The sequence below is a fragment of the Pigmentiphaga litoralis genome (assembly GCF_014651835.1).
Classification (GTDB): domain Bacteria; phylum Pseudomonadota; class Gammaproteobacteria; order Burkholderiales; family Burkholderiaceae_B; genus Pigmentiphaga; species Pigmentiphaga litoralis.
Map to the genome: position 1 here is coordinate 57,672 of NZ_BMXQ01000002.1, position 113,827 is coordinate 171,498.

105 protein-coding genes, 1 tRNA gene and 1 riboswitch (2 of these 107 only partly in view) are annotated in these 113,827 nt (G+C 64.9%); of the genes, 57 read left to right on the top strand and 49 right to left on the bottom strand.

The window, feature by feature from the left end; translation table 11 throughout:
• The 6 genes from IE116_RS18785 to IE116_RS18810 all read right to left on the bottom strand — a co-directional run.
• Positions 1 to 560: the 5' portion of a histone H1-like DNA-binding protein gene (locus IE116_RS18785; RefSeq protein WP_189614812.1), read on the bottom strand. The gene continues 85 nt to the left of window position 1, outside the view; the window shows 560 of its 645 coding nt (coding positions 1–560); its start codon is at positions 558 to 560; the stop codon falls past the left edge of the window.
• A gap of 434 nt (positions 561 to 994) precedes the next feature.
• Entirely contained in the window at positions 995 to 2,164 is a 1,170-nt protein-coding gene (locus IE116_RS18790) for a ribonucleotide-diphosphate reductase subunit beta (RefSeq protein ID WP_179588868.1), read from the bottom strand.
• A gap of 30 nt (positions 2,165 to 2,194) precedes the next feature.
• Positions 2,195 to 5,098, bottom strand: coding sequence for a ribonucleoside-diphosphate reductase subunit alpha (locus IE116_RS18795; RefSeq protein ID WP_189614813.1), 2,904 nt, complete (start codon positions 5,096 to 5,098; stop codon positions 2,195 to 2,197).
• Between the two features lie 477 nt (positions 5,099 to 5,575).
• The gene (gene ampD, locus IE116_RS18800) at positions 5,576 to 6,250 is read right to left on the bottom strand and encodes a 1,6-anhydro-N-acetylmuramyl-L-alanine amidase AmpD (protein ID WP_229828545.1); all 675 of its coding nucleotides are present in this window, start codon (positions 6,248 to 6,250) and stop codon (positions 5,576 to 5,578) included.
• Entirely contained in the window at positions 6,250 to 6,531 is a 282-nt protein-coding gene (locus tag IE116_RS18805) for a PP0621 family protein (protein ID WP_189614814.1), read from the bottom strand. The genes ampD and IE116_RS18805 overlap by 1 nt, the downstream gene beginning before the upstream one ends.
• A gap of 88 nt (positions 6,532 to 6,619) precedes the next feature.
• A complete protein-coding gene (locus IE116_RS18810) occupies positions 6,620 to 7,471 on the bottom strand; it encodes a cytochrome C assembly family protein (protein WP_189614815.1) in 852 nt (283 codons plus the stop codon).
• Positions 7,472 to 7,495: 24 nt separating this feature from the next.
• Here IE116_RS18810 and ffh point away from each other — a divergent pair, with 24 nt between their 5' ends.
• Positions 7,496 to 8,914, top strand: a complete 1,419-nt coding sequence (ffh, locus tag IE116_RS18815; protein WP_189614816.1) for a signal recognition particle protein — start codon at positions 7,496 to 7,498, stop codon at positions 8,912 to 8,914.
• Between the two features lie 108 nt (positions 8,915 to 9,022).
• Complete coding sequence (locus IE116_RS18820; RefSeq protein ID WP_308428260.1) at positions 9,023 to 10,195, top strand: aldo/keto reductase; 1,173 nt, start codon at positions 9,023 to 9,025, stop codon at positions 10,193 to 10,195.
• A gap of 157 nt (positions 10,196 to 10,352) precedes the next feature.
• Here the strand turns inward: IE116_RS18820 and IE116_RS18825 are convergent, their stop codons facing one another.
• On the bottom strand, positions 10,353 to 12,095 hold the full coding sequence (locus IE116_RS18825; RefSeq protein ID WP_189614817.1) for a proline--tRNA ligase: 1,743 nt from the start codon (positions 12,093 to 12,095) through the stop codon (positions 10,353 to 10,355).
• Between the two features lie 84 nt (positions 12,096 to 12,179).
• On the opposite strand from IE116_RS18825, the gene IE116_RS18830 reads away from it, so the two are divergent.
• Both IE116_RS18830 and IE116_RS18835 read left to right on the top strand, forming a co-directional pair.
• Positions 12,180 to 12,755, top strand: a complete 576-nt coding sequence (locus IE116_RS18830; RefSeq protein ID WP_179588875.1) for an RNA pyrophosphohydrolase — start codon at positions 12,180 to 12,182, stop codon at positions 12,753 to 12,755.
• Positions 12,752 to 13,399, top strand: a complete 648-nt coding sequence (locus IE116_RS18835) for a CNP1-like family protein (RefSeq protein WP_189614818.1) — start codon at positions 12,752 to 12,754, stop codon at positions 13,397 to 13,399. Before IE116_RS18830 ends, IE116_RS18835 begins: the two co-directional genes overlap by 4 nt.
• A gap of 64 nt (positions 13,400 to 13,463) precedes the next feature.
• Here IE116_RS18835 and proB read toward each other — a convergent pair whose 3' ends face one another.
• The 4 genes from proB to rplU form a co-directional block, all read right to left on the bottom strand.
• A complete protein-coding gene (proB, locus tag IE116_RS18840) occupies positions 13,464 to 14,588 on the bottom strand; it encodes a glutamate 5-kinase (RefSeq protein ID WP_189614819.1) in 1,125 nt (374 codons plus the stop codon).
• A gap of 18 nt (positions 14,589 to 14,606) precedes the next feature.
• Positions 14,607 to 15,875, bottom strand: a complete 1,269-nt coding sequence (gene obgE, locus IE116_RS18845; protein ID WP_189614820.1) for a GTPase ObgE — start codon at positions 15,873 to 15,875, stop codon at positions 14,607 to 14,609.
• 219 nt (positions 15,876 to 16,094) lie between these two features.
• Positions 16,095 to 16,352, bottom strand: a complete 258-nt coding sequence (rpmA, locus tag IE116_RS18850; RefSeq protein WP_189614821.1) for a 50S ribosomal protein L27 — start codon at positions 16,350 to 16,352, stop codon at positions 16,095 to 16,097.
• 68 nt (positions 16,353 to 16,420) lie between these two features.
• On the bottom strand, positions 16,421 to 16,732 hold the full coding sequence (rplU, locus tag IE116_RS18855; RefSeq protein WP_179589713.1) for a 50S ribosomal protein L21: 312 nt from the start codon (positions 16,730 to 16,732) through the stop codon (positions 16,421 to 16,423).
• A gap of 493 nt (positions 16,733 to 17,225) precedes the next feature.
• Between rplU and ispB the strand changes: the two genes are divergently transcribed.
• Together ispB and IE116_RS18865 are read left to right on the top strand one after the other, a co-directional pair.
• Positions 17,226 to 18,191 (top strand): octaprenyl diphosphate synthase, encoded by a 966-nt coding sequence (gene ispB, locus IE116_RS18860; protein WP_189614822.1) that lies wholly within the window; start codon positions 17,226 to 17,228, stop codon positions 18,189 to 18,191.
• 102 nt (positions 18,192 to 18,293) lie between these two features.
• Positions 18,294 to 18,370, top strand: a tRNA-Pro gene (locus tag IE116_RS18865).
• Positions 18,371 to 18,524: 154 nt separating this feature from the next.
• Here IE116_RS18865 and IE116_RS18870 read toward each other — a convergent pair.
• Positions 18,525 to 19,571, bottom strand: a complete 1,047-nt coding sequence (locus IE116_RS18870) for an AI-2E family transporter (RefSeq protein WP_189614823.1) — start codon at positions 19,569 to 19,571, stop codon at positions 18,525 to 18,527.
• 580 nt (positions 19,572 to 20,151) lie between these two features.
• Between IE116_RS18870 and IE116_RS18875 the strand changes: the two genes are divergently transcribed.
• Positions 20,152 to 22,227: a DUF1800 domain-containing protein gene (locus tag IE116_RS18875; RefSeq protein ID WP_229828547.1), complete on the top strand. Its 2,076-nt coding sequence runs from the start codon at positions 20,152 to 20,154 to the stop codon at positions 22,225 to 22,227.
• An 8-nt stretch (positions 22,228 to 22,235) separates the two neighbouring features.
• On the top strand, positions 22,236 to 23,621 hold the full coding sequence (locus IE116_RS18880; protein ID WP_189614824.1) for a DUF1501 domain-containing protein: 1,386 nt from the start codon (positions 22,236 to 22,238) through the stop codon (positions 23,619 to 23,621).
• Between the two features lie 40 nt (positions 23,622 to 23,661).
• Here IE116_RS18880 and IE116_RS18885 read toward each other — a convergent pair whose 3' ends face one another.
• Positions 23,662 to 24,384: a GntR family transcriptional regulator gene (locus IE116_RS18885; RefSeq protein WP_189614825.1), complete on the bottom strand. Its 723-nt coding sequence runs from the start codon at positions 24,382 to 24,384 to the stop codon at positions 23,662 to 23,664.
• 142 nt (positions 24,385 to 24,526) lie between these two features.
• Here IE116_RS18885 and IE116_RS18890 point away from each other — a divergent pair, with 142 nt between their 5' ends.
• The 4 genes from IE116_RS18890 (at position 24,527) to IE116_RS18905 (ending at position 28,810) form a co-directional block, all read left to right on the top strand.
• Positions 24,527 to 25,870: a class-II fumarase/aspartase family protein gene (locus tag IE116_RS18890; RefSeq protein WP_189614826.1), complete on the top strand. Its 1,344-nt coding sequence runs from the start codon at positions 24,527 to 24,529 to the stop codon at positions 25,868 to 25,870.
• A gap of 41 nt (positions 25,871 to 25,911) precedes the next feature.
• The gene (locus IE116_RS18895) at positions 25,912 to 26,886 is read left to right on the top strand and encodes a Bug family tripartite tricarboxylate transporter substrate binding protein (protein ID WP_189614827.1); all 975 of its coding nucleotides are present in this window, start codon (positions 25,912 to 25,914) and stop codon (positions 26,884 to 26,886) included.
• A 1-nt stretch (position 26,887) separates the two neighbouring features.
• On the top strand, positions 26,888 to 28,423 hold the full coding sequence (locus IE116_RS18900; RefSeq protein WP_189614828.1) for a fumarate hydratase: 1,536 nt from the start codon (positions 26,888 to 26,890) through the stop codon (positions 28,421 to 28,423).
• Positions 28,424 to 28,612: 189 nt separating this feature from the next.
• The gene (locus IE116_RS18905; protein WP_189614829.1) at positions 28,613 to 28,810 is read left to right on the top strand and encodes a hypothetical protein; all 198 of its coding nucleotides are present in this window, start codon (positions 28,613 to 28,615) and stop codon (positions 28,808 to 28,810) included.
• 27 nt (positions 28,811 to 28,837) lie between these two features.
• Here IE116_RS18905 and IE116_RS18910 read toward each other — a convergent pair whose 3' ends face one another.
• The gene (locus IE116_RS18910; protein WP_189614830.1) at positions 28,838 to 29,446 is read right to left on the bottom strand and encodes a TetR/AcrR family transcriptional regulator; all 609 of its coding nucleotides are present in this window, start codon (positions 29,444 to 29,446) and stop codon (positions 28,838 to 28,840) included.
• A gap of 129 nt (positions 29,447 to 29,575) precedes the next feature.
• On the opposite strand from IE116_RS18910, the gene IE116_RS18915 reads away from it, so the two are divergent.
• A complete protein-coding gene (locus tag IE116_RS18915) occupies positions 29,576 to 30,790 on the top strand; it encodes a multidrug effflux MFS transporter (RefSeq protein WP_189614831.1) in 1,215 nt (404 codons plus the stop codon).
• A 115-nt stretch (positions 30,791 to 30,905) separates the two neighbouring features.
• On the opposite strand, the gene IE116_RS18920 is transcribed toward IE116_RS18915, so the two are convergent.
• From IE116_RS18920 to IE116_RS18945, 6 genes are all read right to left on the bottom strand, one after another.
• Positions 30,906 to 31,892, bottom strand: a complete 987-nt coding sequence (locus IE116_RS18920) for an SRPBCC family protein (protein WP_189614832.1) — start codon at positions 31,890 to 31,892, stop codon at positions 30,906 to 30,908.
• Between the two features lie 9 nt (positions 31,893 to 31,901).
• On the bottom strand, positions 31,902 to 34,250 hold the full coding sequence (locus IE116_RS18925; RefSeq protein ID WP_189614833.1) for a xanthine dehydrogenase family protein molybdopterin-binding subunit: 2,349 nt from the start codon (positions 34,248 to 34,250) through the stop codon (positions 31,902 to 31,904).
• Positions 34,234 to 34,752 carry a (2Fe-2S)-binding protein gene (locus IE116_RS18930; RefSeq protein WP_189614834.1) on the bottom strand — a complete coding sequence of 173 codons (519 nt, stop codon included), beginning with the start codon at positions 34,750 to 34,752 and terminating at the stop codon, positions 34,234 to 34,236. The genes IE116_RS18925 and IE116_RS18930 overlap by 17 nt, the downstream gene beginning before the upstream one ends.
• 3 nt (positions 34,753 to 34,755) lie before the next feature.
• Positions 34,756 to 35,616, bottom strand: a complete 861-nt coding sequence (locus tag IE116_RS18935; RefSeq protein ID WP_189614835.1) for an FAD binding domain-containing protein — start codon at positions 35,614 to 35,616, stop codon at positions 34,756 to 34,758.
• 16 nt (positions 35,617 to 35,632) lie between these two features.
• A complete protein-coding gene (locus tag IE116_RS18940) occupies positions 35,633 to 36,625 on the bottom strand; it encodes an ABC transporter substrate-binding protein (protein WP_179588890.1) in 993 nt (330 codons plus the stop codon).
• Between the two features lie 62 nt (positions 36,626 to 36,687).
• A complete protein-coding gene (locus IE116_RS18945; protein WP_189614836.1) occupies positions 36,688 to 37,674 on the bottom strand; it encodes a tripartite tricarboxylate transporter substrate binding protein in 987 nt (328 codons plus the stop codon).
• 489 nt (positions 37,675 to 38,163) lie between these two features.
• Between IE116_RS18945 and IE116_RS18950 the strand changes: the two genes are divergently transcribed.
• Positions 38,164 to 38,691: a MarR family winged helix-turn-helix transcriptional regulator gene (locus IE116_RS18950; protein WP_189614837.1), complete on the top strand. Its 528-nt coding sequence runs from the start codon at positions 38,164 to 38,166 to the stop codon at positions 38,689 to 38,691.
• A gap of 61 nt (positions 38,692 to 38,752) precedes the next feature.
• Here the strand turns inward: IE116_RS18950 and IE116_RS18955 are convergent, their stop codons facing one another.
• The 7 genes from IE116_RS18955 to IE116_RS18985 form a co-directional block, all read right to left on the bottom strand.
• Positions 38,753 to 39,277, bottom strand: a complete 525-nt coding sequence (locus IE116_RS18955; RefSeq protein ID WP_189614838.1) for an aromatic-ring-hydroxylating dioxygenase subunit beta — start codon at positions 39,275 to 39,277, stop codon at positions 38,753 to 38,755.
• A 5-nt stretch (positions 39,278 to 39,282) separates the two neighbouring features.
• Entirely contained in the window at positions 39,283 to 40,572 is a 1,290-nt protein-coding gene (locus tag IE116_RS18960; protein ID WP_189614839.1) for an aromatic ring-hydroxylating dioxygenase subunit alpha, read from the bottom strand.
• An 11-nt stretch (positions 40,573 to 40,583) separates the two neighbouring features.
• On the bottom strand, positions 40,584 to 41,915 hold the full coding sequence (locus tag IE116_RS18965) for an NAD(P)/FAD-dependent oxidoreductase (protein WP_189614840.1): 1,332 nt from the start codon (positions 41,913 to 41,915) through the stop codon (positions 40,584 to 40,586).
• A gap of 9 nt (positions 41,916 to 41,924) precedes the next feature.
• Complete coding sequence (locus IE116_RS18970; RefSeq protein ID WP_189614841.1) at positions 41,925 to 42,230, bottom strand: non-heme iron oxygenase ferredoxin subunit; 306 nt, start codon at positions 42,228 to 42,230, stop codon at positions 41,925 to 41,927.
• A 137-nt stretch (positions 42,231 to 42,367) separates the two neighbouring features.
• A complete protein-coding gene (locus IE116_RS18975; RefSeq protein WP_189614842.1) occupies positions 42,368 to 43,132 on the bottom strand; it encodes an ABC transporter permease in 765 nt (254 codons plus the stop codon).
• Between the two features lies 1 nt (position 43,133).
• On the bottom strand, positions 43,134 to 43,913 hold the full coding sequence (locus IE116_RS18980) for an ABC transporter ATP-binding protein (RefSeq protein WP_189614843.1): 780 nt from the start codon (positions 43,911 to 43,913) through the stop codon (positions 43,134 to 43,136).
• On the bottom strand, positions 43,910 to 44,932 hold the full coding sequence (locus IE116_RS18985; protein ID WP_189614844.1) for an ABC transporter substrate-binding protein: 1,023 nt from the start codon (positions 44,930 to 44,932) through the stop codon (positions 43,910 to 43,912). Before IE116_RS18985 ends, IE116_RS18980 begins: the two co-directional genes overlap by 4 nt.
• Positions 44,933 to 45,351: 419 nt before the next feature.
• Here IE116_RS18985 and IE116_RS18990 point away from each other — a divergent pair, with 419 nt between their 5' ends.
• From IE116_RS18990 to IE116_RS19005, 4 genes are all read left to right on the top strand, one after another.
• Positions 45,352 to 46,314 carry an amidohydrolase family protein gene (locus tag IE116_RS18990; RefSeq protein ID WP_189614845.1) on the top strand — a complete coding sequence of 321 codons (963 nt, stop codon included), beginning with the start codon at positions 45,352 to 45,354 and terminating at the stop codon, positions 46,312 to 46,314.
• Between the two features lie 142 nt (positions 46,315 to 46,456).
• Complete coding sequence (locus IE116_RS18995) at positions 46,457 to 47,332, top strand: alpha/beta fold hydrolase (protein WP_189614846.1); 876 nt, start codon at positions 46,457 to 46,459, stop codon at positions 47,330 to 47,332.
• A 49-nt stretch (positions 47,333 to 47,381) separates the two neighbouring features.
• Positions 47,382 to 48,428: a 2,5-dihydroxypyridine 5,6-dioxygenase NicX family protein gene (locus IE116_RS19000; RefSeq protein WP_189614847.1), complete on the top strand. Its 1,047-nt coding sequence runs from the start codon at positions 47,382 to 47,384 to the stop codon at positions 48,426 to 48,428.
• Entirely contained in the window at positions 48,428 to 49,051 is a 624-nt protein-coding gene (locus tag IE116_RS19005; protein ID WP_189614848.1) for an N-carbamoylsarcosine amidohydrolase, read from the top strand. Before IE116_RS19000 ends, IE116_RS19005 begins: the two co-directional genes overlap by 1 nt.
• A 92-nt stretch (positions 49,052 to 49,143) precedes the next feature.
• Here IE116_RS19005 and IE116_RS19010 read toward each other — a convergent pair whose 3' ends face one another.
• Both IE116_RS19010 and IE116_RS19015 read right to left on the bottom strand, forming a co-directional pair.
• Positions 49,144 to 50,169 carry a porin gene (locus IE116_RS19010; protein ID WP_189614849.1) on the bottom strand — a complete coding sequence of 342 codons (1,026 nt, stop codon included), beginning with the start codon at positions 50,167 to 50,169 and terminating at the stop codon, positions 49,144 to 49,146.
• 357 nt (positions 50,170 to 50,526) lie between these two features.
• On the bottom strand, positions 50,527 to 51,609 hold the full coding sequence (locus IE116_RS19015; RefSeq protein WP_189614850.1) for a porin: 1,083 nt from the start codon (positions 51,607 to 51,609) through the stop codon (positions 50,527 to 50,529).
• A gap of 391 nt (positions 51,610 to 52,000) precedes the next feature.
• On the opposite strand from IE116_RS19015, the gene coq7 reads away from it, so the two are divergent.
• On the top strand, positions 52,001 to 52,714 hold the full coding sequence (coq7, locus tag IE116_RS19020; protein WP_189615769.1) for a 2-polyprenyl-3-methyl-6-methoxy-1,4-benzoquinone monooxygenase: 714 nt from the start codon (positions 52,001 to 52,003) through the stop codon (positions 52,712 to 52,714).
• Positions 52,715 to 52,763: 49 nt separating this feature from the next.
• Here coq7 and IE116_RS19025 read toward each other — a convergent pair whose 3' ends face one another.
• Positions 52,764 to 53,189, bottom strand: a complete 426-nt coding sequence (locus tag IE116_RS19025; protein ID WP_179588908.1) for an OsmC family protein — start codon at positions 53,187 to 53,189, stop codon at positions 52,764 to 52,766.
• Between the two features lie 1,087 nt (positions 53,190 to 54,276).
• Between IE116_RS19025 and rplM the strand changes: the two genes are divergently transcribed.
• From rplM to IE116_RS19055, 6 genes are all read left to right on the top strand, one after another.
• Positions 54,277 to 54,708 (top strand): 50S ribosomal protein L13, encoded by a 432-nt coding sequence (gene rplM, locus IE116_RS19030; protein WP_179588909.1) that lies wholly within the window; start codon positions 54,277 to 54,279, stop codon positions 54,706 to 54,708.
• Positions 54,709 to 54,718: 10 nt separating this feature from the next.
• Positions 54,719 to 55,111 carry a 30S ribosomal protein S9 gene (rpsI, locus tag IE116_RS19035; protein WP_179588910.1) on the top strand — a complete coding sequence of 131 codons (393 nt, stop codon included), beginning with the start codon at positions 54,719 to 54,721 and terminating at the stop codon, positions 55,109 to 55,111.
• A 167-nt stretch (positions 55,112 to 55,278) separates the two neighbouring features.
• Positions 55,279 to 56,364 (top strand): N-acetyl-gamma-glutamyl-phosphate reductase, encoded by a 1,086-nt coding sequence (argC, locus tag IE116_RS19040; RefSeq protein ID WP_189614851.1) that lies wholly within the window; start codon positions 55,279 to 55,281, stop codon positions 56,362 to 56,364.
• Positions 56,364 to 57,230, top strand: a complete 867-nt coding sequence (locus tag IE116_RS19045; RefSeq protein WP_189614852.1) for a DUF6776 family protein — start codon at positions 56,364 to 56,366, stop codon at positions 57,228 to 57,230. Before argC ends, IE116_RS19045 begins: the two co-directional genes overlap by 1 nt.
• A gap of 444 nt (positions 57,231 to 57,674) precedes the next feature.
• Positions 57,675 to 58,043 carry an iron-sulfur cluster insertion protein ErpA gene (gene erpA / locus IE116_RS19050; protein ID WP_189614853.1) on the top strand — a complete coding sequence of 123 codons (369 nt, stop codon included), beginning with the start codon at positions 57,675 to 57,677 and terminating at the stop codon, positions 58,041 to 58,043.
• Positions 58,044 to 58,162: 119 nt separating this feature from the next.
• Positions 58,163 to 60,181, top strand: a complete 2,019-nt coding sequence (locus IE116_RS19055; protein ID WP_189614854.1) for an ATP-binding cassette domain-containing protein — start codon at positions 58,163 to 58,165, stop codon at positions 60,179 to 60,181.
• Positions 60,182 to 60,317: 136 nt separating this feature from the next.
• Here the strand turns inward: IE116_RS19055 and IE116_RS19060 are convergent, their stop codons facing one another.
• Positions 60,318 to 60,968, bottom strand: coding sequence for a hydrolase (locus IE116_RS19060; RefSeq protein ID WP_189614855.1), 651 nt, complete (start codon positions 60,966 to 60,968; stop codon positions 60,318 to 60,320).
• 150 nt (positions 60,969 to 61,118) lie between these two features.
• Here IE116_RS19060 and IE116_RS19065 point away from each other — a divergent pair, with 150 nt between their 5' ends.
• Positions 61,119 to 62,042, top strand: a complete 924-nt coding sequence (locus IE116_RS19065) for a LysR family transcriptional regulator (protein ID WP_189614856.1) — start codon at positions 61,119 to 61,121, stop codon at positions 62,040 to 62,042.
• Here the strand turns inward: IE116_RS19065 and IE116_RS19070 are convergent.
• On the bottom strand, positions 62,030 to 63,124 hold the full coding sequence (locus IE116_RS19070; RefSeq protein ID WP_229828766.1) for an anhydro-N-acetylmuramic acid kinase: 1,095 nt from the start codon (positions 63,122 to 63,124) through the stop codon (positions 62,030 to 62,032). The two genes, IE116_RS19065 and IE116_RS19070, sit on opposite strands and share 13 nt — an antisense overlap.
• Before the next feature lie 35 nt (positions 63,125 to 63,159).
• The gene (locus tag IE116_RS19075; RefSeq protein ID WP_189614858.1) at positions 63,160 to 64,575 is read right to left on the bottom strand and encodes a M23 family metallopeptidase; all 1,416 of its coding nucleotides are present in this window, start codon (positions 64,573 to 64,575) and stop codon (positions 63,160 to 63,162) included.
• Positions 64,576 to 64,867: 292 nt separating this feature from the next.
• On the opposite strand from IE116_RS19075, the gene tyrS reads away from it, so the two are divergent.
• The 3 genes from tyrS to IE116_RS19090 all read left to right on the top strand — a co-directional run bounded on the left by tyrS (position 64,868) and on the right by IE116_RS19090 (position 67,743).
• Complete coding sequence (gene tyrS, locus IE116_RS19080) at positions 64,868 to 66,136, top strand: tyrosine--tRNA ligase (RefSeq protein WP_189614859.1); 1,269 nt, start codon at positions 64,868 to 64,870, stop codon at positions 66,134 to 66,136.
• 328 nt (positions 66,137 to 66,464) lie between these two features.
• Positions 66,465 to 67,112 (top strand): YbhB/YbcL family Raf kinase inhibitor-like protein, encoded by a 648-nt coding sequence (locus tag IE116_RS19085; protein WP_189614860.1) that lies wholly within the window; start codon positions 66,465 to 66,467, stop codon positions 67,110 to 67,112.
• A complete protein-coding gene (locus IE116_RS19090; RefSeq protein WP_189614861.1) occupies positions 67,105 to 67,743 on the top strand; it encodes a histidine phosphatase family protein in 639 nt (212 codons plus the stop codon). The genes IE116_RS19085 and IE116_RS19090 overlap by 8 nt, the downstream gene beginning before the upstream one ends.
• A gap of 83 nt (positions 67,744 to 67,826) precedes the next feature.
• Here IE116_RS19090 and IE116_RS19095 read toward each other — a convergent pair whose 3' ends face one another.
• Both IE116_RS19095 and IE116_RS19100 read right to left on the bottom strand, forming a co-directional pair.
• On the bottom strand, positions 67,827 to 68,822 hold the full coding sequence (locus tag IE116_RS19095; protein ID WP_189614862.1) for a tripartite tricarboxylate transporter substrate binding protein: 996 nt from the start codon (positions 68,820 to 68,822) through the stop codon (positions 67,827 to 67,829).
• A gap of 112 nt (positions 68,823 to 68,934) precedes the next feature.
• Positions 68,935 to 69,681 (bottom strand): GntR family transcriptional regulator, encoded by a 747-nt coding sequence (locus IE116_RS19100; RefSeq protein WP_189614863.1) that lies wholly within the window; start codon positions 69,679 to 69,681, stop codon positions 68,935 to 68,937.
• A 77-nt stretch (positions 69,682 to 69,758) separates the two neighbouring features.
• Between IE116_RS19100 and IE116_RS19105 the strand changes: the two genes are divergently transcribed.
• The 5 genes from IE116_RS19105 to IE116_RS19125 all read left to right on the top strand — a co-directional run bounded on the left by IE116_RS19105 (position 69,759) and on the right by IE116_RS19125 (position 74,783).
• Positions 69,759 to 70,589, top strand: coding sequence for an amidohydrolase family protein (locus tag IE116_RS19105; RefSeq protein ID WP_189614864.1), 831 nt, complete (start codon positions 69,759 to 69,761; stop codon positions 70,587 to 70,589).
• 149 nt (positions 70,590 to 70,738) lie between these two features.
• Positions 70,739 to 70,889, top strand: a riboswitch (ZMP/ZTP riboswitch).
• A gap of 154 nt (positions 70,890 to 71,043) precedes the next feature.
• Complete coding sequence (gene glyA / locus IE116_RS19110) at positions 71,044 to 72,288, top strand: serine hydroxymethyltransferase (RefSeq protein ID WP_189614865.1); 1,245 nt, start codon at positions 71,044 to 71,046, stop codon at positions 72,286 to 72,288.
• A 31-nt stretch (positions 72,289 to 72,319) separates the two neighbouring features.
• The gene (gene nrdR, locus IE116_RS19115; RefSeq protein WP_189614866.1) at positions 72,320 to 72,859 is read left to right on the top strand and encodes a transcriptional regulator NrdR; all 540 of its coding nucleotides are present in this window, start codon (positions 72,320 to 72,322) and stop codon (positions 72,857 to 72,859) included.
• Positions 72,856 to 74,010, top strand: a complete 1,155-nt coding sequence (gene ribD / locus IE116_RS19120) for a bifunctional diaminohydroxyphosphoribosylaminopyrimidine deaminase/5-amino-6-(5-phosphoribosylamino)uracil reductase RibD (RefSeq protein ID WP_229828548.1) — start codon at positions 72,856 to 72,858, stop codon at positions 74,008 to 74,010. The genes nrdR and ribD overlap by 4 nt, the downstream gene beginning before the upstream one ends.
• 131 nt (positions 74,011 to 74,141) lie before the next feature.
• Entirely contained in the window at positions 74,142 to 74,783 is a 642-nt protein-coding gene (locus IE116_RS19125; RefSeq protein WP_189614867.1) for a riboflavin synthase, read from the top strand.
• 24 nt (positions 74,784 to 74,807) lie between these two features.
• Here IE116_RS19125 and IE116_RS19130 read toward each other — a convergent pair whose 3' ends face one another.
• Entirely contained in the window at positions 74,808 to 75,719 is a 912-nt protein-coding gene (locus IE116_RS19130; protein ID WP_189614868.1) for a LysR family transcriptional regulator, read from the bottom strand.
• A gap of 125 nt (positions 75,720 to 75,844) precedes the next feature.
• Here IE116_RS19130 and IE116_RS19135 point away from each other — a divergent pair, with 125 nt between their 5' ends.
• From IE116_RS19135 to IE116_RS19160, 6 genes are all read left to right on the top strand, one after another.
• Positions 75,845 to 77,197, top strand: a complete 1,353-nt coding sequence (locus tag IE116_RS19135; RefSeq protein ID WP_189614869.1) for an FAD-dependent oxidoreductase — start codon at positions 75,845 to 75,847, stop codon at positions 77,195 to 77,197.
• Between the two features lie 55 nt (positions 77,198 to 77,252).
• Positions 77,253 to 78,221, top strand: coding sequence for a Bug family tripartite tricarboxylate transporter substrate binding protein (locus tag IE116_RS19140; RefSeq protein ID WP_229828550.1), 969 nt, complete (start codon positions 77,253 to 77,255; stop codon positions 78,219 to 78,221).
• A 544-nt stretch (positions 78,222 to 78,765) separates the two neighbouring features.
• Positions 78,766 to 80,253, top strand: a complete 1,488-nt coding sequence (locus IE116_RS19145; RefSeq protein ID WP_189614870.1) for a S8 family peptidase — start codon at positions 78,766 to 78,768, stop codon at positions 80,251 to 80,253.
• Between the two features lie 15 nt (positions 80,254 to 80,268).
• Complete coding sequence (locus tag IE116_RS19150) at positions 80,269 to 80,868, top strand: hypothetical protein (protein ID WP_189614871.1); 600 nt, start codon at positions 80,269 to 80,271, stop codon at positions 80,866 to 80,868.
• Between the two features lie 338 nt (positions 80,869 to 81,206).
• The gene (locus IE116_RS19155) at positions 81,207 to 83,036 is read left to right on the top strand and encodes a S8 family serine peptidase (protein WP_189614872.1); all 1,830 of its coding nucleotides are present in this window, start codon (positions 81,207 to 81,209) and stop codon (positions 83,034 to 83,036) included.
• 61 nt (positions 83,037 to 83,097) lie between these two features.
• Positions 83,098 to 83,775, top strand: coding sequence for a hypothetical protein (locus IE116_RS19160; protein WP_189614873.1), 678 nt, complete (start codon positions 83,098 to 83,100; stop codon positions 83,773 to 83,775).
• Between the two features lie 26 nt (positions 83,776 to 83,801).
• Here IE116_RS19160 and IE116_RS19165 read toward each other — a convergent pair whose 3' ends face one another.
• The 9 genes from IE116_RS19165 to IE116_RS19205 all read right to left on the bottom strand — a co-directional run bounded on the left by IE116_RS19165 (position 83,802) and on the right by IE116_RS19205 (position 93,365).
• Positions 83,802 to 84,593 (bottom strand): ABC transporter ATP-binding protein, encoded by a 792-nt coding sequence (locus IE116_RS19165; protein WP_189614874.1) that lies wholly within the window; start codon positions 84,591 to 84,593, stop codon positions 83,802 to 83,804.
• A gap of 17 nt (positions 84,594 to 84,610) precedes the next feature.
• Positions 84,611 to 85,438 carry an ABC transporter ATP-binding protein gene (locus IE116_RS19170; RefSeq protein ID WP_189614875.1) on the bottom strand — a complete coding sequence of 276 codons (828 nt, stop codon included), beginning with the start codon at positions 85,436 to 85,438 and terminating at the stop codon, positions 84,611 to 84,613.
• Entirely contained in the window at positions 85,435 to 86,355 is a 921-nt protein-coding gene (locus IE116_RS19175) for a branched-chain amino acid ABC transporter permease (RefSeq protein ID WP_229828770.1), read from the bottom strand. Before IE116_RS19175 ends, IE116_RS19170 begins: the two co-directional genes overlap by 4 nt.
• A 130-nt stretch (positions 86,356 to 86,485) precedes the next feature.
• The gene (locus tag IE116_RS19180) at positions 86,486 to 87,367 is read right to left on the bottom strand and encodes a branched-chain amino acid ABC transporter permease (RefSeq protein ID WP_189614877.1); all 882 of its coding nucleotides are present in this window, start codon (positions 87,365 to 87,367) and stop codon (positions 86,486 to 86,488) included.
• A gap of 131 nt (positions 87,368 to 87,498) precedes the next feature.
• The gene (locus IE116_RS19185; RefSeq protein WP_189614878.1) at positions 87,499 to 88,668 is read right to left on the bottom strand and encodes an ABC transporter substrate-binding protein; all 1,170 of its coding nucleotides are present in this window, start codon (positions 88,666 to 88,668) and stop codon (positions 87,499 to 87,501) included.
• Between the two features lie 19 nt (positions 88,669 to 88,687).
• Positions 88,688 to 89,500 carry an alpha/beta fold hydrolase gene (locus tag IE116_RS19190; protein ID WP_189614879.1) on the bottom strand — a complete coding sequence of 271 codons (813 nt, stop codon included), beginning with the start codon at positions 89,498 to 89,500 and terminating at the stop codon, positions 88,688 to 88,690.
• A complete protein-coding gene (locus IE116_RS19195; protein ID WP_189614880.1) occupies positions 89,497 to 91,125 on the bottom strand; it encodes a benzoate-CoA ligase family protein in 1,629 nt (542 codons plus the stop codon). Before IE116_RS19195 ends, IE116_RS19190 begins: the two co-directional genes overlap by 4 nt.
• Positions 91,126 to 91,198: 73 nt before the next feature.
• Positions 91,199 to 92,788 carry a 3,4-dehydroadipyl-CoA semialdehyde dehydrogenase gene (locus IE116_RS19200; protein ID WP_189614881.1) on the bottom strand — a complete coding sequence of 530 codons (1,590 nt, stop codon included), beginning with the start codon at positions 92,786 to 92,788 and terminating at the stop codon, positions 91,199 to 91,201.
• A 109-nt stretch (positions 92,789 to 92,897) separates the two neighbouring features.
• Positions 92,898 to 93,365: a DUF4863 family protein gene (locus IE116_RS19205; RefSeq protein ID WP_189614882.1), complete on the bottom strand. Its 468-nt coding sequence runs from the start codon at positions 93,363 to 93,365 to the stop codon at positions 92,898 to 92,900.
• A gap of 136 nt (positions 93,366 to 93,501) precedes the next feature.
• Here IE116_RS19205 and IE116_RS19210 point away from each other — a divergent pair, with 136 nt between their 5' ends.
• The 7 genes from IE116_RS19210 (at position 93,502) to IE116_RS19240 (ending at position 101,177) form a co-directional block, all read left to right on the top strand.
• The gene (locus IE116_RS19210) at positions 93,502 to 94,425 is read left to right on the top strand and encodes a helix-turn-helix transcriptional regulator (RefSeq protein ID WP_189614883.1); all 924 of its coding nucleotides are present in this window, start codon (positions 93,502 to 93,504) and stop codon (positions 94,423 to 94,425) included.
• 118 nt (positions 94,426 to 94,543) lie between these two features.
• Positions 94,544 to 96,208: a 2,3-epoxybenzoyl-CoA dihydrolase gene (gene boxC / locus IE116_RS19215; protein WP_189614884.1), complete on the top strand. Its 1,665-nt coding sequence runs from the start codon at positions 94,544 to 94,546 to the stop codon at positions 96,206 to 96,208.
• Positions 96,209 to 96,240: 32 nt separating this feature from the next.
• The gene (boxB, locus tag IE116_RS19220) at positions 96,241 to 97,668 is read left to right on the top strand and encodes a benzoyl-CoA 2,3-epoxidase subunit BoxB (RefSeq protein WP_189614885.1); all 1,428 of its coding nucleotides are present in this window, start codon (positions 96,241 to 96,243) and stop codon (positions 97,666 to 97,668) included.
• Positions 97,669 to 97,777: 109 nt separating this feature from the next.
• Positions 97,778 to 99,046, top strand: a complete 1,269-nt coding sequence (boxA, locus tag IE116_RS19225) for a benzoyl-CoA 2,3-epoxidase subunit BoxA (RefSeq protein WP_189614886.1) — start codon at positions 97,778 to 97,780, stop codon at positions 99,044 to 99,046.
• A gap of 51 nt (positions 99,047 to 99,097) precedes the next feature.
• Positions 99,098 to 99,895: an enoyl-CoA hydratase-related protein gene (locus IE116_RS19230; protein WP_189614887.1), complete on the top strand. Its 798-nt coding sequence runs from the start codon at positions 99,098 to 99,100 to the stop codon at positions 99,893 to 99,895.
• On the top strand, positions 99,892 to 100,746 hold the full coding sequence (locus tag IE116_RS19235; RefSeq protein WP_189614888.1) for an enoyl-CoA hydratase/isomerase family protein: 855 nt from the start codon (positions 99,892 to 99,894) through the stop codon (positions 100,744 to 100,746). Before IE116_RS19230 ends, IE116_RS19235 begins: the two co-directional genes overlap by 4 nt.
• The gene (locus IE116_RS19240; RefSeq protein ID WP_189614889.1) at positions 100,743 to 101,177 is read left to right on the top strand and encodes a MaoC family dehydratase; all 435 of its coding nucleotides are present in this window, start codon (positions 100,743 to 100,745) and stop codon (positions 101,175 to 101,177) included. Before IE116_RS19235 ends, IE116_RS19240 begins: the two co-directional genes overlap by 4 nt.
• Positions 101,178 to 101,270: 93 nt before the next feature.
• Here the strand turns inward: IE116_RS19240 and IE116_RS19245 are convergent, their stop codons facing one another.
• The gene (locus IE116_RS19245; protein WP_189614890.1) at positions 101,271 to 101,843 is read right to left on the bottom strand and encodes a BPSL1445 family SYLF domain-containing lipoprotein; all 573 of its coding nucleotides are present in this window, start codon (positions 101,841 to 101,843) and stop codon (positions 101,271 to 101,273) included.
• Between the two features lie 545 nt (positions 101,844 to 102,388).
• Here IE116_RS19245 and IE116_RS19250 point away from each other — a divergent pair.
• Positions 102,389 to 103,012 (top strand): DUF4286 family protein, encoded by a 624-nt coding sequence (locus IE116_RS19250; protein WP_189614891.1) that lies wholly within the window; start codon positions 102,389 to 102,391, stop codon positions 103,010 to 103,012.
• 2 nt (positions 103,013 to 103,014) lie between these two features.
• On the opposite strand, the gene IE116_RS19255 is transcribed toward IE116_RS19250, so the two are convergent.
• A complete protein-coding gene (locus IE116_RS19255; protein WP_189614892.1) occupies positions 103,015 to 103,995 on the bottom strand; it encodes a LysR family transcriptional regulator in 981 nt (326 codons plus the stop codon).
• A gap of 186 nt (positions 103,996 to 104,181) precedes the next feature.
• Between IE116_RS19255 and IE116_RS19260 the strand changes: the two genes are divergently transcribed.
• The 9 genes from IE116_RS19260 (at position 104,182) to IE116_RS19300 (ending at position 112,385) form a co-directional block, all read left to right on the top strand.
• Positions 104,182 to 105,045 (top strand): amidohydrolase family protein, encoded by an 864-nt coding sequence (locus IE116_RS19260; protein ID WP_189614893.1) that lies wholly within the window; start codon positions 104,182 to 104,184, stop codon positions 105,043 to 105,045.
• Between the two features lie 66 nt (positions 105,046 to 105,111).
• Positions 105,112 to 106,077 (top strand): Bug family tripartite tricarboxylate transporter substrate binding protein, encoded by a 966-nt coding sequence (locus tag IE116_RS19265; RefSeq protein ID WP_189614894.1) that lies wholly within the window; start codon positions 105,112 to 105,114, stop codon positions 106,075 to 106,077.
• The gene (locus IE116_RS19270; RefSeq protein WP_189614895.1) at positions 106,078 to 106,638 is read left to right on the top strand and encodes a carboxymuconolactone decarboxylase family protein; all 561 of its coding nucleotides are present in this window, start codon (positions 106,078 to 106,080) and stop codon (positions 106,636 to 106,638) included.
• A 13-nt stretch (positions 106,639 to 106,651) separates the two neighbouring features.
• Positions 106,652 to 107,245: a DUF4286 family protein gene (locus IE116_RS19275; protein WP_189614896.1), complete on the top strand. Its 594-nt coding sequence runs from the start codon at positions 106,652 to 106,654 to the stop codon at positions 107,243 to 107,245.
• Positions 107,246 to 107,659: 414 nt separating this feature from the next.
• Entirely contained in the window at positions 107,660 to 108,853 is a 1,194-nt protein-coding gene (locus tag IE116_RS19280; protein WP_189614897.1) for an FAD-dependent oxidoreductase, read from the top strand.
• Positions 108,854 to 108,877: 24 nt separating this feature from the next.
• Positions 108,878 to 109,525 carry an isochorismatase family protein gene (locus IE116_RS19285; RefSeq protein ID WP_373303060.1) on the top strand — a complete coding sequence of 216 codons (648 nt, stop codon included), beginning with the start codon at positions 108,878 to 108,880 and terminating at the stop codon, positions 109,523 to 109,525.
• 25 nt (positions 109,526 to 109,550) lie between these two features.
• On the top strand, positions 109,551 to 110,297 hold the full coding sequence (locus IE116_RS19290; protein WP_189614898.1) for a maleate cis-trans isomerase family protein: 747 nt from the start codon (positions 109,551 to 109,553) through the stop codon (positions 110,295 to 110,297).
• Positions 110,298 to 110,459: 162 nt separating this feature from the next.
• Positions 110,460 to 111,428: a Bug family tripartite tricarboxylate transporter substrate binding protein gene (locus IE116_RS19295; protein ID WP_189614899.1), complete on the top strand. Its 969-nt coding sequence runs from the start codon at positions 110,460 to 110,462 to the stop codon at positions 111,426 to 111,428.
• Positions 111,429 to 111,509: 81 nt separating this feature from the next.
• The gene (locus IE116_RS19300) at positions 111,510 to 112,385 is read left to right on the top strand and encodes a GntR family transcriptional regulator (protein ID WP_189614900.1); all 876 of its coding nucleotides are present in this window, start codon (positions 111,510 to 111,512) and stop codon (positions 112,383 to 112,385) included.
• 67 nt (positions 112,386 to 112,452) lie between these two features.
• On the opposite strand, the gene IE116_RS19305 is transcribed toward IE116_RS19300, so the two are convergent.
• Together IE116_RS19305 and IE116_RS19310 are read right to left on the bottom strand one after the other, a co-directional pair.
• The gene (locus IE116_RS19305) at positions 112,453 to 113,292 is read right to left on the bottom strand and encodes an SDR family NAD(P)-dependent oxidoreductase (protein ID WP_189614901.1); all 840 of its coding nucleotides are present in this window, start codon (positions 113,290 to 113,292) and stop codon (positions 112,453 to 112,455) included.
• On the bottom strand, positions 113,289 to 113,827 hold the 3' portion of the coding sequence (locus IE116_RS19310) for a maleate cis-trans isomerase family protein (protein WP_189614902.1). Its footprint extends 202 nt past the window's final position; only the last 539 of its 741 coding nucleotides appear in the window; its start codon lies beyond the right edge, outside the window; its stop codon occupies positions 113,289 to 113,291. The genes IE116_RS19305 and IE116_RS19310 overlap by 4 nt, the downstream gene beginning before the upstream one ends.

Here is a 113,827-nt window from a genome sequence, read left to right on the forward strand (position 1 = left end):
GCCGCTGCGACTTTCTTTGCGGCCGGTTTCTTGGCTGCAGGCTTCTTTGCAGGCGCCTTCGTGGCCGCCGGCTTCACAGGTGCCTTGGTGGCAGCTGCTTTCTTCGCCGGAGCCTTTTTAGCGGCTGGCGTCTTCTTTACTGCGGCTTGCTTCGCGGGGGCCTTGGCAGGCGCTTTCTTGGCCGCGACCTTCTTTACTGCTGCCTTCTTGGCCGGGGCTTTCTTTGCGGGTGCCTTGGTGGCTGCCGTTTTCTTTACGGCGGCTTTCTTGGCAGGCGCTTTTTTGGCCGGGGCCTTCTTTGCTGCGACTTTCTTTACAGCGGCTTTCTTGGCGGGCGCTTTTTTCGCCGGTGCCTTGGTCGCTGCTGTTTTCTTCACTGCGGCTTTCTTTGCCGGAGCTTTGGTCGCTGCACTCTTGGTAGCTGCAGTTTTCTTCACAGCGGCTTTTTTGGCCGGTGCCTTCGTCGCGGCGGCTTTCTTGACCGCTACTTTCTTCGCCGGCGCCTTGGTGGCTGCCGGTTTTTTTGCGGCCGTTTTCGCGGCCTTCTTGGCTGTCGCCATGGTCTGCTCCTTTACGAGACGTTCAGGGACCCAGAACACAAACCCGCTCGGACCATCCTGACGGGCTATTCATCGGCGCAAGCCCCGCTGCTGGACACGATCTCCAGTCAGCGCCACAGTTTGCGCTAATGAATCAGGCACACAGCCATTCGACATAACCCGCATCCGGTGCGGCCGATGTCGAATGGCCTGGCAGACGGTCTGTTTCCCGTATGCCGAATGGCGCCTTGTGTCCCGGCTGTTGCCGCAAGCCGATTGGCCTGCCGCGTCGAGGTTCGATGGTGCGCGGGGTGCGGGGGCAAGGTGCCTCTCCCGCTCGCGTCTGACGCATCGAGCTTCGCAGCTCGGGCGCACAAGGCGCCGTATCTCGCATGGCGCACGAAGCGCCGTCTTCCATCAACGGTGCACGTCGCACCGTTGCCGCAATCGTGCGATCAATCCCAGTTCAGCGCACCACCGGTCTGGTACTCGATCACTCGCGTTTCGAAGAAGTTGCGTTCCTTCTTCAGGTCGATCATTTCCGCCATCCACGGGAAGGGATTTTCTTCCTGCGCAAACAACGGTTCGATCCCGATCTGCTGGCACCGGCGATTTGCAATGAAGCGCAAATACGACTTGAACATCGGTGCATTCAGACCCAACACGCCACGCGGCATCGTGTCTTCGGCGTAAGCGTATTCCAGATCGACGGCTTTGCGGAAGAGTGCACGGATTTCTTCACGAAATTCTGGTGTCCAAAGGTGAGGATTTTCCAGTTTGATCGTGTTGATGAGGTCGATGCCGAAGTTGCAGTGCATGGATTCATCGCGAAGGATGTACATGTACTGCTCGGCCGCGCCGGTCATCTTGTTCTGACGGCCCAGTGCAAGGATCTGCGTGAAGCCGACATAGAAGAACAGGCCTTCCATCAGGCATGCGAAAACGATCAGCGACTTGAGCAGTGTCTGGTCGGCTTCGGGCGTGCCGGTCTTGAAGTGCGGATCGGCGATCGCGTCGATGAACGGGATCAGGAACTGATCCTTGGCGCGGATCGACGGCACTTCGTTATACGCGTTGAAGATCTCGGACTCATCGAGGTCCAGGCTTTCAACGATGTACTGATACGCGTGCGTGTGGATCGCTTCTTCAAAGGCCTGGCGCAGCAGGAACTGGCGGCATTCAGGCGCCGTGATGTGGCGATACGTGCCTAGCACAATGTTGTTCGCGGCGAGCGAGTCGGCCGTGACGAAGAAGCCCAGGTTGCGCTTGACGATGCGGCGCTCGTCTTCGGTCAGCCCGGTGGGGTTCTTCCACAGCGCGATGTCGCGCGACATGTTGATTTCTTGCGGCATCCAATGGTTCGCGCACGTGGCCAGGTATTTTTCCCATGCCCACTTGTACTTGAACGGTACCAACTGATTGACGTCGGTCTCGCCATTGATGATGCGTTTGTCGGCCACGTTCACACGGTGGGCGGCAGGGGCCTCGGCGGCCGGGTTCGCAACGGCAGGCACGGCAAGCGCGCCATCGTCAAACGAACTGTCGACAGGCCGGGGCGCCCCCGCAGCGGGGCGTGCGCCACGTGCGGGGGTAGGGGTTGCGACGTCTTCGTCCCAGGACAGCATGTCATTCACTCCAAATTCTTGTGTTGCGGTTTACTGGCAGGCTTCGCACTCTTCGAAGCCAGGGTCGCCTGGCCGCATCGTGCATGCCGCGCCGAGGATCTCGGCTTCGGGCAGGCCCGGCTGACCCGACGCTGCGGAGTTCGCCGCCGACGACGCATTGGCAACGGCATTGAGTTCGCCGCCCCGGCCCGTCGACTTCTCGGCGCTGGTCGCGCCCATCGTGCGCAGGTAATAGGTGGTCTTCAGACCCCGTTGCCATGCCAGCTTGTAGGTTTCGTCCAGCTTCTTGCCAGACGCGCCAGCCATATAGATGTTCAGCGATTGCGACTGGTCGATCCACTTCTGGCGGCGCGATGCGCATTCCACCAGCCAGCTCGGTTCGACTTCGAACGCGGTGGCGTACAGCTGGCGCATTTCGGCCGGCACGCGGTCGATCTTGGCCAGACTGCCGTCGAAATACTTCAGGTCGGCGACCATGACTTCGTCCCACAGTCCGAGCTTCTTCAGATCGCGGACCAGGTAATCGTTGACGATGGTGAATTCACCCGACAGGTTCGACTTCACGTACAGGTTCTGATAGGTCGGTTCGATGCACGCGGATACGCCAATGATATTGGAAATCGTGGCGGTGGGCGCAATGGCCACGCAGTTCGAATTGCGCATGCCATGGGCCTTGATGCGTGTTCGCAACGCGTCCCAGTCCAGCGTCTCGCTGTCGTCGACATCGACATAACCGCCGCGTGCGTCACGCAGCAGCTGCACCGAGTCTTTCGGCAGGATGCCCTGATCCCACAGCGAGCCCTTGAACGACTGGTAGGCGCCGCGCTCTTCGGCCAGACGGGTCGAGGCCAGGTAGGCGTAGTAGCAGACCGCTTCCATCGACGTGTCGGCAAAGCTGACGGCGTCTTGCGAGGCGTACGGCACGCGCATGATGTGCAGCGAATCCTGGAAGCCCATGATGCCCAGGCCGACCGGACGATGACGCGCGTTCGAATTGCGGGCCTTGTCGACAGCGTAGTAGTTGATGTCGATCACGTTGTCGAGCATGCGCATCGCGATGTCGATGGTGCGCTTGAGCTTGTCGTGGTCGAGCGTGACCTTGCCATCGGCGTCGGTCGTCAGGTGCGCGACCAGGTTCACGGAACCCAGGTTGCACACGGCGATTTCGGACTCGTTGGTGTTCAGCGTGATTTCGGTGCACAGGTTCGAGCTGTGGACGACGCCGACGTGCTGCTGCGGCGACCGGATGTTGCAAGGATCCTTGAACGTGATCCACGGGTGGCCGGTTTCGAACAGCATCGACAGCATCTTGCGCCACAGATTGAGCGCGGGCATCTTCTTGAACAGCTTCAGTTCGCCGGTCTGCGTCTTGTTTTCGTAGCCCAGGTACGCGGCTTCGAAGTCCTTGCCGACCAGGTCGTGCAGGTCAGGCGTGTCCGACGGCGAAAACAGCGTCCAGTCCGCGCCTTCCATCACACGCTTCATGAACAGGTCGGGAATCCAGTTCGCGGTGTTCATGTCGTGCGTGCGGCGGCGTTCGTCGCCCGTGTTCTTGCGCAGTTCCAGGAATTCTTCGATGTCCAGGTGCCACGTTTCCAGGTAGGTGCAGACCGCGCCCTTGCGCTTGCCGCCCTGGTTGACCGCGACGGCCGTATCGTTGACGACCTTCAGGAACGGGACCACGCCCTGGCTTTCGCCATTGGTGCCCTTGATGTGGCTGCGCAGCGCGCGGACCGGGGTCCAGTCATTGCCCAGGCCGCCGGCGTACTTGGCCAGCAGGGCGTTTTCCTTGATGGCGTCGTAGATGCCTTCCAGGTTGTCGGCGACCGTGGTCAGGTAGCACGACGACAGTTGCGAATGCAGCGTGCCCGAGTTGAACAGGGTCGGGGTCGAGCTCATGAAGTCGAACGACGACAGGATGTTGTAGAACTCGATCGCGCGGGTCTCGCGGTCCTTTTCAGCGATCGCCAGGCCCATCGCGACGCGCATGAAGAAGGCCTGCGGCAGTTCCAGGCGCTTGCCTTCGATATGCAGGAAGTAGCGGTCGTACAGGGTCTGCAGGCCCAGATAGGTGAACTGCAGGTCGCGCTTGTCGTCCAGCGCCTTGCCGATGCGGTCCAGGTCGAATGTGGCCAGTTCCGGATTCAGCAGGCCGCCTTCGATGCCGCGGGCGATGAAGGTCGGGAAGTATTCGGCATACCGTTCGGCCATGGCCGACTGCTCGACTTCTTCGCTCAGCACTTCCTTGCGGATCGTGTGCAGCAGCAGACGCGCCGTCACGGTGCTGTACGCCGGGTCCTTTTCGAGCTGCGAACGGGCGGCCAGGATTGCCGACTTGAAAATCTCGTCGACGGGCACGCCGTCATACAGGTTCTTGACCGTTTCCTTGAAGATGCCGTCGACCGACACGAATTCGGTCAGGCCGACGCACGCGGCTTCGATCACCGAATGCAGATGGGCCGGGTCCAGCGGCACGCGGCGGCCGTTGTCGGTCACATGCAGGGTGGGCTGGCTGGCGTCGGTGTGCATCAAGGCGCGCTGCTGGGCGCGCTTTTCACGGTACAGCACGTAGGCGCGGGCCACGTCGTGTTCACCCGAGCGCATCAGCGCGAGTTCGACCTGGTCCTGGATGTCTTCGATGTGGACGGTGCCGCCGCTGGGCTGGCGGCGCACGAGGGCATTCACCACCTGGCCGGTCAGCTGCTCGACCAGCTCGCGCACACGCGCGGAAGCGGCGCCCTGGCCGCCATTGACGGCGAGAAAGGCTTTGGTGAGCGCGACGGAGATCTTGCCGGGTTCGAAACTGACCACGCTGCCGTTGCGACGGATGATCTTGTGATCGTTATAGACCGCCTTGGATTCGGCAGCCGGCGCGGCTTGCTTGGTGGCGGGCGGCACGGCGACCGGTTGGGCCGATGGCGTGGATAGTTGCATGGTGGCTCCTCGAAGACTGTGAGCAGGGAAGGTCGATGCTCAAGATCGGGTTATGAGATAAGGCTGGACAGGTACTGACGCCGATGTCGAAGGCCTTGCAGTAAAGCGAAAGGCCTAAGCGCGGGGCGATAGGCCTTTCCGACAAACGGGTCGAATGGGGTACGGCTTGGGGTGCTGCTGGGGTGCTGCTATCACTTGCGAAAATTGGCTCGTAAACACTAGATGCAGTGGTGTCTCGAAGCGATTGCACTAAGTGTAGTGGTGCGAGGTGCCCTTGATCAAGCGCTGCAAACCTGTTATCGGAGGTCGAAAGCGGCTTGCGGCTACGCAAAATACCGGGGTCACCTCCTCCAAACGCATGAACTGCGCCGGTTTGTGGCGAGCGTCGATTATTGACAAGGGATTCCAGCCAAAAAGCGCTGGAGAGGCCCATTCCGCAACGATCCCGACCGGCCTGCAGGCATCCGAAAAAAATTTTCAGCCGGGCAATTGACGCAGCGCCCAATCGGCTTCTGTGGCAAAACGCCGCCAATCGAAGGCCGGACCGGGGTCCGTCTTGCGCCCTGGGGCGATATGTTCGTGCCCCCGTACCGCCCATAGCGGGTAGCGCGTGCGCAGCGCCGGCGTCAGCCAGGCCAGCGACCGGTACTGCGCGGCGGTGTAGGGCAGGGTGTCGGTGCCTTCCAGCTCGATCCCGATCGAAAAGTCATTGCACCGGTCCCGTCCGCGAAACGACGAGGCGCCCGCATGCCAGGCGCGCCGGTCAGTGCTCACATACTGCACGATGACGCCATCCCGGCCGATCACGAAGTGCGCCGAGACCCGCAGCGGCCGCAGGCGGTCGAACCAGGGGTGCGCCGTGTAATCCAGGGTGTTGGTGAACAGCCCGTGCACGTAGGGGCCGCCGAATTCGCCCGGGGGCAGGCTGATGTTGTGCAGCACCAGCAAGGACACCTGCGTGCCGGCCGGGCGGGCGTCGCTGTTGGGCGAGGGCGCATGGCGGACGGCCGGATGGATGATCCAGCCGTGGCGGTCCAGGATGGCCGGCGCGGCCACCACTGGCCCCAGCGGATCGGACTGCGACACCGCCACGCCGCCATCGGGCGGCGCCATCGTGCCGCCAGCATCCCGCTGCGCCACCGTGCCGCTCATCAGGACTTCGGGCCGCGCAGCGAGTGCGCAAGGCCACAATAGTTATAGCCTTTGCGCCGCACGGCCTCGTCGGTCGGCAGCTGGATGCCGCAGTGGGCGCAGCGCACCATGAGCTCGGTGCCGGTGCCCGGGGCGGCCTTGGCGCCTGGCCGGGTGCCCGGCGGATGCTCATGCCGCGACGACGGCGTCGGGCGGGCGCCCCGGGCGGCTTTTTGCGCCAGGAGCCGCGCAACCACCAGCGCCACCAGGATGATCACGATCCAGAAAAGAAGCTTGCTCATAGGGGTCGATAAAGGAAGGATGCGAGTGCAGGAAAGGGGGCGAGGGCAAGGACACGGCGCGCCGAGCGGCGTCCGGACCATCGTCAGCTTAGCGGTGAAGGATGACTTCCAGCACGAAACGGCTGCCGGTATAGGCAAGAAGCAACAACGCAAAGCCCGTCAGGGTCCAGCGCAGCGCGATCCGGCCGCGCCAGCCCCACACCTGGCGGCCCAGCAGCAGCAGGCCGAACGTGAGCCAGGACAGCAAAGTAAAGACGGTCTTGTGGTCGAAGGGCAGCGGTTTGCCCGACAACGCTTCCGAAATGATGATGCCGGTCATGACGGCCAGGGTCAGCAGCACGAACCCCACCCAGATCAGGCGGAACAGCAGGCGTTCGAGCATCAGCAGCGGCGGCATGGCGTCGAACAGGCGCGCCAGCACCTGGCCCGTGCGGGTGGCGGGCACGGCGGCGTCGGTCGACAGTTCATGCAGCCGCCGGTCGGCCGACGCCATCAACAGCGCGTGCAGCGCCGCGATCGTGATCATGGCGTACGCCGACAGCGATATCGCCAGGTGTACCCGCAGCCAGCCGCTGTCGGCATGCGCGATCACGCGGCCATCGGGGAAGAGCAGCACCAGCACGGTGGCGATCGCGCCGATCGGCATCAGCCACAGGCGCAGGCCGTCAATCGCGATCCACAGGCTTTCGCCCCAGAATACGACCAGGCCCATCCACAAGGCCGCCGATACGCCCAGCGCGAATCCCAGGCGCAAGTCGCCGTCGCCCAGCATGCCTTGTTGCACGGCGATGCCGTGGACGAGCAGCACCAGCGCCAGGCCGATACGCTCGGCCCCGCCCGCCCGGGCTTCGGGGTGCGAGGAAACGGCGCGCCAGGCGACTACCGACAAAACGGCGTAACCGACTGCGGCCAGTGCGTGCAATACAATTCCCATATCCATATGGAAGTGTAAGCGAACCCAGTCATGCTTGATAACCTCACCAACCGCCTGTCGCGCGTCGTCAAGACGCTGCGCGGCGAAGCCCGACTGACCGAGGCCAATACCCAGGACATGCTGCGCGAAGTGCGCCTGGCACTGCTCGAGGCGGACGTCTCGCTGCCGGTCGTGCGCGAATTCGTGTCACGCGTCAAAGAAAAGGCGCTGGGCGAGGAAGTCGCCAACAGCCTGACGCCGGGCCAGGCCCTGGTGGGCGTGGTCCACAAGGAATTGACGTCCCTGATGGGCGGCGACCTGGGCCCCCATGCCAGCGAGCTGTCGCTGGCGCAGCAGCCCCCCGCGGTCATCCTGATGGCCGGCCTGCAGGGCTCGGGCAAGACCACCACCACCGGCAAGCTGGCCCGCTGGCTGGCCGAAGGCGGCCACAGCCAGAACGGCCACAAGTCGGGCAAAAAGAAGGTGCTGGTGGTCAGTGCCGACGTGTACCGTCCGGCCGCCATCGAACAGCTCAAGACCGTCGCGGCCCAGGCTGGGGTCGATTTCATGCCGTCGTCGGCCGACCAGAAGCCGGAAGACATCGCCCGCAATGCGCTGGACTTTGCCAAGCGCCATCACCACGACGTGCTGATTGTCGATACGGCCGGCCGCCTGGGCATCGACGAAGCCATGATGCAGGAAATCCGTGCGCTGCACGCCCTGCTCAAGCCGATCGAAACCCTGTTCGTGGTCGACGCCATGCTGGGTCAGGATGCCGTCAACGTTGCCAAGGCCTTCAATGAAGCGCTGCCGCTGACCGGCGTGGTGCTGACCAAGCTGGACGGCGATGCCCGCGGCGGCGCGGCGCTGTCGGTGCGCCATGTCACGGGCAAGCCGCTCAAGTTCGTGGGCGTGTCCGAAAAGCTGGCCGGCCTGGAGCCGTTTCATCCGGAACGGATGGCCCAGCGCGTGCTGGGCATGGGCGACATCCTGTCGCTTGTCGAAGAAGCGCAAAAGGCCATCAACGTCGACGAGGCGCAGAAGCTCGCCGCGAAGATGAAGGCCGGCGACAAGTTCGATCTGAACGACTTCCGCGCGCAGATCGCGCAGATGAAGAACATGGGCGACATGAGTTCGCTGCTTGAAAAGCTGCCGGCGCAGTTTTCGCAGGCGGCGTCGCAGGTCGACAGCAAGCAGGCCTCGCGCCAGATCCGCCGCATGGAAGGCATTCTGAACTCCATGACCGAAATGGAACGGGCCAAGCCGGAACTGCTCAAGGCCTCGCGCAAGCGGCGCATTGCGGCCGGCTCGGGCGTGCCGGTGCAGGAAATCAACCGCATGCTGTCGCAGTTCGAGCAGATGCAGTCGATGATGAAGCAGATGAAGAAGGGCGGCATGGCCAAGATGATGCGGGCCATGGGCGGCATGAAAGCATTGAAGGGCATGAAAGGCCTGCCCGGCATGAAGTGATGAGGTGGAGGGCGGCGTGACCCGGCTGCGGCTCCGGCTGCAGCTGGATGCCGGGCCGCTCCTGGCGGCTGGCGTCAGGCGGCCACGCATCTTCGACAAGGAGGCACGATGAAGCGAACCACGCGGCAACGCGACCCCGATACGCGGATGACCCGCGCCGATTTCCTGCGCTTTGGCGTCGCCAGCGCGGGTGCGGCGGTGGCCGGATCGCTCGGCCTGGCTCCCGGGATGGCGCGCGCGTCGGCCGCTTCAGACGCCGCAGCTCGCGCCCTGAACGCCGCGACAGCGGTGCAGTCTGGCCGCGTCGATCCGCCGCCGCTGGCCAAGACGCCGTCGGTGGGCGCCAATCCGGCGACCGGCACCACGCCGTCGCCACCCCCGTCACCGGAACAGGCGGCCGGCGCATCGGCCGATGCCACCGGCGGCTCGGCCGCAAGGGGTCCCATGCATCAGCGTCGCATTCCTTCGAGCGGCGACCCCTTGCCGGTGATTGGCGTGGGCACCTGGCGCACGTTCGACGTGGGTGACCGGCCGCAAGATCGCGCGCCGCTGACCGAGGTGCTCGAGGTGCTCTTCGCGGCGGGCGGTTCGGTCATCGACAGCTCGCCCATGTATGGCGCGTCCGAAAAAGTGACCGGCGACGTGCTGGCCCTCATGGACGGCTTCACGAACGAGGCGCACGGCCGGGCCTTCCTGGCGACCAAGGTGTGGACGCAGGGCCGCGACGCAGGCATTGCGCAGATGCGCGAGTCGATGCGCCTGCTGCGCGACGACAAGCTCGAACTGATGCAGATCCACAATCTGGTGGACTGGAAAACGCACTTGCCCACGCTGCGCGCGTGGAAGGCCGAAGGACGCATCCGCTATCTGGGGGTGACGCATTACACGGCCAGCGCCCATGCGCAGCTTGAGGCCGTGATCAAGGCGGAACAGCTCGACTTCGTGCAGCTGAACTACGCGCTGGATGATCGCGCGGCTGCCCAGCGGCTGCTGCCCCTGGCGGCGGATCGTGGTGTTGCCGTCATCGTGAACCAGCCATTTGGCGGCGGTGGTCTGTTGCGGTCCTTGAGCAACCAGGCCTTGCCGTCGTGGGCGGGCGAGATCGGCTGCACGTCGTGGGCCCAGCTGCTGCTCAAGTTCGTGCTGGCGCATCCGGCCGTCACGTGCGCGATCCCCGGCACGGGCAAGGCGGACCACATGCGCGACAACGTGCAGGCGGGGGTGGGGCTGTACCCCGACAAGGATATGCAGGCGCGGATGATCGCGTTGCTGGGGAAGTAGGCGAAGCGGGGGCAGGGCCGCAAGCAGGGGGCGGCTGCAACGCGCCGCACACGGCAAGGCCTGGACAAAAGGCCCCGCAATACAAAAGGGAGACGCCGTAAAGCGTCTCCCTTTTTCATGCGCCGACCAGGACGAATCGTCCGTCCCGGCCTGCCACTTACACCGCGCCGGCCAGCTTCGCCAGGGTTTCTTCCAGCGCGCGCGCCACTTCGACCTTGGCCGAGGCGCTGTCGCGGCGGCCCTGCAGTTCGATCACGCCATCTTTCAGGCTGCGATCGCCCACGGTCACCCGCACCGGCACGCCGATCAGTTCCCAGTCGGCGAACATGACGCCGGGCCGCTCGTCACGGTCGTCCAGCAGCACGTCCACGCCCTGCGCCTGCAGTTGCTCGTACAGACGCGTCGCTTCGTTGCGCACGGCTTCGCTCTTGCCCCAGCCGACCGGGCAGATCACGACTTCGAACGGCGCCAGCGCACGCGGCCACATGATGCCTTTGGCATCGTGGTTCTGTTCGATGGCGGCGCCCAGCAGGCGGGTCACGCCGATGCCATAGCAGCCCATTTCGAGCAGGGCCGGCTTGCCGGTTTCGTCCAGGTAGGTCGCCTTCAGGGCCGCCGAGTACTTGGTGCCCAGGTAGAACACGTGACCCACTTCAATGCCGCGCTGGATGGCCAGCACGCCATTGCCGTCGGGCGACGGATCGCCCGCCACCACGTTGCGCAGGTCGGCCACCAGCGCCGGCTCGGGCAGGTCACGGCCCCAGTTGGCGCCGGTGTAGTGGAAGTCGGCCTCATTGGCGCCGCAGACGAAATCGGTCATGTTCGCGACGGTACGGTCGACGATCGTGCGAACCGGCTTGGCCGTGCCGATCGGCCCGATAAAGCCCGGGCGGCAGCCAAAGTGCGCGACGATTTCGTCGTCCGACGCAAACCGGAAGCCGCGCTTCAGGCCTTCGATCTTGCCGGCCTTGATCTCGTTCAGGTCGTGGTCGGCGCGCAGCAGCAGGGCCCAGATCTCGACCGGCTGGCCGGCGGTTTCCGGCTCGACGGCGACGGCCAGGGTCTTGACCTGTTGCAACAGCGGCAGCTTGAGCATCTCGGCGACGGCTTCGCACTTGCCTGCGCCAGGCGTCGACACCTTGGTCAGCGGCTGGGCCGGGGCGGCGCGTTCCGCGATCAGGCAAGGCGCTTCGGCCAGCTCGATGTTGGCTGCATACTGCGTGTCGGGGTTGTAAACCAGCAGGTCTTCGCCGGTGTCGGCAATCACCTGGAATTCATGGCTGCGCGACCCGCCGATGGAACCCGTATCCGCCGCCACCGCGCGGAAGGTCAGGCCCATGCGCTCGAAAATGCGCATGTACGCCGCATACATCACGTCGTAGCTCTTTTGTGCCGAGGCCTCGTCACGATCGAAGGAATACGCGTCCTTCATGGTGAATTCGCGGCCACGCATCACGCCAAAGCGCGGACGACGCTCGTCGCGGAACTTGGTCTGGATGTGGAAGAAGTTCTTGGGCAGCTGGCGCCAGCTGTGGATCTCGTTGCGCGCGATGTCGGTAATGACTTCTTCGGACGTCGGCTGCAGCACGAAATCACGGCCATGCCGGTCCTTGATGCGCAGCAGTTCCGGACCGTAGAGTTCCCAACGGCCGGTTTCCTGCCAGAGCTCGGCCGGCTGCACCAGGGGCATCAGCAATTCGAGCGCGCCGGCGCGCTGCATTTCGTCGCGGATGATGCCTTCGACCTTGCGGATCACACGCAGGCCCAGGGGCATGTAGTTGTAGATGCCGCCCGCCAACTTGCGGATCATGCCTGCGCGGGTCATCAATTGATGACTGGCGATTTCGGCTTCGGCCGGCGCTTCCTTGAGCGTGCTGATATGGAACTGCGATGCGCGCATTGCGTTGCTCACGAGAGTAAATGTGGGTTCGGCCCCCTCGGGCCTATAATCGACTCAATTGTATGAGAATCGCTGGGGTGGCTCATGCTTGACCGCGAAGGTTACCGTCCCAACGTCGGCATCATCCTCGTGAATCAACGTAACGAGGTCTTTTGGGGCAAGCGAATCAACGAACACTCCTGGCAGTTTCCGCAGGGGGGCATCAAGCACGGCGAAAGCCCTGCGCAAGCCATGTTCCGCGAGCTCTATGAAGAAGTGGGCTTGAAGCCCGAGCATGTCCGTATCTTGGGAAGAACGCGAGACTGGTTACGCTATAACGTGCCCGATCATTTCGTCAGACGCGAATGGAGAGGGCACTACAAAGGGCAAAAACAGATCTGGTTCCTGCTGCGAATGCTGGGCCGGGACTGTGATGTCTGCCTGCGCGCGTCCACGCATCCGGAATTCGATGCCTGGCGCTGGAGCGATTACTGGGTCCCGTTGGACGCCGTCATCGAATTCAAGCGCGACGTGTACACGCTGGCGTTGAACGAGCTGTCGCTCGTGCTGTTTCGCCGCAGCCACGAAACGCGCTATCTGCGCCAGCACGTGGGCACGCATCGCCGCACGCAAACCGAAGAACAACCGCTGCTGAAAAGCGGCGCGCCGGAAATCGAATGATGCTTTTGAAAGCTGGGACACCTGCGCCTGCCGCGGTGAGTACTCCTGACCCCATGCCGGGCCGAACCTGGCTGCGGCGCGCGGTCATGGCCGGGGTCGCCGTCGGCCTGGTGGCCGGATTGGCAGCCTGCGGCGCGCCGCGTCCGCCAGGTACGTATCTGCTGGACGACCTGGACGAAGACAAGATGTTGCCCGATGCGGGCTGGGAAGAACTCAAGACCCAGCTGCCGCCCGTGCCGACCCGGACCGATACCTTGCCGATCGAACCGATGTCGGTGCGGCAGAGCCGCACGTTCGAATTCGGTATCGACCCGCGTTCGGTGGGCGTGGCGCCGGGTGGCATCGTGCGCTACACGCTGCTCACGGTCAGCGATCGGGGCGCCGAAACGGCGAGTTACGAGTCGATCCGCTGTCGCAGCAAGGAGTGGCGCGCGGTGGCGACCCTGCGCAAGGGTACGGGCTGGGAACGGCCGTACCAGGAAGCCTGGCGCCTCATCGAGAACGACTCGGTCCAGCAGGTGCTGCGTAACGGGGTCTTTTGCACCGGCGGCGGCCCGGCCGCCCTGCGGCCGCAGGATCTGGTGTATCGCCTGCAGAACTGGACGCGCTACGCGGATGCGACGGCGCCCGAAGCATTCCGCTGATCTCATGCATGCATGCAGGGCAGGCCGTAGCCTGCCCTGCGGCGCGCCGGTTTACTGCCTTGAGTTAACGAACGACCAGATTGTCGCGGTGCATGAGCTCGGGGGCTTCCATGCTCCCAAGGATCGCGGCGATCTGGGTCGACGCCTTGCGCATGATGCGCCGGGTGTCGCTGGCTGAATAGTTGATCAGCCCGCGGGCCAGTTCCTGGCCCGATGCGTCGATGCACGCCACCACATCCCCCCGCTCGAATTCACCTTCCACCGCCGTGACGCCGATCGGCAGCAAGCTTTTGCCGTCGCGGGTCAGCGCCTTGGCGGCGCCTTCGTCCAGGGTGATGCGCCCGCGCAGTTGCAGGTGATCGGCCAGCCATTGCTTGCGTGCCGACAGCATGGGCATCGACGCGCGCAGTTCGGTACCGATGCACTCGCCACCTGCCAGGCGTTCCAGGATGTTCGGCTCGCGGCCTGAGGCAATCACCGTATGCGCGCCACTGCCAGCCGCGCGTTTGGCCGCCAGGATCTTGGTCAGCATGCCGCCACGGCCCAGGCTGCTGCCCGCGCCGCCGGCCATCAGTTCCAGCGACGGATCGCCGGCATTGGCCAGCGAAATGAAGCGGGCGTCGGGCTGCTTGCGGGGGTCGGCCGAGTACAGGCCGGCCTGGTCGGTCAGGATCACCAGGGCGTCGGCTTCGATAAGATTGGTGACCAGCGAGCCAAGCGTGTCGTTGTCGCCAAACTTGATCTCGTCGGTGACGACCGTGTCGTTCTCGTTGATGATGGGCACGACGCCCAGGCGCAGCAGCGTGAACAGGGTCGACCGCGCGTTCAGGTAGCGCCGGCGGTCCGACAGGTCGTCATGGGTCAGCAGGATCTGCGCGGTATGGATCCCATGCTGCGCAAAGCTGGTTTCATAGGCTTGCGCCAGGCCCATCTGGCCCACGGCGGCAGCCGCCTGCAATTCGGGAATCTGGGTCGGGCGCTTGTCCCAGCCCAGCCGCAACATGCCTTCGGCAATCGCGCCGCTCGACACCAGCACCACGTCCTTGCCCATCGCGCGCAGTCGCGCGATCTGCGCCGACCACCGGGCCAGGGCCTGGCGATCCAGGCCGCGACCCTCGTCGGTCACAAGGGACGAGCCCACTTTCACTACCAGGCGCTTGGCCTCGGCGATCACTGAAGTCGATGTCATCGGGATGGACCTGACGATTTAACGGAAGCGCGGGTCGTCGCTGCGTTTGACGAAGGCTTCGCCGTCCTGGTCGTCGTGGTCTTCGTTGCGAATGGCGTCGTTGCCGTGCGCGGCACGGCCGGCGTGGTCGTCTGAATCCGCATCGTCGTCAGACCCGGGATACTCGCCTGCATCCACGCCGGCTTGCGCCGCCGAGATGACGGCGTCGTGCTCCGCCCTGGCCGACGCCGCGGACCGGCTGTCGGCAAAGCGCGAGTCCTGATCGAAGGCCTGCTCCGCCAGGCGCTGCTCGTCCAGCCAGTTCTGCAGGGCCCACACCAGTTCCTGGGTGCCGGCGCCGCTCAGCGCCGAGATGCCGAACACCGGGCCATCCCAGCCCAGTTCATAGCAGAACGCTTCCTGCAGGCCCTTCGGGTCGTCGACCATGTCGAGCTTGTTCAGCACCAGCCAGCGGGGCTTGTTGTAGAGCTCTTCGTCGTAGCGGCGCAGTTCTTCGACGATCGCGCGCGCTTCGTGCACGGGATCGACCGACGCATCAAGCGGGGCCACGTCCACCAGGTGCAGCAGCACCCGGGTGCGCGACAGGTGGCGCAGGAACTGATGACCCAGGCCCGCGCCGTCGGACGCGCCTTCGATCAGGCCGGGAATGTCGGCAATCACGAAGCTGCGATCCGTGTCGGTGCGCACCACGCCCAGATTCGGGTGCAGAGTGGTAAAGGGGTAATCGGCGACCTTGGGCCGCGCGTTCGACACCTTGCGGATCAAGGTGGACTTGCCGGCGTTCGGCATGCCCAGCAGGCCGACGTCGGCCAGCACCTTCAGTTCGAGTTTGAGCTTGCGCTGGCCACCTTCGGCACCGAACGTGAACTGGCGCGGAGCGCGGTTCGTGCTCGACTTGAAGTGCAGATTGCCCAGGCCGCCGGCGCCTCCTGCGGCCAGCACGACACGCTGGCCATGGGTCGACAGGTCGAACAGGAATTCACCGGTGTCCGCGTCGTGCACGATGGTGCCGACGGGCATCCGCAGGGTGATGTCCTTGCCGCCCGCGCCGTACCGGTCGGACCCGCTGCCCTGTTCGCCGTTCTGGGCGCGGTGCAGCCGGGCGTACCGGTAGTCGATCAGGGTGTTGATGTTGCGGTCGGCGATCGCGTAGATGGTGCCGCCACGCCCGCCGTCGCCGCCATCGGGGCCGCCAAAGGGAATGAATTTTTCGCGGCGAAAGCTCGCCACGCCGTTGCCGCCCTTGCCGGCAATGACTTCGATGGTGGCTTCGTCGACGAATTTCATGATCTGTACCGCAAATAGGAACCGCCGCTGAAAATCAACGGCAAAACAGCGTCAGACATGGCTGACGCCGGAAACAGGGAGAGCAAAAACCGGGACTGCAAAAACAAAGCCTGCAAAAAACAAAGGCCCTGCCACGCGAGCGACAGGACCCATTGTGCACGACCTAGGCGCCGCAATGCGGAGCAGGCGCAATGGCCTGCCGCGCAGGGCTGACGTCTATCAGGCGGGGACGATCGAGACGAACTGCTTGCGCAGTGCGCCCTTGAACGAGAACGTCACACGGCCTTCGCTCAGTGCGAACAAGGTGTGGTCCTTGCCCATGCCGACGTTCACGCCAGCGTGGAAACGCGTACCGCGTTGACGCACGATGATCGAGCCAGCCGGGATGACTTGACCGCCGTAGGCTTTGACGCCCAGGCGCTTTGATTCTGAGTCGCGGCCGTTCCGTGTAGAACCGCCGCCCTTCTTCTGTGCCATTTTGAACTCCTACTACTCTTAAGATTCTTGCCCGCTACACCGGCAACCGATGGATCATCCAGCCTGAATCAGGCGGTGATGGTGCCGATCTGGATTTCGGTGTAGTTCTGACGGTGGCCCTGACGCTTTTGATAGTGCTTGCGCCGACGCATTTTGAAAATGCGGACCTTGTCATGCCGACCGTGCGCAAGAATCGTTGCCGTAACGACCGCGGTGGTCAGGAGGGGAGCGCCGATCACGATCTGATCGCCTTCACCCACTGCCAACACCTGGTCCAGCGTGATTTCTTGCCCAATGTCTGCCGGTATCTGTTCTATCTTCAATTTTTCACCAGTAGCAACGCGATATTGCTTGCCACCGGTTTTTATGACCGCGTACATGGGATAACCTCTAGCTTCTTTCTTGGGTTGTTTGCAAGGCCGCGGCGGACAACGTCCGGCAGCCATGCTGAGGGTAGTGCTGTGTTGCTGTGCTACTGCATTGCTGTGCTACTGCTTTGCTGACGCGAAGTTTGCCGGGATGCACGCCAAGGGGAGTGCGGGCTGAACTTCATGGTGCGTCGTCTTCGGTGCGCATTCGACAATCTGCGTTCAACAACCTGCGTTTAACGATCTTCATGCGCACGTATTCATCCTTTTGACAGGGTGAACATGCAACTATAGCAAGACTTGTTTCATGGCGTCAACCGGAGCCGTGGCAGGCACGCAGCACCGTATAATCCAGGAACGCGCGCCGGGGTTTCCCCGATGTGCCGAACGACTGCAGGGCAACCTGCAGGTCTGCCGCCGACCGGGGTTCTCGGTCATTGATCACTGTCCTGGCCGCCGGTTTCACACTTCACCTTCGGCAGCCAGTTTGCCGCCCGGATTCCCCTTGAGCCTGCCTACGCTGTTTGCCCCGATCGCCGACGACATGAAAGCTGTCGATGCCGTGATCCGCGCGCGTCTCGACTCCGACGTGCCGCTCATCCGCACCATCGCCGACTACATCATCGGCGCGGGCGGCAAGCGGATGCGGCCTGCCTTGCTGCTGCTGATCGCCCGGTCATTGAATTACCAGGGTACCAACCATCACCTGATGGCGGCCGTGGTCGAATTCATTCATACGGCCACCCTGTTGCACGACGACGTCGTCGACGAATCCAGCCTGCGCCGCGGCCGGCCCACCGCCAATGCGGTGTTCGGCAACGCCGCCAGCGTGCTCGTGGGCGACTTCCTGCATTCCCGCTCGTTCCAGATGATGGTCGAGACCGGGTCCGTGCGGGTCATGCAGATCCTGGCCGATGCCACCAACGTGATCGCCGAAGGCGAAGTGCTGCAACTGCTGAACGTGCACGACCCCCTGGTGACCGAAGAGCGTTACTTCCAGGTGGTTCGCTATAAGACAGCGCGTCTGTTCGAAGCATCGTCGCAGCTGGGCGCGGTCCTGGCCGGCGCCACCGCCGAGCAGGAAGCCGCGGCGACCGAGTTCGGACGGCGTATCGGCACGGCATTCCAGCTTATCGACGACGTGCTCGATTACAGCGGCGAGTCCGACGCGCTGGGCAAGAACCTGGGCGACGACCTGCGTGAAGGCAAGCCCACCCTGCCGCTGATCCGCGTCATGAACGTTGGCACGCCATCGCAACAGGCACTGATCCGCGAGGCGATCGAGACCGGCGAAGGCGATTTTGCCGCCGTGGCGGCGGCCATCCGCGAGTCGGATGCCCTGGCGTATACCCGCCAGCGCGCGGTCGAAGAAGCCAATGCGGCGCGGCACGCGCTCGAGGCCTATCCTATTTCCGATTTCAGAAATTCTTTGATAGAATTCTGCGCTTTCGCGGTCAATCGAGATCGCTGAAAAGAAATCCCGTGATCGGGCGCCAATGCAGTAGGTGGTAGTGAAAAGCGGCAGCAGCCAAGTGGCAGCTGCCAGGCGTGCGATCAAAAGTAGCGTTACCGTCGGGGCGTAGCTCAGCCCGGTAGAGTACTGCGTTCGGGACGCAGGAGTCGGAGGTTCGAATCCTCTCGCCCCGACCATTCAATTGAACAGCGGCCAGATCGCGCGCATTTTATGCGCGCTTTTTTGCGTCCAGAGTTTGCCGCTGGCTTCCCCGCACGGCCATTGCCATCTTCGACGGCTGACACTACACGTCAAAGACGATACGGCGAACAATTACGGTGGCCCGCAGCGTCAGGTTGACGCTGTGTCGTCGTCCTCGTGCCTGGTCCCTTCTCCTTGCTTTTCGAGTCCTGCCTTCACGTACAGCTCTTGGACAAGGATCATCACGACGACCATGAGGGGGGTGGCAAGTACGACGCCCGCAATACCGAACAGCATGCCGAAGATCACGACGGCAAGCAGGCCCAACACCGGTGGAAGCTGGACTGCCCACCGCTGAATCTGCGGCATCAGCAGGTTGCCTTCGACTTGCTGAATGCCTAAAAAGAGCAGAGCGACGTAGAGGCCCATGGTCGGACTTTCCGAAAATGCGAGGAGTACGGCAAGAACGCCCGCAATGATCGGACCAAAAAACGGGACGAATGCGAGCAAGCCTGCAATGAGCGCCAGCAGGAAGGCCAGCGGCATCCCAAGCGCCCACAGGCCGATGGCCGTCATGGCTCCTACCGCCGCCATCGAGCAGAACTGGCCTAGCAGCCACCTGTGCAGTCCCTGACCCGCCGCGTCGAGGCCACGGGCCGCATTCCCACGCACGTCCACGGGAAAGAGGCGGATCAGGCCTTTCCGATAGACCGCTGGGTCGGCAGCGAGGAACACACCGGCAATCACGATCAACCCCACGGTCGACAGACCCCCGAGCGCGCCCGACGCATACCCGGCAACCCGTTTCCACGGCACGTTGGCGTCGGCCACCGTATCGCGAACGCCGGAATACGCGTCCCCGAATGGCGATTCCTCGACGACAGCGGCCAACTTCGACACAGCGTCGGGCAACTCCTTTTGTAGTGCGCGAGCCTGGTCGGCCACCGCCGCACCTGCAAACCATGCAACGGCGCCCAGGATGGCGATGATGGTGATGACAACGAAGCTGAGCGATACCCTGCGGGACCAGCCCCACTTCTGCACAAGTGGACGCTGGAGTGCGTCCAACGTCGCGGCGGCAAGCACGATGCCGAATACGAGAATAAATACATCGCGTACTTGCCAGGCCAGAAAAAACAGTGCGGCGAGACAGAGAACGACGAACGTTTGGCGGGCCAGTGTCCCGGATTCACGCATGAGGCCTCCAGATGGCAAGTTGTACGCAGTGGCAGCCGTTGGGCGTGCATGCCGTCAGGATAACGGAATGCATCTGCGTCTTGCCGCGGCATCGGCTGAATGACGACAGGCGATGGATGCCCGCACTGTGGTGTTTGAAGCGACAACGACCGGACAAGTGTGCCGGTTTTTTTTCGTCCAACACCGGGACGGGAGTCAACCTTTTGTAAGGCTATATCTGTCAGCGGATGTGTCAACGAGCAGCATGCAAAGGTCGGGTTGTATTCCTTACTTGTCTGGGGGTGAACTTTTGCCAGTATTGGCGTGGTGGCTCAACGGTAAGCAGTATAGGTCCTGAAGGATGTAGGCTGGCTTCTTACCGTTCGTGGGGGTCACATAGGTAAAACCCCGCTGTATCAAGGTTTTCGGGAAGTGTGTTCATTTTTGAGACAGACGTGATTAGAACCGGGAAAGTAGTCCTTTTCAAACGATGTACGCGGCCGCCGTCGTTCACTATTTGTAAGGATTACCACGTAAATATAGATTCTACATAGTCTGGTCGCCTCCTTGCGACCGGCCCTTTGCACCGGCGGAACTCCCTTTGAGCAACCATCCCAGCCTTGACGACCCGATCGCGTCCGACGTGACGATCGATGACGCCGTGACCGGCGTCGCCATGCCTGAACCGGTAGACGCAGCCGCGTCGCCGGCGTCCAACGGACTGCTCAATACGGTGCGGTCGTCCCTGTTCGCCTGGCCGTCGGCCCTGGCGGCGACCGTGCTCGCTGCCTGTGGTGGCGGGGAAGGGGGCGCCGAAGTCGGATCCGCGGTGGCTACACCGACGCCAACGCCAACACCGACGCCGACGCCAACACCGACGCCGACGCCAACGCCAACGCCGACGCCGACACCGACGCCGACGCCAACACCGACGCCAACGCCGACGCCAACGCCGACGCCAACGCCAACGCCGACGCCAACGCCAACGCCAACGCCAACGCCAACGCCAACGCCGCAGCCAACGCCCACGCCCACGCCGACGCCGCAACCTACGCCGACGCCGCAGCCCACGCCACAGCCGACGCCGCAGCCCACGCCTCAGCCCACTCCTGAACCGACGCCCCAGCCGCAGCCCACCATCGCGCCGACGGCGGCTGAAGCCGCGCGCTTCCTGCACCAGGCGCAGTTTTCGGCGTCCGACGCCGAGATCTCCGCGGTGCAGACGGCGGGCTACAAGGCCTGGCTGGACCAGCAGTTCAACGCGCCATCGGCCATCAGCGGCTGGGACTGGCTCATCAGCCGTGGCCTGAACGGCAGCAACCAGAACGGCAACTTCTTCCCGATCAACTACATGGCCTGGCACCAGCTCATCATGAGCGGTGACGCCGTGCGCAAGCGTGTCGCGCTCGCGCTGTCCGAAATCTTCGTGGTGGCCGCCGAAAACGTGCAGGGCGCCGAACGGCCGCTGTTCCTGCTGGCCGCGTATTGGGACATGTTGTCCAGCAACGCCTTCGGCACGTACCGCCAGTTGCTCGAAGCGGTCACGCTGAACCCGGCCATGGGCTACTTCCTGAACACGCGGGGGAACCAGAAAGCCAATCCGTCGACCGGCCGCGCGCCTGACGAGAACTTCGGCCGCGAAGTCATGCAGCTGTTTTCGATCGGCCTGCATGAACTGAACCAGGACGGTTCGCTCAAGACTGACGGCAATGGTCAACCGATCGAGACCTACAACCAGTCCACGGTCACCGCCATGGCCAGCGTCTTCACGGGCTGGGACTACGACTACACGCAAGGCCATACGCAAGAAAACCCGGTGCAGGTGCGCCTGCCCATGAAGCTCAACGCCGCACTGCATTCGACGACGACTGCCAGCTTCCTGGGCACCACCGTGGCGGCCGGCACCGACGGCGCCACCGCGCTCAAGGTCGCGCTCGATACGCTGGCCAACCACCCGAACGTCGCGCCGTTCATCGGCCGCCAGCTCATCCAGCGTCTGGTCACCAGCAACCCCAGCCCGGCATATATCGGTCGCGTCTCGGCGGTCTGGAACAACAACGGTTCAGGCGTGCGGGGCGACATGAAGGCAGTGATCCGCGCGATCCTGCTGGATGACGAAGCCCGCAGCGGCAGCATGGCCGCCGGCCCGACCTGGGGCAAGCTGCGCGAACCCATGGTGCGTTTCATCCAGTGGGCGCGGACCTTCAATGCCAGCTCGCCGTCGGGCGAATGGACGCTGGGCGACCTGAACAGCAGCTCGTGGGCGCTTGGCCAGAGCCCGTTCTACTCGTCCTCGGTCTTCAACTTCTTCCGTCCGGGCTACGTGCCGCCCGACACCGCGCTCGCGGCAACCGGCCAGGTCGCACCCGAATTCCAGATCACCAATGAATCCACCGTGGCCAGCTACATCAACTTCATGGCCGACACGGTCAGGAAGGGCTTCGTGCAACTGGTGCCCAACTACAGCAAGGAATTGAGCATCGCGGCCGACGCCGCCGCCCTGGTGGACCGCGTCAACTTGTTGATGTCGGGCCGGCAGCTCAGCACGGCCACCCTCAACACCATCGTGACCGCTGTGTCGTCGATCTCGGCCGGTTCGGCCGACGGTCTGAAGAACCGGGTCTATGCCGCCATCCTGTTGGTGATGGCTTCCCCGCAATACATCGTCCAGAAATAGGCCCCGCCATGACTCCTCTTCATTCTTCGGGCCAGCTCGCCCGCCGCGCCTTCCTGCGCCGCGCGGGTCAACTTGGGTTGGCCGGCGTGGCCACCCCGTGGGCGCTCAACCTTGCCGCCATTGGCGAGGCGGCCGCCTTCACGGCGTCGGACTACAAGGCGCTGGTCTGCGTCTTCTTGTACGGCGGCAACGACCATGGCAACACCGTGATCCCCGTCGACGCGGCCAACTACGCCAAGTACGCAACGATTCGCGGCGGCATCGGCCTGCCGCAGGCCAGCCTGGCGGCCACCACGCTCGACCCGTCGGTGGCCTTGCCCAACGGCATGAAGATGGCCCTTGCGCCGCAAATGACCGGCCTCAAGCAACTGTTCGACAGCGGCCGCATGGCCGTGCAATTGAACGTCGGGCCGCTGCGTGTGCCGACCACCCTGGCGCAGTACCAGGCGCGCTCGGTGCCCTTGCCACCCAAGCTGTTCTCGCACAACGACCAGCAATCCATCTGGCAGTCGTCGCAGACCGAAGGCGCAACGCGCGGCTGGGGCGGACGCATGGGCGACCTGGCCATGGCCAACAACGGCAGCTCGGTCTTCACCTGCATTTCGGTCTCGGGCAACGCCGTGTACCTGTCGGGCGACTCGGCCCTGCAATACCAGGTCAGCCCGTCGGGTCCCGTGTCGATGTGGCCCACTAAAAGCGGCCTGTATGGTTCGAACGCCTGCAGCGCAGCGCTCAAGTCGCTCATCACCGGATCGAGCACGCACACCCTGGAAAACGAATACGCCCGCGTCACCAGCCGTTCCATCGCGGCCGAAGCGCAGGTCAGCGCCGCATTGGCCGGCATCCCGACGTCCACCACGGCCTATCCCGCCGACAACCCCCTGGCCGCGCAATTGCAGATGGTCGCCAAGCTGATCTCGGCTCGCAGTTCGCTGGGCACCAAGCGCCAGGTGTTCATGGTGTCGATGGGGGGCTTTGACCTGCATGACGGCCTGCCTTATCAGCACCCGGCCTTGCTGGCCAAGGTGTCCGAAGCCATGACCGCCTTCTATGCCAATACGGTTGAACTTGGCATTGCGAACAGCGTGACCGCTTTTACCGCATCCGACTTCGGCCGCACGCTCGTGTCGAACGGCGATGGCTCGGACCACGGCTGGGGTTCGCACCACTTTGTGGTGGGCGGCGCGGTCAAGGGCAAGCAGTTCTACGGCACGGCGCCATCCGTCTCGGTCAACGGGCCGGACGATGTCGGTCAGGGTCGCCTGCTGCCCACCACGTCGGTCGACCAGTTTGCGGCCACGATGGCGCGCTGGTTCGGCGTGTCCGACAGTGAACTGAGCCTGGTGGTGCCCGGGATCGGCAACTTTAGCTCGCGCACGATGGGCTTCCTGTAAGGCTTGGCGAGGGCTGCACAGACCCTGCACGAGCCCCGCTTCAGTGCTCGCGGATCAAGGTCATCGAGAACTGATAGCGTCCGGCCGGGTGGTACGAGATCGATGCGACGATCACCGTGCCACCCTGGTCGCAGTAATGCCGGGTGATCAGCAATCCCGGTGAATCGGGCGCCACATTGAGCGCCTTGGCAATCCGCGCCGGAATTGCGCAGGCTGCAATCGTCTGCTCCACCTTTGCAATCCGCCGCCCATAGTGGGCCTCGATCAACTGCGACACCAGCTGATCGGGCTGCGCCAGCACCAGTTTCCTGATGTCGCGGTAATGCGCATCCACGTACAGGTCCGTCCACACCATCGGATCCTGGTCGGCTTCGCCGCGGGTCGAACTGATCTGCAGCCATCGGGTGCCCGGGCCGCATCGCAGCACCGACGCCAGCTCGGTATCCATGACCATGTCCTGCACCTTGCGAACATGGCGCGGTGTACGTTCCGCCAACTGCACCAGATCTTCCAGCGACGACAGCGACTGGCTGTAGCCCGCCGCCCGGTCCGCCGCCAGCACCACGGTTCCGCTTCCACGGCGGCGTGCAATCAATCCGACATCCTGCAATTGCCGTAGCGCTGCGCGCACGGTGTGCCGGCTTGCCCCGAACTCTTCAGCCAGATCGTTTTCGCTGGGCAACGCCGCGCCGACCGCATAAGTCTGGTCGGCAATGCGCTGCGCGATGCGCTCTGAAATCTGGCTGTACAGGGTGATCGACATCGGAAAAACCTCGGAAACGCACTGGCGCCATTCTATCCGTTGGCTGTCAGCGCACTGGTATTTCCCCTGAGGCGCATCGATTGACGCCGAGGTATGGACTGCATAAGATGTACGTACAACTTCAATAGAGCGTACAAAAGCCATGCCCGTATCCGTCCTCGAATCCGCCATGTTCAAAGATATGTTCGGCACGCCCGCCATGCGCGCCGTGTTCGACGACGCCGCCACCATCCGGCGGTATGTCGAGACCGAAGTGGCGCTGGCGCGGGTCCAGGGACGCCTTGGCATCATCCCCGCGGCCGCTGCACAGGCGATTGAAGCGCGCGCCGATGCCGGCGGCATCGACCCCGTGCGTCTGGCGCACGACACCGAAATCGTCGGCTATCCCATCCTGCCGCTGGTGCACCAGCTGTCGGCGCAGTGCGGACCGGAAGGCGAATACCTCCATTGGGGCGCGACCACGCAAGACATCATGGACACGGCCACCGTCCTGCAGGTCCGCGAGGCGCTCGCCCTGATCGAGACGGATCTGGCGGAACTCGACGGCATCCTGGACGCCATGGCGCTGCGCTATCGCGACGCGGCCATGGCGGGTCGCACGCACCTGCAACACGCGTTGCCGATCACCTTCGGCTACAAGGCAGCCGTCTGGTTGCTGATGATCCGGCGGCATCGCCAGCGCCTTGAGCAGCTGCGCCCGCGTGTGCTGATCGGACAGTTCGGTGGCGCGGCGGGCACGCTGGCGTCCCTCGGCCATGACGGCCTGGGCGTGCAGGCCGCACTCATGGAAGACCTGGGGCTGGAAAGTGCGCCCATCACATGGCATGTGGCGCGTGACGGCCTTGCCGAAGCCGTGCAGTTCCTTGCGCTGGTCGCCGCGTCGCTCGGCAAGATCGCGCTCGACGTCATGCTGATGATGACGAACGAACTGGGTGAAGCCTTCGAGCCCTTCGTGAAAGGCCGTGGCGCCTCGAGCACCATGCCGCAAAAGCGCAATCCCATCTCGTGCGAACTGATGTGGAGCGCGTCCAAGACGGTGCGCCAGCACGCCGGCCTGGCCCTGGACGCGGTGCTGCAGGACTTCGAACGCGCCACCGGCCCCTGGCATATCGAATGGTCCGCCATTCCCGAAGCGTTCGTGCTGACCGCAGGTTCCTTGAACCAAGCCCGCTTCATGCTTGCCGGGCTCGAAGTCGACACCGGCCGCATGCGCCGCAACCTCGACCTGTCGGGCGGCTTGATCGTTGCCGAAGCCGTCATGATGGGACTCGCGCCCCACATCGGCCGGCAAACCGCGCACGACGTCGTGTACGACGCGTGCCGGATCGCGGCCTCGTCGGGACGCAAGCTCGCCGACGTGCTGACCGAGGACGCCATCGTCTCGGCCCGGCTGGATCGGGCCGCCATCGAATCCCTGTGTGAACCGGCCAACTACCTCGGCAGCGCGCCCGAGATGGTCGATCGCATGCGCGCCACACGGTACTGAGCCGCCAGACGCTCACCCCAACCATCCCTGAGGAGACAACAATGAAGCATTGGTTCGCCGCACTCGCCCTTTGTGGCGCCTTCATCCCGCCTGTCCAGGCCGCGGATGCGTATCCGTCGCGCCCCATGACGTGGATCGTCCCGTTCGCCCCCGGCGGCCCCACGGATGCCATGGCCCGCAACATTGCGAGCCAGGTCGGTCAGCAACTCAAACAGACGATCGTGATCGAGAATGCCCCGGGGGCCGGGGGCACCATCGGCGCGGCCAAGGCCGCCCGCGCGGCGCCCGACGGCTACACCCTGCTGGTCGGACATGTCGGCTACATGGCCGCCGCGCCCGCCATGTACGCAAAGCTGCCGTACGATCCGGCAAAGGACTTCCAGGCGGTCTTCCGCTTCCCGGATACGCCGTTGGTGCTGATGTCGTCGAGCGCGTCACCGCACAAGACGCTGCCCGAGCTGATCGCGTACGCAAAGAAGCACCCGGGCAAGATCAACTTCAGCAATGCAGGTGTCGGGTCGACGTCCCATCTGGTCGCCGCCCTGTTTGCCAGCAAAGCCGGCATCGACATTACGTCGGTGTCGTACAAGGGCGCCGGGCCGGCGCTGAATGACCTGATGGGTGGGCAGGTGGACGCCATGTTCGACCAGACCAATACCGCGTTGCCGCAGACCCGTGGCGACAAGGTGCGTGCCCTGGGGTTGACGTCGGCCAAACGCATGGACCAGTTCCCTGGCGTGCCGACCATGGGGGAGTCCGCATTGCCGGGGTTTGACGTGTCCACCTGGTATGGGCTTTACGCGCCGAAAGGCACGCCTGCGGCCGTTGTGCAGACGCTGTACGCGGCGTACGAAAAAGCGATGCAGGACACCCGGTTCACCGACAAGATGGTCGAGCAAGGCATCGTCATCCTGCCAGCCGACCAGACCACGCCCGCCGCGTTCCAGCGCTACACCGCCGACGAGATCGTCAAATGGTCGGGCGTGATCAAGCAGGCAGGCATCCGGCTCGATTGACATGAGTGATACCCCATCGCACGCCTACCCATTGCGCAGCATTCCCGCCGCCGACGTCGTCGACAGCCTGGCGGCTGCCCTGCAGCGCATCAGTTATGCCCACCCGGCCGACTTCGTGAGCGCGCTCAAGGATGCGTATGCCGCGGAAACAGAAACGGCGCCACGGGCGGCGCTGCTTCAGTTGCTGGTCAATGCCAAGCTGAGCGCCCGCGCGCTGCGGCCGGTGTGCCAGGACACCGGGGTGGTCCATGTCTTTTTCAGGGTGGGCATGGACGTGCGGATTCAGGGTGACGACGGCACGCCCACCCCCACGCTTCAGACGCTTGCCAACGAGGCGGTCGCCCGCGCCTACACCTGTACGAGCAATCCGCTGCGGGCGTCCATGATTCGCGACCCGTTGGGGGATCGCACCAATACCCGTGACAACACGCCGGCCATCGTGCAGATCGAGATGGTGGAAGGGAACAGCCTGCACATCACCGTCGCGGCCAAGGGGGGCGGCGGGGACGTCAAGGCGCGGTTCACCATGCTCAATCCCAACGAGTCCGTCGCGGATTGGGTCGTTGATCAATTGCCCGGCATGGGTGCCGGCTGGTGTCCGCCCGGGGTCCTTGGCATCGGCGTCGGCGGCAGTCCGGAGCAGGCCATGCTGCTTGCCAAACAGGCCTTGTTTACGCCGATCGACATGCACTGCCTGCGTCAGCGCGGAGCACACAATGCGACCGAGCGGCTGCGGCTGGAACTGTTCGAACGCATCAACGCGCTGGGGATCGGCGTGCAAGGGTTGGGTGGCGGGCACACGGTGCTTGACGTCAAGATCCGGCATGCGCCGTCGCATGCCGCGCTGCTGCCCGTGGCCCTGGTGCCCAACTGCGCCGCCACCCGCTTCATGTCGTTCGAACTCGATGGCGCCGGGCCCGCGGCATTCCCGCCCCCGGATCCTGCCCTGTTCGATGGCATTCCCGATGCCTATCCCGTCACGGGGGCGCTTCCGATCGATCTGGACATCGTCAGCAGATCCGATGTCGCGCAGTGGCGGGTAGGCCAGCAACTGCTGTTGTCGGGCACGCTCTACACCGCCCGCGATGCGGCCCACAAGCGGCTGGCAGGCATGCTTGAACGAGGCGAAGCCTTGCCCGTGGACCTGCAAGGCCGTGCCATCTATTACGTTGGACCCGTGGATCCGGTGGCGGGGGAAGCCGTCGGCCCGGCAGGGCCAACCACGGCCACCCGCATGGATGCGTTCATGCCGATGTTGCTCGAGCGGACAGGCCTGTTGCTGACCATCGGGAAAGCCGAGCGCGGGCCGGTGGCCGTCGAGGCGATTCGCCAAGCGGGCTCGGCCTATCTGATGGCGGTTGGCGGCGCGGCCTATCTGGTGTCCAAGGCGATCCGGTCGGCGCGGGTCGTCGCCTTCGCCGACCTGGGAATGGAAGCGATCTATGAATTCAAGGTGGAGAACATGCCCGTGACCGTGGCGGTCGATGCACGTGGCCGGTCCATCCACGACTTCACGCTCCGGGTGATATCGGGTTAAGGAAAGGGGCCCTCATGGTTATCCCTTGGCCAGCGCCATTTCTAACCAAACCGTAACCCCTGAGCAGGCTCAAGATTGAGCAACAGCGGGGCTGACACGCCCATTCCGCCTTTCCATACGGTAAGGTGCATTCCGGCTTTTGCGGACCGCGCGCTCCTAGACTGGAAGCTCACTAGTCAAGGAGTTGCCATGGTTACGCTACTCATCGTTGTGGGTCTCATCGGCGGCACGTGCGCCCTCATTTACGGCATGGTCATGATCGCCATGATGCTCGGCAAAAAGTCCAAACGCGCCGACGCGCAACAGGTCCTGACGCCGTCATCGGTCAAGCCGGCGTCCGACCTGTCGCCATCGTCCATCAAGCGTGCGCAGTCGACCCCGACCTGATCGCCATGCGGTCGTCCCGCCTGCTTCTCAGTCGGCTGCCCCCGGTGGACGGCTGAGAAGCGGCCAGACCATGGCCACGCAGAGCGCGATGTTGCGCCGCCGGGTGCGCCGGTCGGGCAGTTTGCCGGGTTCGACAAGCGCGCGCAGTTGCAGTCCCCCCAACGCGGCGCCCACGATGATGGGCAGCAGCGGCTGGATCGTCCTGGCATTCCATGCCGGAAAGACGCGGGTGAGTGCGTCGCGCAGATAGCCTTCGCCGCGGTCGAGTGCGGCGGTGAAGAACTGCTGGCTCAGTTCCGGGGCGTGCAGCGTCTCGCAGATCGCCAGGCGGGTCATCGCGACCTGCCGCGGCATCAAAATGAAATCGACCAGTCCGCTCAGCACATCCGTCAATGCGGCGCGTGTGTCCGCCACCGCCTGCCCGCCTTCGTAGGCCAGGATGGGAAAGGCCTCGTTGTCGGCGATCAGGGACGAGAACAGCGTGGCCTTGTCGGCGAACACGGCATACAGCGTTTTCTTCGACATGCCGCAGGCCTTGGCGATGTCGTCCATGCTCGTGTCGCCATACCCCTTGGCGGTGAACAGGGCTTCGGCAGCGTCGAGGATGCGGCGCCGTCTGTCGGATGCAGACAACACAGGGGGCCGTCCGGGCCCCTTTTTTTCGGCCATGTCGGGGTCATGCAGCATGGGATGGGTCGGCAGCCTTGATTAAGGAAACTCAATGGTTCCATAATACGGGCTTCCCCCTCTTTTGACTACACACCCATGGACAAACGCGCATTGCGCATCGCCATCATCCTGGGCGCGCTCAGCGCGCTCGGGCCGCTGGCCATCGATATGTATCTGCCGGCGCTGCCGATGATGGTCAGCGATCTGGCCACCAACGACGGCGCGGTGCAGCGCAGCCTGATGTCGTTCTTTATCGGATTGACGCTTGGTCAACTGGTCTATGGGCCCGTGTCGGACAAGGTCGGCCGCAAGCCGGTGATCTATGTCGGGCTGGCGCTGTTCACGCTCGGGTCGATCGGCTGCGCGATGGCAACGTCCATCGAACAGCTGACCCTGCTGCGACTGGTGCAGGGACTGGGCGGATCGATCGGCATGGTGATCGGCATGGCCGTGGTGCGCGACCTGTACACCGGTGCGCTGGCGGGCCGGCTCATGGCGCTGATGATCATGGTGCTGGGCATCGCGCCGATTCTTGCGCCGCTGTTCGGCAGCGTGGTGCTGTCGGTGACGACGTGGCACGTCATCTTCATCGTGCTGGCGATCTACGGCGTGGTGGCGATCGCCGTCGTGGCCCGTTACCTGCCCGAAAGCCGCATGCCGGAACTGCGCGCGGTCAGCCACCCGTCGGCTGCGTTCAAGCATTACGCCGGCTTGCTGGTCAGCAGCAAGTTCATTCCCTATGTGCTGGCCCTGGCCCTGGCGCAGGCCGGCTTCTTCGCCTACCTGTCGGCGTCATCGTTCGTGTTCATTTCCTTGCACAGTCTGTCGCCGATGACGTACAGCATCATCTTCGGCGTCAATGCCGTGGGCCTGATTGCGGGCGCGCAATTGAATGCACGCTATGTGCGCAAGCATGGCGCGGCGAACGTGGTGCGCTGCGCGACGGTTGCCTATGCGATCGCCGCGGTCGTGCTGGCCCTGGCTGACCAGGCGGGCTACGCCAGCCTGCCGCTGCTGTGCGTGCTGCTGTTCGTGGTCATTACCAGCATGGGCTTTCTGCTGCCGCCCAGCACCATGCTGGCGATGGAAGCCCATGGCGCGATTGCCGGCACGGCGGCGGCGTTGATGGGCGCCTTCCAGTTCGGTCTGGGCGCGGTCGGCAGCGCGGTCGTCGCGGCATTGGCCGACGGCACGGCCGCGCCGATGCTGGGTGTGATTGCAGGCTGCGGCGTGGCCGCGGCGCTGGTGGCGAACCTGGCGTTTCCTAAGCGGACCGCGCCGGCCGGTGCGGGGGCCGCGGCGCACCATTGAACGGCGCGGTCTGAACGGGTCGCGATTCAAAAAGAAAGCGCGCGGAAAAGATGTCTTCCGCGCGCTTTTTTTGCGCTGCTGATGCCGGGGCGCACGGCGGCGCCCCGCAGTCCGGTCAGCGTTTACCGATCCCGAACATCCCCAAAAACGAACGCCACATGGCTTTCAGGCCGATCGCCAGCATGTTGATTTCCTGGACCGGCTCGTCGTCGGTCACCGCAGTCTGACGATAGACCGGTGCCGGGGCGGGCGTCGCCGCAGCCGGCGCAGGCGCGGCGGGTGCACCTGCTGTGCTGTGGGTACTGGCTGGCGCGACAGGCGACGCCGCGCCATCCGCGGCGGCCGCCATGGCGGCCATCGATGCCGGGGCGTGCACGCCGGCTGATGCCGGTGCCGCCGCCGTTGCGGCCGCCACGCCCGCAGCGGGCGCGGCGTGCGGCGAAGCCGTTGCCGTGTCGGGCGAGATTGTCGAGGTGCCGGTGGGGACGCTTGCTGCACCTGGCAGCACGCTCGAGGGAGCACCCGCAGCAGCGGCATGCGTACTTGCAGCACCAACGGCACCGGCCGCAACCCCCGCACCAGCCACTGGCGAGCCGGCAGATGCTGCGCCAGGCGCCGCCGCAGCCGCCGTTCCCGCCGCCGCGCCTTCCGGCTGCGCAAACGACTTCGCCAGGTTCTTCTCGAACTGCTTCAGGATCTGCGCCGCGACTTCCGAGATCATGCCGCTGCCGCGGCCGTACTGCGCCACCGATCCGGACAACGCCAGATTGGTCGTGACCAGCACATCGGTGCCGGCACCCGCCTCGGTCAGCGCGAAGCTGAATTCCGACTGCGCGCCGCCGCGGCCTTTCGGGTCGACGCCCGACCCTTTCAACCACGCAATGTGCGCGGTGTCGTCCTGCTTCACCAGCTCGACCAGGCCGTTGAAGGTCAGCGAGACCGGGCCCAGCTTGACGCTGACCGAGCCTTTGTACTTGCCCGGCCCGACGACTTCCGTCAGCTTGGCGCCCGGCAGGCAGGGCATGATGCGCGGCACGTCCAGCAGCAGCGACCAGGCTTGGTCGATCGGCAGCGGCACGTGAAATTTATTGGTGAATTCCATGCGGTTTTCCTAGCGGAGATGAGCGTCGTGGCCGGTCGCGTTGATCAGTTCGAGCAGGCGCACGGGACCCAGCGGGGATTCGGCGATCCGCACGCCAATGTCCTTCAAGGCGTGTTCCACCGCACCGATGATGGCCGATGCGACCGGAATCGTGGCGGTCTCGCCAATGCCCTTGACGCCCAGCGGGTTCAGCGGCGACGGGAAGTTGCAGAACACGACGTCGATGTGTGGCAATTCGGGCGCGGTCGGCAACAGGTATTCGGCAAACGTGGTCGACACGGGCTGCGCGCTTTCGTCGTAGGCCATGAATTCGAACAGCGCATTGCCGATGCCGTGCACCACGCCGCCGTGCACCTGGCCTTCGGCCATTTGCGGGTTGATCAGGTTGCCGCTGTCTTGCACGGCCACATACCGCGTCAGGGTGATCGCACCGGTCATCGGGTCGACCTCGACTTCGCAGCCATGCGATGCGCCAGCGTAGGTCTGGTCATCGCAATGGAAGTGCGACGTGGCCTCCAGGCCCGGGTCCGATGCGTAGGGCAACGAGTAACCGGGCGCGCCTTTCATGGCGAGGGCGATCTGCGCCAGCGACAGGCTTTTCCCTTCGGCGCCAGTCACGTAGCCGTCCTGCACCGACATCGCGGACTCGGGCTGTTTCAGCATGGCGGCCGCCACCGCACGCGCCTTGGCCACGACGTCGATCGACGCCTGATGCACGGCTGAGCCGGCCATGATGGTCTGCCGGCTGGCAAAGCCGCCCATGCCATAGCCCACGAAGGACGTGTCACCGGCAATCACGTCGATCGCGTCGATCGACACGCCGAAGTGGCCCGCGCAGATCTGGGCAAGCGTCGTCTTCAGGCCCTGGCCCATGGCCAGCGCGCCCGTATGGACGGTGATCTTGCCCGAGGGCAGCACGCGTACCTTGGCGGTCTCGAACGGACCGCGGCCGGTGGGCTTGACGCTGTTCGCAATGCCGATGCCCAGGTAGACGCCGCGCGCCCGGGCGGCGTCCTGGCGCGCCGTGAAGCCGGCGTAGTCAATGCGTTCCAGCAGCGCCGTCTGCAGGGCAGGAAAGTTGCCACTGTCAACGACCAGGGGCAGGCCGGCGCGCGACTTGAGCGGCTTGGTGTACGGAATCTTTTCGGGAGGAATCAGGTTGCGCTGACGCAGGTCGGCACGGTCCACGCCCAGCACCAGGGCCGCCTGATCCAGCAGCCGTTCCATCACGAAGTTGGCTTGCGGATAGCCCGCGCCACGAATGGTTGCGACCGGCACCTTGTTGGTATGCGCAACCTGGACGTCGAGCATGAAGTTCGGCACCACGTACGGGCCCGTCAGGGAGGACGCCGCGTTGTACGCAACGTTGGTGCCCTGCGGCGTGTACGCGCCGTGGTCGTGGATCATGCTGCCGCGCAGGCCGACGATCTTGCCGGCGGCATCGATCGCCATTTCGGCGTGCCAGTACTGGTCGCGTTCCTGGATGGCGCTGGTGAAGTGTTCGCGGCGGTCTTCCACCCATTTGACCGGGCGGCGCAGCTTGCGCGCCACGGCCGGGATCGCGACTTCTTCGGGGTAGATCATGAACTTGGCGCCAAAGCCGCCGCCCACGTCGGGCGTGATCACCCGCAGCTTGTCTTCGGGCTGGCCCAGCATCTGCGCAATCGCTGCATGCAGTTCATGCGCGAGCTGTGTCGACGACCACACCATCAGTGTGTCGGACGACAGGTCGGGCACGGCCAGCACGCCGCGGCCTTCCATCGAATGCGCGCAGCCGCGATGGACCCAGAAGTCGTCCGCAACAATGGTGTGCCCGGCGGTGAATACCGAATGGCAATCGCCATACGCCAGCTGGTATTGCTGCAGCACGTTCGATTCGATCTCGGTGCGTACGGTCGGCGATCCGGGTTCGACCGCGGCGCGGCAATCCGACACCGCCGGCAGGATGTCGTACTCGACCATCACCATCTGCGCGGCATCTTCGGCCAGGTAGCGCGACTCGGCCACCACCACGGCCAGTGCCTCGCCCACGAAGGCGACTTCGTCGGGCGCCAGCACGAAGGGCGTGGTGTTCTTGGGCATCGTGGGCGACGGAAATCCCAGCGGCATGCGCAGGGTGGTCACATCGCCGCGCAGATCGGCCGCCGAATAGATGCCGACCACGCCGGGCAGCTCCGCCGCCATCGACGTATCGATCGACAGGATGCGCGCGTGCGCATGCGGACTGCGCACGAAGCAGGCGTGCAGGGGCGCCATCACGGGTACGTCGTCGACGAAGCGCGCCGTGCCGCGCAGCAGCGCCTGGTCTTCCATGCGCCCGACGCTGACGCCGGCGCCGTGTTTAACCCGCGTGTCCATGATCGGGCCTCGCTTTGAGCATATGGGCCGCGCGCAAGGTCGCGGCAACGATGTTCTGATAGCCGGTGCAGCGGCACAGGTGGCCCGATAGCACGTCGCGCACCGTGGCTTCCGACGGATCGGGATCCTCGGCCAGCAGTTCGGCCACCGACATCAGGATGCCCGGGGTGCAGTAGCCGCACTGCAGGCCGTGCAGGTCGTGGAAGGCCTGCTGGATCGGGTGGAGCGGATCGGCCGGGTTGGCCAGGCCTTCCACAGTGGATATTTCATGGCCGTTGCCCTGCACCGCAAGCATCAGGCAGCTGCGTGCCGAGCGGCCGTCGACCAGCACCGTACAGGCGCCGCAGACGCCGTGCTCGCAGCCGACATGGGTGCCCGTCAGGCCAAGCTCGCCGCGCAGGCAGTCGGCCAGGTGCATGCGCACGTCGACCTCGCACTGGTGGTCGGCGCCGTTGACCTTGAGCATGATGGTGCGCTTTTGCGCGGGATCGAATTCTTCCATGGCTTACCTTGCGATGCGTGAAAGCGCAGTATCCAGGGCGCGGCGCGTCAGGACGCGCGCAAGCCGCTGGCGATACCACGCCGGTACATAGGAATCGCTGCTGGCGTCGATCAGGGCACAGGCGGCGGCCGCGGCATCGAAGGCCGCGTTGCCGTGCGAGCCGGTCAGCAGCGCTTCGGCATCCGTCATGCGGACCGGGCCCGAGCCCACGCCGCCCAGCGTGATCGATGCGCGCGCAATGCTGCCGTCGGCGCCCGGCGCCAGCAGGACAGCCACCGACACGATCGCGAAGTCACCATGGCGACGCGCGTATTCCAGGAACGACCAGCCATGGCCCGCGGGCCAGGGCGTGAACGCGATGTCGGTCAGCAATTCATCGGGTTCCATGGACGGCGTCATGTAGCCGGCCGGGAAATCCGTCATGGCAATCTGGCGTGTGCCACCCTGGTTGGCGACCGTAATCACCGCATCCATCGCCATGGCGATGGATGGGATCTCGGCCGCCGGATCGAGCTGGCACAGGCTGCCGCCGACCGTGCCACGGTTGCGGGTCTGGCGATGCCCGACCTGCAGAATGGCTTCGGCCAGCAGCGGCAGGCGGTCCTTGACCACCTGCGAAAATTCCACGTCCCGCTGGCGCGTGAGCGCGCCGATGCGGACCGCGGACCCGTCGTCACGGATATAGCCCAGTTCCTGCAGCCCGTTGATGTCGACCAGATGGTCGGGAAACGCAAAACGCATGTTCAGCATCGCCATCAGGGACTGGCCGCCGGCGAGCACGCGAACGTTCTCGTGGGCGGCCAGCAGCCGCAATGCTTCATCGACGCTGGAGGGGGAGTGGTAGCCTACGACGGGAGGTTTCACTGCAGCCTGCCTTGTATCAGATCTTCGACAGGTCGAGCGCTGCCGGGTGGAACAGTTCTTCGGGCTTGACCAGGCGCTTCGACAGGCCTTGATCGTAGTGATAGCGCGCGAACGTCTCGATGGTGTGGCGGTTGTTCTCCATGCCGAACGGCCAGTAGTCATCGCCCATCAGCGCCTTGGCTTCGTTCAGGTGATGCACCATCCAGGGCAGGGTGACGGCCAGGTGGCAGATCTCGTTGAGCTCGTGGATCGCCATTTCCTTCGACTTGATGAAGGCCTTGTAGACGCTCACGGGCAGCCACGGATGCTGTTCGACCAGCGACTTGCGGATGCCGACCATGTGCATGATCGGAAAGATGCGGGTGCGGCGGAAGTAGTCCTTTTCGGCTTCGATGTAGTCGCCAAACAGGCGGCCCACATTGGGGGCGCCGCGCAGGAAACACGACGGCGCGCGCGCGCCGATGTAGCCATCGATCTCGCCGTCTTCCAGCATCTGCGACAGGGTCTTGTCGTCGGGGATCTGGGTCAGGTCGATGTCGTCGTCCAGCACGATGGGCGAGCGCTCGCCGCGGCCGGGTTCTTCGATCCCGCCACGCACCCACTTCACGTCACGCGGCTCCAGGCCGTATTCGTCTTTCAGGATGCCGCGGATCCACACGTTGGCCGTGATCTGGTATTCGGGCACGCCGATGGTCTTGCCCTTCAGGTCCTGCGGCGTGTTGATGCCGCGGTCGGTCCGCACATAGATGCCCGACTGGCGGAACACGCGCGATATGAACGCCGGGATGCCGATGTACTCGTTGTCGCCGCGAGCCGTCGTCATCATGTGACTGCTCATGGAAATTTCGGTGACGTCGAATTCCTGGTAGCGGAACGCGCGGTGAAAGGCTTCTTCGGGTTCGATGGCCGCGGTGACGACCTCGCACCCTTCAATCTGCGCGCGGCCATCCAGAATGGCGCGGGTCCGGTCATAGTCGCCACACGAGAGGCTGATCTGCAATTTCTTCATCTGATTGTCTCAAACGATGTTGAACAAAAACCGGCGCATCCGCGCCGGTGGCCACGCAACCCTTAATCTACCTTGAGGCCGATCTGCTGCGTCAATTTGGTAAAGCGATCGATGTCGTCGGACACGATCTTGCTGAATTCCGCAGGCGTGCTGGTCGTTGGCGCGTACACCAGGCCCAGCAGCTTTTCATTGATGTCCGGACGCGCCACGATCCTGGCCACGTCGGCATTGATCTTGTCGACGATGGCCTTGGGCGTCTTGGACGGGGCCAGCAGGCCATGCCACTGGTCGAGTTCATAGCCGGCCATGTTGTTCTCGGCCACGGTCGGCACTTCGGGCAGGAACGGCGAGCGGGCCTTGGACGTCACGGCCAGCGCGCGCAGCTTGCCGGCCTTCACGTACGGCATGGCCGACGACGCCGTCACGATCGCCACGGGCACCTGCTTGCCGAGCACGTCGGTCAGGGCCGGGCCGCAGCCGCGGTAAGGAATGTGCTGCATGCCCACCTTGCCCTGCACGTTCAACATTTCGCCCGCCAGGTGCTGGGGGGTGCCGTTGCCGCAGGACCCGAACGACAGGCCGGCCGCGCCGGGTTTGGCGGCGGCCATCATCTCGGGCAGGGTCTTGTAAGCCGATTCGGCCGACACGACAAAGACCGACGGCACGAAGGCCACGTTCACGGCAGGGGAAAAGTCGGCCTTGGGGTCGAAGGGCAGGTTGCGGAAGACGCCCGGGTTGACCGCGAACGAGCTGTTCACCATCAACAGGGTGTAGCCATCGGCCGCGCTTTCGGCCACGGCGCGCGCGCCGATGTTGCCGCTGGCGCCTGTGCGGTTGTCGACAATCACGGTCTGTCCCCAGACCTTCTGGAGTTCGCCGCCGATCAGGCGGGCAAGCAGGTCGGTACCTCCGCCCGGGGGAAAGGTCACGATGATCGTGACGGGCTTGGTCGGGAAGGTCGCAGCCTCGGCCGCCACGGCGGTGGCCGAGGACAGACAGCTGACGGCCAGCACGGAGGCGCATACTGAAACACGTTTCCAGAACGACATGGAAGACTCCTGCAGAAGGTTCAGGGTAGGGAGTGAGGGTGGGGGTGACGCCATCGGGCTTCGACTCCTTTCAAGCAAGCGCTATGCCACTTTGAAAAAATCGCGCCCTCATCGCCTGGGCGCTTCCCGCAGTTCGTCAGTATGCTGAGGCATATTATCAGTGTACTGACGGTATGAAAATTTTTTTCGGATCGGATCGGGGTTAATCCTGATCCTCAACAGGCAAGGCGCGGGCGGCCCGGATGCACCAAAAGCGGCCTGGCATTGCGGCATCTTGGGGCGCGGCGGCGGCCCGTTTTAGTGCAGATGAGCAGTATGCTGATGATTTCCTGGAGCCGGCCGGCAGGGGCCGCGATCCGCCAGCGAAAGGACGTATGCCGCACATTCCGGCGCGGCACCGCGCATCAAGGAAAATCGGCCGTATCCGGCCTGTTTGCGGGGGTGTCGCCGGTTATAATCGTCAGCATACTAATAACCCCGGGCACTCTCATGTCGTCGAGCACCAGCCGACCCGCAGTCAAGAAAAAATCCAGCAAGCCCGCGGCGGCCTCCGTCGTCGATCCTGCCAAGGAACTGCTGTGGGCGCGGCCCGGCTTCCTCGTGCGCCGGCTGCACCAGATCCACGTGGCCATGTTCTTCGAAGAATGCAAGTCGTCGAACACCACGCCCGTGCAATACGCCATTCTGTCGGCGCTGGCCGTCATGCCCGGCCTGGACCAGACTGCGCTGGGCCAGGAAGTGGGTCTTGACCGCACCACCACCGCCGACGTCGTGCGGCGCCTTGAAGAACGCGGTCTGCTTGAACGCCGCGAGAACGAGGCCGACCGCCGCACCCGCCACGTGTTCCTGACCCGTGAAGGCAAGAGCGCCGTTAACGCCATGCACGCCGACATGGTCCGCGCCCAGGAACGCATGCTCAGCCCGCTGACCGACGCGCAGCAGAAGACCTTCATGAAGCTGGTGTCGCAACTGGTGGAAGCCAACAACCAGTACAGCCGCGCCGCGCTGCGCAGCTGAAAAAAAGCCGCGGGGTGCATCGCGCCCCCACGGCTTGTTCCTTCCATCCCAGCAGATCAGGTCAGACCGGGTACACCAGGTCGTTCGCAATGATCGTGCTGTCGTAGATCACCTGCCGGTCCTTCAACAGCAGGCGATCGCCTTCCACCACGAACACGTCGTGATAGGTGCCCGCCATGTGCACCGTGGTCGGCCCTTCCACCAGTGTCTGCATCAACAGAAAGTTGGCTTGCGCCTTGATCGCGCCGTCGGCTTCTTCGGCGGTCACGCGCGTGTTGGTCACCAGATGCAGCATGTAGCGGGGCGCGAACATCTGCGTGCGGTTGATCGCCACCGCGCGATCCTGCAGCATGCCCTTGCCTTCGCAATACACCAGGCCCACGGGCAGGCTGAGCTCGGCATTTTCACGCGCCGTCACCCGGTAGATGCCCTTTTCGGTAAAGAACTCGGGCCAGTCTTCCAGCGATCCCGAATCCAGGGTCGCGCAGTAGTCGGCATGGAAGGTCTCGACGCGCTGGCGCAGTTCCAGTGCGCGGGCGGGCGCCAGCGTCGAGGCGTGGAACAGAGAGGTCGTAGTGAAGGTCATAACGGTCAGAATCCCATGACGCCGCGATAGTATTGGTACATGGCACGGATGGCCGCTTCCGAGATCAGCGTCTCGCTCGTGCCCACGTGGCCCGACTCCAGCTTCAGCACATTGACGTCGGTGCTGGTGCGGCGCACGCCTTCCTGCACGAACTTCATCGCTTCGTTGTCTTCCAGTCCCAGGAAGCCGGCCGGACCCATCAGGTTGCCCTGGCGCAGGCGGTGCTGCGTCATTTCTTCGGTGTCGTCTTCGTAGCCGAACATGGTCCACATCATCAGCATGCTGTCCGGACCGTTCGGGACGATGTGACGTACGCCCAGCGTGTTCATCTCGCGCTGCACGACCAGGTTCGGCCAGATCGTCTGCATCGTGACCGACCAGCGCGAATCCGTTTCCTTGATGTATTCCAGGAAGCGATCGTCCTGCAGGCGCATGCCTTCATGGTACGAGCGCATTTCCTTCTTGTTCTCGCTGCTGACCTCGGCGTACTTGTCTTCCTTCTTGGCCGACGCCATGGTGCCGTGGCGGCCGTTGACCGGATCGGCGATCATGGCCGAATCGTTGCCCGCCACCAGCAGGCCGAACACCACCAGGAACGAGTGCAGCAGGGTCGCGTGGTACGGATCCTTCAGGTTCTCGTGATACATCTTCCAGTTGCAGGGCAGCTCGTTCTTGTAATACCCCAGGATCTTGAGCTTCTTGCCGTTGAACACATGATCGAAGTCCTTCAGGATTTCGGGCGTCAGGTATTCCGGAATCGGTTCGACGTCGGCGTGATAGGACGCGAACACGACACCGTTGTAGGTGGTCGTGTGCAGCTTGAGCAGGCCGTGGTCTTCGTTCTTGAAGTCCTTGGGCATGCCGCCGATCCGGTTCACGCCGCGCTTGAAGGGCACGCCCTGCAGGTTGCCCTTCAGGTCATACGACCATTGGTGATAGGGGCACACGAACTCTTTGGCGTTGCCCTGGCTGTTGCGACAGAACTCGGCGCCGCGGTGCGCGCAGCGATTCTCGAACACGTTGACCGACCCGTCTTCGGCGCGCGACAAGACGACCGGCGTCGCGCCAACGTACGAGCGCTTGTAGTCGCCGGCGTTCGGCACTTCGGCTTCCAGGCCGACAAAGTTCCAGACCTTGCCTTTGAAGATCTTCTGCAATTCCTGGTCGTACACGGCATTGCTGGTGTAGATCCAGTCCGGGATTTCGTGCAGCGCGTCTTCGGGCCAGGCATAGGAGGAGAGCTCCGCATCCTTGTGGCCGAGCGTCCGGTTGATGACTGCGTGGGCGTTATACATGGCGATTCCTGTCAGGGAAGGGGCGCGGCGGGCGACGCGGCGACAGCGTCGCGCACCAGTTGCCGCAGATTCAGCGTCGTGTCCTGAAGCGCCGCGGGCGCGCAGGGAAGGTCTTTTTCGATCAGCACGCGCAGCTGGCGCAGGTCGCCGCCGGCGTTCACGGCAATGCCGTGACGCAGGTGGCCGTGCTCCAGACCGAGCAGCAGGAACTTGGGCGCGGCCGCGTCCGGATCGGCGTTGCCGCGCAGGATGTAGTCCAGTGCCGGGTCGTACGCGCCCAGCATCTGAAAGTTGCAGCCGAACTGGTCGGTCCAGAACCACGGCACGGCTTGCGGCGCGGTGTCCACGCCCAGCATGGCCGCAGCGGCCAGGCGGGCCTGTTCATTGGCGCTCTGCCACGATTCCAGCCGCAGTTCCTGCTTGAACAGGGGCTGGAACTGCGACGCGCAATCGCCCGCGGCAAACACGTTGGCGATATGGGTGCGGCACTGCGCATCAATGCGCACGCCGCGGTTGGCCGGGTGCACGGCAATGCCGGCCGCCTCGGCCAGCGCGGTGTCGGGCACCAGCCCGATCGCCACGACGGTCAGGCTGGCCGACACTTCCGCACCGTCATCCAGCATCAACGACGTGCCGGCCGCCGTATGGGTCAGCTTGGCGATCCGGCGGCCCAGCCGCAGGTCCACGCCAGCATGCCGCGCGCGGGCCGACAGCCATTCCGACAAAGCCGGTGGCACGGCGCGTTCCAGCAGGCGGGCGCCGGCTTCCACCAGGACCACACGGCGGCCCAGCGTCAGTGCCGTCGATGCCGTTTCCAGCCCCAGGAAGCCGCCGCCAATGACCAGCACCGTCTCGCCCGCGGGCAGGGCGGCCAGCGCCGCTCGCAGGCCGCGGGCGTCATCGAGCGAACGGATGTAATGCACGCCGGGCGTGCCGGCGGGCAGCTCGGGCAGTTCGCGCGCGGTGCCGCCGGTGGCGATCAGGCAGTGGCTGTACGCGATCGTCTCGCCGGCGCTGTCATGGGCGACCGACGCGGCCACGTCCAGCGACGCGATCGTGCGGCCCAGGTGCAGGTCGATGGTGTTGTCGTCGTAGAAGGCCGTGGGGTGCACGCCGATCTCATGGTCGGCCTGCTCGCCGCTCAGCACGGACTTGGACAGCGGCGGGCGCTCGTAGGGCGCATGCGCTTCGCTGCCGAGCATCACGATGCCGCCGGTGTGGCCCAGTTGCCGTAGGGTGGCCGCCGCCGTGGCGCCCGCCTGGCCCGCCCCGATGATGAGGATGGGCCTGGCGTCAAGGACCGGCGCGGCCGCGGGATCGTTGATGAGGGTATCGGCGCTCATGGCGAACCTTTATGCGTCGACCAGCACGTCGTCGCCCTCGACCTTGACCGGGTAGGTCACCAGGTCCTTGGTCGCGGGGGCGCACTGGGCCTTGCCGGTGCGGATGTCGAACGTGGCCTGGTGCAGGGGGCATTCGATACAGCCGTCTTCAAGGTAGCCGTCGGACAGCAGCGCGTACTGGTGCGTACAGACGTTGTCGGTCGCGAAATAGGTGTCGTCATCGCGGTAAAGCGCGATGTGCGCCTGACCGGCATGCACGCCGATCACGTCGCCGTTCTGCAGCTGACCGGCACTTGCGACTTTGATCCAGGCCATATTGAATCCTATCTGTAAGTATGCTGACTAATAATCGTCAGTATACTGAGATTATTGCCGAATGGAAGATGGTGCGGGGGTTTTGTGCGGCCTCGCCAACGGTGCGTTTGCCAGGGCCGCCGCAGCCCGGTTCCTGTTCAATGCGACGGGTCGTTCCGCCAGGGCGTGGCGCGGCGTTCCAGCAGCACCAGCGCGCCGTAGAGCACCATGCCCATGATGGCAAGAATGAACAGCGCGGCAAACACGCGCACCGTATCGAACGTGCCTTGCGCGCTCATGATCACGTAGCCCAGGCCGCGCTGCGACGACACGAATTCCCCCACGATCGCGCCCACCAGCGCCAGCGAGATCGCCACCTTCATGCCCGTCACGATTGACGGCAATGCGCACGGCATCTTCACCTTCCAGAATACGTCCCAGGCCGAGCCCTTGAGCACCCGCGACAGGTCGGTCACGTCGGGCGGCACCGAACGCAGGCCGTGGACAGTGTCAACGATGATCGCGAACACCGCGATCAGGAAAGCAATGGCCACTTTCGGTTCGGCGCCGGTACCCATCCAGATCACGAACAGCGGCGCAATGGCGACCTTGGGGACGCTGTTGAAGGCCACGATCACGGGCCATACAAAACGTTCGAAGGTGCGCGATCCGACAATGATCGCGGCGATCGCCACGCCGCCGATCACCGACAGCAGAAAGCCCCCCATGGTCGTCAGCAAGGTATAGGCCGCGTGCCCCATGTACCAGGGAAACTCGGCGCCCAGTTCCTTCAGGATGGCCGAGGGCAGGGGCAGCATGATGGGTCGAACCTGCAGCAGGCGGCCGGCGGCTTCCCACAGCAGCAGCACGACCACGGTCGAAAACAGGCCGGCCAGGGTGCTGGAATAATGGGACTCGCGCATGTCAGGCCTTCTTCTCGTCGATCAGTCCCATGTCCTGGAACAGGCCGCGAATGTGCGCGACATACTTGCCAAATTCAGGCGTCTCGCGGATCGCGAGCGGCCGGGGGCGGGGCAGGTCGATCGTGAGGGTTTCAACGATGCGGCCGGGGCGGGGCGAAAAGACCATGACCACGTCCCCCAGGAACACCGCTTCGGCAATGCCGTGGGTCACGAACATGACGGTGTTGCGCGTCTCCATCCAGATGCGCTGCAGCTCCACATTCATCTGATCCCGCGTCAGTGCGTCCAGCGCCCCGAAGGGCTCATCCATCAGCAGCAATTCCGGATCGTCGACCAGGGCGCGGCAGATCGCGGCGCGCTGGCGCATGCCGCCCGACAGCTCGCGCGGATAGCTGTTGCCAAAGTCCGTCAGCTTGGTCAGCGCCAGCAGATGATCGACCTTGTCGGCATACCGGGCGACCGGCTTGTGCGCAAATTCCACGGGCAGCAGGATGTTGCTGCGGATGCTGCGCCAGTCCAGCAGGGCATCGCGCTGGAACACGATGCCGATGCCGTCCGGCGCGCCGCGCACCGGCTTGCCATGCACTTCCAGCGTGCCGTCCGTAATGGTTTCCAGACCCGCTACGCAGCGCAAAAAGGTGCTTTTGCCGCAGCCGCTGGGACCCAGGATGCTGACGAATCGGCCCTGCGGAATGTCGGCATCGATGCCGGCCAAGGCCTGGACGCCGCGTGGCCCGGGGTAGTGCTTGCGTACGCCTGCGGCGTGAACCGAACCACTCATTTTGTCTTGGCCAGTGCGCCGAATTTTTCCGGCGTGGCCAGGCCGTCGACGTAGTAGTCGGTGGCGGCGCGCGTCGTGCCGATCAGGCCGACCGACGACAGCGTCTTGACGGCATCGGTCCAGTCGCCGGGCACCATCGCGCCCACGCGCGCACCGGTGCCAAAGTAAGGCTTGAGCGCATCGATCTGGCCGCGCAGCACTGTCTTGTCCAGGCGCGCCTGCGGACGCTGCGCGACGATGGCGTCGACGGCTTCATCCTGGTGGCCGGCGTGTATGTATTCCCAGGCCATCGACGTCACGCTGGCAAAGCGGCTGATCGCGTCGCGCTTGCTGGCCAGCTTGGCCTCGCTGGCGAACAGGCCGAAGCTGGGCATGTTCAGCCCGTAGTCTGCAAACCGCACGGCCTGCGATGGCCGCTGCTTCGACACCGAAGGCAAGAAAAACGGGATGGTCGAGAACGCCGCATCGGCGCGGCCGACGGCGTAGGTGGTCGCCTTGCTGGCGGCGTCCACATTGAGCAGTTCGACGTCGGCGCGCTTGAGCTTGCCGGCCGCCAGGAAGGCATCGACAAACGGCGCTTCGAGCGAGCCCGCGGTATACGCAATCTTCTTGCCCTTGAGCTGGGCCGGGCCGGTGATGCCGCTGCCGTCGGGCACCAGCAGGCCGATGTCGCTCTGGCGCGCGAACACGGCCACGGCCTTGACCGGCAGGCCCTTGTCGCGCGCAATCATCATGGATGCCAGGGCGGCATGGCCCACGTCGAAGCTGTCGCCCGACCCCACGATCTGCACCGTGGTGACCGAACCGTTGCCGTCCTCCAGCATCACATCGAGGCCCGCCTGCTTGAACCAGCCTTTCTGCTGCGCCAGATGGAACGGCGCCTGCACACCCCACGGCGTCCAGTCCAGACGCACTCGCAGCGGCTCGGCCGTCTGGGCCATGGCGGGGGCGGACAGACAGCATCCCAGCAGGCCGACGACGCCCGCGCCGGCGATCGTGGAAATCAGTTTCTGGAACATGGCGACCTCGAGGAAAAGAAAGGAAATTCAGTTGGGGCCATCAAGCAATCTGCATGCCAATGCCGCGCGCAGCCTGCCTGCAAGTCTGTACGTATACTGAGTTTTTCGTTAGTACACTGAACATATGGTGAGCATACTGACGGACTGGGGCAGGGTCAACGGCGCGCGCCGCTAGGGGATGCCCGGGGTAGGCGCACCAGAAACGGGAGCCTTTGCGCACCGAATCCGTGTGCGCGCACACTGTGCGGCACCGATTCCATGCACGTCTGCAAGGCCGCCCGAAAACGCTGCCGGGACCGGCGCGAAATCTGGACTTTTGGGATTTCCGTTGCTAGACTTATTTATCAGTACACTGACAATCGATGCCGGGCAGACAGTCCGCACCAACCGCAGCCACCGGCCACCCTGGGGAAGAGGAAATGACGAGGATTCGCAAGATTGCGTTCGAGGAACACTTCATGGGAGCCGGCTTCCAGAACTATTCAGCGAGCTTTCTCAAGCACATCGACCCGGTCCAGATCGCCGAACTCGGCTCGCGCCTGTCGGACTTCGATGACATGCGCCTGGCCGAAATGGATGCGGCCGGCATCGATCTCGCAATCCTGTCGCAAAGCGGTCCGGGCGTGCAGGCCGAGCCCGATGCCGAGGTGGCCCTGCGCCGTGCTCGTGAAAACAATGACTTCCTGGCCAGCCAGGTGCAGCGTCATCCGACCCGCTACGCTGGCTTCGCCACGCTGCCCATGCATGATCCCGAAACGGCCGCCGATGAGCTCGAGCGCTGCGTGAACGACCTCGGCTTCAAGGGCTCGCTGGTCAACGGCCACACCAACGGCGTGTACCTGGACGAGCCCAAGTACGACGCGTTCTGGGAACGCATGCAGGCGCTGGACGTGCCGCTGTATCTGCACCCCACCGATGCCTTCATCATGCCGCACGCGTATAACGACCACCCTGAAATCAGCCGCGCGGCCTGGGGCTGGGGTGTCGAGACGGGCACCCACACGCTGCGCCTGTTGTTCGCCGGCGTGTTCGATCGCTTCCCCGACCTGAAGATCGTCATCGGTCACATGGGCGAAGGCCTGCCCTATCAGCGCTGGCGTTTCGACAGCCGCTTCGCGGCCTATCCGCACGGCATCACGCTGCAGCGCAAGCCCTCGGAATACATCGGCAGCAACATCGTCATCACGACCTCGGGCGTCTGTTCGCCGGGCGCACTGATGGGCGCGATCGAAGAGATGGGTGCCGAAGCCGTCATGTTCTCGGTAGACTATCCTTACGAGTCGAGCGCCGATGCGGCCGATTTCATCGAAGCCGCCCCGCTCGACGAGGCGACGCGTCACCTGATCTGCCACGGCAACGCCGAGCGCCTGTTCAAGCTGTAAGGCTTTTCTTCAAGCCGCAGGGCGCAACGCGCAACCGGGGCCACATCCGGCGATCCCTGCCAAGACAGCGCCTGCCTTCGGGCCCTGACGTCCCGCGTCGGGGCCCGACGCAGGCGTTCCTCATCGCGAACAGGAGCAACTTTTGAGCACATTCATTGCTGGCGGCAACGTGCACGCCAATGGCATCCGCCAACACTATCTTCGTTATGGCGGCGCCACCGAAGCGCGCACCTCGCGTCCCACCGTGATCCTGGTGCCCGGCATCACCAGCCCGGCCATTACCTGGGGTTTCGTGGGCGAGGTGTTTGGCGAGCAGTTCGACACCTATGTGCTGGACGTGCGTGGCCGCGGCCTGTCATCGGCCGAAGACGGCCTGGACTACAGCCTGGATGCGCAGGCGGCCGACGTGCTGGCCTTTGCGGAAGCGCTCAAGCTGGACCGCTGGATGATCGTCGGCCATTCGATGGGCGGCCGCATTGCGGTGCGCGCAGGCCGCACGGCCCCCGCGGGCCTGGAACGCATGGTGCTGATCGATCCACCCGTGTCGGGCCCCGGCCGCCGCGCCTATCCAGCCAAGCTGCCCTGGTATATCGACTCGATCCGCCTGGCCGTTCAAGGCACCGACGCCGAAGGCATGCTGGCGTTCTGCCCGACCTGGACCGAAGAACAGCGTGCCCTGCGCGCCGAATGGCTGCACACCTGCAATGAAAGCGCGATCCTGACCAGCTTCGAAGCCTTTGCGACCGACGACATCCATGCCGACCTGCCGAAGCTGACCGTGCCGGTCATGCTGATGGTGGCGGGCCGGGGCGATGTGATCCGCCCCGAAGACATCGAAGAAATCCGCTCGCTGCATGCCGATACCGAAGTCGCGCACGTGCCCGGTGCAGGCCACATGATTCCGTGGGACGACGAAGCCGGCTTCTATGCCGCCTTTGGCACCTTCCTGGGCGCGCCGCTGGCGAAAGCCGGCGCCGCCAACGACGACCCCGCCATGGGCACGCCCGCCACGCCGTGAGGCCGCCGCTGCCTGAACCCCGCCTCTAGAACTTCCAGGAGTAACCGCCATGCCGGTCAGTGACTATGAAATGATCAACGCCTGGACCCAGGTGCTGAAGCTGTCGAAGCTCGAGGCGGGTCAGACCGTCACGGTGCTGACCGGCGCGGCCACCCATCCGCAGACCCTGTCGAGCGCACTGGTGGCGGCCCAATCATTGGGCGCGGTGGTCAACCGGCTGGACCTGCTGCCGGTCAATGCCGACAAGGCGCTCAGCCGGGATTCGCTGGCCTACCTGGGTACCACGCCGTTGACGGGCAACAAGGCGGCGATTGCCGCGCTCAAGGAAAGCGATCTGGTGCTGGACCTGATGACGCTGTTGTTCTCGGCCGAGCAACACGACATCCTGAAGACCGGCACCAAGATCCTGCTGGCCGTCGAGCCGCCCGAAGTGCTGGTGCGCCTGGTGCCGACCGCCGCGGATCGCGAACGTGTCACGAAGGCCAACGCGCGCCTGTCGCGCGCCAGGACCATGACGGTCACGTCGCCCGCCGGTACGGAACTGACCTGCCCGATGGGCCAGTTTCCGGTCATCAGCGAGTACGGTTTCGTCGATGAACCCGGTCGCTGGGACCACTGGCCGAGCGGCTTCGTGCTGACCTTCCCGGACGACGGCAAGACATCCGGCCGCATCGTGATCGACAAGGGCGACATCCTGCTGCCGCAGAAATGCTACGTGACCGAGCCCATCACGCTGACGGTGGAAAACGGCTACGCAACGAAGATCGAAGGCGGGGTCGACGCGGCCTTGTTGCGCGACTACATGTCGTCGTTCAACGATCCCGAGGCCTATGCGATCTCGCATATCGGCTGGGGCCTGCAACCGCGCGCGCGCTGGTCCACGCTGGGGTTGTACGATCGTGAAGCCACCATCGGCATGGACGCGCGGGCCTACGAAGGCAACTTCCTGTTCTCGCTCGGGCCCAACAACGAAGCGGGCGGCAGCCGCAGCACCGCCTGCCACATCGATATCCCGCTGCGCGACTGCACGGTCAGCCTCGACGGCGAACCGGTGGTCCGGAGCGGCAAGGTATTGGATCAACCACAGGACAAATGATGGACAACGACGTTCACACCTATCAGCGCCAGGGCTTCGGCACCGCGCTGGAACTGGAAGGCCCGGTCGGTCTTCTGATCATTGACTTCGTCAACGGCTTTGCCGATCCCGAGATCTTCGGTGGCGGCAACATCCCGCAGGCGATCGCCAACACGGTGCCGCTGCTGGCCGAAGCCCGTCAGCGTGGCTGGCCGGTGGCGCACAGCCGTATCGTGTTTGCCGATGACGGCGGCGACCACAACGTGTTCGCACAGAAGGTGCCGGGCATGCTGACGCTCAAGGAAAACGAAGCGCGCAGCGCGATCGTGCCGGAACTGGCGCCCGCGCCGGGCGAGCTGGTGGTGCGCAAGACGGTGCCGTCGGCCTTCTTCGGCACCATGCTGACGGCCTGGCTGGCGCAGCGCGGCGTCAAGACCCTGGTAATCGCAGGCGCGGTTACCAGCGGCTGCGTGCGGGCCAGCGTGGTTGACGCCATGTCGTATGGCTACCGGCCGCTGGTGCTGTCCGACTGCGTGGGTGACCGCGCCATCGCGCCGCACGATGCCAATCTGTTCGACATGGGCCAGAAGTACGCCACCGTCATGACGCGTGACGAAGCCCTGAAGGCGCTTGCCGAGGCCTGACCCCACGCGGCATCGCCAGGACGAAAAAAAGCCGGATCTTGCGATCCGGCTTTTTTGTTCCAGCAACCTCGGGGCCGAAGCCCCGGAAGTCCTTAGAACATGTGGCGCACGCCGAAACCAGCCTGGCGGGTACCGATGTCGTTGCGAACCGAGGTGCGGCTGCCGACGTTGTCGATGTCGCTGAAGAACGCGTAGGCGTTCGTGCGGCGCGACAGGGCGTAGGTGTAGCCCAGGCTGTAGCCCGAGATGTCCCAGTCCTTCGCCTTCTGGTACGAACCGAAGACGCGGCCTGCGCCGATCGGTGCCGACAGACCCACCATGTACGACTTGGTGTTCGTGGCGAAAGGCACGCTGGTAGCAGGCGTTGCTGCGGTGCCGGCGGTCACGGCGATGTTGCGCTGGTCAGCGTACAGGGCGTGGACCTTCACGACGCCGAAGTCATAGGCGCCACCGACTTGCGTCGAGATGCCGTTCGAGCCGCCCGTACCCGGGTCAAGGCGGTCATACGTCACAGCGGCTTCGATCGGGCCGTTGTTGTAGCGGACGCCAGTCGTGACAGCGCGGTTGTTGTTGGCGTTGCCAGGAACTTCCTGACCCGAGCGGGTGAAGCTGTAGCCGATTGCGGCTTGCAGGCCGCCGAAGTTCGGCGAGAAGAACATGGCGGTGTTGTCGTTGCGCACCTGGTTGGCGGCGATCACCGTCGAGCCGATACCGGCCTGGCGGAACACGGTGCCGAACGGGTCGATCGAGGTAAAGAATGCCGAGCCCAGGATGAACTGGCGACCCAGGCGCATTTCACCGAAGCGAGCGTGCGAGAGGCCGACCCATGCCTGACGATTGAACAGGCCGCTGCCGGTCGTGGTGCCGTCATCGACGTTGATGCCGCTTTCGAGGGTGAAGTTGGCCTTCAGCCCGCCGCCCAGGTCTTCCGTGCCACGCAGGCCGAAGCGCGAGTCGTTCTGGATGCCGCTGTCGAGCGCGTTGCGCGAGCTCTGGCCATCCGTCTTCGAGTGCAGGAAACCGGCATCCACGAGACCGTAGAGCGTGACCGAGCTTTGTGCCTGGGCGGTACCTGCTGCGCTGGCCAGGATGGCTGCAACGATGAGCGTTTTCTTCATGAAGATCTCCGAGATCGGATGGGTTGTCTGGAAGACGGGCCGGGGCAGGGGGCCGACGGAGGCGGTCAAAGCACGCCCGCAGCGTCGGTTCCGGTCCCTGCCTTGGGGCCGGTCTGTTTTGCTTCCGGGGAAGCCGTGGTGCTATTCCATCAAAAAAATCGTCCGGGGGCCAAGTTTGCCTGCTGCGGAGGCTCCGTTTTTACGACTGCTTACGTCCTACGTGCGTTTCTACCAACAGACGCAGCAAAAAGGCCCATTTCCCTGGGGAAATGAGCCTTGAGGGCCGGACGCAGATTCTGCAATCCGGCGGGGCGGACCGGCACGAAGCCGGGCGCCCTGGTCTTGTTGAAGCGACGATCAGAAGCGGTGCTGCAGGCCGAACGCCAGTTCGCGGCGGTCGCCGGTGGTGCCGGCGGCACGGCCCGTGTAGACCACCGAGTCGCTGTACTGGCTGACAGCGGCGTATGCCATGGTGCGCTTCGACAGCTTGTAGTTGTAGGCGAGCGCAAAGCCGTCAATGTTGTTGTCTTGGCGACCCAGGTTCTTGTTGCGGTTGTCCAGGCGCTGATACGTGGCCAGCAGGGCATGCGCGCCAAACGGCACGCTCAGACCCAGCAGGTACGCGTTTTCTTTTTCCGATGCCGAGCGGAACGCATAGTTCTGCAGGCGGCCGTAACCGGCGTGGGCTTTCACGACGCCGAAGTCGTAGGTGGCGCCCAACTGGTAGTTCTTGATGTCGCTGCTGGCAGCGGCGGCAGCCGCGTCAGGCGCATTGCGCTGGTCATACGTGAACACGACAGCCAGGGGGCCGTTGTTGTAGCGGATACCGCTGGTGATGACGCGCTGGTCGGTGCGCGCGGCGCCCGAGGCGACGGTAGCTTCCTGGCCAGCGGCGTTGAAGCTGTAGCCCACGCCGGCCTGGAAGCCCGCGAATTTCGGCGTCATGTACAGGGCGGTGTTGTCCAGACGGTCACCCGTGCCACCCGTGGCGTTGAAGCCGAAGATGGTTTGCGATTGAGCCTGGCCGTAGGCGTTGCCGAACGGGTTGATGCTGCTGCCGAACCAGCCGAACGCGAACGAGTCCTGACGGCCGAGGCGCAGTTCGCCCAGCGATGCGGATTGCAGGCCGACCCAGGCGGTACGGCCGAACAGGCGGCTCGTGGTGCCCAGCGACTGGCCGGTGGTGCCCTGGTCGATGTTGATGCCGCTTTCCAGCTGGAACGCAGCCTTCAGACCGTTGCCCAGGTCCTCCGTACCACGAATGCCCCAGCGCGAGCCGCCGGCGTATCCGCTGTCAATGCCGTTGGTGGCACGCTGACCGTCGTTCTTGCTGGAGACAAAGCCCGCGTCGGCAATGCCGTACAGGGTGACGTTGCTTTGAGCCTGGGCGGCTCCCGCGAAGCCAGCGAGCAGGGCGGCGGCGATAAGGGTCTTGTTCAATTGGAGCTCCGAATGAGTGATGGTGGTGCGGCACGTCTTTCCTGGTGCACGGCGGTCAGAATGACGAGTGAATATGTGCACTGCGTGACAATGCCCGGGGAGCTCATCCACTGTTGTGCGCATGCAACGCTGCTGCAGCCGCCGGTTTGCCGCCGGTTCGGGACCTGTTGGTTGTCTGCCTGTCGCCTGTCCGGGGCCTGCCTGGCGGCGGGTATGCGGCGTGCTCAGCCCGTGCCATCACCGCGATTGCCTATACTGGGCGGATCGTTCTTTCGTGCCCACCTCCCCCGTGGGCCGCATGCAGAAGGCACCGATCATGAGCTCCAACGTTTCTTCGCCGTCTTCGTCCAGTTCCTCGTTCGGTTCATCGTCGCCGTCCGGCTTTCGCCGGATGTCGCCCCTCGACCGCCTGCTGGCCGAAGCCGACCGCGCGCTGCGGGTGCTGTCTGGCAGCACCTCTGGCACCCGACCCAATCCGGCCACGGCCCTGCGCAAGCCGGCGGCCCCGGTGGTGGTTGCCACGGAACCGCTGGCGGTGGTCGGGGCGCCCGACCCGGCGGGCACTGACGCCGCCGCTCCTTCCGGCGAACTGACGCCCGCCGACATGCGCCATGCGGCCGGGCTGATGCGCGTCAATCATGTGGGAGAGGTCTGCGCGCAGGCCTTGTACCGTGGCCAGGCGCTGGTCAGCCGGCATCCGTCGACGCGCGCCATCTTTCTGGCGGCAGCCGTCGAGGAAACCGATCACCTGACGTGGCTGGCCGATCGGCTCAAGGAATTGAAGTCACGGCCGAGCTTCCTCAATCCGCTCTGGTACGCCGGGGCGTTCGGACTGGGCGTGCTGGCGGGAAGGGCGGGGGATGCCGTCAACCTGGGCTTCATGGCCGAGACCGAGAAACAGGTGGAGCAGCATCTGGACGGGCATCTGCAGAAGTTGCCGGTCAACGATGTGCGGTCACGGGCGATCGTCACGCAGATGTGCGAAGAAGAACGCCATCATCGTGAGACCGCCCAGCACGCTGGCGGACGGCCCCTGCCGCCGCTGGCCCGAGCCGCCATGCGGGCCGGCTCGAAAGTGATGACGACGACGTCCTACTATATTTGAGGACGGCAAAGACGCCGGCCGCGGCGTCTTTCGTTCGGGGCAGGGCGGTTCAGTCCGCTTCCACCACGTCCACACCCCAGGTCATGGCGACCGTGTGTTCCAGCATGGCCGATGCCGAGCAGTACTTGTCGTGCGACAGCTGCACCGCGCGTTCGACGGCGGCCACCGGCAGGTTCTTGCCTGTCACGGTGAACTGGAAGTGGATCTTGGTGAAGACCTTCGGATCGGTTTCGGCGCGCTCGGCCTGCATGGCCACCGTGCACCCGCGCACGGCGTGGCGGCCGCGCTTCAGGATCAGCACGACGTCATAGGCGGTACAACCGCCCGTGCCGGCCAGCACCAGTTCCATCGGCCGCGGCGCCAGGTTGTTGCCGCCGCCGTCGGGCGCGCCGTCCATCACGGCAATATGGCCGCTGCCGGTCTGGGCCGTGAACAACATCCCCTGGGGGCCGCCCCAGCTCACTGTGCATTCCATGTTCGATGTCCTTTGATAGTGCGGTGGTCGATAGGGCGGGATGATAGCGTGCAGCCCGGTGGCGCCACACCGGTAGCCACACTGCCGCCGGGGGCGGCCAGGCCCCCCCGGGGGCGGCCAGGACCCCCGGTTGGACCGTGTCGGCTGCTGGTCACTACCTACACGAAAACCCTAGAAAGTTCTTGCGCTGCACAAAACGCCTTCCTATAATTGTTCTAACGGAAGTCGCTTTGAGTGACGACACGGCCCAGGGCCCCTCGTCATACGTCGGACAGCACCGCAAAGCGATCTCCAAAGTGTCTCCTCCACCCTCCTTATTTGGTGGATTAAGCCCGAAGCCGTCACGGCTCCGGGCTTTTTTTTGTCTGGAGGGTCGGCGCGTTGCCTGTGTCGTGGGTGATGCGCGTGTTGTTGTCCGGGTTGCTTTGCTACCGGCGAAGGATGCGCACACGCAACGGAACTTCCGGTGGATCGACCGTTCCGATGGTAACGATGCGCATATTTTGCGTCGGCCGGAATGTTGCGGTGCGCCATTAACAGGCGGTTCGCAGGGCTCCAAGCCCGGTCGGCCACTGCCACTAAGTCGTTGATTTGCCTGGATTTTGTGCAAAGGCACTTTGCTTTAGGTTTTTAAGTACTTGTTTTATATGGCAATCCTGTTTGTGAAATGCCACACCGCATTGTGGTAAATCGTTCAAATAGGTCTTGCACCGCACAAAAAAGCTTCCTATAATTCATTCAACAGATGTCGCTTTGGATGCAGACACGGCCTCGGGCCCCTCGGCATTCGACGGATAGCCCCGCAAAGCGATCTCTAACGTGTCTCCTCCACCTCCTCATTTGGTGGATTAAGCCCGAAGCCTCACGGCTCCGGGCTTTTTTTTGCCTACACCATTTCGGCAATCTTGTTTTGACTTTCGGGCCCGAAACCCGCTATGATCAAAGGCTTGCCCCTATTTACACTCGCAGTTAGACAATGCTGAGGTGATGGCGGGGCAGGGGCCAGAAAGGCAAGCTCCTTTCTGGCAGCCAGGCAAGTCCGAAGGGGACTTGCCGGCAAAAAACCAACGTCACAGAGAACACTCTCATGCAAAAGACCTTCGTTGCGAAGCCGCAAGAAGTGACGCGTGACTGGTACGTGATTGACGCCAAGGGCAAAGTCCTAGGTCGTGTGGCCAGCGAAGTCGCACGCCGTTTGCGCGGTAAACACAAACCAGAATTCACGCCTCACGTTGATACCGGCGATTACATCGTCATCATCAACGCCGCCGACATTGTCGTTACCGGCAACAAAGCACAAGACAAGCGGTACTACCGTCACTCGGGTTACCCGGGCGGTATTACTGAAACCACCTTCCAGAAGATGCAAGAGCGTTTTCCTGGTCGTGCGATCCAGAAGGCCGTCAAGGGCATGTTGCCCAAGGGTCCCCTGGGCTACGCCATGATCAAGAAGATGAAGGTGTACGCTGGATCCGAGCATCCGCACACCGCCCAGCAGCCCAAGCTGCTGGAACTCTGAGGAGCCGTGAATGATCGGTAACTGGAATTATGGAACCGGCCGCCGGAAGTCTTCGGTTGCACGCGTGTTCCTCAAGAAAGGTTCGGGCAAGATTGTCGTCAACGGCAAACCTGTCGACGAATATTTTGCTCGTGAAACGGGCCGCATGATCGTTCGCCAGCCGCTGGTGCTGACCGGTCACGTCGAGTCGTTCGATTTTCACGTCAACGTTGGCGGTGGCGGCGAAAGCGGCCAGGCCGGTGCGGTGCGTCACGGCATCACCCGCGCTCTGATCGACTACGACGCAACGCTGAAGTCGCAGCTGTCGCAAGCTGGCTTCGTCACGCGTGATGCGCGTGAAGTTGAACGTAAGAAAGTCGGCTTCCGTAAAGCACGACGCAGGAAGCAGTTCAGCAAGCGCTGATCCCTGCTTGCCCGGCAGTCCCTCTGGTGGGTTCACCAGGGGGTGGGCAAAAGAAGGCCGCAGCGATGCGGCCTTTTTTGTTTTGTGTTCATATTGCGATGGCATGCTGGCGCCTGGTTTCAGAGGGCTCCCTGCCGTTTCTGGCTGTACAAAATCTGGAGAGGAAGATGGCAAATCGCGACGAGGCGGGTACCGCCAAGATCAAAGTAGGTATCGTGGGTGGCACGGGCTATACCGGTGTCGAATTGCTCCGCCTGTTGTCCCAGCACCCGCATGCCGAACTGCGCGCCATCACCTCCCGCAAGGAAGACGGCCTGCCGGTGGCCGACATGTATTCGAATCTGCGCGGCGTGGTCGACCTGAAGTTCTCGTCACCCGACAATGCCAAGCTGGAAGAGTGCGACGTGGTGTTCTTTGCGACCCCGCACGGCGTGGCCATGGCGCAAGCCCAGGCGCTGCTCGACGCGGGCGTCAAGATCATCGACCTGGCCGCCGACTTCCGCCTGCAGGACACCGCGGTATTCGAGAAGTGGTACAAGATGCCGCACACCTGCCCCGACATCCTTGAAGAGTCGGTGTATGGCCTGGTTGAAGTGAACCGTGACCGCATCCGCCATGCTCGTGTCGTGGGCAACCCGGGTTGCTACCCGACCACGGTGGTGCTTGGGCTGGCGCCCTTGCTCGAAGGCCGTGGCAAGGACACGAAGCCGCTGGTCGATGTGCAGACGCTGATTGCCGATTGCGCATCGGGCGTGACCGGCGCCGGCCGCAAGGCCGAGGTGCACATCCTGTTCTCGGAAGCGTCCGACAACTTCAAGGCCTACGGCGTGGGCGGTCACCGCCATCACCCCGAGATCGTCGAGCAGCTGGAAAAGCTGCATGGCGGCCCGGTCGGCCTGACCTTCGTGCCGCACCTGACGCCCATGATCCGCGGCATGCATTCGACGCTGTACGCGCGCATCCAGCCGGAAGCGCGCGATGTCGACTTCCAGGCCCTGTTCGAGCAGCGGTATGCCAACGAACCTTTCGTGGACGTGATGCCCGCCGGCAGCACGCCCGAAACGCGATCGGTGCGCGCGTCCAACATGGTCCGGATCTCGGTCTTCCGCCCCAACGGCGGTGATCAGCTCGTGATCCTGGTCGTGCAGGACAACCTGGTGAAGGGAGCGTCGGGCCAGGCCGTGCAGAACATGAACCTGATGTTCGGCCTGCCCGAAAACGCAGGCCTGGGCCACGTCGCGGTCCTCCCCTGATGAAGCGTCGGCCACTGTTTCCTGCGGCAGTCCAGCGCAGGCGACGGCTGGCGGCTGCGTCTGCCCCGCGCGCTGAACCGACCCGCACGCCCTGGCCCGTTCGCGCGGGTGCTTTGCTGCTGATCCTGGCGCTTGGCGCCGCACTGGGCAGCGGACTGTATGAATGGGTGCGAAAGGTGGCAGGGCTGGCGCCGCAGGTCAGCGCGTCCGACGCGGCGGTCTTGCTTGCCGAACGGGAACGCCTGGCTGCGGAATTGCAGGCTTTGCAGGGCCGACTGAACGCAGCCGACGGCCGCATCGAAATGGAACGCGCCGCCAAGGACAAGCTCGAGGCCGAGCTGCGCGCGTCGCAGAAGGAAGTCGGCGACCTGCGCAATGACCTGGCCTTTTTCGAGCAGCTGATTCCGGCCGACCCGCGCATGGGGCAGGTCAGCATCCGTTCTGCCGAACTGGAAAAGCAGGGCACGGCGCTGCGCTATCGGGTCTTGCTGATGCGTAGTGGCAGGCCGTCGGGCGAGTTCAAGGGGACGCTGCAGTTCTCGGCGGTGGGCACCCGCGGCGGCGCGACCGCCACGGTGGACCTGCAACCCCTGGTGGAACCCGCCGCGCCGGGTGTTGCGATGCCCGGTGGCGTGCGGCCGTCGGCGCCCGTGCTGGGTGCGCCGTTGCCGGCAGCGTCCGCGTCGGAATCGCCCGCAGCGGCCACCCCACCCGGCGGCAACCCCCTGGCGCTGAGCTTTCGCCAGTACCAGCGGGCCGAAGGGGCTTTGGCCCTGCCGGCCAATTTCGTGCCGCGTACCGTGACGGTGCGGGTGCTCGAAGGCGGCGCCGTCCGTTCGCAAAGCACGGTCAACCTGGTGCCGTGAACCGTTTCTGGTCGTTGTCGGCCAGTGCAACCTGCGTTCGCACAGAAGCGCCGTTCCCCGGCTTCTGTGCCAACTTGCCACAGTTATCGGCAAGGTGCCGGCCCCAACCGGGGCCGTTAACGGTACTATTACCGGTTCGGTGTTCAGCCGCGCGCTTGAACTCCAGCCAACAGCCCGCATCTTGGGTAATGTGCCTGACGGCGCACGCGACATACGTCCGGCGCGATCGTCCAGGTCTTCCAGGGCTGTGGTCAGTCAAGAACCCCTGACGACGCCGGGGTTGAATTTAGCCGACGATCGCGGTGCAATACCCTTATCGCAGAATAGAACCGATTGCGGCCCGCTACCCTGGCCGCGTCACCAGTATCGCAAGATCGATTCAGCACCTTCGTTCGCAGGCTTCCCCAAGGGGCCGTCGCAGCGGGCGTGCACAAGGAGCAGTCCATGAATGCAGCAGTAGAACAAGTCAACATCGACGCCCCTCCCATGCAGCTGATCTTTACCGATTCGGCTGCCGCCAAGGTCAAGGAATTGATCGAGGAAGAGGGCAATGCCGACCTCAAGCTGCGCGTGTTCGTGCAGGGCGGCGGCTGTTCCGGTTTCCAGTACGGCTTCACGTTCGATGAAGACGTGAACGACGACGACACGGCCTTCGAAAAGAATGGCGTGCAGCTGTTGATCGACGCCATGAGCTTTCAGTATCTGGTCGGTGCCGAGATCGACTACAAGGAAGGCCTCGAAGGCGCGCAGTTCGTGATCAAGAATCCGAACGCGTCCAGCAGCTGCGGTTGCGGTTCGTCCTTCTCGGTCTGAATCAGTAGTTTCCCTTCGCCACCGGCCCCGGCCGGTGCCTGGAGCGCCCTTGCGCAAGCGGGGCGCTTTTTGTCTTTGTCTGTGACCTCACTCTGGCCGGTTCGCCGCGCCGCCCCCTTATGGCTCTCCTTGCTCTGACCGACATCGAACTGGCATTTGGCCACGTTCCCCTGCTGCACCAAGCGAACTTCTCGATCGAGATGGGCGAACGGGTGGGCCTGATCGGCCGCAACGGCACCGGCAAATCCTCGCTGCTGCGTCTGCTCGATGGCCGTTCCGTGCCCGACGACGGGCTGCTGGTGCGCCAGGGCAAGCTCAAAGTCACGACCGTCGAGCAGGAACCCCTGCTGAACGATGACGACACCGTGTTCGATGCCGTGAGCGAAGGCCTGGCCGAAAGCCGCGACCTGCTGCGCGCCTATCACCGGGTGACGCACGACCTGGCCGAACCGGGCGAAGACGTGGACTTTGACGCGCTGATGGACGAGTTGATGGTGCTGCAGGGCAAGCTGGAAGCGCAGGACGGCTGGACCGTGCAGGCGCGGATCGAGGCGACCCTGGTCAAGCTCAACCTGCCGGCCGACGCGCTGATCTCGGGCCTGTCGGGCGGCACGCGCAAGCGGGTAGCCCTGGCGCGCGCGCTGCTGGGCGATCCGGATCTGCTGCTGCTGGACGAGCCGACCAACCACCTGGACTTCCATGCGATTGCGTGGCTGGAAGAGCTGCTGCGCGGCTTTGCCGGCAGCGTGATCTTCGTGACCCACGATCGTCACTTCCTGGATGCCGTGGCGACGCGGATCGTCGAACTGGATCGCGGCAAGCTGGTCAGCTTTCCGGGTTCCTATAAGGAATACCAGGCCCGCAAGGCCGACATGCTGGAAAACGAACGCCTGGAAAACGCCCGCTTCGACAAGATGCTGGCCCAGGAAGAAGTGTGGATCCGCAAGGGCGTGGAAGCGCGCCGGACCCGCAGCGTGAGCCGGATCAAACGGCTGGACGAAATGCGGCAGCAGCGCATGGTGCGCCGCGATCAGGTCGGCAAGGTGGCGATCGAAGTGGCGGAAGGCGCACGGTCGGGCAAGCTCGTGGCCGATCTGGAAAACGTGTCGAAGTCGTTTGGCGATCGCGCGATCATCCGCGAGTTCTCCACGACGGTCATGCGCGGCGACCGCATCGGCCTGATCGGCCCCAATGGCGCCGGCAAGACGACCCTGCTCAAGCTGATCCTGGGCCAGCTGCCCGCCGACAGTGGCACGGTCAAGCTGGGCGCCAACGTCGCGGTGGCGTATTTCGATCAGATGCGCAGTGCGCTGAACGAAGACGATGCCTTGGTCGACGTCATCAGCCCGGGTAGTGAATGGGTCGAGATCAACGGCCAGCGCAAGCACGTGATGAGCTACCTGGGCGACTTCCTGTTTGCCCCGGAACGTGCCCGTTCGCCGGTCAAGAGCCTGTCGGGCGGCGAACGCGCCCGCCTGCTGCTTGCACGCTTGTTTGCCCGCCCGGCCAACGTGCTGGTGCTGGACGAGCCGACCAACGATCTGGACATTGAAACGCTGGAATTGCTGGAAGACCTGCTGCAGGACTACAGCGGCACCGTCTTCCTGGTCAGCCATGATCGCGCGTTCCTGGACAACGTTGTTACCCAGACCATTGCGTACGAAGGCGACGCGCGCTGGCGCGACTACGTGGGCGGCTACGAAGACTGGCTGAACCAGCGTTCGTCGGCGGCTGAAGCGGCGTATGAAGCAAAAGCCGCCGTGGCCGTGCCGGCCGTGGCAGCGCCCGCTGCAGCCAAGCCAGCGGCAGCCGCTGCAAAGCCAGCCGCCGCCGCGAAACCGGTTGCGGAGCCCGCCGCCGCCAAGCCTGCCGCGGCTGCCCCGGCCGCACCGGCTGCCAAGGCCGCCGAAAAATCGCGGCTCAGCTCGTGGGAAGCCAAGGAACTGGACAGTCTGCCCGACGCCATCGCCAGACTGGAAAGCGAACAGACCGACCTGACCGCCAAGCTGGCCGACGGCATGATCTACCGCGACAAGCCGGCCGACGCCGCCGCTTTCGAAAAACGCCTGGCCGAGATCGAAGCGGACATGCTGCAGAAGCTGGAACGCTGGGAAGCGCTGGAAAGCAAGCGCGGCTGAGGGGCGCACCCGGTCTGGACGCCGCCGCAGGAGCGGGCGCCGCCAGACCGCGCCGTGACAGTCGGCGTCCAGACTGCCGTCAGGATGTGCCACCAGACGGCGCCGCCAGACCGCGCCGCCCCGGTGCGCTGCGGGATTACGCGGCGGCGGGCACCGGCGTATTGAGCAACTGCTGCTCCCACAGATAGGCGATGCCGCTACCGGCGGCATGCTGCTTCAGCACGTCCGTCAGGGGGCCTGCCGTGTCCAGGCGTGCCCAGTCACGCTGCCATTCTGCGGCCACGGCCAGCCACGTCATCATGTTGGCGCCCGCGCCGATCATGCGCTGGATGGCCACTTCGTGGGATTCAACCGAAATCCCGCCCGACGCGTCAGTCACGACGGTCACGTCCCAACCTTCGCCCAGCGCCTGGATCACCGGCATGGCCACGCAGACTTCCGTCCACAGGCCCGCGATCACCAACTGCTTGCGTCCCGTCGCCTTGACGGCTTCAACGACTTTCCGGTCTTCCCAGGTGTTGATGAGGGTCCGGTCGATAATTTCTTGGCCCGGAAACACGTCGGTGATCTGCGGGAAGATATAGCCCCCACGATCGGCGATCACGCTGGTCAGAATGGTCGGCACGTTGAAGACCTTGGCGGATTTGGCCAGGGCGGTCGCATTGTTGACCGCCATCTGCGGGTCATGGCTGTTCAGGTTGGTGAGCTGGAAGGGCTGGTGGTCGATCAGAACCAGCACCGAATCTTCCGGGCGAAGCAGCGAATCAAGTCCGTTGCGTAGGGTCATTGTCTGCATCCTCTGTTGCGAGTCGGTATAGGAGGTTGTCCGCCAGCCATCACTGGTGGCGATGGGCGGACGCTGCATTGTGATGTTCCTGTTCCCGCTGCAGTAGTACCATCCGGGGGCGAGCTGTGTCGCGCAAACAGGAACGCCAGCATGGACATCGAAGAACTCAGGACATTCGTGGAAGTGGCGGATGCGGGCGGCATTTCGCCCGGGGCGCTGCGACTCGGCGTGTCGAAGTCGATCGTCAGCCGCCGCCTGGTGCGTCTGGAAGCGGAGCTGGGCGTGCAGTTGCTGGTGCGCACTACCCGGGGCGCGGCGCTGACCGAAGCCGGCACGACCTTTCGGGACTACGCAGCCAGGGTGTGCGCCGACATCGACACCGGCAAGGAAGCGATCCTGCCCACCGGCCCCTTGCGAGGGCGCCTGCGCATCTCTGCGCCCATGTCGTTCGGCCCGAATCATTTCGCGCCGGCCCTGGCGGAGATGGCGCGGCGCCATCCCCAACTCGACATGCAGACCTGCTACAGCGACCGCTTCGTCGACCTCATTGCGGAGGGCTACGATTGCGCGATCCGGGTCGGCTATCTTGCCGACTCCAACCTGATTGCGCGACGTGTCGGCCCGGTCTATGGGCAGCTGGTGGCCAGCCCGGAGTATGTGAAGGTGCACGGCAGTCCGCAGACGCCAGACGAGCTGCTTGCGCACCAGGTGCTCACGAAAGGCGCGGAAGTGTGGCAGCTGACCGACGGCGACAAGATCATCGCGGTGCGTCCGCAAGGGCGTTTCAAATCGGATAGCGGCGTTGCGCTGGTCGCGGCCGCGGTGGCGGGGCTGGGGATCGCGTACCTGCCCGATTGCCTGACGTACGAGCAACTGGCGTCGGGCGCGCTTGTGCCTGTCCTGGCCGCGTATCCGCCGCCGCCGGCGGGCGCCTATGTGGTCAGGCCGCCCGGCCAGCACCCGGCTCGAAAAATACGCGCGTTGATCGATCTGCTGATCGAGTATTGCGACGGCTCGACCCACCCGCCGTACCGCGTCCCGGCCGGGGCCGTGACGCAGGATCAGGCCGGGTAGTAGGCCCCCAGGATCCTTTCACCCCGCGCGCCTGTGACGGCGGGCAGGTTTGCGGTCTGCCCCTGCACGTGGCGGGCCGCCAGCCACGCGAAAGCAAGCGCTTCCACCTGCTGTGGCGGGATGCCCAGGGCATCGGTGGACTGCACGGGCCGGCCCAGGCAATGGGCCAGATCGGCCATGAGGCCGTCGTTGCGCGCGCCGCCGCCACACACCCACACTTCGGTCGTGCTGGCGACGCGGCCCTGAAGGGCGTCGGCGACGGTCTGCGCGGTCAGCCGCTGCAAGGTCGCCTGGACGTCGGCCGGAAGCAGCGGATCAACGGCGCCTTGCGCCACCTGCCAGGCTGCCAGACGTTTGTCGAGCCAGTCGGCATGAAACAAATCGCGCCCGGTGGACTTGGGCGGTGGCAGGGCCAGCCAGGGCTCGCTGGCGACGAGATGCGCCAGCAGGGTGTCAGACACCTTGCCGGACGCCGCAAACGCGCCCTGGGCGTCGTAGGGCTGCCCGGCGTGCCGCGCGCACCAGAGATCCAGCAGCAGGTTGGCCGGGCCAGTGTCAAAACCGGTCACCGGGCTGTCCGGCTGGAGTAGCGTGACGTTGGCGATGCCGCCCAGGTTCAGGATGACGCGGGGCGTGTCGGTGCCGAAGCAGGCCGCATGGAAGGCGGGTACCAAAGGCGCGCCCTGGCCGCCCGCCGCCACATCGCGACTGCGAAAATCCGCCACGACCGGAATGCCGGTGGCCTCGGCCAGCCGCGCCGGGGCATTGAGCTGCAGGGTGTAGCCCAGTTCGGGACGGTGCCGCACCGTCTGGCCGTGGGCACCCACGGCACGCACGGCTGACGCCCCCAGGCCTGCAGCCTTCAGCGCGGCATTGACCACATCGGCATACACATCTGCCAGCGCCACGGCCGCCTGGGCGGCCCGATCGAGTTCATCGGGGCCAGGGGCGTTCAGCGCAAGCAGGGTGTCGCGCAGTCCGGCCGGAAAGGGCTGGTCGGCATGCGCGAGCACGACGGGCGGGCCGTCAGGCGGGCAACGGGCCAGGACGCCATCGACGCCATCCAGGCTGGTCCCCGACATCAGACCGATGTAGAGATCCGAGGTCGAGTCCGTGCTCACTTGGCCGCGACAGGCAGGCCGGGGCCGGCCGGGCCGTTCAGCTTGGCCAGCAGTTCGATCTGGTGGTGCAGCGGCTCGGTGTAGCTGCGAAACAGCGCCAGGCTCTTGGCGCTCAGGTCGGGCGCGCCGGGCAGGGCCACGGTCAGCGGATCGACCGCGTTGCCGGCGATCTTGAACTCATAGTGCAGATGCGGTCCGGTGGCCCAGCCGGTCGAACCGACCTTGCCGATGAAATCGCCCTGCTGCACGCGCTGGCCCTTCTTCAGGCCGGGCGCAAAGGCGCTCATGTGACCGTACAGGGTGGAATACTGGCCGCTGTGGCGCAGCACGACCACGTTGCCATAGCCGTTCTGCGTGCCGATGAAATCGACCACGCCGTCGGCGGTGCTGCGGATCGGCGTGCCGGTCGGTGCGCCGTAGTCCACGCCCTTGTGCTCGCGCCAGGTCTTCAGGATCGGATGGAAGCGGCGCGAGAACCCGGAGGTCACGCGCGTGAATTCCATGGGCGAGCGCAGGAAGGCCTTGCGCAGGCTCTTGCCGGCAAACGTATAGTAGCCGCCGGCTGCGCCGGGCTGCTGATCGAACCAGATGGCTTCGTGGGATTCGCCCTTGTTGACGAATTCCAGCGCCAGCACCTTGCCGGCGCGTACATAGTTGCCCTGGTGGGTATAGGTTTCGTAGGCCACATTGAAGTGGTCGCCGCGGCGCAGGTCGCGGTGAAAATCGATGCCGCCCGACAGAATTTCGGCGATCTGGGTGGCGACCGAGTCGGGAATGTCGGCAGCATCGGTCGCGCCGAACAGCGAGCTCAGGATCTCGCCATGCGCCATGCGCACATGGCGTTCGGTGTCGAACTGGACCTCGCGGGCGTTCAGGCCGGCGGCCGTGCGCTCCACTTGCAGCATCTTCGAGACGACCTTGCCGTCGGCATCGGCACCCGGGGTGTGGAGGTATCGCAGCCAGCGGACCTGGCCCAGCACGTCGGTCGACGCCTGGATGGTGCGGCCTGGCACCAGTTGATAGAAACCTTTGGCGTCGGGCGACGTCCGCAGGAATTTCTCGACTTCCGGGTCGTCCACGCCCAGGCGGTTCAGCAGCGACGCCATCGAGTCGCCCCGCTGGATCCGTTCTTCGCGGATGAAATCGGCCGGCGCGGCGGCTTCGTCGCGCAGCACCTGATCGGCCAGGTCGGGCAGCAGCAGGGCCTGCGTGACACGGGTGGTGGGCGGCAGGGCTTCGTCGGGCGACAGCGGAGCAACGCCGATGGCGGCTGCGGTAGCAAAGACGCCGACAGCGCCCACGCCGATCAGAATGCGCTTCTTGATCGGAGCGACGGTAGGTTGTGCGGTAGTGCCGGGAGAGGTGATGCGGGTGATGGCGGTGCGCACGGCGTGCGCGATACGGCTGAGCATTGCGTGAGCAACGCCTGAAAACTTAGGATTCATGCGTCCTGGCCCCAAGAGACGGTTGGGCTAGAATTTGCTTCGAAGTGCGGGTTCGAAACGCGGCGGGTTCCGGCTGCAGCACACGCATCTTCGCGTCGAACGCCCAGGGCACCGACGCAATCAGGACTGCGCGCGCACCAATTGAACCCGTATATGTAACAACGATGTTTCAACCGGAACGCGCCGAGTATATATAACTCACGCTGGCGTGCCAACACGCCCTCCTTACCATTTACATCTCTTCCCCCAGACGGCTGAAATGACTGACTCCACCTTACCGGTTTCTCCGACCCCTTCCACCGCCGCTGCGGCGGCCTATCCGATCACCCCCGAGGTCGAACGCGACCTGGTGATCGTGAAGCGGGGCTGTGACGAACTGCTGGTGGAATCCGAGTTCGCCCGCAAGCTGGCCCGCAGCCGCGCAACCGGCGTGCCCCTGCGGATCAAGCTGGGCCTGGACCCCACCGCGCCCGATATCCACCTGGGTCACACGGTGGTGCTGAACAAGATGCGCCAGCTGCAGGAACTCGGTCACACCGTGATCTTCCTGATCGGCGACTTCACGTCCATGATCGGTGACCCCAGCGGCCGCAACGCCACCCGGCCGCCCCTTACGCGCGAGCAGATCGCCGTCAATGCGGAAACCTACTATCAGCAGGCCAGCCTGGTGCTGGACCCCGCCAAGACCGAAGTCCGCTACAACTCGGAATGGTGCGACCCCCTGGGCGCGCGCGGCATGATCCAGCTCGCGTCGCGCTACACCGTGGCTCGCATGCTCGAGCGTGAAGACTTCACCAAGCGCTACAAGGGCGGCGTGCCGATTTCGGTGCACGAATTCCTGTACCCGCTCATGCAGGGCTACGACTCGGTCGCCCTGAAGTCCGATCTGGAACTGGGCGGCACCGACCAGAAGTTCAATCTGCTGGTCGGCCGGGAACTGCAGAAGGAATACGGGCAAGAGCCGCAGTGCGTGCTGACGATGCCGCTGCTCGAAGGGACCGACGGCGTCGAAAAGATGTCCAAGTCCAAGAACAACTACATCGGCATTTCGGAAACGCCGGAGTCCATGTTCGGCAAGCTCATGTCGATTTCCGACGTGATGATGTGGAAATACTTCACCCTGCTGTCGTTCAAGTCGCTCGAAGAGATCGCCGCGCTCAGGCAGGAAACCGAAAACGGCCGCAATCCGCGCGACGTGAAAGTGCTGCTGGCGCAGGAAATCGTGGCGCGCTTCCACAGCCAGGCGGCGGCCGAGCAGGCCTGGACCGACTTCGTTGCGCGCACCAAGAACAAGGAGATCCCGGACAACCTGCCGGAAGTCGCTCTGACGGGCGCGCCGATGGGCATCCTGCAGGTGCTGCGCGAGGCCAGCCTGTGCACGTCGTCGTCCGACGCGCAGCGCAATGTGGAGCAGGGCGGTGTGCGGGTGGATGGCAACAAGGTCGAGGACAAGGGCCTGAAGCTGGACGCCGGCACCTATGTCCTGCAGGTCGGGAAGCGCAAGTTCGCGCGCGTGACGCTGGCCTGATCGTCAATCCGGGCACTGCGGCTAGGTCACGCCGCAGAGCAGCACGACCTGCAAGCACCTGTCAGATCTGACAGGTTGCCGTGCGTTGGACGCGCAAAGTGTCGCGCTGCCGAGACAGGGAGTACACCCAGGTGCGTGCTATCGTCGAAGACGTCCCAGGGCTTTCCTGTAGCCGGAACACGTGGTTCTTCAAGTTCGGCGCGCTCACGAGCGTGGCTCGCGTTCCAGGGTGTAAAAGCGCTGCTGCGCCGCGCGATTTGCTGCGGTGCATGGTGAATAATAGGACCTGGCACGCCAATCTCGACCTCACCTCATAAGGAGCAGCGCGATGAAGATCTGGAGCAACTCATTCGCGGACGGACAGCCGATTCCCCCGCGCTATGCGTTCGGGAAGATCGATCCCAAGACTCAGGTGACGCTCTCCGACAACCTGAACCCGCAGCTCGGGTGGAGCGATGTGCCGATGGGCACGCAGTCCTTCGTGCTGCTTTGCCATGACTATGACGTTCCAAGCGTGGGCGACACGGTCAACCAGTCGGGCGTCGAAGTGCCGGCCGACCTGCCCCGCGTCGATTTCTTCCACTGGGTCCTGGTGGACCTGCCGGCGGACCTGCGCGACATCGACGAAGCCGCCTTCAGCAGTGGCGTGACGCCACGCGGCAAGAGCCCGGCAACGCCGTTCGGCGCGCGCCAGGGCATCAACGACTACACGATCTGGTTTTCGGCCGATCACGACATGGACGGCGACTACTACGGTTACGACGGTCCTTGCCCACCGTGGAATGACGCGCTGGTGCATCACTACGTGTTCACGCTGTACGCACTGGACATTCCGGTATTGCCGGTCGAAGGCAATTTTACGGGGGCCGATGTCCGCCGGGCGATCGAGAAGCACGTGATCGACCAGGCTGCCATCACCGGCACCTACACCCTGAACCCGGCCTTGGCGCCGAAGCAGATCGCAGCTGATGACTGAACTCTGGCTCATACGCCACGGCGTGACCGAATGGAATCGCGCGCATCGTGTGCAAGGCATGCTGAACATCGCCCTGGCTGAAGAAGGCTTTCGCCAGGCGGAGCAGCTGGCTGCGCACTTTCGCGAGGTGCCGCCGCAGGCGCATGCCAGCTATACCAGTGACCTGGACCGCGCGCACGACACGGCCCGGCCGGGCACCGCCCAGCTCGGCCTGCCATTGACCGTCGAGCCCGGATTGCGCGAACGCAAGTACGGCGTGTTCGAAGGGCTGAGCTTTCCGGAACTGGCCGAACGCTTTCCCGAGGCGGCCGACGCGGTGCATCACCGTCGTCCGGATTACGACATGATGGGCGGCGAATCGCTGCGGCAGTTCCAGCAGCGGGTGGTCAGCACGCTGACCCGGATTGCCGCGCAGCACCCCGGCCAGCGGGTGCTGGTGTTCACGCACAGCGGCGTGATCGACATGGCCTATCGCTACGCGATGGGTATCCCGGTCGAGGCCGAGCGGCGCCGGTCGGTGCCCAATGCCAGCATCAACCGGCTGGAGATCGACGGCGAACACTGGCGGGTGCTGGGCTGGGGCGACGTATCGCACCTGGCAAATGCGCCGGTGGAAATCCACACCGCCTGATTGCTGCGGGCGGGACAAAAAAAACGGATGGGCGGGGTTCCGCGCCATCCGTTTTTTTCGTCTGTTCGCAACGCGCGACCGTATCAGTCCAGCTGGATGTTTGCCGCCTTGATCACGCCATCCCACCGCTGCATTTCCGCGCCGATGAACGTCTTGGCCTGGGCCGGCGACATGGCATCCACCCGGCCGCCCAGCTCTTCGATCTGCTTGGTGACTTCGGGCGAACGCAGCGTCTGCGCGATGGCGTCCGACATCTTGGCGACGATGTCGGCAGGCGTGCCGGCCGGGGCCAGCACCGGGTTCCATTCATACACCTCGTAGTCCGGCACGCCGGATTCGATCAGGGTCGGCACTTGCGGCAGCGCGCCGACACGGGTGGCGCCGGTCACGGCCAGCGCGCGCAGCTTGCCCGACTTTACGTGCTGCAGCCCCGATGCGGTATTGGCAAAAAAGATCGGCACCTGGCCGGCCATCACGTCGGTCATGGCCGGGCCACCGCCCTTGTACGGAACGTGCAGCAGTTCAAGCTTGAGGCGCTGCGCGAACAGCGCGCCGGCCAGGTGCTGCGCCGACCCGTTGCCCGACGACGCATAGGCGAGCGATTCGGGCTTGGTGCGGATCGCCTGGATCAGTTCCTGCACGTTCTTCTGCGGCAGGTTGGGCGTGACGACCAGCATGTTCGGGAAGCGGGCCAGTACCGAGACCGGCGTGAAATCGCGCGCGGTGTCGTACGGCAACTTCTTGAACAGCGACGGGTTGGTCGAGAACGACGCGGCGTCGACCATGAAGGTGTAGCCGTCAGGCGCGCTGCGGGCCACGTTGGCGGCGGCGATCTGGCCGCTGCCACCTGGACGGTTTTCCACGACTACGGTCTGGCCCAGGATCTGGCCGACCTTGGGCGCGATCAGGCGCGCCATGGTGTCCGCACCGCCGCCGGGGGCGTAGGTCACGACCAGGCGGATCGGCATGCGGGCAGGCCAGACGGCCTGCTGCGCCACGGCCGGTGCGGCGGCCGCGAACGACACGGCCAGGGCGCCGAGTGCGGTCAGGCGGGGAAGGGAGGTCAGACGGGAAAACATGGTATCTCCTGGTGCGGGCTCTGCGGCCCGCGGTAGTCGGATGAATGGACCGCGTTGCGGTCGTTAGCAGGGTGATGCGGTGAAGGGTGGGCCAGGGTCCGCAGCACGTGCCTTATCGGATCTCGGCCCGGTAGCGGAAGTGGTCGGCATTGCCGATCGTGACGCGAAACTCGATGCGCCGGCCTGCCAGGTCGAAGGCCACGCGTTCGACCCGCAAGGCAGGGTGGCCCACCGGCAAGTCCAGTGTGCGGGCCTGCGCCGCCGACAGACGGTCAACACTGAGCTCGTCGACTGCGCGGTTCACCGTGATGCCCAGCCGTTCGGCATACATGGGATACATCAACGGAGAAAAATCCTTTTTTTCGACATCGAGCAGCGCCTTGAACGGGCCGTGCGGCACCCACAGCGTTTCCAGCAACTGCACCTTGCCGTCCCAGCAGCGCTGGCGCTCGATGCAGATCGCCTGCTCGTCGGCGGCCAGCAGCAACTCGCGTGCGGCCAGCGTCGGTGCTTTCACGGCCCGGACGCTTTTGATGCGGGATTCCGGCACGTCGCCTTCTGCCGAGCCGAAGCGGAAAAAGCGCAGCATGGTCGCGCCCGTCAGGCCGCCGCGCACGAAGGTGCCGCGGCCATGGATGCGTTCCAGCAGACCGTCTTCGACCAGCGACTGGATCGCGCCACGCATGGTGCCCAGCGCCACGCCGTAAAACTCGCTCAGCGCGCTTTCTGCCGGGATGGCTTCGCCGGCTTTCCATTCGCCCGCCAGCACGCGGCCGCGCAGGGCCAGCGCGATGCGCGCCCACAGGGGCTGCGACTGCGTGTACTTATCCGAAGAGGACGAAGAAGGGGATGCGGGCATGACGTCTCGATGTCGGACCGTTATACTCGGTCATTGATAGCTCTAGTCATCTAGAGGACAAAGCATAGGGGCCGGTCATGGCAGTTGTCAAATCTTCGGTGTCGTCGCCTTCCATCGACACCCATTTCCACGTCTTTCCGGCCGACGCCGACGCCGTTCCGGGTGCGCGCTACCGCCCGGCCTACGGCGCCACCTTCGCGCAATGGGAGACGCTGGCCGAGCCCTGTGGCGTCCGTGCGGGCGTGCTGGTGCAACCCAGTTTCCTGGGCGCGGACAATCGTGCCTTGCTCGAGGTGCTGGCCCGCGCGCCGCACATGCGCGGCGTGGTGCAGTTGCTGCCCGACACCCCCCCCGACGTCGTCACGTCCTTGCATGCCGCAGGCGTGCGCGGCGTGCGCTGGAACATGGCCGGCCGCCTGGACGACGCGTCGTGGTCGCACCCGGCCTGGCCCGCGCTGCTTGCGCATGTTGCGTCGCTGGGCTGGCATCTGGAAGTGCACGGCGACGTCGGCGGCTTGCCCGCAGCGCTTGATCGCCTGCCCGACCTGTCATCCACCGGCATTCCGCTCGTGCTCGACCACTTCGGCAAACCCGATCCCGCCCGGGGCCCGTCGTGCGATACCTTCACCGCCGCCATGGCCCTGGCCGACCGGCACCCCCTGTACGTGAAATGCAGCGCCGCCTACCGCCTGCAAGGCCAGGACCCCACCGCCCTGCTGCGCCGGTGGGCATGCCTGCTGGGCACCGACCGCCTGCTGTGGGGATCGGACTGGCCCTGCACGAACTTCGAACAGGTCGCCGATTACCCGGCGCTGCACGCGTTGCCGTCTGCCTGGGCCGACGCGCTCGGGGAGCCCATTCCTTTCGATGCGAATGCACGGAAGGTGTTTTATGACGGAGCGGAATGACCGATCGACTGGTATCCGGCGGGAGCTGACTGCCCCCGCCCGCACCACCCCACCCCAAATCAAGGACTCGGCGGATCTGGCTCCGCCAGTCCGCTCGCTTCGCCCCTGGGGGAGGCGCGAAGCGCCGCGGGGGGGTATAATCTTTTTGCCTTTCCCTGCGTGACTGGCGAATTCTAGGGTCCCCGATTACCGAGGCCACCCTAGGTGGGATCACCACAAGGAAGCGCAGGGTTCTGGCGAGGCAGTGCACGGCATGGTTGGCGTGCGCTCCGCGCCACGCCGTTCGCCTGGGCAGCCGTAGGCAGTTACGACGATCGTTCCGGTCTTGCCGGGTCGCTGTTTCTCTTGAAATTGCGTCTCGCGCCTGTTCGTTACGGTATTCGCATATTCGCGGCTGGCCGGATTCCCCTTGTGTCCCGGTCGGTCCCCTCGTTCTGCACAGGAAGGAACCTACATGTTCGACCGTAAAGTCACCATCGCCCAGATCGACCCCGCCTTGTGGGCCGCCATCGAGCAGGAAAACGAACGCCAGGAACAGCACATCGAGCTGATCGCGTCCGAAAACTACGCCAGCCCCGCTGTCATGCAGGCGCAGGGCACCCAGCTGACCAACAAATACGCCGAAGGCTACCCGGGCAAGCGCTACTACGGCGGTTGCGAGTTCGTCGACATCGTCGAGCAACTGGCCATCGATCGCGTCAAGAAGATCTTTGGCGCCGAAGCCGCCAACGTGCAGCCGAACTCGGGCTCGCAGGCCAACCAGGGCGTGTACATGGCCGTCCTGAAGCCAGGTGACACCGTGCTGGGCATGAGCCTGGCCGAAGGCGGTCACCTGACGCACGGCTCGCCGGTGAATGCCTCGGGCAAGCTGTACAACTTCATCTCCTACGGCCTGAACGCCGAAGAAGAAATCGACTACGAACAGGTCGAACGCCTGGCGCAGGAACACAAGCCCAAGCTGATCGTCGCCGGTGCCTCCGCCTACTCGCTCAAGATCGACTTTGCCCGCTTTGCCGAGATCGCCAAGTCGTGCGGCGCGCTGTTCATGGTCGACATCGCCCACTACGCTGGCCTGGTGGCTGGCGGCGTGTACCCGAACCCCGTGCCGCATGCCGACTTCGTCACGTCGACGACGCACAAGTCGCTGCGCGGTCCGCGCGGCGGCCTGATCCTGTGCAAGGCGCAGCACGAAAAGATCATCAACTCGGCCATCTTCCCGGGCATCCAGGGCGGTCCGCTGGAGCACGTCATCGCCGCCAAGGCCGTGGCCTTCCAGGAAGCGCTGGATCCGTCGTTCCAGGACTACGCCGCCCAGGTCGTGAAGAACGCCCGCGTGCTGGCCGACACCCTGGTCGAACGTGGTCTGCGCATCGTGTCGGGCCGCACCGAAAGCCACGTCATGCTGGTGGACCTGCGTTCCAAGGGCATCAACGGCAAGGAAGCCGAGGCTGCACTGGGCCGCGCGCACATCACGTGCAACAAGAACGCGATCCCGAACGACCCGGAAAAGCCTTTCGTGACCAGCGGCATCCGTCTGGGTACGCCCGCCATGACCACCCGCGGCTTCAAGGAAGCCGAGGCGGAATTGACGGCGCACCTGATCGCGGACGTGCTCGACAATCCGAACGATGAAGCCGTGATCGCGTCCGTGCGCGAACGCGTCAATGCCCTGACCGCGCAGTTCCCGGTCTACGGCTGATCGTTCCCATCGCCCCGCGCCGGACTGACACATGAAGTGCCCCTTCTGTCGTCACGACGACACCCAGGTGGTCGACACCCGGGTGCTCGAAGAAGGCGACGCCATCCGGCGCCGGCGGCGTTGCACGAGCTGTGATCGCCGTTTCACGACCTTCGAGCGGGCCGAACTGCTGATGCCCGCGGTCGTGAAACGCAATGGCAGCCGCACCGAATACGATCCCGCCAAGTTGCGTGGCAGCCTGATGCTGGCGCTGCGCAAACGGGCGGTGAGCGCCGATACCGTGGAACTTGCGATCACGCGTATCGAAGAAGCCCTGATGACCAGTGGCCTGCGCGAAGTGCCCTCGCACCGCGTCGGTGAACTGGTGATGCAAGAGCTCAAGAAGCTCGACAAGATTGCGTACATCCGATTTGCATCGGTGTACAAGAATTTCGAAGATATTGACGAATTCGCCGATGAGGTCCGCGAGATGCAGGGGCCGCCTGCGGTGCCCAAGCCCGGCGCCGGCGCGGCGACGTCAACCCCTCCTACGGCGCCACCCCCTGCGGTGAAACGCTCTTCTGCGGAATGACGACCGCCGTGACGCCCGACCAGGCCGATGACCTGATGTGGATGCGGCGCGCGCTGTCGTTGGCCGAGGGCGTGCTGTACACCACCACCCCCAATCCCCGTGTCGGCTGCGTGATCGTGCAGGGCGGCCGGCTGATCGGCGAGGGCGCCACGCAACCCGTGGGCGGCCCGCATGCCGAGGTCATGGCCTTGCGCGATGCGCAGGCGCGTGGCGAATCGGTGGCGGGCGCGACCGTCTATGTGACGCTGGAGCCCTGCAGCCATTACGGCCGCACGCCGCCCTGCGTCGACGCGCTGGTCGCAGCGGCGCCGGCGCGGGTCGTCATTGCCATGGGCGATCCCAATCCGCAGGTCAACGGACAGGGTCTGGCCCGCTTGAGCGCGGCGGGTATCGCTGTCACGGCAGGCGTCGCGCTGGACGATGCGCTGGCGCTGAACATCGGCTTCATTGCGCGCATGCATCGCGGCACGCCGTGGATGTGGCTGAAGATGGCCGCGTCCCTGGATGGGCGCAGCGCACTGCCCAATGGCGTCTCGCAGTGGATTACCGGGCCCGATGCGCGAGCCGATGGCCATCATTGGCGCGCGCGCAGTTGCGCCGTGCTGACAGGCATTGGCACCGTGCTGGCCGATGATCCGCAAATGACCGTGCGCGCCGTTGGCACGCCGCGCCAGCCGCGCAAGATCCTGCTCGATTCGCGTTTCGAAGTGCCCTTGAACGCCAGGCTGCTCGATGGGGCGCCAACGTGGATTTTCACGGCGCGCGAAGACCCCGCCAAGGCCGCCGTGCTGGCCGATCGCGGCATCGAGGTGATCTGCCTGCCCGATGCGGCAGGCAAGGTCGATCTTGACGCCATGATGCAATGGCTGGGTCGGCACGAGATCAACGAAGTGCATGCCGAGGCCGGCGAAAAATTGAATGGCTCGTTGCTGCGCACCGGCTGCGTCGACGAGCTGCTGCTGTACCTGGCGCCGATGCTGCTGGGCGAAGGTGCCGGGATGGCCAAGCTGCCAGTGCTGACCGGGCTGGACCAGGCGCAGCGCTATCGGTATGCCGACGTGCGGCAGCTGGGTGATGACCTGCGTGTGCGCGCACAGGTCGAGGCGCGCTGGCAGGCGCTGCGCAAGGCGGTTGAAGTCCCGGCGGACTGAGCGCCGTTCGGTATTGCGCGGGAGGCGACCGCGGGCAGTCGATGCCCGCCTGGCTTGGCGCATTGATCCCGGCAGGCCGTTGCCAGACATTCTTTCAGAACACATTCATCAAGCATTCCAGGAGCAGGACCATGTTCACAGGCATCGTTGCAGCAGTCGGACGCGTGACCCGCGTGGCGTCCCAGGGTGGCGACATTGAAGGCGGCGTGCGGCTGGATATCGCGTCGGGCGGCCTTGATCTGACCGACGTGCAACTGGGCGACTCGATCGCCATCCAGGGCGCATGCATGACGGTCGTTGAGTTCGACAACAATCATTTCGTCGTGGACGTCTCGCGCGAAAGCCTGAATCGCACCGTGGGCCTGGATTCAGAAGGCGACGTCAATCTGGAAAAGGCCATGCGACTGGGCGACCGCCTGGGCGGTCACATGGTGTCGGGCCACGTCGATGGGCTGGGCACGGTCATGAAGTTCGAGCCGGTCGGCGAATCGCATGAACTGGTGGTGCGTGTGCCGGCCGAGCTGGCGCGTTTCCTGGCCTACAAGGGGTCGATCACCATCAATGGTGTGAGCCTGACCGTGAACAGCGTGCGCGATCACCAGGCCGGCTGCGACGTGTCGATCAACCTGATTCCGCACACCATTGAAGTCACCACGCTCAAGCACCTGCGCGTCGGCCGCAAGGTCAATGTCGAGATCGACATGATCGCGCGGTACGTCGAACGCATGGCCACGGCGCCAGCAGCGGGGAATGCCGAACCTGCTCAGCATTGAGCGACGGTCAGGCTTGAGCGACGTTCAGGCTTCCCAGGGGGGCACCGGACCCAGCTCGCTCCTGAGCCATTCCAGCAGCACCTGCACCCGCCGCAAGCCTGTCTTGCGCGCGGGGACCTGCGCCTTCAGCCAGGTGGACTGCAACGCAAAATCTTCCAGCACTTCGATCAGCATGCCCTCGGCCATGGCCTGCCGCGCCACGTAGGACGGCAGGATGGCGATGCCTGTGCCTGCACACGCCGCCGAGTACAGCATGTGGTTGTCGTTCGATGACAGGGTGACGGGCACGTCCACGCTGACCGGGCCGCGCGCGCCTTCGAAGCGCCAGGTGTTGCCGGTGGGACTGAAGACCAGGCAAGGATGGTCGAGCAGGTCACGAGGATGGGCGGGCCGGCCCTTTGCGGTCAGGTCTGTCGCGGCCAGGTAGTCGGGCGCGGCGCACAGCACCTGCCGCAGCCGGCATAGCGGCTCATCAACGACGCCGTCGTAGGCGCCCGCGCGGCCGCCAATGGCAATGTCGTAGTTCTCTTCGATCGGATTGACGGACCGGTCCACCAGCATCACGTCCAGCGTGATGGCCGGATAGGCCTTCTTGAAGCGCGCCAGGATATCGGCCAGGTACAGCACCGTGACCGACGTTGGCGCCTTGAGCCGCACATGACCTTCGACCGCGCCTGCGTCCTGCTCGAAGCTGCGCACAATGCCGTCGAACTGCGCCAGCAGCGCACTGGCTTTGGGCAGGAAACGCTGGCCCGCCTCGGTCAGCGTGACCTTGCGGGTCGACCGCTGGAACAGCGTCACCCCCAGCGTCCATTCCAGATGATTGATGCGTTTCGCAACGACCGACGGCACCACGCTGAGCTCGCGCGCGGCCTCGGAAAAGTTGCCGAGCTTGACCGTTGCAAGGAAAGCCCTGAGGTTGCCCAGCGTGTCCATGAAGCCGCCTCGACCTGTTCAAAATCGCGATAGATGGTCTCGCAATATAGAGCAATTGCTTGCGGCAAGGCGTAGATAGAATGATTCCAACGCGGCATCCGGCCGCCTCTGCCTGGAGTCATTGCATGTCTGCTTCCCCCTCATGCCGCGAGATCGACGAGCCCGCCCGCAAGACACCGTTGTTCGGTGAGTACGACGTAGTGGTGCTGGGCGGCGGTCCGGCCGGCATGACGGCGGCCGCCTCGGCGGCGCGTGCCGGGCAACGCACGCTGTTGATCGAGCATTACGGCTTTCTGGGCGGCATGGGCACGGCGGCGGGCGTGACCAACTTCTGCGGGCTGCATGCCAATGTGTTTGGCGACATCCAGCAAGTGGTGCATGGCGAGGCCGACACGCTGCTGGCGCGCATGCGGGCATTGGGCGGGCTGAGCGAACCGCACGTCATGTTCCAGGGCAAGATCGCCGCGCAGGCGTACGACAACGCGGCGTTCAAGGTCGCCGCCGATCAGCTGGTGCAGGAAAGCGGCGCGGCCGTGCTGTTCCATGCGCGGGCCGTCGGAGTGATCATGCAATCCCCCAACGAGATCGATGCCTTGCTGATCGAGACCAAGTCGGGCCGCCTCGCGGTCACCGCGCGCACCTTCATCGATTGTTCGGGCGATGGCGACATGGCCGCCATGGCAGGCGCGCCGTTCGAAAAAGGCGAGGGCGGCCACGACATGTTGTATCCATCAACCATGTTCCGCGTGAATGGCGTGGACCCGGAACGTGCCGGCGACGCCTGGAATCACTTTGGTCGATGGATGGAAGAGGCGATTGCAAAAGGCCGCGTCTTTCCGCGCAAGACACCCATCATCCGCCCGCAGAAAAACCCGATGGAATGGCGCGCGAACGTGACGCAGCTGGCCATGCCGGACGGGTCCGCGGTCGATTGCACGAACGCGGAACAGCTGAGCTGGGCCGAGATGGAAGGGCGCCGGCAGATCGTGGATTTCTTCGAGTTCCTTCGCAGCACGGCGCCCGGTTTCGAGAACGCCTACATCCTGGAAATCGCGCCGCAAGTGGGCGTACGCGAAACCCGCCGCGTCGTGGGCGGCTATCAGCTGACGGAAGACGACGTGCTGCAGTGCGTGAGCTTCGACGACAGCATCGGCGTCAATGGCTGGCCCATCGAAGCCCACGTGGCCGGCGATGTCCTCTTCAAGTTTCCCGACATCCCGAACGTGCGCGGCTACAACCAATTGCCCTATCGCATGATCGTGCCGCAGGTCGTCGACAACCTGCTGATCGCGGGCCGCTGCGCGTCCATGACCCATATGGGGCAATCGGCCGCGCGGGTGTCGGGCGCGTGCTTCGTGATGGGCCAGGCCGCCGGCACGGCCGCCGCGCAAGCTCACCGCGAAGGCGTGCGGCCACGGGACATCGACGTGGCCGCCTTGCAGCGCACCTTGCAGCAGGCCGGCGCGTTCCTGGGCTGAAGGCTGCGACACCGGGCCCCTGGCGCATCCATAACAACACTCAAGGAGACCTTTGATGAAAACGTTCGTCCGTCTTGCCACGCTTGCGCTGGCCGTGGGGCTGTCGCCCGCTACGCATGCCGATGACTGGCCCGCGCGCCCCGTCACGTTGATCACACCGTTCGCCCCGGCGTCCACGCCCGACACGTTTGCACGCATCCTTGCCGAGGGCTTGAGCAAGCGGCTGGGCAAGGCCGTGGTCGTGAAGAACGAAGGCGGCGGCGCGGGCATGATAGGCACCCACACTGTCGCGAAGGCCGCGCCCGACGGCTACACGATCGGCATCAGTGTGGCCGGTCCCCTTGTCAACAACCGCATGCTCTACAAGTCCATGCCCTACGACCCCGTGCGCGATCTCATGCCCATTTCGGTCGCCATCAACCAGACCAGCCTGCTGGTCGTGCGCAGCGGACTGGGCGCGCGCACGCTTGCCGAACTGGTTGCGGAACTCAAGCGTCAGCCCGGCAAGTACAACTACGCGTCCATCGGCAATGGCTCGCTCTCGCACCTGACCATGGAACTGCTCGCGGCCCGCAGCGGCACCCGCATCGTGCACGTGCCCTACCCTGGATCGAGCCAGGCCGTCATGGCCATGATATCGAGCGACGTTGACATGGCCGTGCTGCCCGCGCTGGCCGTGCTGCCGCAAGTCAAGGCCGGCAAGCTGCGCGTGATCGGCGCCAGCACCGCCAAACGGTCGGCCTTGCTGCCCGACTATCCCACGCTGAGCGAACAAGGCATGACCGACATCGACGCCGGCGCCTGGATGGGCGTCGTCGCCCCGGCAGGCCTGCCCGCGCCGATTGCCCGACGGCTGCATGACGAGGTCGTTGCGGTCCTCAACGACCCGGCAACGCGCACGGTATTGAGTCAGCAGATGATGGACGTCGTGGCCAGCACGCCCGAGGAATTCAAGGCGTGGATGGACAAGGAATACGCGCGATGGAAACCGGTGATCGAGGCGAACAGGATCGTGCTGGATTGATCCTGATCAACCCGAGCAACGGCGGGCTTTGCCAAATCCACGTTGACCGTTGCGGCAGTGCTCGCAGCACCTGTCGACCAGGTCAGTCAACCCATCCGGCAATTGTGTGGATTACGAACTGGTGTCGTTGATGTCCTCTAAGCATCATCCGACGGTACCCGCGTGTTGCGGGTGACTACCGGGCCCTGCAAGCGGCCCGCGGATAGAGGACTCATCGATGACATATCCAGGCAGACGGACTCCGCGACATGCGGCAGCGGCACTGATGGCAGCGCTGCTGGCGGGCTGCGGCGGCGGCGACGGCGGCGATAGCGCAACTGCCGCTCCTGCAGCGACCACACCGCCGGTGATCACCCCAATCATGCCGCCGGTGACCCCACCGGTCACGACGCCCGTCACGCAATCAATCGATCCCCTGTTCCCGTATCAATGGCACTTGCAGAATACGGGGCAGGACACCCTTTCGTCGATCCGGCCAACGGCGGGCATCGACCTGAACCTGGACTCGCTGCACGCCGCCGGCGTGCGCGGCGCAGGTGTGCGTGTGGCGGTGATCGACAGCGGACTCGACATAGAGCATGAAGATCTGAAAGCCAACGTAGTTGCTGGCGGGTCGATCAACTTCGTGAGCGGCTCAAGCGACCCTACGCCTTCGGATACTGGTCCAGATCACGGTACGGCCGTGGCGGGCATCGTCGCCGCGCGCGGTTGGAACGGAGTCGGCGGCCGGGGCGTCGCACCGGAGTCCACGCTGCAGGGCTTCAATCTGATTGCCGCCCAGAACGTAGCGAACTATCTTGCGTCGCTTGGCGCTGCACCGCAGTCAGCCAACGTCGATGTGTTCAACCTCAGCATCGGCGAGGACGTGACCGACCTGGAGCCGCTATCCCGCAACGACATCGACACGGTCGAGACGCTATTCGGGGTAACGCGGTCGGGTCGTGGGGGCCTGTACATCAAGGCGTCGGGCAACGGTTTCAGCAGAATGGAAAAGATCGATTGTTCCGCGGCTCAGCAGCGGGGCGTCAGCTGCGACAACGCAGCCTTCGACTGGACGAACAATCTTGCCGGCGTCACGACGGTCGGCGCTGTGAACGCGGCCGGCGTGCGGGCATCGTATTCAACACCCGGTGCCTCGCTATGGATTGCAGGGCTGGGCGGTGAGTACGGACGTCATCGAGATCAGGCGCCGGGTTTGATCGATATCGCCTATCAGCCAGCCATTCTTACGACAGACCTGTCAGGGTGCGACAAGGGGTATCACAGGAACGCCGATCCGGCGATCAATGCGCTGGACGTGGCGACGTCGTCGCTGGATCCACTGTGCCGTTACACCAACGGTTTCAATGGCACGTCGGCGGCAACGCCGTCGGTCGCCGGTGTCGTGGCCATGATGCTGCAGATCAATCCGGCACTGACGCAACGCGAGGTGGACTATCTGCTGGCTACAACGGCGCGCCGGATCGATTACCCAGGTACGCCGGTGCATCATGAAGGGCTTGCGATCGATGACGCATGGGTGCTCAATGCGGCAAACCGTGCGTTCAGCAACGCTTACGGTTTCGGGTTGGTGGACGCCCGGGCGGCGGTCGACGCGGCCCTGACGGCCAAACGATTGGCGCCTGCACAACGGACGAACTGGCTGGCTTCGCAGTCTTCCGCACCTGAGCCGATTCCCTATCGCGATGGCGCGAACGGGCGCGGCCAGATTCCAATTTCCGTAAGCGAAAACCTTAGCGTAGAGCATGTGCAGGTGGCTTTCAGCACTACCCACCGTGATCCCGGCAAGTTGCGGGTGACGCTTATTTCGCCCAGTGGCACACGCAGCATCCTGCTCTGGCCATTCAGTTCGCTCAAGCCCTTGACCGATACGACCACCGCGGGCTTCAGCGCGGACCTGATGCGGTCGAACGCCTTTCTGGATGAGAAGTCTCAGGGCACGTGGCGGCTGGAAGTCATCGATGTCTCGGCGCCTTCGGGAACGAGCACGGCGCAGTTCACCAATTGGTCGCTGCGTATTGCCGGCCGTTAATCAGGAGCGATGACCATGACGAATCACAACCTTTCCCTGCGCGCAGTCATCGCGGCGTCGTTGATGCAGCTTGCGTTGCCGTCTGCGCCCGTGGTCGCTGCCGATGCCGTGCTGCTGAACGCTGCGGACGGCCCCTCCTTCACCATCGGCAGCACGCCCTACCAGGTAGTCACCTCGGCGCGTGCGGTTTCCAGCCCTGACCCCCGCGGCAGCACCGGCACCGGTACCGAGCGGGTTCCCCGCGACGTGACGGGAGCGTCCAGTGCCGTGGTCGGCCGTATTGGCAACTACCGCATCACCCTGGGCAGTACGAGCGCGTATGTTCCTCACTCCGCCGCGTCGCCCGAGTATGCTGTTGCGGTGAACCGCCGCAGTGGTGGTCCGGCGCTGGTGTCGCGCCGGCTGAAGCTGTTCAAGGTGTCTGCGGATCAGGCTGCTGCCGTGGCCCGCCAGACCGGGGGCAGTGTCGAGATCGCCGTGCCCGCTGCGTCGATGGCCGTGCTGCTGTACGCCAGCCCTTCGGCGGCCCTGGTCGCGCTGGACGCCATCCACGCTGGCGGCAGCGGCGCGCAGGCCGAACCCGAAGTCATCCAGGCGTTCATGACGCCCAGGTAGGCATGGACTGAGCCCGCCCAACAGCGGCCCTGCGACGAACGTCTGCCCATCATGGGCATATGACGATCGCGTCCGGCGGCGCCTCGGCCAGAACGGCAGGACCTGTGTTTCTTGCCCGAGGCGCCCACGCGTTGATGCCCGTCCCACTCTGCTCAGCTCGACAGGACGAGCTGGCCGCGCGTCGATGACAGGTCACGATTTCGGCGTTCGCGACTCGTTACACAAGTCTTCTCCTGCCGCGCTTGCCAGCGTCATCGCTCACGCGGAATATCTCGGAACGCCCGCGCTGTTGCGGGTGGACAGCACGCTGCATGGCGGCGTGCGTGACGGGGGCAGGTATGACGCACGTTCGACTCGACGCAGGCAACCAGGGATTGTTTCGCCTGCCCTGTGCGCCAGGCCTTTCCGCGCTGATTGCGGCGCTGCTGCTGGCAGGCTGCGGCGGTGGGGGCGGCGGGGACGAGACCGCGGCCGCGGCAACCACGCCACCGGGCACGCTTCCGCCCGTCACCTTGCCGGTGGTGCCGGCGGTGGTTGCCGAGGACCCGCTGGCGCGCTACCAGTGGCATCTGCTCAACACGGGGCAGGACGCGCTGTCGTCCACCCGGCCGGTCGCGGGCGTGGACCTGAACCTGGGCAATCTGTATGACACGGGCGTGCGGGGTACGGGGGTGAGCGTGGCGGTGCTGGACACCGGGCTCGACATTCGTCATGAAGACCTGCAGGCCAATGTGGCGATCGGCGGGTCGATCAATTTCCGGACCGGGTCCGGTGACCCGACCTTGGCTGGCACGGGCGGCGACCATGGCACGTCGGTGGCGGGCGTGGTGGCGGCGCGGGCCTGGAACGGATTGGGCGGCCGGGGCGTTGCCCCCGAGGCGGTGCTGCACGGCTTCAATTTCCTGCTGGCGCCAACCCTTGCGAACGAACTGGCGTCATTCGGCGGTGCGGCGCAGGCGGCGCCCGTGCAGGTGTTCAACCTGAGCTATGGCGAGGACCTGTCCGAAGTCGCGGTGGTGTCGGCCGATGAGCTGGCGGCGCGCGAACAGGTGATGGCATCGTCGCGGGCCGGACGGGGCGGCATTTACGTCAAGTCCGCGGGCAATGGTTTCTTTTCGATCGATGGCGTGGATTGCAGCGTGGCGCAGCGGCTGGGCGTGAGCTGCGGCAACACCAATCTTGAAACGTCGAGCAATCTGGTGTCGATGACGGTAGTGGGCGCTGTCAATGCCGCAGGCCGGCGGGCGTCGTATTCGTCGCAGGGGGCGTCGCTGGCGGTGGTCGGGCTGGGCGGAGAGTTTGGCGAGAATCGGGCGCAGGCGCCTGGCCAGGCGGACCTGGCCTACCAGCCCGCCTTGCTCACCACGGACTTTTCAGGCTGCGACAAAGGCTATCACCGCACCATCGGCACGCCGGCCAACCCGCTGGATCTGGTCGGGCCGTCGCCCCTGGATCCGTCATGCAACTACACGGCCATCTTCAACGGGACATCGGCGGCGGCGCCTACGGTCGCGGGGGTCGCAGCGTTGATACTGCAGGTGAATCCGCAACTGTCGCAACGGGAAGTGCAGTACCTGCTCGCCACCACGGCGCGGCGCATCGATTATCCGGGCACGCCGGTGCAGTTCCAGGGCGTGGCCGTGTATGACGGGTGGGTTGTGAATGGCGCGCGGCGCGCGTTCAGCAATTCCTATGGCTTCGGACTGGTGGATGCGCAGGCGGCCGTGGCTGCGGCGCGGACCTTCGCGCCGCTGGCGCCGCGCCGCCAGATCGACTGGCAGACGGCCACCCCGTCCACGCCGGTGCCGATTCCCTATCGCGACGGCGCCGGCACGGCGGGCAGCCTGCCGATTTCGGTGGGGGCCAGCATGACAGTGGAAAGCGTGCAGGTGGCGTTCAACACGACGCATCGCCGCCCGGCGAACCTGCGGGTCGCGCTGATCTCGCCCAGCGGTACGCGCAGCATTCTGGTCTGGCCGTTCAGCGGTATCCGGCCGCTCACAGGATCCACCACCGCGGGGTTCGGGTCCGAGCGCATGCTGAGCAATGCCTTCCTGGATGAAAACGCGCAGGGCACCTGGCGGCTGGAAGTGGTGGACGTGACCGCGGCGTCGGGCACGAGCCCGAGCCAGCTGGTGTCGTGGTCGCTGCGGGTGACGGGGCGATGATGGTGAGCTACCTGACGGGCAACCCCACAATTACCCTGCATGATCTGACAGGAGCGTCATCATGACTTTCGTTTCAAGGACCGTGAATGGCCTGCTGTTCTCGATGGTGGCGGCGGTGACGGCAACGGCAGCGGCATCATGGACAGCACAGGCCGTGGCCGCCGACGCAACGCTGATTGGCGCGGCAGACGGCGCCAGCTTTACCGTGGGCGGCACGCCTTACCAGGTGGTGACGCGCGCGCGTGCGGAACGTGGCAGCGCGGATCCCGCGGCGCGGGCGGCGGCAGGGTCGGCAACGGCAGCGACCGTGGCGGTGGGCACCATTGGTGACTACACGATCACCTTGCCGGCGGCAGGGTCGAGCGGCGCGTCAGGCACGGCGACACCGGGGACGCCGACGCCGCAGTCCTCGGCGTCCACCGCCGCTACGTCCGACTATCTGGTTGCCGTGAACCGCCGCACCGGCAGCCCGGTGCTGGTCTCCAACCATCTGAAGCTGTTCGGCGTGTCGACCGCGCAGGCTGCGTCGGTCGCCAGCAGCACGGGCGGGGCGGTGGACAGCCTGATCACCGCGGCGTCGATGGCAATGCTGGCCTATCCCAGCCCGGCCGCGGCGCTGGCGGCCAAGACCGCCATCGAATCGCAGCAAGGGGGTGGTCAGGTGAATGGACAGGGGAGCGGCCAGCCCGCCATCCGCGTGGAACCGGAAGTCATCCAGGCGTTCAAGACGCCGCGCTAGCAGGGACGGCGGCGGCCAAGCCGCCTCTACACCCCCAGATACCGCGTCAGCACTTCCGGCTGCGAAGCAATGGACCGGGAGTCCCCCTGGAATACCCATTGGCCTTTTTCCATGACCACGCAGCGGTCGGTGTGCTCGAGCACGCTGCGATAGTTGCGATCGACAATCAATGACGAAATGCCTGTCTTGCGGATCTCGCCGATGATGCGCCAGATGTCGGCCACGACCAGCGGCGCCAGACCCTCGGTGGCTTCATCCAGGATGATGAGGTCGGGGTTGGTCATCAGTGCACGCCCGATCGCCAGCATCTGCTGCTCGCCGCCCGACAGCTGGTTGCCGCCGTTGCCGAGCCGCTCGCTCAGCCGTGGGAACACCTGCAGCACGCGGTCGTAGGTCCAGGCACGTTGTCCGTTGACGCCGGCGCGCGCGGCCACCAGCAGATTTTCGCGCACACTCAGGTTCGGGAAGATGCCGCGGCCTTCGGGCACATAGGCTATGCCTTGCTGCGCAATGCCGTAGGGCGGGGTGCGGGTACAGTCGCGGGCGCGGATGTGGACCTTGCCTTCGGTGGCCCGCAGGTGGCCCATCAGCGTGCGGATCAGCGTGGTCTTGCCCATGCCGTTGCGGCCGAGCAGGCCAATGGATTCGCCGGGCGCGATCGACAGGTCGATGCCGCGCAGCACGTGGCTGGCGCCGTAATGCACATGCAGGTTCTCGGCGTGGATCAGGGCCGCGGTGGCGGATTGGGTAGCCGCCGTCCCCCGCACCGGGTCGCGTCCTGCCGCCGTTGCGGGGATGGCTGTTGCTGGAGCTGTCATCGTGGCTGTCATGATCATCAGTGCACTGCAGGTTGTTGGATCGGCATGACGTGCGCGGCGGCAGGAGCCGACGCAGAAGCCCCGGCTGCCGCCTCCGCATGCGTTTCCCCCAGGTACGCCGTCTGCACCAGCGGATCGGCACGGATGGCTTCGGGCGTGCCCTTGGCAATCACGCTGCCGTTCACCATGACGGTGATCACGTCCGACACGCGGAACACCGCGTCCATGTCATGCTCGACCAGCAGGATGGCGTGATCGGCTTTCAACGAGTGCAGCAGGGCCAGCATGCGTTCGGTTTCTTCGGCGCCCATGCCGGCCAGGGGCTCATCCAGCAGCAGCACCTTGGGCCGCAGGGCCAGGCACATGGCGATTTCCAGCTGGCGTTTCTGACCGTGCGACAACAAGCCGGCGGGCCGGTCGGCGACCCCGTCCAGTCCGGCCAGCCGCAGGGCATCGGCCGCGATCGCCGACGAATCCGGGCAGGTCGATGCCCGCGACCACCAGTTCCAGAAGCGTTGATACCCCCCCTGCGCCGACAGCCGCGCGTTTTCGAACACGCTGAACTGCGGGAAGATGGTGGTGCGCTGGTAGCTGCGGCCCAGGCCCGCGCGGGCGCGGTCGGGCTGGGTGGCGCGCGTCACGTCGCGGCCGCCCAGGTGGATGGTGCCCGACGTGGGCGGGATCTCGCCCGACAGCACGTGCACCAGGGTCGATTTGCCGGCGCCGTTGGTGCCGATGACGGCATGCACCTGGCCGCGTTGCAGGGTCAGCGACACGTCATTGACCGCCGTCAGCCCGCCAAAGCGGCGCGTGATGTTGTCGGCCTGGACAAGGATGTCAGTCATGGTCGGGTCCCCTTGTTGAAGCGTGCGCCAAGCTGTGCCGGCAGGCCGATCACGCCCTTGGGCAGCAATGCGACCAGCACGATGATGGCCAGCCCCAGGCTCAGGTTCCAGTGGCTGGCGAAGTCGCCAAAGATTTCCTGCGACTGGAAGACTTCCTGCAGCATCGTGAAGATGAAAGCGCCCAGCACCGCGCCGCGCAGGCTGCCCATGCCGCCCAGGATGATCATCAGCAGCACGGCGCCCGACTGGTGCCAGGACAGGAATTCCGGATTCACGAAGCCGTCTTTCAGGGCGAACAGAAAGCCCGCCAGACCGGCCAGGGTGCCCGACACCACGAAGGCAGTCAGCTTGTACGGAAAGGTCGAAAAGCCCGCCGCACGCATGCGCTGTTCATTGACGCGGATACCGGCCAGCGCGTGGCCAAAGCGTGACTTGAGCAGCATGGCCAGGAAGGCATAGGTCAGCACCAGGGCGCCCAGCACGAAGTAGTAGAAGGTGCCGCCGTCTTCCAGGCTAAAGGGCGCCCAGCCGCCAAACTCCACCAGCGGCTTGAAGTACAGGTAGATGCCGTCGCTGCCGCGGCCGATCTTGGTGTCGTGAAACACGAAGTAGGCCATTTGCGAAAAGGCCAGCGTCACCATGATGAAGTAGATGCCCTTGGTGCGCAGCGACAGCGCGCCGGTCACCAGGGCATACAGCGCGGTGGCCAGCAAGGCGGCCGGCAGCAGGAAGAACAGCGACACCGGCCCGGCCTGTGGCGTCAGCAGCGCGGCGGTATAGGCCGCGATGCCGAAGAAGGCGGCGTGCCCGAAGCACACCAGGCCGGTCTGGCCCACCAGCAGTTCCAGGCTGAGCGCGAACACCGCGTAGATCATGATCTTGATGACCAGGCCCGTGTAGTAGCTGTCGCCAAACATCGGGAACACGGCCAGCAGCACCAGCGCCGCGACCAGCGGCACGGCGCGAGTCAGGGAACCGGAACGGTTTTGCGGCAGGTCCGCCGGCAAGGCCGCGGGCAAGGCGTGGGTAGTTGCGTTTTGCATGGAATCAGCCTTGCTTGAACAAGCCTTCGGGTTTGTACAAAAGGATGGCGGCCATGAGCACATACACCGCCACGCCGGCCGCTTCCGCGAACAGCACCTTGCCGAAGGTATCGACGAAGCCCACCAGAAGCGCGGCCAGGAATGCGCCGCGGATCGACCCGATGCCGCCGATCACCACCACCACGAAGCAGATGATCAGCACATGGTTGCCCATGCCCGGATACACCGACGACATGGGCGCGGCCAGCATGCCGGCCAGGGCCGCGAGCACCACGCCGACCGCGAACACGATGCGGTACAGGCGCTTGATGTTGATGCCCAGCGAGGTAATCATTTCGCGGTTGCTGGCGCCGGCGCGCACCATCATGCCCAGCCGCGTGCGGGCGATCAGGACGTACAGCAGCAAGGCCACGCCGATACAGACGGCCGAAATGAACAGCCGGTAGACCGGGTAGGTCATGACGTCGCCCAGCTGCACCGTGCCGGCCAGCCAGTCGGGCACCTTGACGCCGTGCACATCGTTGCCGACCAGGATGCTGCGCAACTCTTCGAAGACCAGGATCAGGCCGTAGGTCATGAGGACCTGCTGCAGGTGATCCCGGTCGTACAGGTAACTGAAGAAGGCCCACTCGAGCAGATAGCCGAGCACCGCCGAAAGAAGCAGACCGAACACCAGCGTCGTGAAGAAGCCGCCGCCCACCGCGCCCTGGACGAGCGGGGACAGCGCGAACGCCATGTAGGCGCCGATCATGTAGAAGCTGCCGTGCGCGAGATTGATCACGCCCATGACGCCGAAGATCAGCGTCAGCCCGCTGGCGACAAGGAACAGCAGCAGTCCGTACTGGACCGCATTGAGACACTGGATCAGAAAGATCGATACATCCATGGTGAGTCCATTGCACGGGCGCGCGAACGCGACCCTGGCTGTCGGGCCCGGCATGCACCGCCACGCATCACATCACGCGGCGGCGCACGCCAGGTCTGGCGGATCGTGCTACAGGGATCGTGCCAAGGGCATCAGAGACGGCAGCCGCGGCCCGGATCGGCCAGGCCCTTCACCGCCACGCCCACCAGCTTGTTTTCCATGCCATCGACCTGGCGCAGGTACATGTCCTGCACCGGGTTGCCGGCCTTGGACAGGCTGAACGGGCCGCGCGGGCTGTCGATCCTGGCCACACGGATCGCCGAGCGCAGGTCTGCCTTCTTGGTGAAGTCACCCTTCACGGCCTTCAGGCCGGCGCCGTACATCTGCGCCGCATCGTAGCCCTGTACCGCGTACACATCGGGCTGCATCTTGAAGGACTTGGCATAGGCCGTGCGGAACGAGGTGTCGCGCGCGGTGTTCAGGCCATCGGCGTAGTGCAGCGTGGTGAACAGGCCTTGCGCGGTGGCGCCCTGGGCCTGCAACGTGCCGTCGGTCAGGAAGCCCGCGCCGTACAGCGTGGACGTCTTGCCCAGGCCGCTGGCCGCGTAGTCCTGCACGAACTTGACGGCGCCGCCGCCGGCAAAGAAAACATAGACCGCATCGGGCTTGAGCGAGGCGATCTCAGTCAGCAGCGACTGGAATTCCACGTTGGGGAAGGGCACGTTCAGATCACGCAACACCTTGCCGCCGCCTTTCTCGAAACCTTCCTTGAAGCCGCCCACCGACTCGTCGCCCGCCGCGTACTTCCAGGTCACGGTCACCGCCGTCTTCTTGCCCTTTTCGGCGGCGACCTTGCCCATGGCAAAGCCCGGCTGCCAGTTCGAGAACGAGCTGCGGAACACACCCGGGCCGCACATCGGGCCGGTGATCGCATCGGCGCCGGCATTCGGCACGATCAGCGTCACGTCGTTGTCTTTGGCCGCCTTGGTCAGCGCCATGGCCACGCCGGAGTGCACGGTGCCGACCAGCAGGTCGACCTTGTCGCGCTTGATCAGGCGGTCGGCGTTGGCGGTGGCCTTGGCCGGGTCCGATTCGTCGTCCACCTTGAAGTACTGCACTTCACGGCCCGATAGCTTGCCGCCTTGTTCCTCGACATACAGCTTGAAGCCGTTTTCGATGGCGGTGCCCAGCGCGGCATAGGTGCCGCTGTAGGGCAGCATGAAGCCGACCTTGATCTTTTCCTGGGCCTGGGCGCCCAGTGCGATCAGGCTGAGGGTGGCGCAGGCCGAAGCCTGCAGTACAGCGTGGCGCAACGAAGTCATGGTGTGTCTCCTGAGTGACTTATGTGTGCTGCAATTGGGCTTGTAGAAAGCCTTTGAGTTGTTTTGCCAGCTCGACAGGCTGATCTTTGTGGGGAGAATGCCGGCAATCGTCAAGGATGGCCAGTAGGGTTTGCGGGGTACGCCGACGGATGATGCGCACCTGGTCGAGGGTGCCGTATTCATCATCGACCCCCTGCACGGCCAGGACCGGGCAGGTAATGCGCGGCAGCAGGCTTTCGATGCTCCACGCGCGAAAGGCGGGCGACAGCCACACGTCGTTCCAGCCCCAGAAGGCCGAGTCGGGCGACGCGTGATAGCGGGCCAGGCGGCGCGGCAGGTCGGTGTTCAGATAGGCTTCGCGGGCCGCGGCAATGCTCTGGATCGCCACGTCTTCGACCGTGACATGCGGCGCCAGCACGATCAGCGACGACAGCGAGTCCGGATACAGCGCCGCATAGATCAGGGCGATTGATGCGCCATCGCTATGACCGAGGATGACAGGCCGGTCGCGCTTGGCATCGATGCCCACGCCGCGCAGCACGGCGGGCAGCGCATCGCGGGCCTGCTCGAACAGGAATTCGGGCGTCCAGCGCTCCGCATCCGGACGCGGCGTCGACTTGCCGTAGCCATACCGCGAGAACACCAGGCCACGCATGCCGAGCGCGCTGCACACTTCAGATGGCCAGTCCTTCCACATCGACACCGAGCCAAGACCTTCGTGCAGGAACACGATGACGGGCGCATTGGCGCGCTCGCCATGCACCCACCGGTATTCGATGCGGTAGTCGCGCTCGCCGTGGCGGATGTCCACGAACGACGAGGGGGCGCTCACGCCGCGGCTCCCGGATGGGCGACGGCTTCCTGCGCCTGGCGCAGCTTGAAGCGCTGGATCTTGCCGGTGGCGGTCTTGGGCAGATCGGCGACGAATTCGATGTAGCGCGGGTACTTGAACGGCGCCAGGTGCGCCTTCACGAATTGCTTGAGCGTTTCCTGCATCGCGACGGACGGCTCATTGCCCTGGCACAGCACGACATAGGCCTTGGTCTTGACCAGGCCATCGCTGTCGGTCAGCCCGACCACCGCGGCTTCGAGCACGGCCGGATGCTGGGACAGCACGTTCTCGACTTCCACCGGCGATACATACAGGCCGCTGACCTTGAGCATGTCGTCGCTGCGGCCGGCGTAGGTGTAGTAGCCGTCGGCGTCGCGCAGGTATTTGTCGCCGCTTTTCAGCCAGTCGCCCAGGAAGGTCTGGCGGGTCTTTTCGCGGTTGTTCCAGTACATGACGGCAGCGCTGGGGCCGCGAATGTACAGGTCGCCGATTTCGCCATCGCCAACCGGCTTGCCATTCTCGTCACGCAGTTCGACCTCGTAGCCTTGCACGGGAAGGCCAGTGGTGCCGTAGCGCACCTTGCCGCTGTGGTTGGACAGGAAGATGTGCAGCATTTCGGTGGACCCGATGCCGTCCAGGATCTCGCAGCCAAAGTGCTGCGTGAAACGGTCGCCGATGTCTTGCGGCAAGGCTTCGCCGGCAGACGCACAGACGCGCAAGGCGACGTCGCTGCGGGCCGGGATCGCGCTGTGCGCGAGCATGCTGGCGTACAGGGTGGGCACACCGAAAAAGAGGGTGGGTTGGTGATCGACGATGCGGGCGTAGGTGGCTGCCGGCGTGGGCCTTTCGGCCATCAGCACCGACGTGGCGCCGACCGACAGCGGGAAGGTCAGGCCGTTGCCGAGGCCATACGCAAAGAACAGCTTGGCAGCCGAAAAGGTGATGTCGTTTTCATTGATGCCAAGCACGGGCTTGGCATAGAGTTCGGCGGTGTACCAGAGGTTGCAGTGGCTGTGCACGACACCCTTGGGGCGGCCGGTGGAACCCGACGAATACAGCCAGAAGGCGATCTCATCGGCCAGCGTGCGGGCGGCCTGCGCGCGAGGGGCGGCGGCGGCCATGCAGGCTTCGAATTCATGTTGGGCAGGGCCCGCTGCGTTGCCCGCTGCCACGTCCTGGATATCCGCTACCGGCTGCGACACCACGATGTGTTCGACCTGGTGCGGACTCGACGCCATTGCCTGCTTCAGCGTGTCCAGCAGCGCGCCCGACACGAACGCGGCACGCGACCGGCTGTGCGCCAGGATGTAGGCATAGTCGTCGGCGGTCAGCAGCGTGTTGACGGCCACCGGCACCACACCCGCATACAGCGCACCCAGGAACACGACCGGCCAGTCGATGGTGTCGTGCATCAGCAGCAGCACGCGTTCTTCGCGGCGCACGCCCAGGTCGCGCAGCACGCCCGCAAACTGGCGAATGCGATCGGCCAGCTGGCGGTAGGTCAGGCGGCGCGTGTCGTCGATGAACGCCAGCTTGTCGCCGCGCCCGGCATTCAGGTCTAACAGGTAGCTCGCGAAGTTGAGGTCGCTGCTGGGTGGGGTGATCGTCACGATGGTCTCCTGCATGGCGCGTGGGCGGCTCTGACGGCTGCCTTCGCGCGTGGGATCAGTAGGTAAAGTCGGGTGGGCGGCTCGCGAATCAGTTTCGCTCAGCAGAAGGCGAGGGCGCATCAGCAGCCTTCGCCGGGAACAGCGCGGCCACGACATCCGGCGACGCCTGGATTGCCGCACGCCGCTGATACAGCCCCAGCGCGCGCAGCCCGCCCAGTTCTTCGCCGCCGCCCGCGCGGCCCGGGCCGCCATGCAACGACTGCGGCATGACATTGCCGTGGCCGGTCTGCACCTTGGCCACGTCCGGCGTGATCACATGCACGCGGCCGTGGCTGTCGGCCAGGTCCAGGGCGGTGGCGGCCAGATAGGCGGTGTCGGCGCTATACAGCGATGTCACCAGGGAACCGTGACCGCGGCGCGCCAGGTCTCTCGCATGCGCGGCGTCGCGATAGGGCATCAGCGTGGCCACCGGACCAAACACTTCCAGTTCGTGCACCACATCGTTGGCATCGGCATCGCGCGTGCCGAACAGGTGTGGGGCGACGCACGCCGCCACGGCCGGATCGGCATCGACCAGGGGCACGCCACTGCCGTCGAACAGCGTGTCGCACACGCCGCCCAGTTCGCGCAGGCCGGCCTGCACCGTGTCGTATTGCGGACGGCCGACCAGCGACCCCATCCGCACCGATTCATCGCGCGGATTGCCCACCGTGGTCTTGGCCAGCTTGGCGGCAATCGCCTGGGCGGTCTCGTCATACCAGGCCTGCGGCACCAGGATGCGGCGGATGGCCGTGCACTTCTGGCCGGATTTGACCGTCATTTCGCGGACGACTTCGCGCACCAGGGCGTCAAACGCTTCGGTGCCCGGCGCGGCATCAGGGCCCAGAATGGCGCTGTTCAAGCTATCGGTTTCGGCGTTCAGACGGACGGATCTATCGGCAAACGCGGCATGGCGGCGCAGTACCGACGCGGTGGCCGCCGACCCGGTAAACGACACCACGTCGAAGGGCGCCAGCGGATCCAGCAAGCCGTCCGAACTGCCGCACACGATCGACAGGGCGCCGTCGGGCAGCACCTTGGCGTCCGCAATGTCCTTGACCATTTCATGCGTGAGCCAGGCCGTGGCGGTGGCCGGCTTGACCACCAGCGGCACGCCTGCCAGCAGCGCCGGGGCGGCCTTTTCCAGGAAACCCCAGCTCGGGAAATTGAAGGCATTGATCAACAAGGCCAGGCCGCGCGTGGGCACCATGACGTGCTGCGACTGGAAGGCCTTGTCTTTGGCGAGCGACACCGCGTCACCCTCGGCACGCGCATTGTGCTGGCCCAGTGCGGCGCCCGCCTTGGCGAAATAGTTCAGGGTGTAGAGCCCGCCGTCGATGTCCACGGCCGAATCGTTCTTGACCGTACCTGAGTTCTGCAGGGAAATGTCGTAGTACTTGTCACGATGCTGCTGCAGCACCGCGGCCACGTCGGCCAGCAGCCTGGCGCGCTGGGCGTGGGTCAGGGCGCGCAAGGCGGGGCCGCCGGTCTCGCGGGCGTAGCGGTAGGCCGCGGCCAGGTCGATGCCGGCCGACGACACGCGCGCCAGTTCGTTGCCCAGCACGGCGTCGCGCAGGGCGATGCCATCTCCGTGACCGGCGATCCACTGTCCGCCAACATGGTTTTTCAAGAGGTCCACGTGCTTCCTTTATCGGCCGGGCATCGCGCGTCGCGCCTGCCTGCCTTGTCGCTGGCGCCGTGGCGGGACGCGCGCAAGGGGGCGTCCGGCCAACGGCAACGGGTTCACATCAGTTCCGGGTGAATTCGATGGCGCCTTGCGGCAGCAGGTACAGCACCAGGGCGCGGCCCTGGCTGACCGTCGGGCGGTGGGCGCTGCCGGGGGGATAGACACACCAGCCTGCGTGGCGGCCGTCGAAGCGGGCGTCGTCGTCGATCGGCATGATCAGATCGATCTCGCCATTCGGGTGCACGTGGTGGGGACCGGCAATGTCGTTCATGTCGACCACGTCGACCGAAAATCCGTGCAGATCGTCATCGGCCTTGAAGATGCGGCCGTAGCGGATGCCGCCATGTTCGCGGTCGGCCAGCCAGCCTTCGTCCACGCCGCGTCGACAGGCTTGCGTAAGATGGCGGTAGGTGTCGCTTTGGGCGCCGTGCTCGGCATTCAGCCACGCATCCAGCGACGCATCGATGGAACGGCCCGCCAGCTGGGACGTGACGTTCTGGATCAAGGTCCGAAATTCCTGCTGCGACATGCGGGTCTCCCTTATAAGCTGCTGGGGCGTCGCTTGTTGGTCGATGCCTTATGCAGTATCTTGCTGGTGACTGCAAGGTAGCTTCGTGCGAAATGAGTGTCAAGCAATATAATGCATATATGGTGATTTCCCTGACATGTTGAACGCCAAACCTTCCGAACCCGACGCTGCCTTGTCGGTGGTCCCGTCCGAGAAGAACCCGCTGCTCGAAGCGCTGGGTGAACGAGTACGTACACTGCGCGCCCGGCGCGGGCTGACCCGCAAGGCGGTGGCCCTGTCGGCCGACGTCTCCGAACGGCATCTGGCCAACCTGGAGTACGGGACCGGCAATGCGTCCATCCTGGTGCTGCAGCAGGTGGCCGGGGCCCTGCAATGCTCCATGTCCGAGCTGCTGGGCGACGTCACCACCAGTTCCCCCGAATGGCTGCTGATCCGCGAAATGCTGGAAAACCGCAGCGAAGCCGAACTGCGGCGGGTGCGGATCGGGATCTCGGAACTGCTGGGCGCCGGCACGCAGGATGACGCCCGCCACCGGCGGATCGCCCTGGTCGGGCTGCGCGGTGCGGGCAAGTCGACGCTGGGGCAGATGCTGGCCAATGACCTGGATGTGCCTTTCGTGGAGCTGAGCCGCGAAATCGAAAAATTTGCCGGCTGCAGCATCCGCGAGATCCATGATCTGTATGGCACCAATGCCTATCGCCGCTACGAGCGCCGGGCGCTGGAAGAGACGATCCAGATCCATGCCGACGTGGTGATCGCCACCCCCGGGGGTATCGTGTCGGATGCGGCCACCTTCAATCAGCTGCTCACGCACTGCACGACCGTGTGGCTCCAGGCTGCCCCCGAAGAACACATGGGACGCGTCACGGCCCAGGGCGATACGCGCCCCATGGCCGCCAGCACCGAAGCCATGGAAGACCTGCGCCGCATTCTTAGCGGGCGGTCGGCCTTCTATTCCAAGGCGGACCTGACCGTGGACACTACCGCGCAGACGCTGGAGCAGTCGTTCGCAACGCTGCGCACCCTGGTCCGGCAAGTGGCCGGCATGCCCCCCAGGTAATCCCCAGCATGCAATAAAAAGCATCGCGTCCCGGTTGACAGTGGAAGTTTAGTGCAATATTCTGCAGACATCAGCAAATAAAAGCTGCATTATAGTTCCACTGCCAGTCGGAGACCGTATGACCACCACCGCAGCCCCGCGCGTCGATTACCGCACCGAACCGTCCAAGTATCGCCACTGGACGCTTTCCACCGAGGGCTCGGTGGCTCGCCTGTCGCTCGATATCGCCGAAGATGGCGGCATCCGGCCTGGCTACAAACTCAAGCTGAACAGCTATGACCTGGGCGTCGACATCGAACTGCACGACGCACTGAACCGCGTGCGCTTCGAACACCCCGAAGTCCGCACCGTGGTCGTGACCAGCGGCAAGGACCGGATCTTCTGTTCCGGCGCCAACATCTTCATGCTGGGTGTGTCCAGCCACGCATGGAAGGTCAACTTCTGCAAATTCACCAATGAAACCCGCAACGGCATCGAAGATTCGTCGCGCCATTCGGGCCTGAAATTCCTGGCGGCCGTGAACGGCGCCTGCGCCGGTGGCGGTTATGAACTGGCCCTGGCCTGCGACGACATCGTGCTGGTGGACGATCGTTCATCGGCCGTGTCGCTGCCTGAAGTGCCGCTGCTGGGCGTGCTGCCGGGCACCGGCGGCCTGACCCGCGTGACCGACAAGCGCCATGTGCGCCACGACCTGGCCGACATTTTTTGCACCAGCGTGGAAGGCGTGCGCGGACAGAAAGCGGTCGATTGGCGTCTGGTGGATGCCGTGGCCAAGCCCGCCCAATTCGCGGTCACCGTGCAGGAACGCGCCGCGAAGCTGGCCGAAGGCAGCACCCGTCCGGCCGATGGCAAGGGCGTGAGCCTGCCGCGTATCGAACGCGAAGACACCGACAACGGCGTCAACTACGAGTACGTGACCGTCTCGATCGACCGCGCCAAGCGCTGCGCCACCTTCACCATCAAGGCGCCGACGACCGCAACGCCGACCGACATTGCCGGCATCGAAGCCCAGGGCGCCAACTGGTGGCCCCTGGCCATGGGCCGTCAACTGGACGACGCGATCCTGGTGATGCGCACCAACGAACTGGACGTGGGCACCTGGCTGCTCAAGACCGAAGGCGACGCCGATGCGGTGCTGGCGTCCGACGCCACGCTGCTGGCCCACAAGGACCACTGGCTCGTCAACGAAACCATCGGCCTGCTGCGCCGAACGCTGGCCCGCCTGGACGTGTCGTCGCGCAGCCTGTTCGCGCTGATCGAACCGGGTTCATGCTTTGTCGGCACGCTGGCCGAAGTGGCCTTTGCCGCCGACCGCGCCTACATGCTGGCACTGCCCGACGAGCCCGAGCGCGCGCCCCGCATCGCACTGAACGAAATGAACTTTGGCTACTACCCGATGGTGAACGACCAGAGCCGCCTGCAGCGCCGTTTCTATGAAGAGACTGCGCCGATGGAAGCGCTGCGCGGCGCGGCCGGCAAGCTGCTGGACGCCGATGAAGCCCTGGCCCTGGGCCTGGTGACCGCCGCCCCCGATGACATCGACTGGGACGACGAGATCCGCATCGCCATCGAAGAACGCGCGGCCATGTCGCCCGATGCGCTGACCGGCCTTGAAGCCAACCTGCGCTTCTCGAGCAACGAGAACATGGTCACCCGCATTTTCGGGCGGCTGACTGCCTGGCAGAACTGGATTTTCAACCGGCCCAACGCTGTAGGAGAAAAAGGTGCGCTGAAGAATTACGGCACCGGCGAAAAGGCTGCCTTCGACCTGAACCGGGTCTGACACCAACACTTCACGCATCCAAGGAAACCGACATGTCTTCCATCAATTACAGCGAACGTATCCCCAACAACGTCAACCTGGCCGAAGACCGCACGCTGCAGCGCGCGCTGGAGCAGTGGCAGCCCAACTTCATCAACTGGTGGGATGACGTGGGTCCGGAAGGCTCGACCAATCACGACGTGTATCTGCGCACCGCGGTCAGCGTGGACCCGCAGGGCTGGGCCCAGTTCGGCCACGTCAAGATGCGTGACTACCGCTGGGGCATTTTCCTGAACCCGGGCGACGCCAACCGCGAAGTGCACTTTGGCGATCACAAGGGCGAAAAAGTCTGGCAGGACGTGCCCGGGGAACACCGCGCGAACCTGCGCCGCATCATCGTGACGCAGGGCGATACGGAACCGGCATCGGTCGAACAGCAGCGCCACCTGGGTCTGACCGCGCCATCGATGTATGACCTGCGCAACCTGTTCCAGATCAACGTGGAAGAAGGCCGCCACCTGTGGGCCATGGTCTATCTGCTGCACAAACACTTTGGCCGCGATGGCCGCGAAGAAGCCGATGCGCTGCTGCAGCGCACGTCGGGCGACGTCGACAATCCGCGCATTCTGGGTGCGTTCAACGAGAAGACGCCGGACTGGCTTGCCTTCTTCATGTTCACCTACTTTACCGATCGCGACGGCAAGTTCCAGCTGTCGGCCCTGGCTGAAAGCGCGTTCGATCCGCTGGCCCGCACCACCAAGTTCATGCTGACCGAAGAAGCGCACCACATGTTCGTGGGCGAGAGCGGCATCTCGCGCACCATTTCGCGCACCTGCCAGGTCATGAACGAACTGAAGACGGACGACGTGGAAAAGATCCGCGCCGCCGGCGTGATCGACCTGCCGACCATCCAGCGTTACCTGAACTTCCATTACAGCGTCACCATCGACCTGTTCGGCGCCGACCAGTCCAGCAACGCCGCCAGCTTCTACAGCAGCGGCCTGAAGGGTCGTTACGAAGAAGGCAAGCGTACTGACGATCACGTGCTCAAGGGCCAGACCTACAAGGTGCTGGAAGTCCAGAACGGCCAGCTGGTCGAGAAGGATGCCCCGATGTTGAACGCGCTCAATGAAGTGCTGCGTGATGACTTCATCAAGGATTCGATCGCCGGCGTGAACCGCTGGAACAAGGTGATCGAAAAGGCCGGCCTGCCCATGCGCCTGACCGTGCCCCACAAGGCGTTCAACCGTCAGATCGGCGCCCTGGCCGGTATCCGCATGTCACCCGAAGGCAAGGTGATCAGCGCGGCCGAGTGGGAAGGCCGGAAGGACGAATGGCTGCCCACGCCCGATGACCGCGCCTTCGTGGCGTCGTTGATGGGCCGGGTGACCGAGGCCGGCAAGTTCGCCAACTGGATTGCGCCGCCGGTCATGGGCATCAACCGCCAGCCGGTGGATTTCGAATACGTGCGGTTCGGCTGAAGCAGGCGACACAACCCGCCACATAAGCCCGACGCGACGCAAGCCCGCCCAGCCCCCCTCGGCGGGCTTATGTACGCAGGGCCCGCCCTGCAGCAAGAGAGGAGACGACATGGACATGGCTACCGACGTGACGATCATCAAGCAGCACCTGATCGATCCCGAGATCTGCATCCGGTGCAACACCTGTGAGGCGACCTGCCCGGTCAACGCCATCACGCACGATGACAACAACTACGTGGTCCGCGCCGACGTCTGCAACGGCTGTATGGCCTGCATATCGCCGTGCCCGACCGGCTCGATCGACAACTGGCGCACCATGCCGGTGGCCAAGGCCTATTCGATCGAAGAACAGCTGACCTGGGAAGTGCTGCCGGCGGAACTGACCCCCGAGCAGATGGAAGTGGATGCCGCCGATATCGACGTGGCACCCTCGTTCGGCGCGGCGACCGCGCCGGTCGCACCCGCGGGCGAAGCGGTGTTCAATTCCGCGTCCTTTGGCGCCACCACGCCGCCGTGGTCGGCAGCCAAGGCCTTCACGAATCTGTATGGCCCGAAGAATGCAACGACCGCCACGGTCGTTGGCAACTTCAACTGCACCGATGCCGGCTTCGACAGCGAGACCCATCACGTGGTGCTGGACTTCGGGTCCATGCCGTTTCCGGTGCTGGAAGGGCAGTCGATCGGCATTATCCCGCCCGGCATGGATGCCAATGGCAAGCCGCACATGCCGCGCCAGTATTCAGTGGCCAGCCCGCGCAATGGCGAGCGGCCCAACTACAACAACGTCGCGCTGACCGTCAAGCGGGTGACCGTGGATCACACGGGCAACCCGGTGCGCGGCGTGGCGTCGAACTATGTGTGCGACCTGAAGGTGGGCGACAAGGTGCAGGTGGTGGGGCCGTTCGGCCATTCCTTCCTGATGCCCAATCACCCGAAGTCGCACATCGTGATGATCTGCACCGGCACGGGCAGCGCGCCCATGCGCGCCATGACCGAATGGCGCCGCCGCCTGCGGGCCAGCGGCAAGTTCGAAGGCGGCAAGCTGATGCTGTTTTTTGGCGCGCGCACGCAGCAGGAGCTGCCGTACTTTGGTCCGCTGCAGAACCTGCCCAAGGATTTCATCGACGTGAACCTGGCGTTTTCGCGCGCGCCCAATCAGCCCAAGCGCTATGTGCAGGACGTGATGCGCGAACGCGCGGCCGACCTGGCGCAGCTGCTGCAAGACGGCGCGACCCACATCTATGTGTGCGGGCTCAAGAGCATGGAAGAGGGCGTGGTGCTGACCCTGCGCGACATCGTGCGTGATGCGGGCATGGACTGGGACAGCGTGGCTGGAGCGCTCAAGCGCGAAGGCCGTCTGCACCTGGAGACGTATTGACGCGGTGAATGCAGCTGGTGATCGGGACAACAACAAAGGAGACACCCCAGCATGAAAACATTGGCCGTGAACCACGGCGCAGCGGGCGTGACCACCGTGGAGATGGCGCGCCCCGAGGTGTACAACGCCTTTGACGAAACCATGATCGCGGAACTGACCGAGGTGTTCACCACGCTCGGGCAGGATCCGTCTGTGCGCGTGATCGTGCTGGCGGGGCAGGGCAAGGCCTTTTCGGCCGGCGCCGACCTGCAGTGGATGAAGCGAGCCAGCGTGGCGAGCGAGGCCGACAACCTGGACGACGCGCGCCGCTTTGCCGCGATGCTGCAGCGGATCGACGCCTGCCCCAAGCCGACCATTGCACGGGTGCACGGCGTGGCGCTGGGGGGTGGCGTGGGCCTGATCTGCGCGTGCGACATGGCCGTGGTCAGCGACGACGCCACCTTTGCGGCAAGCGAAGCGCGCTTTGGCATTTTGCCGTCGGTGATCGGCCCCTACCTGACCAATGCGGTGGGGCGCCGCCCTGCGCGCCGCCTGGCCTTGCTGGCCAGCCGCATCGGCGCGGTTGAAGCGCAGCGTATCGGCATGATCGATGAGGTTGTCACGCGCGACGGACTGAATGCCGCCGTGCAGACGCGTGTCGATGAATTGCTGCGCAATGGCCCGGATTCGCTTGCCGAGATCAAGGCCCTGTTCAGCCAGTTGCCGGTGGGCGAAGTGACCGAGGCGACGCGCGAACTGACCGCCCGCACCATCGCGCGCGTGCGGATGACCGAGGAAGCACGCGAAGGTTTCGGCGCCTTCCTGGACAAGCGCCCCGCCGCCTGGATTTCCAACAAGGACATGGCATGAGCCGCACACTGCTTGTGGATACCAACGATTTTGCCGTCGAGATCGGTGACGATGGCGTGGCCGAGATCGTGCTGGGGCATGCGGGCGCGATGCCGACCACCGACGCGCGCGGCCACGGGGCGCTGGCCGCCATCTGGGCGCAGCTGGACGCGCAGGCCGACGTGCGGGCCGTGCTGGTTCGCAGCGCCGGCAAGGGCTTTTGCGCCGGCGGGCACATGGACCTGGTCAACGACATGCTGGACAACGAGTCGGCCCGCATGCGCGTCATGCGCGAGGCGCGGGCGCTGGTGCAGGGCATGGTCGATTGCGAGCTGCCCATCGTGTCCGCCATCAACGGCGCGGCGGTGGGGGCGGGCGCCGCGGTGGCCCTGCTGGCCGACGTGTCGATCGCGGGGGAGTCGGCCAAGGTTATCGACGGACACGTCAAGATTGGCGTGGCCGCGGGGGACCATGCGGCGTTGATCTGGCCGCTGCTGTGCGGCATGGCCAAAGCCAAGTACTACCTGCTGACGAACGAGCCCCTGACCGGCATCGAGGCCGAACGTATCGGCCTGGTCAGCCGCGTGGTGCCCGACGATCGCTTGCTGGAGACGGCGCGGCAGGTGGCCGGTCAGTTGGCCGCGGGCAGCCCGCGCGCGATAGCCGCCACCAAGCGCAGCCTGAACCACTGGCTGCGCGCGGCGTGGCCGGCTTTTGAACATTCCCTGACGGCCGAGATCGCCGGCTTTGCTGGCGCAGATGCGCGCGAGGGGTTGGCGGCAATGGCCGAACGGCGCGCGCCCAAGTTTGCGCCGCGGTGGGATGTGCCGGCGGCGCCGGCCGGTGTTGCCCCTTCAGGAGCCGCGTCATGAAGTTCGCCGAATTCCACGTTGGACAGATCATCGAAGCCGGCCCCTATGTGCTGGCCGAAGACGAGATGCTGCAGTTCGCCGATCGCTACGATCCCCAGTGGTTTCACACCGACCCGGATGCGGCGCAGGGCGGCCCGTTTGGCGGCCTCATCGCAAGCGGCTGGCAGACCTGCGGCATTGCGATGCGCTTGATCGCCGACCGCGCGCTGGCGGGGTCCGAGTCGTTTGCGTCACCCGGCATCGACTACATCAAATGGCCGCACCCGGTGCGCGCCAACGACAGCCTGCGCGTGCGCGCCGAAGTGGTGGAAGTGCGCCGCGCGCGCACCAAGCCCATGGGCATCTTGCGGTGGCGCTGGCAGCTGTTCAACCAGGACGATGTCGAAGTGCTGGACCTGCAGGCGACCAGTCTGTTCGCGTTGAAGGACTGAGAAAAACAAACGGCGCCAGGGTCATTTGCTGGCGCCGCGACGGACACAAAAAAACGGCGCCCGCGGGCGCCGTTTTGCCACACCGGATCCGGATTACAGATCGAGGCGGGTGATCTTCGTGCCTTCCACCGTCAGGTTCGCCATCAGACCGGCGTTCGTGACGACAAAGCCGATGACCGGCTGACGGATCGTGTTGGTGTCGATCTCGCCGTTGGCGCCGACCTTGGCCACGGCCACCGACGCATCCACGCCTGCGGTCCAGCCCTTGCTGGCCACGAACTTGTCGAGCGAGTCCTGCGTCATGAACAGCAGGATCACGGCCTTCGATTGCGCGCCGATCTGCAGGCCGAATGTGCCCGAGATGGTGCGGTAGTAGCCCTCGGTGCGGTTGCCGACCTTCAGCGCGCCGTCGCCGTATTCGCCGCCGACGCCCAGGCCTGCGGCCAGCACGTTCGGGAACACCAGCACGCCGCGGGCACGGCTCACCAGTTCGCGCGAGCTCGGTGCCGACGCATACAGCTTGGTCAGGGCCGCGTCATAGCTGTTGTTGATTTCAGTGCGCTTGGCCGTCTTGTCCACCGGGGTCTGCGGGGTCGTCGTGCAAGCACCCAGCATCAGCGCTGCGGCGCCCATGACGAGGCCAGCCATCATTTTTCTGCGTTGCATGTTCTCACTCCCTGAAGTCGCTGCGACTTCGTGACTGCCTGGTCACCGCGGATAGGGACCGCGGTATTGCCCTTGAAGTATCGCGCGCGCCACGCGGCACGCGGCACGACGCAGGAAGGATGATCCGGTAAACGGCAGCGTTTGCGCATCGAAATGGCATTCGGAAACAGTTCTGACACCCAGGAAACGCCGTGTACCAAGCGGGGAGTTCCCCGGATACTCACCCATTGTGGTTTATGATGGCCCGCTGGCAGCCGCCCGATATCCCTTTTCTGGATATCAGAAATACCCCAAGTCGCATTGTCATTCGCGGCGGTATGCCCGAGCATAGCGAGGTATTCACCCTGGCTCGGTCATCGCAGATGCGCGAGCGCATCGACGTCCCGTCCGACGAGTCCACATTCCCCTGGTTATGAACAGCGCGAGGTCGGCGCCGCCCTGCCGCCTGTCGGCAGGCTGCCGCGTCAACATCGTGGCGCCGCATCGCGGCGGGTGGATCCGCGCCTGCCGCATCGTATTGGCCATTTGAGGTACTACTGAAGACTATGTCCGACATCTCCGTCTTACTGCTGAAAGCTGCGGACACGCATGTCGATGAAACGTGGGTCCGTTCGCTGGTGCAACGGCTCGCCCCGGCATATCCCCAGGTCCTGCACGTGGCGGCCTACAACGGCCTGGAAACGCGTGAAGCCTATATCTACCTGACCGTCGAGCCCGTGCTGGGCGGCGCGATGTGCATGAGCCGTGCGCGCGCGCACCTGGCCGACGTCAATCCGTCCCTGAAACTTGTCGACCTGAATCTGCTGCTGTCGCTGCCCGGGTCGTCGGCCGGCCGGCCCGCGCCGTATCGCTACACGGTGGAAACCGATGTGGTGCCGGTGGCTGAAAAAGAGTTGAACGAGTGGTACGACAACGAGCATCTGCCAGGGCTGGCCGCCGTGCCGGGCAACGTCATGGCCCGCCGTTTCCGCAGCAGCAGCGGCTCGCCGCGCTATCACGCGTGCTACGACCTGGAAAGCTCGCACACGGCCGGCAGTCCGGCCTGGCTGGCGGTGCGCAACACGCCGTGGAGCGGGGTGGTGCGGCCCATGTTCACCAACACCAAACGCACGCTGTTCCAGCGCGTGTGTTCTTACGAATACCATCGGGTGCTGGCCGAGGTGCGCTGAGGTCAGCCGCCCGCGCCGTGCTCCACGTCAGCCATGGCGGTCTCAGTGGCGACCGGCTTGTCTGCGTGGGCCGCCCGTGGCGTGCGCACGAATAGTGACGGAAAGTCCGTCCCTCTGATCAATGCCGCCGTCGCTACCGCCAGCCGCGTCATGGGCCGGCTGCGTGGCACCGCCAGCACCAGGTTGTTGCGGATCGCCGGCGACGTGATCCGCGCCGTCGCAAAGGCGTCAGGATTGGCTTCCAGCACCACTGCCGATTCGGGCAGGATCGCGTAGGCATGGCCCTGCGCCGCCAACTCGGTGATCGTATGCACCGCATCGACTTCCGCCACCACATTGAGCCGCACGTTCTGTGATCCGCACACCCGCTCCGTCAAGGTGCGGATGGCGTTGGGCTGGCTGGGCAGGATCAGGGGGTAGTTGGCCAGTTCGGCCACGGTGACCGATGCCGGCAGCGCGGGCGTTTGCGTGCGTGCGCACACCAGCACCAGTTCTTCGCGAAACAGCGTCTCGTAGCCCAGCAGGGGGGAGGGCGGCGGGTCATACAGCAGGGCGATGTCCACCCGCCCGGTAATGAGCCATTCGCGGGTCTGGGCGCTCAGGCCTTCGGCCACGCTGATCGCGCCTTGCGGAAATTGCTTGCGAAACGCCAGCACCATGGGCGGCGTCAGCACGTGGGCGACGCGGGGCGGCAGCCCCAGCGTGACCTTGCCCGAGGGCGCGTCCTGCATGCTTTGCATGTCTTCGCGCGCGCGGTCCACCAGCTGCAGCAATGCCTTGGCGTAGCCAACGAAACGTTCACCGGCTTCGGTGGGCTCGACCCCCCGCCCGTTGCGATAGAGCAGGTGCTGGCGCAGGTCCAGTTCCAGCAGCCGCACCTGCCGGCTGAGCGCTGACTGCGAAATGTTCAGGTATTCGGCCGCGCGGGAAAAGCTGCGCAGCTCGGCCACACGCAGGAAATATTCGATCTGCTTCAGATCCACCGGGGTCTCCTCCTGGGCAGCCGTTTGGGCCAGCGCGCCGGGATAGGCGGATGGCAGACGGCTTGAATCCGGATGATCCTGCCAGGATATCTCATTTTGAGATATCAGAAATTTTCGATATCGGTTTGTTTCCGGGTGCAGGATCTTGGACCATGGGGGTCTTTCCCTGTTTCTGGACCGACCGCCATGCCTGATTGCGCGCCTTCGCTGTCGCACCCTTCCGCTCCGCGCCATGTGCTGCCGCCGCTCGCCTGCGACAGCCACTGCCACGTGTTCGGCCCGGGAGACCGCTTTCCGTATGCCGAAGGCCGGTCCTACACGCCGCCCGATGCGCCCTATGGGAAGCTGGCCGCGCTGCATGCGCACGTGGGCGCCAGCCGCGCGGTGATCGTGCAGGCGAACTGCCACGGCACCGACCATTCCGCCCTGCTCGACACGCTGGCCCGCAGCGAAGGCCGCTATCGCGGCGTCTGCCTGCTGGGTGCCGATGCGACCGACGCCCAGGTGCTCGCGCTGCACGAGGGCGGCATGCGCGGCGTGCGCTTCAACTTCGTCCCCCACCTGGGCGGCGCGCCATCGCCTGCGGTGTTCGACCGCATTGTTGACCTGGTCGCCCCGTATGGCTGGCACATTGCGCTGCACATCGACGGCAAGGACCTGACCCAGCACCTGGACCGTTTCGTCCAGCTGCCGATGCCGTTCGTGATCGACCACATGGCTCGCATCCGCGCCGACCGTGGCCTGGACGATCCCGCCTTCGTCAATCTGCTGCGCCTGAAAGACGTGCCGACGGGTTGGGTGAAGGTGTCCGGCATCGACCGCATTTCGAGCGGCAAACGGCCCTTCGACGACGGTCTGCCGTACATTCGCGCACTGATTGCCGCCATGCCCGACCGCCTGGTGTGGGGCACGGACTGGCCGCATCCGAATGTGGCCGGCGACATGCCCGACGATGGCGAACTGGTAAACAGCTTCTTTGAAGCCTGCCCCGATGCCGCCATCCGCCAGAAGATCCTGGTGGACAATCCGGCCCGGCTGTTCGGCTTCTGACTGTCGCACCTGCTTTCCTGATTCCTGATTTCCCGCTTTCCCGATAACACCAACGGAGACTTTCCAATGACATCCTTTTTGCGCACCAGCCTGCTGGCGATCGCCGCCAGCCTGACCCTGATCGGCGGCGCCCAGGCCCAGAACAACGTGACCCGCATGGTCGTGGCCTTTCCACCAGGCGGCCCGGTGGATCTGGTCGGCCGCATCCTTGCGCAGCAACTGTCCGAAGAACTGGGCGAGCGCGTGATCGTGGAAAACCGCGCTGGCGCCAACGGCAACATCGGCGCCGACACCGTGGCCCGGGGCCCGGCCGATGGCACCGTCATGCTGCTGACCAGCGTGGGCGCCGTGGCGGTCAGCCCGGCCCTGTACGAGACGCTGCCCTACGACCCGGCCAAGGACTTTGCGCCCGTGTCGCTGGTCGTGAACAACGCCGAATTGTTCGTGGTCAACCCGTCCAATCCGGCGACCGACGCCAAGGATTTCGTGGCCCGGTCCAAGACCGCCAAACAAGCCGTGGCGATCGGATCGTCGGGCGTGGGCAGCATCCCCCACCTGACGATGGAACTGTTTGCGGCGTCCAGCGGCGCGAACGTGCTGCACGTGCCGTACAAGGGCGCGGCGCCCGTGATCAACGACGTGATGGGCAACCAGGTGGCCGGCTTTTTTGGTGACGTGCCGGGTGTGATCAACTTCGTGAAGGGCGGCAAGCTCAAGGCCATCGGCATTGCGTCACCCAAGCGCCATCCGCTCCTGCCCGACGTGAAGACGCTGGGCGAGCTGGGCATCAAGGACGTGGAGTCGAACAACTGGTACGGCATTGTCGTGCCGGCCAAGACGCCCAAGGCCACCATCGACAAGCTGAATGCAGCCGTGCGTAAATCGCTGGGCAACGACGCGGTGCGCAGCAAGCTGGTTGCGCTGGGCACCGAACCCGCGCCATCGACGCCCGACGAACTGGGCAAGCTGATGGCGTCGGACACGGCCAAGTGGGGCGGCCTGATCAAGGCCAAAAACATCAAGGCGGAATGAATGACGACATCAACCGAATCGAACGCGGCGAACGGTCCGCGCGTGGCGCTGGTCGAGCCCGGCACGCGGCCCGAACTGGCTGAAATGGAAGCCCGCATCCAGGGCGCACGCGGCCGCATTTCGCCGCTGTACCAGGTGCTGCTGAACAGCCCGGCCGTGGTCGAAGGCTGGGAAGCCATGCTGACTGCGATCCGCAATAAAACGGGCATCTCGGCGCGGCACCGGGAACTGGTGATCCTGCGCGTGGCCATGCTCAATCGCGCGGCCTATGAGTTCGATGCGCACGTGCCGCATGCGCTCAAAGGCGGCGTGTCGCAGGCCGCCATCGATGCGCTGCGCGAGGATGCCGATGGCGCGATCCGCGGCATCGAGCTGGACGATCTGGACCGGCAGGTGCTTGCGCTGACCGACACCATGACCCGCGAGATCGAGGTGCCCGATGCGCAATTCAACGCGCTGCAGGCCCACTTCGGGCCGCAGGGCATGGTCGAGCTGACCGCCACGGTGGCGGCCTACAACATGGTGTCGCGCTTCCTGGTCGCGATGCACATCGGCCATTGAGACGGAGACGCGGATGACTTCCATCGACGTCCTGCTGATCAAGCTGCCCGCGCGGCGCATCGATACCGACGGCGTGCGCGACCTGGCCGCATCGCTGCGCGACGTGGCGCCCCCGCTGCGGCACCTGGCGGCGCATGCGGCGATCGAGTCGGTCGAATCATATGTGTACCTGGCGCTGCGTGAACCGGGCGTGCCGCATCTGGGTCCGCTGCAGGACGCGCTGGCCCGTCTCGAACCGGGTGCGCAACTGGTACCACTGCAGTTGATGATGTCGGTCGATGGCGCTTCGGCAGGCAAGCCGGCGCCGTACCATTACGTGGTCGAGACCGACGTCGTACAGGGCGGCGAAGCCGACCTGAATGCCTGGTACGACCAGGAGCACCTGCCGGGGCTGGCATCGGTGCCCGGCACCGTGCTGGCCCAGCGGCTGTCCGATCCCACCGGGTCGCCCAGGTATCACGCCTTGTATGAACTCGAAACGCAGGAAACCTTCGGGTCGCCTGCGTGGCTGAAGGTGCGCGCATCGCCCTGGAGCGATCGGGTGCGGCCCATGTTCCGCAATCCCAAGCGGACCATGTTCCACCATGTGCTGACCGTACAAAGCTAGCGGCTGGGGTGCGTCGGCGAGCCAGGCGCGACATGCCGCCCTGTCGCGGTCGTTACTGCGGGCGCAACACGCCCTCCTGCAATCGGGTCCTTCGGGACCCGATTTTTTTTTGTCTCCGCCATCGCGTCGCATGCCGGTGCGCACGCCGCGCTGCCATGCACCACTTTGCGCCGTGTGCATGCGGCCATTGCCGCCTTTGCCTTGGCCTGCCGTGATCCGCACGTTGCTGCACCGCGATCCGTTCTGGTGCGCTTGCGGCCCGCTGTCCGACACCGCGCCACCGGGCCGCAGAACGCCCGCGCCGCCATCGCATATTTATATTGTCCGGACAAAGATTTCGACTTAGGATATGAGCCATGTCGGCAGCGTGCCGTGCCGTGGCAACGCCCCGGAAGACTTCAGGAGAACGGCTGTATGGCGCGTGATCGCGTACTTATCGTTGGCGCCGGTCCGGTCGGACTGGTGGCCGCCACCTGTCTGGCAAACGAAGGCATTCCGGTGACCGTATTCGAGCTGAGCCGCGAGCTGCCCGAAGACCTGCGCGCGTCCACCTTCCATCCGCCCACGCTGGACATGCTCGACCGTTTTGGCGTGGCCGACGCGTGTATCGCGCAAGGGCTGATCTGCCCGGAATGGCAGTTTCGCGACCGGCAGGAAGGCCCCATCGTCACCTTCAATCTGGCCGTGCTGGCCAACGACACCCGCCATCCGTATCGCCTGCAATGCGAGCAGTGGAAACTGACGCGGCTGCTGCGCGCGAAGCTGGAAGCGGCCGGTACCGAGTTCATCTACGGCGCCAGCGCCACCGCGGTCGAACAGGACGACGACGGCGTGACGCTGACCGTGACGATGCCCGATGGCGTGAAGGAAACCCACCGTGGCCGTTACCTGATCGGGGCTGACGGCGCGCGCAGCACGGTGCGCAAATCGCTGGGCGTTGCCTTCGACGGCATGACGATTCCCGAGATCTATCTGTCGATGTCGACGCCGCATTCGTTCAGCGACGACATTGGCGGGCTAAGCAACATCGCCTACATCTCGGACCCCGACGAATGGGCCGTGCTGCTGCGCACGCCCACGTTATGGCGCGTGCTGCTGCCGACGGATCCCAGCCAGCCGGAAGCGGTGATCAAGCAGGCCGATGCGATCGAAGCGCGCCTGCAGAAACTGAACCCGATTGCCGGCCAGTACGAGATCGCGCACTGCACCGCGTATCGCGTGCACGAACGGGTAGCCGAGCACTACGTGCAGGGCCGGGTGTTCCTGGCGGGCGATGCCGCGCACCTGAACAATCCGCTGGGCGGCATGGGCATGAACGGCGGGATTCACGATGCCGTGAACCTGGCCGACAAGCTGTCGGACGTGTGGAAGGGTGCGCCGCTGAACACCATGCAGCGCTATGAACGGCAACGCCGCAAGGTCGCGGTCGAGACCGTGCAGATGCAGGCGCTGCGCAACCGGAAGGTGCTGAACGAGCGCGACCCGGCCGCGCGCCGCGCGCATCACGACAGCCTGCGCGCGACCGTGCAGGACCCCGCGAAGCACCGCGAATACTTGTTGCAATCGTCCATGATCCAGTCGCTGCGCGACCTGGATACCGTGGCATAAGGCCGCCACGCGATGAGTGATGCCATGAACCATCCAGCCCAGGACACGGCGCCCGCCGCCGCCAACGACGAACTCGACATCTACCGCCGCCAGGGCATGGGCCAGAGCGTGGGCTTTGGCAAGACCCCGGCCCTGGTGATCGTCGACTTTGTGGTGGCCTTTGCCGACCCCGCGCACTTTGGCGGCGGCAACATTGCCGCCGCCATTGCGCAGACCGCCCGGCTGCTGGCCCATGCCCGCGAACAGGGGTGGCCGATTGCGCATACCCGTGTCGTGTATGCCGACGACGCGTCCGACGCCAACGCCTTCACGAGCAAGGTGCCCGGCCTGCTCAAGCTGACCGAGCAGTCGCCGCTGAGTCAGATCATGCCGGAACTGCAACCGATGCCCGGCGAGCTGATCGTGCGCAAGCGTCAGGCCTCGGCCTTCTTTGGCACCGAGCTGGCCGGCTGGCTGCACTGGCGCGGCGCGGACACGCTGGTGGTCTCGGGCTGCACAACGTCGGGCTGCGTGCGCGCCACCGTGATCGACAGCGTGGCCCACAACTTCCGCACCATTTTGCCGGTGGATGCGACCGGTGACCGGGCAATCGGCCCGCACGACGCCAACCTGTTCGACATGGGGCAGAAGTATGCCGACCTGTCGTCGGTCGACGCACTGATCCAACGTTGAATTCTCAGATCGCTAAGGAACCCGCATGACTGACAGTCTTGGTTATCGCCGCAAGTTCGGCGTCATCGCCCCGAGTACGAATACCTCGGTGCAACCCGAGTTCGATTCGATGCGGCCGGTCGGTGTCACCAACCACTTTTCGCGCATCGTGATCCCCGACAACCCGGTCCGGAACGATGACGATTTCAACAAGTTGATGAACGACATCCGCGCGACGCTGATGGATTCCGTCGATGCGGTCATGACCTGCAGCCCCGACTACATCGTGATGGGCATGTCGGCCGAAACCTTCTGGGACGGCCTGGACGGTTCGGTGGAATTGCAGCAGCGCGTGGAAGCGCGCGCCGGCGTCAAGGTCGCGATGGGGTCCGATGCGTGCCGTGCCGCATTGAAGGCCTACGGCGGCATCAAGCGCATCTCGGTCATCACGCCGTACATGCCGGTGGGCGACCAGCAGGTGCGCAAGTTCTTTGCCGACTGCGGTTTCGAAGTCGTCAACCTGAAGGGCCTGAAGTGCCCCGGCCCGATGCTGATCGCGCATGTGAGCGAAGCCGAGCTGCGCGACGCCATCATTGAAGTCGATGACCCGTCGGTGGATGCGATCGTGCAGGTTGGCACCAACCTGGCCATGGCGCGCGTGGCCGGCATTGCCGAGTTCTGGCTGGGCAAACCCGTGATCGCGATCAACACCGCCACGTACTGGTGGGCGCTGCGGCAGAACGGCATCGACGACAAGATCCAGGGCTTTGGCAAGCTGCTGTCGCATTACTGATCCACGGAGTCCACCCGCACCAGGCAGCACCCAGCCGGCATCAAGACCGCGACTCGACACCCCGCAGGAGACAGGCAGGCGCATGGCGCCCGCCGGACGGCTTTTGGCATCGACCTGTTTTTGGCTTCGACCTTTTCCTGACCCTTCTGACCGAGAACCGAGATGATCCGACTTGCGCTGACCACCCTTTGCCTGACCGCCGCCAGCCTGGCGACGTCGACCGCGCTGGCCCAGGCCTACCCGTCGAAACCGGTGCACGTGATCGTGCCTTCGGCGCCCGGTGGCACGGCCGATTTCCTGGGCCGCATCCTGTCGACCAAGATGTCGGAAGCGCTGGGCGTGCCCTTCGTGGTGGAAAACCGCGCCGGCGCCGGCACCAACATCGGCAATGACTACGTGGCCAAGTCGGCGCCCGACGGCTACACGCTGCTGGTCAACGGCATAACGCTGGCCACCAACAAGGCCCTGTTCAGCAGGCTGCCGTATGACCCGATCAAGGACTTTGCGCCCATCATTTCGGTCGGCGCCATGTCCAACGTGATTGCGGTGACGCCCGACTCGCCCGCCAGGGACCTCAAACAATTCATTGCGATGGCCAAGGCCAAACCGGGCACCTTCAACTACGGGTCGCCGGCCAACGGCAGTTCCGGTCACCTGTCGGGGGTGCTGCTGGCATCGGCCACGGGGGTGGACATCGTGCATCTGGCGTACCGCGGTAACGCCCAGGCCACCACCGACCTGCTGGGTGGCAGCCTGCAGTTCGGCATCGTCAACACGCCGGTGGCCGTGCCCTTCGTGAACAGCGGCAAGCTGCGCCCGCTGGCGGTTACATCGGCCAAACGCTCGCCCCTGATGCCCGATGTGCCGACGGTCTCTGAAGTGCTGGGCGTGCCCTATGAACTGACCGGCTGGTTCGGCCTGCTCGCGCCTGCCGGCACGCCGCCGGAGATCATCGAGAAGTTGCAGACGGTGGCGGGCAGGATCCTGGCGTCGCCGGCCATGCAGACCGCCATTACCAATGGCGGCGCCGACGCCACCGGCGGCACCACCGCCGAGTTCGTTGCCTTCATCGACAAGGAGTCGGTGCGCCTGACCAAAGCCTTGCAGGACGCTGGCGTCAAGCCGGAGTAAGCCTCGGCGCCCGGGATCCACCGGGGGAAGTGGTATCTTCCCGGGCTAGTCGAACAATGCATGGTTGAGGATGACAGCGGTATGCCGGCAAAAAAACACGTCCGTCTGCAGACAGGACGGACCGGGTCCGGGCGCGTGGCTCCGGACTCGCTTTCCCCGCCTCTGAAAGCAGGCCGTACCGAGGGCCGCAGCGGTGGCCGCACTGACGGACGCAAGATCGCCGACGCGGCGCCCGTCGATGACAGCCCCCGTTATCGCCAGATCCTGAAGACGCTGACCGAACGGGTGGCGCAGGGCGTGTATCCGGTCGGCAGTCATGTCCCGACTGAAAGCGAACTGTGCGAAGAATTCGACGTCAGCCGCTACACGGTGCGCGCCGCCTTGAGCCACCTGGTCGAGCATGGCATGGTGACGCGCCGCAAGGGCATCGGCACCGTCGTGATCGCGGCGCATTCGCAGCGGGCGTACCAGCAATCGATCAGTTCCCTGGCCGACCTGTTCCAGTTCGCACTCGACACCTATGTCCTGATCCGGTCCAGCACCATGGTCGAACTGACCGAGGACATTGCGCGGACCCTGGGCGCCGAGCCGGGCGAGCGCTGGCTGCAGGTGGACAGCGTGCGGTGGACCGCCCCGGGCGGCACGCCGATCTGCTGCACCAGTTCCTTCATTCCGGAACGCCTGGCCTGGGTCGGCCCGGAACTGCCGGATTGTGTCGGGCCGTTCTACGCCCACATCGAAGAACGCAGCAAGGAACCGCTGACCCACGCGACGCAGGAGATCCGCGGCGAACGCATGCCCGCGCATCTGCTGGACGTGTTCGGCGCGGATGACGATGCGATCGCGCTGTGCCTGATCCGGCAATACTTTTCGGTGCAGGGCGTGCAGATTGCGTCCTTCAACTGGCATCCGGCCGACAGCTTCAGCTACAAGATGCAGATCGAACGCAAGCGGTAGCTTGCATTGATATGACATGACAACGCCGTCGGAAGACGGCGTTGTGTCGTGCGCTGCGCGGCGTGGCCTACATGATCGCGGGCTTGTCCACCGCCGCCGATCGTGCGCCCGCCGCGGCGTCATCCGCGGGCAGTGCCTCGTCCCACAGCCGCGCCGTGTAGCGTTCGCCGTTGTGCCCGTTGGAGGCATCCGAGCACAGCCACAGAATGCCGCGGCGCATGATGGCCGGCGACAGCAGCTTGCCGTCGGCGCCTTTCTTGTCGGGGCCCGTGGGCAGAAGATCCGTATCCGCGGCGCCGCCCGGCAGGTACACATTGACGGTCACGCCCGTGCCGGCCAGGTCTTGCGCCCACACGCGCGATGCGGCTTCCAATGCAGCCTTGGATGGACCATAGGGCGCGTAGCCCTTGCGCACCATGGTCACGTCGCTGGTCGACACGTTGATGATCTTGCCAAAGCCCTGCGCCAGCATGTGCGGCGTGATCGCATACGCCATGTTGAACGGACCGTTCACGTTGGTATCGATGATCTTGCGCCACGCGATCGGGTCCGCTTCCCAAAAGCGGGTGGGCTGGGTGTTGAAGGTCTCGCTGATCAGCCGCATGCCGCGGCCCGCGTTGTTGACCAGCACATGCACCGCGCCGAACACGTCAAGGATCTGATCGGTGGCCCGGCGGCAGTCGCCCGGATCGGTCACATCCGCCACGACCGCAAACATGCGGTCTTCACCGGCCAGTTCGCGGCCTTCGGCCAGGGTCGCGTCCATGGCGGGCGTGATTTCCGATCCGGTGATCGCCACCCGCGCGCCGGCGGCCAGCAGCGCCATCGCCATTTCCTTGCCCAATCCACGCGTGCCGCCGGTAACGACGACGACACGGTCCTTCAACGACAGATCCGATTCGTTCATGCTTGATTTCCAGGGTTGAACAACTGGCCGCCCAAGGCAGGCACCGGGGCGTCACGCAAGCTGACGCCTCCGGCGCGCAGGGCGGCCCATAGGGTGGCGGTGTTGGACGATAGCACCGGGATGCCGAATTCCCGTTCCAGCGCAGCAATCAGGTCCAGCGTCGGGAAATCGGTGCACGACACCAGCAGTGCATCGGCCTCATCTTGATGCACCGACCTGACGTGCGCCTGAATCGTGGCCGGATCCACCCTGGCGATCTGCACGTATTCGTGCGGGCCGTTGGCGCCGATGCCCAGGCCCTGGCAGGCCAGCACGTCGAAACCGGCGTGTTCCAGGAAGTGGGTCTCGTGCTGGTTCAGGGCATCGTGGTAGGGCGTTGCCACGGCCACGCGCCGCACGTTCAGCAAGCCCAGCGCATCGACGATCGCGGCAGCCGTCGTGACCGCGGGTGTCCCGGCGGCGGTTGCCATCCAGTCGGGCAGGGCATGATGGGGCAGGGTCATGGACCCGGCCGTGCAGGCGTACACCATCACGT

Coding starts and splice junctions, on each gene's coding strand:
- IE116_RS19270 (WP_189614895.1), top strand. CDS start 106,078: ATGACGACATCAACCGAATCGAACGCGGCGAACGGTCCGCGCGTGGCG.
- IE116_RS19285 (WP_373303060.1), top strand. CDS start 108,878: ATGAACCATCCAGCCCAGGACACGGCGCCCGCCGCCGCCAACGACGAA.
- IE116_RS18940 (WP_179588890.1), bottom strand. CDS start 36,625: ATGAAGAAATTGCAGATCAGCCTCTCGTGTGGCGACTATGACCGGACC.
- IE116_RS19300 (WP_189614900.1), top strand. CDS start 111,510: ATGCCGGCAAAAAAACACGTCCGTCTGCAGACAGGACGGACCGGGTCC.
- IE116_RS18820 (WP_308428260.1), top strand. CDS start 9,023: ATGAAGCGAACCACGCGGCAACGCGACCCCGATACGCGGATGACCCGC.
- ribD (WP_229828548.1), top strand. CDS start 72,856: ATGACGACCGCCGTGACGCCCGACCAGGCCGATGACCTGATGTGGATG.
- IE116_RS18870 (WP_189614823.1), bottom strand. CDS start 19,571: ATGCGTGAATCCGGGACACTGGCCCGCCAAACGTTCGTCGTTCTCTGT.
- IE116_RS19055 (WP_189614854.1), top strand. CDS start 58,163: ATGGCTCTCCTTGCTCTGACCGACATCGAACTGGCATTTGGCCACGTT.
- IE116_RS18980 (WP_189614843.1), bottom strand. CDS start 43,913: ATGAGTGGTTCGGTTCACGCCGCAGGCGTACGCAAGCACTACCCCGGG.
- IE116_RS18835 (WP_189614818.1), top strand. CDS start 12,752: ATGATGCTTTTGAAAGCTGGGACACCTGCGCCTGCCGCGGTGAGTACT.
- IE116_RS18960 (WP_189614839.1), bottom strand. CDS start 40,572: ATGTATAACGCCCACGCAGTCATCAACCGGACGCTCGGCCACAAGGAT.
- IE116_RS18985 (WP_189614844.1), bottom strand. CDS start 44,932: ATGTTCCAGAAACTGATTTCCACGATCGCCGGCGCGGGCGTCGTCGGC.
- boxA (WP_189614886.1), top strand. CDS start 97,778: ATGGACATGGCTACCGACGTGACGATCATCAAGCAGCACCTGATCGAT.
- IE116_RS19230 (WP_189614887.1), top strand. CDS start 99,098: ATGAAAACATTGGCCGTGAACCACGGCGCAGCGGGCGTGACCACCGTG.
- IE116_RS18945 (WP_189614836.1), bottom strand. CDS start 37,674: ATGTCGTTCTGGAAACGTGTTTCAGTATGCGCCTCCGTGCTGGCCGTC.
- IE116_RS19210 (WP_189614883.1), top strand. CDS start 93,502: ATGTTGAACGCCAAACCTTCCGAACCCGACGCTGCCTTGTCGGTGGTC.
- IE116_RS18795 (WP_189614813.1), bottom strand. CDS start 5,098: ATGCAACTATCCACGCCATCGGCCCAACCGGTCGCCGTGCCGCCCGCC.
- IE116_RS18920 (WP_189614832.1), bottom strand. CDS start 31,892: ATGGAATTCACCAATAAATTTCACGTGCCGCTGCCGATCGACCAAGCC.
- IE116_RS18955 (WP_189614838.1), bottom strand. CDS start 39,277: ATGACCTTCACTACGACCTCTCTGTTCCACGCCTCGACGCTGGCGCCC.
- IE116_RS19000 (WP_189614847.1), top strand. CDS start 47,382: ATGCCGGTCAGTGACTATGAAATGATCAACGCCTGGACCCAGGTGCTG.
- IE116_RS19095 (WP_189614862.1), bottom strand. CDS start 68,822: ATGTTTTCCCGTCTGACCTCCCTTCCCCGCCTGACCGCACTCGGCGCC.
- IE116_RS18885 (WP_189614825.1), bottom strand. CDS start 24,384: ATGTCGATCACCCTGTACAGCCAGATTTCAGAGCGCATCGCGCAGCGC.
- IE116_RS18805 (WP_189614814.1), bottom strand. CDS start 6,531: ATGAGCAAGCTTCTTTTCTGGATCGTGATCATCCTGGTGGCGCTGGTG.
- tyrS (WP_189614859.1), top strand. CDS start 64,868: ATGACTGACTCCACCTTACCGGTTTCTCCGACCCCTTCCACCGCCGCT.
- obgE (WP_189614820.1), bottom strand. CDS start 15,875: ATGAAATTCGTCGACGAAGCCACCATCGAAGTCATTGCCGGCAAGGGC.
- rpsI (WP_179588910.1), top strand. CDS start 54,719: ATGATCGGTAACTGGAATTATGGAACCGGCCGCCGGAAGTCTTCGGTT.
- IE116_RS19250 (WP_189614891.1), top strand. CDS start 102,389: ATGTCCGACATCTCCGTCTTACTGCTGAAAGCTGCGGACACGCATGTC.
- IE116_RS18965 (WP_189614840.1), bottom strand. CDS start 41,915: ATGAGCGCCGATACCCTCATCAACGATCCCGCGGCCGCGCCGGTCCTT.
- IE116_RS19150 (WP_189614871.1), top strand. CDS start 80,269: ATGACGAATCACAACCTTTCCCTGCGCGCAGTCATCGCGGCGTCGTTG.
- IE116_RS18900 (WP_189614828.1), top strand. CDS start 26,888: ATGAGTGATACCCCATCGCACGCCTACCCATTGCGCAGCATTCCCGCC.
- IE116_RS19290 (WP_189614898.1), top strand. CDS start 109,551: ATGACTGACAGTCTTGGTTATCGCCGCAAGTTCGGCGTCATCGCCCCG.
- rplM (WP_179588909.1), top strand. CDS start 54,277: ATGCAAAAGACCTTCGTTGCGAAGCCGCAAGAAGTGACGCGTGACTGG.
- IE116_RS19135 (WP_189614869.1), top strand. CDS start 75,845: ATGTCTGCTTCCCCCTCATGCCGCGAGATCGACGAGCCCGCCCGCAAG.
- IE116_RS18890 (WP_189614826.1), top strand. CDS start 24,527: ATGCCCGTATCCGTCCTCGAATCCGCCATGTTCAAAGATATGTTCGGC.
- IE116_RS18905 (WP_189614829.1), top strand. CDS start 28,613: ATGGTTACGCTACTCATCGTTGTGGGTCTCATCGGCGGCACGTGCGCC.
- ampD (WP_229828545.1), bottom strand. CDS start 6,250: ATGAGCGGCACGGTGGCGCAGCGGGATGCTGGCGGCACGATGGCGCCG.
- IE116_RS19130 (WP_189614868.1), bottom strand. CDS start 75,719: ATGGACACGCTGGGCAACCTCAGGGCTTTCCTTGCAACGGTCAAGCTC.
- nrdR (WP_189614866.1), top strand. CDS start 72,320: ATGAAGTGCCCCTTCTGTCGTCACGACGACACCCAGGTGGTCGACACC.
- IE116_RS18880 (WP_189614824.1), top strand. CDS start 22,236: ATGACTCCTCTTCATTCTTCGGGCCAGCTCGCCCGCCGCGCCTTCCTG.
- IE116_RS19275 (WP_189614896.1), top strand. CDS start 106,652: ATGACTTCCATCGACGTCCTGCTGATCAAGCTGCCCGCGCGGCGCATC.
- IE116_RS19305 (WP_189614901.1), bottom strand. CDS start 113,292: ATGAACGAATCGGATCTGTCGTTGAAGGACCGTGTCGTCGTCGTTACC.
- IE116_RS19140 (WP_229828550.1), top strand. CDS start 77,253: ATGAAAACGTTCGTCCGTCTTGCCACGCTTGCGCTGGCCGTGGGGCTG.
- IE116_RS19075 (WP_189614858.1), bottom strand. CDS start 64,575: ATGCTCAGCCGTATCGCGCACGCCGTGCGCACCGCCATCACCCGCATC.
- IE116_RS18990 (WP_189614845.1), top strand. CDS start 45,352: ATGACGAGGATTCGCAAGATTGCGTTCGAGGAACACTTCATGGGAGCC.
- IE116_RS18970 (WP_189614841.1), bottom strand. CDS start 42,230: ATGGCCTGGATCAAAGTCGCAAGTGCCGGTCAGCTGCAGAACGGCGAC.
- IE116_RS19070 (WP_229828766.1), bottom strand. CDS start 63,124: ATGTCGGGGACCAGCCTGGATGGCGTCGATGGCGTCCTGGCCCGTTGC.
- ffh (WP_189614816.1), top strand. CDS start 7,496: ATGCTTGATAACCTCACCAACCGCCTGTCGCGCGTCGTCAAGACGCTG.
- IE116_RS18830 (WP_179588875.1), top strand. CDS start 12,180: ATGCTTGACCGCGAAGGTTACCGTCCCAACGTCGGCATCATCCTCGTG.
- IE116_RS19235 (WP_189614888.1), top strand. CDS start 99,892: ATGAGCCGCACACTGCTTGTGGATACCAACGATTTTGCCGTCGAGATC.
- IE116_RS18825 (WP_189614817.1), bottom strand. CDS start 12,095: ATGCGCGCATCGCAGTTCCATATCAGCACGCTCAAGGAAGCGCCGGCC.
- IE116_RS19160 (WP_189614873.1), top strand. CDS start 83,098: ATGACTTTCGTTTCAAGGACCGTGAATGGCCTGCTGTTCTCGATGGTG.
- IE116_RS19155 (WP_189614872.1), top strand. CDS start 81,207: ATGACGCACGTTCGACTCGACGCAGGCAACCAGGGATTGTTTCGCCTG.
- IE116_RS19045 (WP_189614852.1), top strand. CDS start 56,364: ATGAAGCGTCGGCCACTGTTTCCTGCGGCAGTCCAGCGCAGGCGACGG.
- IE116_RS19260 (WP_189614893.1), top strand. CDS start 104,182: ATGCCTGATTGCGCGCCTTCGCTGTCGCACCCTTCCGCTCCGCGCCAT.
- erpA (WP_189614853.1), top strand. CDS start 57,675: ATGAATGCAGCAGTAGAACAAGTCAACATCGACGCCCCTCCCATGCAG.
- IE116_RS19265 (WP_189614894.1), top strand. CDS start 105,112: ATGACATCCTTTTTGCGCACCAGCCTGCTGGCGATCGCCGCCAGCCTG.
- IE116_RS19025 (WP_179588908.1), bottom strand. CDS start 53,189: ATGGAATGCACAGTGAGCTGGGGCGGCCCCCAGGGGATGTTGTTCACG.
- boxB (WP_189614885.1), top strand. CDS start 96,241: ATGTCTTCCATCAATTACAGCGAACGTATCCCCAACAACGTCAACCTG.
- IE116_RS19185 (WP_189614878.1), bottom strand. CDS start 88,668: ATGACTTCGTTGCGCCACGCTGTACTGCAGGCTTCGGCCTGCGCCACC.
- IE116_RS18790 (WP_179588868.1), bottom strand. CDS start 2,164: ATGCTGTCCTGGGACGAAGACGTCGCAACCCCTACCCCCGCACGTGGC.
- IE116_RS19165 (WP_189614874.1), bottom strand. CDS start 84,593: ATGACAGCTCCAGCAACAGCCATCCCCGCAACGGCGGCAGGACGCGAC.
- IE116_RS19100 (WP_189614863.1), bottom strand. CDS start 69,681: ATGCCCGCATCCCCTTCTTCGTCCTCTTCGGATAAGTACACGCAGTCG.
- rpmA (WP_189614821.1), bottom strand. CDS start 16,352: ATGGCACAGAAGAAGGGCGGCGGTTCTACACGGAACGGCCGCGACTCA.
- boxC (WP_189614884.1), top strand. CDS start 94,544: ATGACCACCACCGCAGCCCCGCGCGTCGATTACCGCACCGAACCGTCC.
- IE116_RS19175 (WP_229828770.1), bottom strand. CDS start 86,355: ATGTTTGGCGACAGCTACTACACGGGCCTGGTCATCAAGATCATGATC.
- IE116_RS18975 (WP_189614842.1), bottom strand. CDS start 43,132: ATGCGCGAGTCCCATTATTCCAGCACCCTGGCCGGCCTGTTTTCGACC.
- IE116_RS18930 (WP_189614834.1), bottom strand. CDS start 34,752: ATGGAAGAATTCGATCCCGCGCAAAAGCGCACCATCATGCTCAAGGTC.
- IE116_RS19090 (WP_189614861.1), top strand. CDS start 67,105: ATGACTGAACTCTGGCTCATACGCCACGGCGTGACCGAATGGAATCGC.
- IE116_RS19245 (WP_189614890.1), bottom strand. CDS start 101,843: ATGCAACGCAGAAAAATGATGGCTGGCCTCGTCATGGGCGCCGCAGCG.
- IE116_RS19180 (WP_189614877.1), bottom strand. CDS start 87,367: ATGGATGTATCGATCTTTCTGATCCAGTGTCTCAATGCGGTCCAGTAC.
- IE116_RS18895 (WP_189614827.1), top strand. CDS start 25,912: ATGAAGCATTGGTTCGCCGCACTCGCCCTTTGTGGCGCCTTCATCCCG.
- IE116_RS19170 (WP_189614875.1), bottom strand. CDS start 85,438: ATGACTGACATCCTTGTCCAGGCCGACAACATCACGCGCCGCTTTGGC.
- IE116_RS19205 (WP_189614882.1), bottom strand. CDS start 93,365: ATGTCGCAGCAGGAATTTCGGACCTTGATCCAGAACGTCACGTCCCAG.
- rplU (WP_179589713.1), bottom strand. CDS start 16,732: ATGTACGCGGTCATAAAAACCGGTGGCAAGCAATATCGCGTTGCTACT.
- glyA (WP_189614865.1), top strand. CDS start 71,044: ATGTTCGACCGTAAAGTCACCATCGCCCAGATCGACCCCGCCTTGTGG.
- IE116_RS19085 (WP_189614860.1), top strand. CDS start 66,465: ATGAAGATCTGGAGCAACTCATTCGCGGACGGACAGCCGATTCCCCCG.
- argC (WP_189614851.1), top strand. CDS start 55,279: ATGGCAAATCGCGACGAGGCGGGTACCGCCAAGATCAAAGTAGGTATC.
- IE116_RS19195 (WP_189614880.1), bottom strand. CDS start 91,125: ATGCAGGAGACCATCGTGACGATCACCCCACCCAGCAGCGACCTCAAC.
- IE116_RS19005 (WP_189614848.1), top strand. CDS start 48,428: ATGGACAACGACGTTCACACCTATCAGCGCCAGGGCTTCGGCACCGCG.
- IE116_RS19105 (WP_189614864.1), top strand. CDS start 69,759: ATGGCAGTTGTCAAATCTTCGGTGTCGTCGCCTTCCATCGACACCCAT.
- IE116_RS18950 (WP_189614837.1), top strand. CDS start 38,164: ATGTCGTCGAGCACCAGCCGACCCGCAGTCAAGAAAAAATCCAGCAAG.
- IE116_RS19280 (WP_189614897.1), top strand. CDS start 107,660: ATGGCGCGTGATCGCGTACTTATCGTTGGCGCCGGTCCGGTCGGACTG.
- IE116_RS18915 (WP_189614831.1), top strand. CDS start 29,576: ATGGACAAACGCGCATTGCGCATCGCCATCATCCTGGGCGCGCTCAGC.
- IE116_RS18925 (WP_189614833.1), bottom strand. CDS start 34,250: ATGGACACGCGGGTTAAACACGGCGCCGGCGTCAGCGTCGGGCGCATG.
- IE116_RS19010 (WP_189614849.1), bottom strand. CDS start 50,169: ATGAAGAAAACGCTCATCGTTGCAGCCATCCTGGCCAGCGCAGCAGGT.
- coq7 (WP_189615769.1), top strand. CDS start 52,001: ATGTCGCCCCTCGACCGCCTGCTGGCCGAAGCCGACCGCGCGCTGCGG.
- IE116_RS19240 (WP_189614889.1), top strand. CDS start 100,743: ATGAAGTTCGCCGAATTCCACGTTGGACAGATCATCGAAGCCGGCCCC.
- IE116_RS19065 (WP_189614856.1), top strand. CDS start 61,119: ATGGACATCGAAGAACTCAGGACATTCGTGGAAGTGGCGGATGCGGGC.
- proB (WP_189614819.1), bottom strand. CDS start 14,588: ATGACATCGACTTCAGTGATCGCCGAGGCCAAGCGCCTGGTAGTGAAA.
- IE116_RS19295 (WP_189614899.1), top strand. CDS start 110,460: ATGATCCGACTTGCGCTGACCACCCTTTGCCTGACCGCCGCCAGCCTG.
- IE116_RS19125 (WP_189614867.1), top strand. CDS start 74,142: ATGTTCACAGGCATCGTTGCAGCAGTCGGACGCGTGACCCGCGTGGCG.
- IE116_RS19060 (WP_189614855.1), bottom strand. CDS start 60,968: ATGACCCTACGCAACGGACTTGATTCGCTGCTTCGCCCGGAAGATTCG.
- IE116_RS18810 (WP_189614815.1), bottom strand. CDS start 7,471: ATGGATATGGGAATTGTATTGCACGCACTGGCCGCAGTCGGTTACGCC.